General features: G+C 45.5%; 97 protein-coding genes, 2 tRNA genes and 1 pseudogene (2 of these 100 running past the window's edge). 46 read left to right on the top strand and 54 right to left on the bottom strand.

The features are described from left to right. From DWX33_RS04320 to DWX33_RS04310, 3 genes are all read left to right on the top strand, one after another. Positions 1–536: the 3' portion of a hypothetical protein gene (locus DWX33_RS04320; RefSeq protein ID WP_005854650.1), read on the top strand. Its footprint begins 193 nt before the window's first position; 536 of the gene's 729 nt are visible here — the last part of the coding sequence; its start codon lies beyond the left edge, outside the window; the stop codon is at positions 534–536. After that, positions 533–1,699, top strand: a complete 1,167-nt coding sequence (locus DWX33_RS04315; protein WP_005854648.1) for a hypothetical protein — start codon at positions 533–535, stop codon at positions 1,697–1,699. Before DWX33_RS04320 ends, DWX33_RS04315 begins: the two co-directional genes overlap by 4 nt. A 132-nt stretch (positions 1,700–1,831) precedes the next feature. Next, the gene (locus tag DWX33_RS04310) at positions 1,832–2,665 is read left to right on the top strand and encodes a PepSY-like domain-containing protein (protein WP_122368833.1); all 834 of its coding nucleotides are present in this window, start codon (positions 1,832–1,834) and stop codon (positions 2,663–2,665) included. Positions 2,666–2,733: 68 nt separating this feature from the next. Here DWX33_RS04310 and galB read toward each other — a convergent pair whose 3' ends face one another. Continuing rightward, positions 2,734–5,238 (bottom strand): beta-galactosidase GalB, encoded by a 2,505-nt coding sequence (gene galB / locus DWX33_RS04305; protein ID WP_036613125.1) that lies wholly within the window; start codon positions 5,236–5,238, stop codon positions 2,734–2,736. A gap of 87 nt (positions 5,239–5,325) precedes the next feature. Between galB and DWX33_RS04300 the strand changes: the two genes are divergently transcribed. Further along, a complete protein-coding gene (locus DWX33_RS04300; RefSeq protein ID WP_008773446.1) occupies positions 5,326–6,636 on the top strand; it encodes an anaerobic C4-dicarboxylate transporter family protein in 1,311 nt (436 codons plus the stop codon). Between the two features lie 71 nt (positions 6,637–6,707). Here the strand turns inward: DWX33_RS04300 and DWX33_RS04295 are convergent, their stop codons facing one another. Then, positions 6,708–7,067, bottom strand: coding sequence for a thioredoxin domain-containing protein (locus DWX33_RS04295; protein WP_005854641.1), 360 nt, complete (start codon positions 7,065–7,067; stop codon positions 6,708–6,710). Positions 7,068–7,164: 97 nt separating this feature from the next. On the opposite strand from DWX33_RS04295, the gene ilvA reads away from it, so the two are divergent. Beyond that, positions 7,165–8,364, top strand: a complete 1,200-nt coding sequence (gene ilvA / locus DWX33_RS04290; RefSeq protein ID WP_008773447.1) for a threonine ammonia-lyase — start codon at positions 7,165–7,167, stop codon at positions 8,362–8,364. A gap of 162 nt (positions 8,365–8,526) precedes the next feature. On the opposite strand, the gene DWX33_RS04285 is transcribed toward ilvA, so the two are convergent. Genes DWX33_RS04285 through DWX33_RS04270 form a run of 4 tightly spaced genes read right to left on the bottom strand, consistent with a single transcriptional unit; the run spans position 8,527 to position 12,198 of the window. Further along, positions 8,527–8,811: a transcriptional regulator gene (locus DWX33_RS04285; RefSeq protein WP_005864739.1), complete on the bottom strand. Its 285-nt coding sequence runs from the start codon at positions 8,809–8,811 to the stop codon at positions 8,527–8,529. Continuing rightward, the gene (locus DWX33_RS04280) at positions 8,796–9,425 is read right to left on the bottom strand and encodes a hypothetical protein (RefSeq protein WP_005864737.1); all 630 of its coding nucleotides are present in this window, start codon (positions 9,423–9,425) and stop codon (positions 8,796–8,798) included. The genes DWX33_RS04285 and DWX33_RS04280 overlap by 16 nt, the downstream gene beginning before the upstream one ends. Before the next feature lie 18 nt (positions 9,426–9,443). After that, complete coding sequence (locus DWX33_RS04275) at positions 9,444–11,822, bottom strand: outer membrane beta-barrel protein (RefSeq protein ID WP_122379905.1); 2,379 nt, start codon at positions 11,820–11,822, stop codon at positions 9,444–9,446. Between the two features lie 4 nt (positions 11,823–11,826). Beyond that, positions 11,827–12,198 (bottom strand): DUF2141 domain-containing protein, encoded by a 372-nt coding sequence (locus DWX33_RS04270; protein ID WP_122379904.1) that lies wholly within the window; start codon positions 12,196–12,198, stop codon positions 11,827–11,829. Between the two features lie 334 nt (positions 12,199–12,532). Here DWX33_RS04270 and DWX33_RS04265 point away from each other — a divergent pair, with 334 nt between their 5' ends. Continuing rightward, positions 12,533–13,060, top strand: a complete 528-nt coding sequence (locus tag DWX33_RS04265; RefSeq protein WP_005864731.1) for an O-acetyl-ADP-ribose deacetylase — start codon at positions 12,533–12,535, stop codon at positions 13,058–13,060. On the opposite strand, the gene DWX33_RS04260 is transcribed toward DWX33_RS04265, so the two are convergent. Then, positions 13,041–13,700 (bottom strand): DUF5715 family protein, encoded by a 660-nt coding sequence (locus DWX33_RS04260; protein WP_005864729.1) that lies wholly within the window; start codon positions 13,698–13,700, stop codon positions 13,041–13,043. The genes DWX33_RS04265 and DWX33_RS04260 overlap by 20 nt on opposite strands. Before the next feature lie 226 nt (positions 13,701–13,926). Here DWX33_RS04260 and DWX33_RS04255 point away from each other — a divergent pair, with 226 nt between their 5' ends. The 4 genes from DWX33_RS04255 to DWX33_RS04240 are packed head-to-tail and all read left to right on the top strand — an operon-like array spanning position 13,927 to position 17,393. Beyond that, on the top strand, positions 13,927–14,919 hold the full coding sequence (locus DWX33_RS04255) for a PhoH family protein (RefSeq protein ID WP_005854625.1): 993 nt from the start codon (positions 13,927–13,929) through the stop codon (positions 14,917–14,919). Between the two features lie 11 nt (positions 14,920–14,930). Continuing rightward, entirely contained in the window at positions 14,931–15,881 is a 951-nt protein-coding gene (locus tag DWX33_RS04250) for a phosphoribosylaminoimidazolesuccinocarboxamide synthase (protein ID WP_005864727.1), read from the top strand. Between the two features lie 10 nt (positions 15,882–15,891). After that, positions 15,892–16,635: a bifunctional demethylmenaquinone methyltransferase/2-methoxy-6-polyprenyl-1,4-benzoquinol methylase UbiE gene (ubiE, locus tag DWX33_RS04245; protein ID WP_008773451.1), complete on the top strand. Its 744-nt coding sequence runs from the start codon at positions 15,892–15,894 to the stop codon at positions 16,633–16,635. A 14-nt stretch (positions 16,636–16,649) separates the two neighbouring features. Beyond that, a complete protein-coding gene (locus tag DWX33_RS04240; RefSeq protein WP_005854619.1) occupies positions 16,650–17,393 on the top strand; it encodes a shikimate dehydrogenase in 744 nt (247 codons plus the stop codon). A gap of 87 nt (positions 17,394–17,480) precedes the next feature. Here DWX33_RS04240 and DWX33_RS04235 read toward each other — a convergent pair whose 3' ends face one another. Genes DWX33_RS04235 through mutY form a run of 5 tightly spaced genes read right to left on the bottom strand, consistent with a single transcriptional unit; the run spans position 17,481 to position 21,703 of the window. After that, on the bottom strand, positions 17,481–18,098 hold the full coding sequence (locus DWX33_RS04235) for a 4'-phosphopantetheinyl transferase superfamily protein (protein WP_121772301.1): 618 nt from the start codon (positions 18,096–18,098) through the stop codon (positions 17,481–17,483). 1 nt (position 18,099) lies between these two features. Then, complete coding sequence (locus DWX33_RS04230) at positions 18,100–18,681, bottom strand: gliding motility protein GldD (protein WP_121772326.1); 582 nt, start codon at positions 18,679–18,681, stop codon at positions 18,100–18,102. 6 nt (positions 18,682–18,687) lie between these two features. Next, a complete protein-coding gene (gene gldE, locus DWX33_RS04225) occupies positions 18,688–20,040 on the bottom strand; it encodes a gliding motility-associated protein GldE (RefSeq protein ID WP_008773452.1) in 1,353 nt (450 codons plus the stop codon). Between the two features lie 25 nt (positions 20,041–20,065). Next, on the bottom strand, positions 20,066–20,575 hold the full coding sequence (locus DWX33_RS04220; RefSeq protein WP_005864715.1) for a single-stranded DNA-binding protein: 510 nt from the start codon (positions 20,573–20,575) through the stop codon (positions 20,066–20,068). Between the two features lie 48 nt (positions 20,576–20,623). Next, positions 20,624–21,703 (bottom strand): A/G-specific adenine glycosylase, encoded by a 1,080-nt coding sequence (gene mutY, locus DWX33_RS04215; protein WP_005864713.1) that lies wholly within the window; start codon positions 21,701–21,703, stop codon positions 20,624–20,626. Positions 21,704–21,892: 189 nt separating this feature from the next. On the opposite strand from mutY, the gene DWX33_RS04210 reads away from it, so the two are divergent. The 5 genes from DWX33_RS04210 (at position 21,893) to DWX33_RS04190 (ending at position 30,624) form a co-directional block, all read left to right on the top strand. After that, positions 21,893–22,165 (top strand): HU family DNA-binding protein, encoded by a 273-nt coding sequence (locus tag DWX33_RS04210; RefSeq protein WP_005854607.1) that lies wholly within the window; start codon positions 21,893–21,895, stop codon positions 22,163–22,165. 224 nt (positions 22,166–22,389) lie between these two features. Next, positions 22,390–23,967, top strand: a complete 1,578-nt coding sequence (locus DWX33_RS04205; RefSeq protein WP_005854603.1) for an Rne/Rng family ribonuclease — start codon at positions 22,390–22,392, stop codon at positions 23,965–23,967. Between the two features lie 201 nt (positions 23,968–24,168). Continuing rightward, positions 24,169–26,100, top strand: coding sequence for a molecular chaperone DnaK (dnaK, locus tag DWX33_RS04200; protein WP_005864708.1), 1,932 nt, complete (start codon positions 24,169–24,171; stop codon positions 26,098–26,100). Positions 26,101–26,307: 207 nt separating this feature from the next. Next, positions 26,308–28,224 (top strand): HAMP domain-containing sensor histidine kinase, encoded by a 1,917-nt coding sequence (locus DWX33_RS04195; RefSeq protein ID WP_122379903.1) that lies wholly within the window; start codon positions 26,308–26,310, stop codon positions 28,222–28,224. A gap of 93 nt (positions 28,225–28,317) precedes the next feature. After that, positions 28,318–30,624, top strand: coding sequence for a HAMP domain-containing sensor histidine kinase (locus tag DWX33_RS04190; protein WP_122379902.1), 2,307 nt, complete (start codon positions 28,318–28,320; stop codon positions 30,622–30,624). 2 nt (positions 30,625–30,626) lie between these two features. Here the strand turns inward: DWX33_RS04190 and DWX33_RS04185 are convergent, their stop codons facing one another. The 4 genes from DWX33_RS04185 to DWX33_RS04170 all read right to left on the bottom strand — a co-directional run bounded on the left by DWX33_RS04185 (position 30,627) and on the right by DWX33_RS04170 (position 33,682). Next, positions 30,627–31,877, bottom strand: a complete 1,251-nt coding sequence (locus DWX33_RS04185; protein WP_122379901.1) for an MFS transporter — start codon at positions 31,875–31,877, stop codon at positions 30,627–30,629. A gap of 20 nt (positions 31,878–31,897) precedes the next feature. After that, positions 31,898–32,683, bottom strand: coding sequence for an amidohydrolase (locus tag DWX33_RS04180; protein WP_008773477.1), 786 nt, complete (start codon positions 32,681–32,683; stop codon positions 31,898–31,900). 157 nt (positions 32,684–32,840) lie between these two features. Next, positions 32,841–33,389 (bottom strand): 1-acyl-sn-glycerol-3-phosphate acyltransferase, encoded by a 549-nt coding sequence (locus DWX33_RS04175; RefSeq protein WP_008773478.1) that lies wholly within the window; start codon positions 33,387–33,389, stop codon positions 32,841–32,843. Between the two features lie 2 nt (positions 33,390–33,391). Beyond that, positions 33,392–33,682, bottom strand: coding sequence for a hypothetical protein (locus DWX33_RS04170; RefSeq protein ID WP_005854588.1), 291 nt, complete (start codon positions 33,680–33,682; stop codon positions 33,392–33,394). A 128-nt stretch (positions 33,683–33,810) separates the two neighbouring features. Between DWX33_RS04170 and DWX33_RS04165 the strand changes: the two genes are divergently transcribed. Both DWX33_RS04165 and glgP read left to right on the top strand, forming a co-directional pair. Further along, positions 33,811–35,469, top strand: a complete 1,659-nt coding sequence (locus DWX33_RS04165) for a glycosyltransferase (RefSeq protein ID WP_122379900.1) — start codon at positions 33,811–33,813, stop codon at positions 35,467–35,469. Positions 35,470–35,541: 72 nt separating this feature from the next. Then, positions 35,542–38,112 (top strand): alpha-glucan family phosphorylase, encoded by a 2,571-nt coding sequence (glgP, locus tag DWX33_RS04160; protein ID WP_122379899.1) that lies wholly within the window; start codon positions 35,542–35,544, stop codon positions 38,110–38,112. 224 nt (positions 38,113–38,336) lie between these two features. Here glgP and DWX33_RS04155 read toward each other — a convergent pair whose 3' ends face one another. Further along, positions 38,337–39,719, bottom strand: coding sequence for an OmpP1/FadL family transporter (locus tag DWX33_RS04155; RefSeq protein WP_005864631.1), 1,383 nt, complete (start codon positions 39,717–39,719; stop codon positions 38,337–38,339). A gap of 347 nt (positions 39,720–40,066) precedes the next feature. On the opposite strand from DWX33_RS04155, the gene DWX33_RS04150 reads away from it, so the two are divergent. From DWX33_RS04150 to DWX33_RS04125, 6 genes are all read left to right on the top strand, one after another. Continuing rightward, a complete protein-coding gene (locus DWX33_RS04150) occupies positions 40,067–41,236 on the top strand; it encodes an esterase (protein ID WP_122379898.1) in 1,170 nt (389 codons plus the stop codon). Positions 41,237–41,249: 13 nt separating this feature from the next. After that, positions 41,250–42,128 carry an AraC family transcriptional regulator gene (locus tag DWX33_RS04145; protein ID WP_122379897.1) on the top strand — a complete coding sequence of 293 codons (879 nt, stop codon included), beginning with the start codon at positions 41,250–41,252 and terminating at the stop codon, positions 42,126–42,128. An 83-nt stretch (positions 42,129–42,211) separates the two neighbouring features. Continuing rightward, positions 42,212–42,676, top strand: coding sequence for a nuclear transport factor 2 family protein (locus tag DWX33_RS04140; protein WP_122379896.1), 465 nt, complete (start codon positions 42,212–42,214; stop codon positions 42,674–42,676). A 43-nt stretch (positions 42,677–42,719) separates the two neighbouring features. Next, positions 42,720–43,709: a fimbrillin family protein gene (locus DWX33_RS04135; RefSeq protein WP_122379895.1), complete on the top strand. Its 990-nt coding sequence runs from the start codon at positions 42,720–42,722 to the stop codon at positions 43,707–43,709. Between the two features lie 87 nt (positions 43,710–43,796). Then, positions 43,797–44,630: a DNA-formamidopyrimidine glycosylase family protein gene (locus DWX33_RS04130; protein ID WP_122379894.1), complete on the top strand. Its 834-nt coding sequence runs from the start codon at positions 43,797–43,799 to the stop codon at positions 44,628–44,630. A 155-nt stretch (positions 44,631–44,785) separates the two neighbouring features. Next, a complete protein-coding gene (locus DWX33_RS04125; protein WP_122379893.1) occupies positions 44,786–45,199 on the top strand; it encodes a helix-turn-helix domain-containing protein in 414 nt (137 codons plus the stop codon). Between the two features lie 964 nt (positions 45,200–46,163). On the opposite strand, the gene DWX33_RS04110 is transcribed toward DWX33_RS04125, so the two are convergent. From DWX33_RS04110 to DWX33_RS22340, 3 genes are all read right to left on the bottom strand, one after another. Continuing rightward, positions 46,164–46,240 (bottom strand) — tRNA-Asp (locus DWX33_RS04110). A gap of 33 nt (positions 46,241–46,273) precedes the next feature. Then, positions 46,274–46,347: transfer RNA gene (locus tag DWX33_RS04105), tRNA-Asp, on the bottom strand. Continuing rightward, positions 46,325–46,492 (bottom strand): hypothetical protein, encoded by a 168-nt coding sequence (locus DWX33_RS22340; RefSeq protein WP_158595281.1) that lies wholly within the window; start codon positions 46,490–46,492, stop codon positions 46,325–46,327. Before DWX33_RS22340 ends, DWX33_RS04105 begins: the two co-directional genes overlap by 23 nt. A gap of 124 nt (positions 46,493–46,616) precedes the next feature. Between DWX33_RS22340 and hisH the strand changes: the two genes are divergently transcribed. The 10 genes from hisH (at position 46,617) to DWX33_RS04050 (ending at position 57,070) form a co-directional block, all read left to right on the top strand. After that, positions 46,617–47,207 (top strand): imidazole glycerol phosphate synthase subunit HisH, encoded by a 591-nt coding sequence (gene hisH, locus DWX33_RS04095; protein WP_122379891.1) that lies wholly within the window; start codon positions 46,617–46,619, stop codon positions 47,205–47,207. Continuing rightward, a complete protein-coding gene (hisA, locus tag DWX33_RS04090) occupies positions 47,204–47,923 on the top strand; it encodes a 1-(5-phosphoribosyl)-5-[(5-phosphoribosylamino)methylideneamino]imidazole-4-carboxamide isomerase (protein WP_122379890.1) in 720 nt (239 codons plus the stop codon). Before hisH ends, hisA begins: the two co-directional genes overlap by 4 nt. Before the next feature lie 17 nt (positions 47,924–47,940). Beyond that, complete coding sequence (gene hisF / locus DWX33_RS04085; protein WP_122379889.1) at positions 47,941–48,696, top strand: imidazole glycerol phosphate synthase subunit HisF; 756 nt, start codon at positions 47,941–47,943, stop codon at positions 48,694–48,696. A 16-nt stretch (positions 48,697–48,712) separates the two neighbouring features. Next, positions 48,713–49,309, top strand: coding sequence for a bifunctional phosphoribosyl-AMP cyclohydrolase/phosphoribosyl-ATP diphosphatase HisIE (gene hisIE / locus DWX33_RS04080; RefSeq protein WP_005854554.1), 597 nt, complete (start codon positions 48,713–48,715; stop codon positions 49,307–49,309). 8 nt (positions 49,310–49,317) lie between these two features. Next, positions 49,318–49,995 (top strand): cell division ATP-binding protein FtsE, encoded by a 678-nt coding sequence (locus DWX33_RS04075; protein WP_122379888.1) that lies wholly within the window; start codon positions 49,318–49,320, stop codon positions 49,993–49,995. Positions 49,996–50,061: 66 nt separating this feature from the next. Then, complete coding sequence (locus DWX33_RS04070) at positions 50,062–51,378, top strand: aspartate kinase (protein ID WP_005854548.1); 1,317 nt, start codon at positions 50,062–50,064, stop codon at positions 51,376–51,378. Between the two features lie 62 nt (positions 51,379–51,440). Beyond that, complete coding sequence (gene lysA, locus DWX33_RS04065; RefSeq protein WP_122379887.1) at positions 51,441–52,598, top strand: diaminopimelate decarboxylase; 1,158 nt, start codon at positions 51,441–51,443, stop codon at positions 52,596–52,598. A 117-nt stretch (positions 52,599–52,715) separates the two neighbouring features. Beyond that, positions 52,716–53,879, top strand: coding sequence for a glycosyltransferase (locus DWX33_RS04060; protein ID WP_122379886.1), 1,164 nt, complete (start codon positions 52,716–52,718; stop codon positions 53,877–53,879). A gap of 130 nt (positions 53,880–54,009) precedes the next feature. Further along, positions 54,010–55,743: an ATP-binding protein gene (locus tag DWX33_RS04055; protein ID WP_199713257.1), complete on the top strand. Its 1,734-nt coding sequence runs from the start codon at positions 54,010–54,012 to the stop codon at positions 55,741–55,743. A gap of 55 nt (positions 55,744–55,798) precedes the next feature. Beyond that, positions 55,799–57,070, top strand: a complete 1,272-nt coding sequence (locus DWX33_RS04050; RefSeq protein ID WP_199713255.1) for a hypothetical protein — start codon at positions 55,799–55,801, stop codon at positions 57,068–57,070. Positions 57,071–57,137: 67 nt separating this feature from the next. Here DWX33_RS04050 and DWX33_RS04045 read toward each other — a convergent pair whose 3' ends face one another. The 9 genes from DWX33_RS04045 to DWX33_RS03995 form a co-directional block, all read right to left on the bottom strand. Further along, positions 57,138–57,668 carry a very short patch repair endonuclease gene (locus tag DWX33_RS04045; protein WP_122379884.1) on the bottom strand — a complete coding sequence of 177 codons (531 nt, stop codon included), beginning with the start codon at positions 57,666–57,668 and terminating at the stop codon, positions 57,138–57,140. Positions 57,669–57,710: 42 nt separating this feature from the next. Next, a complete protein-coding gene (locus tag DWX33_RS04040; RefSeq protein WP_005854540.1) occupies positions 57,711–58,955 on the bottom strand; it encodes an ABC transporter permease in 1,245 nt (414 codons plus the stop codon). Then, complete coding sequence (locus tag DWX33_RS04035; protein WP_005854538.1) at positions 58,956–60,155, bottom strand: pyridoxal phosphate-dependent aminotransferase; 1,200 nt, start codon at positions 60,153–60,155, stop codon at positions 58,956–58,958. A 51-nt stretch (positions 60,156–60,206) separates the two neighbouring features. After that, the gene (locus DWX33_RS04030; protein WP_005864449.1) at positions 60,207–61,106 is read right to left on the bottom strand and encodes a YitT family protein; all 900 of its coding nucleotides are present in this window, start codon (positions 61,104–61,106) and stop codon (positions 60,207–60,209) included. A gap of 141 nt (positions 61,107–61,247) precedes the next feature. Further along, the gene (locus tag DWX33_RS04025) at positions 61,248–61,640 is read right to left on the bottom strand and encodes a hypothetical protein (protein WP_005854532.1); all 393 of its coding nucleotides are present in this window, start codon (positions 61,638–61,640) and stop codon (positions 61,248–61,250) included. Positions 61,641–61,714: 74 nt separating this feature from the next. Further along, positions 61,715–62,098 carry a hypothetical protein gene (locus DWX33_RS04020; protein ID WP_005854530.1) on the bottom strand — a complete coding sequence of 128 codons (384 nt, stop codon included), beginning with the start codon at positions 62,096–62,098 and terminating at the stop codon, positions 61,715–61,717. A 456-nt stretch (positions 62,099–62,554) separates the two neighbouring features. Beyond that, on the bottom strand, positions 62,555–62,938 hold the full coding sequence (locus tag DWX33_RS04005) for a hypothetical protein (protein ID WP_122379939.1): 384 nt from the start codon (positions 62,936–62,938) through the stop codon (positions 62,555–62,557). A 144-nt stretch (positions 62,939–63,082) separates the two neighbouring features. Next, positions 63,083–64,258 (bottom strand): MFS transporter, encoded by a 1,176-nt coding sequence (locus DWX33_RS04000; protein ID WP_008780086.1) that lies wholly within the window; start codon positions 64,256–64,258, stop codon positions 63,083–63,085. Between the two features lie 13 nt (positions 64,259–64,271). Continuing rightward, positions 64,272–66,155, bottom strand: a complete 1,884-nt coding sequence (locus DWX33_RS03995; protein WP_005864442.1) for an ABC-F family ATP-binding cassette domain-containing protein — start codon at positions 66,153–66,155, stop codon at positions 64,272–64,274. A 99-nt stretch (positions 66,156–66,254) separates the two neighbouring features. Between DWX33_RS03995 and ung the strand changes: the two genes are divergently transcribed. From ung to DWX33_RS03980, 3 genes are read left to right on the top strand one after another with little or no spacing between them, the layout of a single operon-like run. Further along, positions 66,255–66,917: a uracil-DNA glycosylase gene (gene ung / locus DWX33_RS03990; protein WP_005864440.1), complete on the top strand. Its 663-nt coding sequence runs from the start codon at positions 66,255–66,257 to the stop codon at positions 66,915–66,917. A 27-nt stretch (positions 66,918–66,944) separates the two neighbouring features. Next, positions 66,945–67,658 (top strand): DUF169 domain-containing protein, encoded by a 714-nt coding sequence (locus tag DWX33_RS03985; protein ID WP_048927592.1) that lies wholly within the window; start codon positions 66,945–66,947, stop codon positions 67,656–67,658. Next, positions 67,648–67,959: an MGMT family protein gene (locus tag DWX33_RS03980; protein ID WP_005864435.1), complete on the top strand. Its 312-nt coding sequence runs from the start codon at positions 67,648–67,650 to the stop codon at positions 67,957–67,959. The genes DWX33_RS03985 and DWX33_RS03980 overlap by 11 nt, the downstream gene beginning before the upstream one ends. Positions 67,960–68,011: 52 nt before the next feature. Here DWX33_RS03980 and DWX33_RS03975 read toward each other — a convergent pair whose 3' ends face one another. From DWX33_RS03975 to DWX33_RS03955, 5 genes are all read right to left on the bottom strand, one after another. After that, positions 68,012–69,070, bottom strand: a complete 1,059-nt coding sequence (locus DWX33_RS03975; RefSeq protein ID WP_005864433.1) for an alpha/beta fold hydrolase — start codon at positions 69,068–69,070, stop codon at positions 68,012–68,014. A gap of 11 nt (positions 69,071–69,081) precedes the next feature. Continuing rightward, the gene (locus DWX33_RS03970; RefSeq protein ID WP_122379883.1) at positions 69,082–70,233 is read right to left on the bottom strand and encodes a carboxymuconolactone decarboxylase family protein; all 1,152 of its coding nucleotides are present in this window, start codon (positions 70,231–70,233) and stop codon (positions 69,082–69,084) included. A 12-nt stretch (positions 70,234–70,245) separates the two neighbouring features. After that, on the bottom strand, positions 70,246–70,698 hold the full coding sequence (locus DWX33_RS03965; protein ID WP_034527285.1) for a nuclear transport factor 2 family protein: 453 nt from the start codon (positions 70,696–70,698) through the stop codon (positions 70,246–70,248). Between the two features lie 180 nt (positions 70,699–70,878). Further along, positions 70,879–71,688, bottom strand: coding sequence for an AraC family transcriptional regulator (locus DWX33_RS03960; RefSeq protein WP_008780080.1), 810 nt, complete (start codon positions 71,686–71,688; stop codon positions 70,879–70,881). 36 nt (positions 71,689–71,724) lie between these two features. Then, complete coding sequence (locus DWX33_RS03955) at positions 71,725–72,759, bottom strand: alpha/beta hydrolase (RefSeq protein WP_122379882.1); 1,035 nt, start codon at positions 72,757–72,759, stop codon at positions 71,725–71,727. Positions 72,760–72,939: 180 nt separating this feature from the next. Here DWX33_RS03955 and DWX33_RS03950 point away from each other — a divergent pair, with 180 nt between their 5' ends. The 5 genes and pseudogenes from DWX33_RS03950 to DWX33_RS22750 all read left to right on the top strand — a co-directional run bounded on the left by DWX33_RS03950 (position 72,940) and on the right by DWX33_RS22750 (position 76,949). Then, complete coding sequence (locus DWX33_RS03950) at positions 72,940–73,938, top strand: aldo/keto reductase (protein ID WP_048927588.1); 999 nt, start codon at positions 72,940–72,942, stop codon at positions 73,936–73,938. Positions 73,939–74,031: 93 nt separating this feature from the next. Beyond that, complete coding sequence (msrB, locus tag DWX33_RS03945) at positions 74,032–75,123, top strand: peptide-methionine (R)-S-oxide reductase MsrB (RefSeq protein WP_048927587.1); 1,092 nt, start codon at positions 74,032–74,034, stop codon at positions 75,121–75,123. A 36-nt stretch (positions 75,124–75,159) separates the two neighbouring features. After that, positions 75,160–75,969 (top strand): helix-turn-helix domain-containing protein, encoded by an 810-nt coding sequence (locus tag DWX33_RS03940; RefSeq protein WP_036613207.1) that lies wholly within the window; start codon positions 75,160–75,162, stop codon positions 75,967–75,969. A gap of 110 nt (positions 75,970–76,079) precedes the next feature. Next, positions 76,080–76,517 (top strand): annotated as a pseudogene (locus DWX33_RS22755) (GyrI-like domain-containing protein); the annotation flags it as partial. A gap of 15 nt (positions 76,518–76,532) precedes the next feature. Then, positions 76,533–76,949, top strand: coding sequence for a pyridoxamine 5'-phosphate oxidase family protein (locus DWX33_RS22750; protein WP_227154481.1), 417 nt, complete (start codon positions 76,533–76,535; stop codon positions 76,947–76,949). Positions 76,950–77,065: 116 nt separating this feature from the next. Here DWX33_RS22750 and DWX33_RS03930 read toward each other — a convergent pair whose 3' ends face one another. Beyond that, positions 77,066–77,923 (bottom strand): GyrI-like domain-containing protein, encoded by an 858-nt coding sequence (locus DWX33_RS03930; RefSeq protein WP_057326944.1) that lies wholly within the window; start codon positions 77,921–77,923, stop codon positions 77,066–77,068. A 147-nt stretch (positions 77,924–78,070) separates the two neighbouring features. Between DWX33_RS03930 and DWX33_RS03925 the strand changes: the two genes are divergently transcribed. Beyond that, positions 78,071–78,721, top strand: coding sequence for a pentapeptide repeat-containing protein (locus DWX33_RS03925; protein WP_057326945.1), 651 nt, complete (start codon positions 78,071–78,073; stop codon positions 78,719–78,721). On the opposite strand, the gene DWX33_RS03920 is transcribed toward DWX33_RS03925, so the two are convergent. From DWX33_RS03920 to DWX33_RS03895, 6 genes are all read right to left on the bottom strand, one after another. Beyond that, a complete protein-coding gene (locus DWX33_RS03920) occupies positions 78,718–78,978 on the bottom strand; it encodes a GNAT family N-acetyltransferase (protein WP_005864416.1) in 261 nt (86 codons plus the stop codon). The two genes, DWX33_RS03925 and DWX33_RS03920, sit on opposite strands and share 4 nt — an antisense overlap. A 3-nt stretch (positions 78,979–78,981) precedes the next feature. Then, the gene (locus tag DWX33_RS03915; RefSeq protein ID WP_122379881.1) at positions 78,982–82,221 is read right to left on the bottom strand and encodes a hypothetical protein; all 3,240 of its coding nucleotides are present in this window, start codon (positions 82,219–82,221) and stop codon (positions 78,982–78,984) included. Positions 82,222–82,352: 131 nt separating this feature from the next. Continuing rightward, complete coding sequence (locus DWX33_RS03910; RefSeq protein WP_122379880.1) at positions 82,353–83,357, bottom strand: sugar phosphate isomerase/epimerase; 1,005 nt, start codon at positions 83,355–83,357, stop codon at positions 82,353–82,355. 23 nt (positions 83,358–83,380) lie between these two features. After that, complete coding sequence (locus DWX33_RS03905) at positions 83,381–84,829, bottom strand: Gfo/Idh/MocA family protein (protein WP_011966672.1); 1,449 nt, start codon at positions 84,827–84,829, stop codon at positions 83,381–83,383. 150 nt (positions 84,830–84,979) lie between these two features. Then, positions 84,980–85,762, bottom strand: a complete 783-nt coding sequence (locus DWX33_RS03900; protein WP_005864412.1) for a porin family protein — start codon at positions 85,760–85,762, stop codon at positions 84,980–84,982. 13 nt (positions 85,763–85,775) lie between these two features. Then, positions 85,776–86,870 carry a PCMD domain-containing protein gene (locus DWX33_RS03895; RefSeq protein WP_009275752.1) on the bottom strand — a complete coding sequence of 365 codons (1,095 nt, stop codon included), beginning with the start codon at positions 86,868–86,870 and terminating at the stop codon, positions 85,776–85,778. Positions 86,871–87,134: 264 nt separating this feature from the next. Between DWX33_RS03895 and DWX33_RS03890 the strand changes: the two genes are divergently transcribed. After that, entirely contained in the window at positions 87,135–88,448 is a 1,314-nt protein-coding gene (locus DWX33_RS03890; protein WP_122379879.1) for a Gfo/Idh/MocA family protein, read from the top strand. 48 nt (positions 88,449–88,496) lie between these two features. Here the strand turns inward: DWX33_RS03890 and DWX33_RS03885 are convergent, their stop codons facing one another. Then, on the bottom strand, positions 88,497–90,017 hold the full coding sequence (locus tag DWX33_RS03885) for a DUF4301 family protein (protein ID WP_008780066.1): 1,521 nt from the start codon (positions 90,015–90,017) through the stop codon (positions 88,497–88,499). A gap of 176 nt (positions 90,018–90,193) precedes the next feature. Between DWX33_RS03885 and DWX33_RS03880 the strand changes: the two genes are divergently transcribed. Further along, positions 90,194–92,407: a bifunctional (p)ppGpp synthetase/guanosine-3',5'-bis(diphosphate) 3'-pyrophosphohydrolase gene (locus DWX33_RS03880; RefSeq protein ID WP_008780065.1), complete on the top strand. Its 2,214-nt coding sequence runs from the start codon at positions 90,194–90,196 to the stop codon at positions 92,405–92,407. 129 nt (positions 92,408–92,536) lie between these two features. Here the strand turns inward: DWX33_RS03880 and DWX33_RS03875 are convergent, their stop codons facing one another. Further along, positions 92,537–93,967: a CCA tRNA nucleotidyltransferase gene (locus DWX33_RS03875; protein WP_008780064.1), complete on the bottom strand. Its 1,431-nt coding sequence runs from the start codon at positions 93,965–93,967 to the stop codon at positions 92,537–92,539. An 88-nt stretch (positions 93,968–94,055) separates the two neighbouring features. Between DWX33_RS03875 and DWX33_RS03870 the strand changes: the two genes are divergently transcribed. Beyond that, a complete protein-coding gene (locus DWX33_RS03870; RefSeq protein ID WP_011966674.1) occupies positions 94,056–94,880 on the top strand; it encodes a hypothetical protein in 825 nt (274 codons plus the stop codon). 108 nt (positions 94,881–94,988) lie between these two features. On the opposite strand, the gene DWX33_RS03865 is transcribed toward DWX33_RS03870, so the two are convergent. The 3 genes from DWX33_RS03865 to DWX33_RS03855 form a co-directional block, all read right to left on the bottom strand. Beyond that, complete coding sequence (locus DWX33_RS03865) at positions 94,989–97,643, bottom strand: DUF6383 domain-containing protein (protein ID WP_122379878.1); 2,655 nt, start codon at positions 97,641–97,643, stop codon at positions 94,989–94,991. A gap of 266 nt (positions 97,644–97,909) precedes the next feature. Further along, positions 97,910–98,239: a hypothetical protein gene (locus tag DWX33_RS03860; protein ID WP_005854481.1), complete on the bottom strand. Its 330-nt coding sequence runs from the start codon at positions 98,237–98,239 to the stop codon at positions 97,910–97,912. Between the two features lie 492 nt (positions 98,240–98,731). Then, on the bottom strand, positions 98,732–99,577 hold the full coding sequence (locus DWX33_RS03855; protein ID WP_005854480.1) for a mechanosensitive ion channel family protein: 846 nt from the start codon (positions 99,575–99,577) through the stop codon (positions 98,732–98,734). A 158-nt stretch (positions 99,578–99,735) separates the two neighbouring features. Between DWX33_RS03855 and DWX33_RS03850 the strand changes: the two genes are divergently transcribed. Next, the gene (locus DWX33_RS03850; protein ID WP_008780061.1) at positions 99,736–100,557 is read left to right on the top strand and encodes a tetratricopeptide repeat protein; all 822 of its coding nucleotides are present in this window, start codon (positions 99,736–99,738) and stop codon (positions 100,555–100,557) included. Between the two features lie 132 nt (positions 100,558–100,689). Here the strand turns inward: DWX33_RS03850 and leuB are convergent, their stop codons facing one another. The 8 genes from leuB to DWX33_RS03810 form a co-directional block, all read right to left on the bottom strand. After that, positions 100,690–101,751 (bottom strand): 3-isopropylmalate dehydrogenase, encoded by a 1,062-nt coding sequence (gene leuB, locus DWX33_RS03845; protein WP_122379877.1) that lies wholly within the window; start codon positions 101,749–101,751, stop codon positions 100,690–100,692. A 15-nt stretch (positions 101,752–101,766) separates the two neighbouring features. After that, positions 101,767–102,210, bottom strand: coding sequence for a methylglyoxal synthase (locus tag DWX33_RS03840; protein WP_005854477.1), 444 nt, complete (start codon positions 102,208–102,210; stop codon positions 101,767–101,769). Between the two features lie 20 nt (positions 102,211–102,230). Beyond that, complete coding sequence (locus tag DWX33_RS03835) at positions 102,231–103,745, bottom strand: alpha-isopropylmalate synthase regulatory domain-containing protein (protein WP_057326665.1); 1,515 nt, start codon at positions 103,743–103,745, stop codon at positions 102,231–102,233. A 2-nt stretch (positions 103,746–103,747) separates the two neighbouring features. After that, complete coding sequence (gene leuD, locus DWX33_RS03830; protein WP_005854475.1) at positions 103,748–104,335, bottom strand: 3-isopropylmalate dehydratase small subunit; 588 nt, start codon at positions 104,333–104,335, stop codon at positions 103,748–103,750. A 26-nt stretch (positions 104,336–104,361) separates the two neighbouring features. Next, the gene (leuC, locus tag DWX33_RS03825) at positions 104,362–105,759 is read right to left on the bottom strand and encodes a 3-isopropylmalate dehydratase large subunit (protein WP_005864399.1); all 1,398 of its coding nucleotides are present in this window, start codon (positions 105,757–105,759) and stop codon (positions 104,362–104,364) included. 14 nt (positions 105,760–105,773) lie between these two features. Next, entirely contained in the window at positions 105,774–107,276 is a 1,503-nt protein-coding gene (locus tag DWX33_RS03820) for a 2-isopropylmalate synthase (RefSeq protein ID WP_048927576.1), read from the bottom strand. A gap of 429 nt (positions 107,277–107,705) precedes the next feature. Continuing rightward, positions 107,706–111,212, bottom strand: coding sequence for a hypothetical protein (locus tag DWX33_RS03815; RefSeq protein ID WP_233570117.1), 3,507 nt, complete (start codon positions 111,210–111,212; stop codon positions 107,706–107,708). A 9-nt stretch (positions 111,213–111,221) separates the two neighbouring features. Further along, a protein-coding gene (locus DWX33_RS03810; RefSeq protein ID WP_122379875.1) for a T9SS type A sorting domain-containing protein crosses the window boundary here: on the bottom strand, positions 111,222–115,343 show its 3' portion. 405 nt of this gene lie beyond the right edge of the window; only the last 4,122 of its 4,527 coding nucleotides appear in the window; its start codon lies beyond the right edge, outside the window; its stop codon occupies positions 111,222–111,224.

The following is a 115,343-nucleotide window of genomic DNA, read 5'->3' as shown; positions in this document are numbered from 1 at the left end:
CAGAAGAGCTTATAGAACTTTGCCTTGCTTACCCATTATTAGGTGACATATTCGCTTACAATGGAATACAGGAAGGCATTAGCAAGGTTTCCGCACGTTTTAACGGGTTACAAGAGTTATTCAAAAGGAAAGACAATGCTTCTTTGCTATTTGAGAAGATGAAAAAACAAGAATTACTGAAAGCAGGAGTGTTGACTTCCATAGAAATAGGTAATGAAATTAGTCGGCAAATGGTAATCGAGGCTCTTCTGTCTAATGAGACGATATTATCTAATACAAATAATCTTTTACAGCAAGAGATCTCCTCCGAAGCCGTAAAGAGACTCCTTTACAAACAAAACAACCCGGATATTTATGGACAATATGGTCTAAAAACCGTAGTCTATCTCCTAGGTCGAAGTCTAGAACGGATAGACAACAAGACCATTACGCCCAAATTTAAACAATTCACCATCGATGAAAAGCTAACGGGCAGTAATGTAATCGAAGAGTTATTAAAACAATACATTGTAACCTTTAATAAATTGAGATCATGAAAAAAGTATTATACTATTTAATAATCATGCTGGCATTCACGCTGAACGCATGTGACAATGAAATGGATAATATGCAAGGAGGTGATAAAGAAATCTTGACATCCAGTTCAGAAATTGTCATTAAAGACGGAAAGATAACATATCCTAAATGGTTGGTGAATGTAGTAGATTCTGTCGCTCACTCCCATGTCAAGGGAACAGACTATCCATACCCTTGGGTCTTTACTATTCAAGGAGATGGAAAAGAACACATTCTCGTTTTGGATGGGGTGAATTCTTGTGCTTCTTGCGGGCAATTACTATTCTTGCTTTCCGGAGAACGAATCGAAAAATTCCCCAATGAATGGATCACTATGGAGAATTTAAACATGATTTGGGAGCCGAATCTCAATGTTGAGACAAAAGCTCAAGGAGCAGCCGCTACTGTTTACACTCCTAACGGGACACTCGTTAATGACACTTACTACAGAAGTGAGGAATTATCAGCCTCACAAAAAGCGAGCCATGACCAATATTGTACAACAACCTATTCACAAGCAACTCTAATAAGTAGTTCAACAACCACTTACAATTGTCATGCCTATGCTTGGTATATGACAGAAGGCGGATCAGCAGTTTGGATGGGATGGACTATTAATCCCACAAACGTATATTGGTTAGATGGTAGTTATATATCAACAACAGGTGCCGCAACCAAAGTATCCTATCTTAGTGATAATCACTCTGCCGTAACGACATCTACGCCCAATATATTCATCTCCAAATGGGGGGAATACGCTCTTATGAGGCATCCCAAAGCTCATTGTCCCTTTGATGCATCAAGCTTAAAATATATGAAAAAAAATGATATGCCGACTGTTTATATAGGGAAGAGTCAAGAGGATTATAGTAGCGGCAGTTCCTCTATCAATGCGCCAGGGGGTAATGCCACGACGACTTTATATGCTTACACAAAGACAGGAACTCCGACCTCGTATAGCTGGAACGCTGAATTCTATGGAGAATGCGATAGATGGTACACTTATCCTTCCGGTAATCGATTAGATGTTAGTGTCTATCTAAACTCCCAACATTACGGTGGATCTCTTCGCATCACCTGCGCAATGTATAATGGAAGTTCTTTAATAGGCACAGCAACCTATTATTTGAACGTAAATCCGTAGCAATTATACAAGAACAAGGATCTCGTCGAAACAAGATCCTTGTTCTTGATTCAATATACTTAAATCGATTTCGCTCAAAACTTTTCCGATAGACCTGTTGTTCTATGCCCAAAACTTATAAACGCAAAATGTATGAACACAAGACTTATCCTATTCACATGTATAGCCGGTCTGACTCTCTTTTTCTCTGGCTGTAGCAAAAATGATGATGATCATCAAGGTATTATCCCTCTCCCCCCGGTAGAGAACGCTTTTCAAGAGAAATATCCCGATGCCAAGAACCCTGTTTTTGAGATCGAAGGTAACTATTATGTGGTAGATTTCAATAATGAAGGTTCCGAGACAACCGCTTGGTTCACGGATCAAGGCGTATGGATGATGGAAAAGATAGACATCTCTTTCGCCCAATTACCGGCAGCGGTATCCACCGCCTTCAAACAAGGCTTTTACTCAAATTGGACCGTGGATGACACGTACGCCATCAATCGCCTAAATATGGGAATCGTTTACAAGATCGAGGCGGAGCAGTCCAATAGCGAAGTAGACCTGTATTATTCACAGTATGGAAACCTGATCAAAGCCGTGGACGATGAGATCAATAATGACGCACCGATCGTTATCCCGAAAGAGGTCAGCAACCTGATGGAGATCACTTTCGCCAACGCCGAGTTGCTGGATATCCAACAGAACAGCCTAGGTTACGAGCTGGATATGATCGATAACCAGATTTATAAAGTGGCGCAATTGAATAAGGATTACAGGTGGCAAAGTACCACATGGGCCATGTCCGAGCAAGAGGTTCCGCAGATCGTGATGCAAGGCTTCGAATCCTCCGCTTACGCTAGCGACAAGGTACAGTCAATATATACGTTATTGAATGCCAATGGCACCTTCTACCTATTCAAGGTTTCACATAACGGGCAGGACGAGACGATTACCTTTGATGTATTCGGGAATATCGTATAAAAAAGCCGCGCGATTCACAGCCGTCTCCGGACTTGAATCGCACGGTTTGCGTTATATGATAATCAAGCTTATTTACTGATCAATTCCAAGGTCGCCCCTTTTACTCCCGGCGCGGAAGCCTCGAAATAGATCGTTCCCGGTTCCTCGGCCGTCTGCACGATAGCGGTAAGTTGCCCGCTAAACAGTTTCATTTCCGGAAGATGGAAGAGTTCCAGACTGGCGCTATTTCCATTTGCCGCCGCACGGTAGGCTCCGGCACCACGAACCTTAAACTGGATCTGTCGGGTATCATCCGGACAAAGGTTCCCGTTCTTGTCTACGACTCTAACATTGATGAAAGAAAGGTCTTTTCCATCAGCCGTCAATTGGTTACGATCGGCGGATAACTCAATATGATGCGGCTTCCCTGCGGTATGAACCTCCTCCTCGGCCACAGCGTTACCCTCCTTGTCATAAGCGACCACCTTCAAAGTTCCCGGCTCGTATTTGGTATCCATCCACATCAAACGATATCGTTTCTGGCGCTCGAAACTCTTTTGAGCCGCTTCGGTATAACTACTATCGATACCGATGCTTAGATCTTTCGTACGTTTCCCTTGGCTCTTTCCGTTAATAAACAATTCGGCGGAAGGATAATTGGTATAAACGAATACGGGTGTCACCTCCCCCTCACGTCCCGGCCATGTCCAATGCGGCAGGATATGCAAGGTCTTGGCGCTTTTGTTCCAATGACTACGGTATAGATAGTAACGATCCTTGGGGATACCCGCCAAATCGATAATACCGAACAAGGAGCTATGGCTTGGCCAATTCGTATAATAAGGAGTAGGCTCGCCCAGATAATCAAATCCTGTCCATACGAATTCCCCGATACAATACGGAAGGTCCTCATGCTGGATAAAATCGTCTTCCGGCAGATTAGACCAGCTGCAATGCTCCACGTCGTACGAGGAACTTTGGTGATCCTCATAGACAGCCATCGCCTTACGCTCTACCGGGAATTTATACACCCCTCGTGAGCTAACCGTGGAGGCAGTCTCGCTTCCCAAGATTATCCCTTGGGGTAATTTCTGGTAATTCACCTGATACCGGAACGGACGATAATTAAATCCCGCCACATCCATTACCGCCGCCATATTATTATTCACGACGGCATCCGGGGCATCCATACCTTGCGTCACCGGACGAGTCGGGTCTTCCCGATGGCAGATATCCTGTAAGAACTTGGAGATCTTACAACCGCTCTCATCCCATTGGTTAGGCACCTCGTTACCGACGCACCACATCACGACGCTCGGGTTATTCCGGTAATGATGTACCAAATTCACGAGGTCTTTCTCCACCCATTCGTCGAAAATCAAATTATAGCCGTTCGCGCATTTCGCCTTGTTCCATTCGTCGAAGCTCTCTGCCATCAACATCATACCCATCTCATCGCAAGCCTTTACCAACTCGGGAGCCGGCATATTATGGGAAGTACGGATAGCGTTGCATCCCATGTCCTTCAAGATCCGGATCTGACGACGGATAGCGGCATCATTGACGGCAGCCCCTAACGGGCCTAAGTCATGGTGATTACAAACGCCTTTGAATACCGTCTTCTCACCATTCAAGAAAAAGCCTTTATTCGGAATGATCTCGATCGAACGGATACCGAATGGGGTCGTATAGAGATCTTTCAGTTGATCGCCCTCATAGAGACGAGTCTCCGCAGAATACAAGGCAGGCATATCCGGCGACCATAAAGTCGGGGTCTGGATGATAAACTCTTGGGAGAGGCTATTATCATTGTACTTAATCTGTGAGAGAGGCGTAGTCTGCTCCGTCAACTTTTGCCCGTTCGGATTCCATACACTGGTTTTCACGCTATACTTGCTGGCATCGGCCCCTTCCGGCAGTACGATTTTCGTCTGTACATTGACTTTCGCAAATTCCTTCGTGGCGGTCGGGGTCGTAATATAAGTTCCCCAGACCGGGATATAGGCGTTTTCCGTCACGATTACATGTACATTCCTATATAGTCCCGCTCCCGGATACCAACGGGAGGATTCCGGCAAGTTCTCAAGGCGAACCGCCAAGGTGTTCTTTTTCCCCGGGATGAGCTGTTTCGTGATATCGAAATAGAAAGAATTATAGCCATACGGCCAATACCCAACCTCTTGCCCGTTCACGTAGACCTTGGCATGGCTCATCGCACCGTCGAACAGGATCGTGGCACGCTTCCCATCCGTAAATTGAGGAACCTCAAACTCGGTCCGGTACCAGCCGACTCCCACGAAAGGCAAACCTCCGGTTCGGCCGGCATGTTCCATGGCCTCCGTTTGTCCGTCTTGGGCGATAGCGACCTCTTGCTTATCATTCTGAGAGCTGAAAGGGCCGTAAATCGCCCAATCATGCGGAACGGTCACCGATTGCCACTTACTATCATTGAAAGTAGGATTGATAAACTCCGGGCGGTCTTCCCGGGTGAACTTCCAATTCTTTTCCAACAGGAACTCACTGCGTACTTGCGAGAAAAGCGCAGGGAAAAGGCAAAACAAACCGATCAAAATAGCGAAACTTGTTCTTTTCATTCGTTTTTTGTGTTTTTGTTATTCATAGCGGAACAAAAATAAGTATTTTTGTCTCCAATACAAACTAAATCAAAAGAATTGCACAGCATGTTGTTACAATTAGCTTTCGTTTTAATAGCCATCATTATAGGTGCCCGTATCGGTGGTATCGGATTAGGCGTGTTAGGAGGTCTCGGACTCGGTATACTCACCTTTGGATTCGGGCTCCAGCCCACTTCCCCTCCTATCGATGTCATGCTTATGATCGTTGCCGTAATAGCGGCAGCTAGTTGTATGCAAGCCGCTGGCGGACTTGATCTGATGGTTAAGTGGGCGGAGAAATTGCTTCGCAAGAATCCTCAACGAATCACGATATTAAGCCCGTTCGTCACCTATTTGTTTACCTTCATAGCCGGAACGGGGCATGTGGCTTATTCGGTCCTTCCGGTAATCGCCGAGGTCGCTACGGAAACGAAGATCCGTCCCGAACGTCCGATGGCGATCGCCGTGATCGCTTCCCAGCAGGCTATTACGGCCAGTCCGATATCGGCGGCTACGGTAGCCATGCTTAGTATGTTATCCGGATATCATATTTCCTTGATGAATATCCTTATGATATCTGTTCCTTGTACCTTATTGGGGGTATTGGCGGGAGCGATCTATTCTTTAAGGGTTGGTAAAGAATTGGATCAAGATCCGGAATACTTAAAGCGGGTAGCGAACCATGAGTTCAGCACGAAGCATTACGAGGCGAAAGGCGTTGAAAACCAAATGAAAGCGGCCTTATCGGTCTCTATATTTGTTCTCGCTACGATAGCGATCGTTATTTTTGGTTCTATGGAGTCCCTACGTCCGGTCTTTACCGTCGGCACGGAAAAGGTCTCGATGCAGATGTCACATATTATTGAGGTATTAATGTTGACAGCCTCCGCTTTCATCTTATTATTTACAAAAACAGATGGTATCAAGGCCGCACAGGGTTCCGTTTTTTCCGCAGGCATGCAAGCGGTGGTAGCGATCTTCGGTATCGCTTGGATGGGAGATACATTTATCGCCGGCAATATGACTGAATTAAAGGGATCTATCGAGCATATAGTTACACAGATGCCTTGGTTATTCGGATTGGCCCTTTTCGTAATGTCCATTTTATTATTTAGCCAAGCGGCTACCATTCGTGCGTTATTGCCGCTAGGGATCGCATTGGGAATCTCACCCTATATGTTGATCGCTTTATTCCCCGCCGTAAACGGTTATTTCTTCATCCCAAACTACCCGACAGTCGTAGCCGCCATCAACTTCGATCGTACAGGCACGACCCGCATCGGTAAATACATCTTGAACCATTCTTTCATGATGCCGGGATTGATAGCGACTGGGGTTTCTGTAGGATTGGGGTTACTATTCATTCAATTCATATAATAAGAAAGCAAAAAATAGAGACGCAGCATACACGCTACGTCTCTACACCCCACACCATATATCATATTATATTACTTCAACAATTTTTCCTGAATCAACTGCTTTAACTCCAGTTTTCCCATCGTGCCGATCATCATCTCACGGGGGCCGTCTAGCGGGCAAAACATCAAAGTGGGAATCGTTCGGATATTAAAGGCTGTCTCGAGTGCCTCCTCTTGATCTACATCCACCTTATAAATATAAATCTTCCCATCAAATTCTTTGGCAAACTCATCCAATATAGGGCTTAAGCGTTTGCAATAACCGCACCAAGGAGCGTGAAAATCTATGAGGCAAGGACGACTTCCTATATATTTCCAATCTTTGGGATTCGCCTCAAAATCACCGACATTGGCGATAAAACCATCTTTCGTTAAATCGATCACTACCATACTTCTCTATATTTTGATTTATAATATAACAAAGATAAGTATGAATAGGTTGCGGTATTTTTTATACTTTCGCGGCATCGTTTTAACAACAGACAGAATGCTCACACTTGATAAAATTTATCAGGCATCATATGCCTTGAAGACAGTCATCAGACGCACTGATTTAATCAGCGCTCCCAATATCAATCCGGAATCCCATATTTTTCTAAAACCAGAGAACTTACAAGTAACCGGATCGTTTAAAGTGCGCGGCGCTTGTTTCAAGATCGCCCAGCTTACGGAAGAAGAGAAATCGCATGGCGTAGTGGCTTGCTCGGCGGGAAACCATGCCCAAGGTGTGGCATTAGCGGCTACCGCTCATGGTATCAAGTCCTTAATCTGCTTGCCCGATAACGCTCCTATCTCTAAAGTCGAGGCTACTAAATCTTATGGGGCAGATGTATGCCTTGTCGAAGGTGTTTACGATGACGCCTATAACAAGGCTTTACAATTGAAGGATGAGAAAGGATACACATTTATCCATCCGTTTGATGATGAGGATGTGATCGCCGGACAAGGGACCATCGGTTTGGAGTTATTGGAACAACTCCCGGAAGTAGAGGCCGTAATCATTCCGATCGGAGGGGGTGGGCTGATCTCCGGAGTCGCCTATGCCATCAAGAACTTGAACCCGAATATCAGAGTTTACGGAGTGCAAGCCAAAGGAGCGCCCAGCATGTTAAACTCTATCGAGCATGGGAAAATCGAACGCCTCGAAGGTGTCCGTACCATAGCCGACGGTATCGCCGTAAAAGAACCGGGAATACATACTTTCGATCTTTGCCAGCAATATGTGGACGAGATCGTATCCGTGACAGACGATGAGATTTCCACCGCTATCCTCGCGTTGATCGAGCAACATAAATTAATCGCCGAAGGGGCGGGTGCCGTAGCCGTGGCCGCCGCCATGTTTAATAAAGTACCCATCAAAGGGAAAAAAGTAATCTGTTTGATTTCCGGCGGAAATATCGACGTGAATATCCTTTCCCGGGTAATCGGACGTGGTTTGCAGAAATCCGGCCGCTCTTGTTCCATGACGATCGAATTGGTAGACAAACCCGGACAACTACAGCACGTATCTGAAATCATTGCCTCTACCGGCGCTAACGTAGTATCCGTATATCACGAGCGTGTCAGCCATACGGCTGATATCAATGGCTGTTATCTGCGGTTGGAGATGGAAACAAGGAATCAACAGCAGATTAATGAGATCCGGCAATTACTCACCGTTTCGGGATATAAGATAGTGGAAGGATAAACAATTCGCCCCTAAGCATACAACTGATTGGCAAACCATTACTGTGCCACTACTTTCCATAGGCGTGGCACAGCCGTGCCATCCTAGTGGCACACTTGTGCCATCCTTATGGCATAGCTGTGCCATCACGGTGGCACAAGCGTGCCCTAAGAATGGCACAAGCTAAATATTAATATATTGTCTTAATGTATTCACATACTCCTCCATCGCCAAGCGTCCTTTGTCTGTGATCCGGCAAACCGTTCGGGGCTTCTTCCCGGCAAACCCCTTCTCGATCTCGATATAACCAGCTTCATTAAGTTTGTCCAATTGGACGCTGAGATTTCCTGCGGTAGCGCTCGTCTTCTCCTTGATATAGACAAACTCCGCCTCCTCCACCGATAGTAAAATGGACATCACCGCTAGCCGGAGTTGGGAATGCAATAAAGGATCTAATTCTTTAAACATTGTTTTTTAGCTTTATTATTAAGAATATGCCCGGGAATAATCATCATTACCACAAATGAAAGGCCAAAATACAAATACCATAAAACCGTGACAGGATCATGATTTATCAAACTCATCAGCATGTGGATAACTAAAACGAAAGCAACCACCGGAGAGTAAATCATCCATTTCTCCCGCAAGATAATACCATTTATAGATACCCCTAATCCACAATATAATAACGATAAAGGAAGCATCAATATAAAATTGACGGATTGCCCATAAAGCGCACAAAATACCGCGATCAAGACGAACGTCAGTCCAAACATACAGCCAAACACTTGCCATACCTTGGAGATCGTCTTGTCCGTATAAGTCACCACGGCCGGCTCACAACCTCTTTGCTTATATGAAATAACTGGTCCGACAGCAAACATGAGCATCCATCCCCAAGACCAAATATAATTTTGAGTACACAATATCAAGGAGGATATCACGACCGATAAGAGGACGGTAAAATATCCCCAATAAAGTAACACATTGCCACTCCCTACTTTCATGTTTCGCTTACTGGAGTTAATCATCTGAGTGATAATATCCAGACTTTCTTTTTCTGATAATTTTCTATCTTCCATAATTGTATTTATTTTATGTTATTTTTCATTCAGGCGACTCCGTTCGGAACCGGAACCTATCTCAATCTTACTCTTCCTTACTTTCTTTCCGCTATTGAAATTCCATGTCAACGCAACCTTAAAGACCCTTCCAGTAAGTCCGTTTTCATAACGGGATGATGTTCGATAAACATCCAACGTACTGGCGTACTCATTGGCTTGGTTAAAGATATTATCGACTGAAACCGCCAACAATAGCTTATCATTCAAAAGTTTCTTCCTCGCCATTACTCCAACCGTATGCCGGGGGGCGACCTCGCTATTACCGGAATATAGCCGGCTCGTTCCACTATACCGGGCCTCCACCGTAAAACCTGCCGGCAACGTAAAGGTAGCGATCACATTGGCAAACCCTAAATAATGAGACGAGAAAGAAGACAATTCCGTCATCCGGATATCCTGCCGTACGCCTATGAAATTCCCTGTCAAGTTACACCAAGTAAAGGGTTGATACGGCAAGCTGACCGCTACAAACCAATGGTTTTCCCGATCGTGATTTTCATACGTGATATAGGATACATCGGGATTCGCCACATCTTGTTTACAGAACTCCCGGATCAAGTCGTGGTGCAAGTTTCCTCCTACAGTCACCGTATAACGATAATTATAAACCAACGTTACACTGAAACGATTGATATAAGTAGGACGCAGATAGGGATTCCCGATCTGGTAGCTATAGTCCGAACTCTGTATACGATTCGGATTCAAGGTATAGAACGGAGGACGTTCGATATTACGAGCATATTGCCCGACCAGCATCCACCTCTTGATGGGATCGAACGCATAGGTCACGCCCAAGTTCGGAAAAAGATCCAGATAATCCCGACTAAAATCCTCACTTCTATCCGACGTCTTGGAATATTCCGCACGTACCCCCGCAGCAAACGACCAGTTCTTGATCTCCGCAAAGAAAGAGGCGTAAGCTCCTACTATATTTTCATTATATCTCAAGGTATATCCATATTCCTCATTTGGAATCCAGCTACCACTAGAGGTTAACCCCTCGTACAAGGAATGATCATCCATCAACATATAGGTATATTTAGCCCCAATTTTCAAAGACATCTTTTTACGCAAGTTCTTTTGGAAAGAAATATCGGTTGTCGCCATATCATAATCCGCCGCCGCATGACTCCGGTAAACCGTGTCATAGCTCCAACTAGACTGTTCATAACAGATCGTATGGAAATTATCCCCGGTCGATCGCTTACTTACGTAATCGGCTATGACCTTAAATACCGAGCCTCTATCATCCATTTCGCGTAAGTAATTGACCGTAGCGGAAAACGTGTTATAATCATCCTTCTGTCGATAATTCCCCGTACTCTTCATAGGATAAGAGTTCTTTACTAAATCCGTTTGACTCCAAGATGTTCCATCCGAAGCTTGATTGATATATTCGATCTCAGCTCCGACACTATTCAGCGAATCGATCTCGAAAATAGCCCCGACACGTCCATTCCCATATTTGGAATCCGTATCATACAAAGATTGAGACACAAACTTATTCCCCACCGTTCCGTATTCCCTGTTGGAGTTGATCTCTCCTTTATCCCGGGGAGTAAAAGTACCCGATACCGCTCCATTCAAGCTCCATTTCCCGACACGTGCATTTACGGACGCCGATGGAATATACCCTTGTAAAGATGGAGACAATGACGTACCTAAAGATACATATCCTTGCATACCGTTATCCGGACGTCGCCGCAATGAGATCTTGATCACTCCACCCTTAGTTGAGGCCTCATACTCAACTCCCGCGATCGGTATTACCTCAATCCTTTTTATATCCTCCGATTTCAAAGACCGCAAATAAGCCAGTAGCTCCTCTCCCGTTAAACGAATCTCACGATCATCCACAAACACCTTCGCCCCTTGCGCCCCATTTATCGAGATAGTTTCATCCGAGAGCCAGACACCCGGTGCCTGTGATAATAATTCCGTACCATCCTTTCCGGCAGATGGCATGACCGACATGATAAAGCGGTCCGCCTTCCGCTCGATATTCTTCGCTTGAACAACGACTTCCCTCAGAACATGGTTCGATAGATCTAGAATCAAGGAATCCCGCCGTTTTATCGGCAAGATCAGCTCTTTCCGTAAAGGCTCGTATCCGAGGCATTGAACAACAAGCCTATACTTCCCAGCCTCCGCCTCCATGCTAAAATCGCCATCACTATTGGCCACGGCACCCCCTACCTGTTTTTCTCCCGATAAAAGCACAGCGGTCGCATATTCCACGGCATTTCCCTCCGCATCGGAAACATGGGCTTTATAAACCGTTTGTCCCGAGATCTTTTGGGCACTACCCCCGCCTATCGCCAAAATCCAGAGCCATAGTAGTAAAAACCGTACCATGGCTCTATTGATTTACCGGATAATACAGTTTTAATTTGAAAGTCGCTTCCTCATCCTTCACCTCGCAACTTTTCAACACATATCCTTCCGCAGGCCCTTTTCCTTCCAGCATATCCATTTGCCAATTCTCGTTCTCGTCATGGAATACGGACAGATCAAACTTTTCCCAATCCACGTTTTCCAGTCGGATCGTAACCTTTCCTTTCTCAGACTTCGCCATACCATAAACAGGCTTGGTATCTTTTCCAGACTGAGCCATAACTAGGATATTCCCTTGGTTACCGCGTATATTACCAACCTCTACGATAATAGTACGTGCCTCTACGCAACCACATACCAACATGAATAAAGATAATATGAATAGAACTCGTCTCATTTTAGTATCCTCCTCTTAATCATTATTACTGTTACTACAAACAAGTTTATTTTATAAACTATCCATGGATAAAAAAATGCAAAGAAGCTGCGCATCACTCTTTGCACATCGCAAATATAGACAAGTTTATTTTATAAACCAAATAAAATCATAAAATATTCCAATAAAAATTTGACTCTGCAAAACACAGCCAAAATCCCCCACTAACCCTCCTAGAAAACACGTACATGCTTTCAAAACAACTATCTTAAGTTTGAAACAAAGCAACTTTTTCGCTATATTGCGCACATTTAGAATATATATGAACAGGACCAACATACAAATAACTAAAGATATGAACGAACGAATAATTGCCATACAAGCAGATATTACGACATTGGATGTAGACGCCATCGTAAATGCCGCGAACAATAGCTTATTGGGAGGTGGCGGCGTAGACGGTGCCATCCATTGGGCCGCTGGTCCGGAACTCCTTGACGAATGCCGGACTTTACAAGGATGCCCGACCGGGGAGGCGAAGATAACGAAAGGTTATCGATTGAAAGCCCGTCATGTCATACACACCGTCGGTCCCATCTACCGGAACGGACAACACGGAGAGCCGGAGCTACTGGAAAATTGTTATCGAAACTCCTTGCGATTGGCGAAAGAGAACAGACTGAGAACAATCGCTTTCCCATCAATAAGCACCGGCGTATATGGCTATCCTATCGAGGAGGCGGCACAGATAGCGATCCGCACGATCGATACCTTCCTAAAAGAGAATCCGGAAATCCAGCAAGTCACGATGTGCTGTTTCTCCGGATACGACAAATCGGTTTATACGAAAGCGCTGGAACAAATTACAACTCACGAGCCGTAATGTGGAAACACCCTTGCTTGCGTTCGTGCTTGATATAGCAACGATCCGCCCTGCGCAAATCACGAAGCACGGAGGCAAGCACCATTTTCAAGCGGTCCTTATCAATATTTAAGGTATCTTTCTCATCTATCTTAGTATAGCGTACCCATGATACATCGAACGTAGTTCCGTATTGGTGGGCAGAGTTGAGAGAAGAGTTCGTATTCCTTTTTCTCAATTTCTTGACATCGGCAACCGTACGGGTTACACTGGTTACCTTTATTTTATAGATGGAAGCATTCAAGTTTTTCAATGAGTCTTGGAAGTTTTTCCCGATATCCTCCAGCAGATTAGCGGCTTCCGGCACCAAATACGGAATAGAGTGCGTCAACTCCTCTACCTCGTAATAGTCATTCGTCTTGATCTCCACCATATCCCGGGAGGCGTGCTCCGCTCCTTCCCTCGAAGAGACAGGCTCTATGCCGATCTTCTTCGCAACGGACAAATGAACGTCATTCAAATCATTAAAATCACGATTATAGCTTCCATTGTACCAAATCTTCTTCAATTCACCTCTTTTCTCCTTACAAGAAGAAAAAGCCGTCGCCGACACGATCACGGCCAGCAACAACATCACATTAAACACAGTCTTCATCTTCATTACCTTCGTTTTGCCAGACAAACATAAGGAAAAATCCGAAATTACCCCTTAACTCCAATTAGTTTTTCTCTAAATGGTAGACGGACGGCTGAAAGATGTGTTCCCGTGAAATAAAACTTCTCCCTTTGCTTCAATGGATAAAGAATATTACTAATTTTGTAACTTGATTCGAATAATAAAAAATAGCACATCTTTTTGAAGCGTAATTTAATAAAAGGAATAGCGGATGATTGAAAGAATTTATATTCTTGAAAGCGTAGACCCGGTAATTTTCTACGGTGTGAATAACTCTAATATGCAATTGATCAAGACATTGTTTCCGAAATTGCGTATCGTTGCCCGTGGAAATGTGATGAAAGTGATTGGAGATGAGGATGAGTCCGAGCTTTTTCTCAAGAAAATCCGTGAGGTGGAAAAATACTGTGAGGAGTTTAACTCGCTCTCCGAAGACGTGATTCTGGATATTATAAAAGGGAAAGGTCCCACGGTCGTGAAGCAGGAGAACCTGATCATCCACGGCATGAATGGCAAGCCGATTACCGCACGTACCGAGAATCAACAGTTATTGGTAAAGGCTTTCGAGAACAACGATCTGGTTTTCGCCACAGGACCCGCCGGTTCGGGCAAAACATTCGTCGCTATCGCCCTAGCCGTAAAAGCATTAAAGAATAAGGAAGTACGGAAGATCATCTTAAGCCGTCCCGCCGTGGAAGCCGGAGAAAAACTGGGTTTCTTGCCGGGTGAGATGAAAGATAAGCTAGATCCCTATCTGCAACCGCTTTACGATGCCTTGCAGGATATGATACCGGCAGCCAAGCTGAAGGAATATATGGAGAATAACGTGATACAGATCGCCCCGCTAGCGTTTATGCGCGGTCGTACCTTGAACGACGCCGTCATTATATTGGACGAGGCGCAAAACACGACGACGCATCAAATCAAGATGTTCTTGACCCGCTTGGGTATGAACGCCAAGATGATCGTCACCGGAGATGTCACGCAGATAGACCTTCCGCCTTCTACCACGTCCGGATTGATACAGGCCATGCAAATATTGAAGGGCGTAAACGGGATCGGTAAGATCGAGTTCACCAAGAAAGATATTGTCCGGCATAAACTTGTCCAACGAATCGTAGAGGCTTATGATAAGTTCGATGATAAACGGAAGAAAGAGATCAAAGAGGCAAAAGAGAAGAAAACGAATATAGACAACAACTAAAAGTAAGAGTCATGAAGAAGGCATTAGTTAAAACAGACTTCAATTTCCCGCGACAAAAGAGCGTATACCATGGGAAAGTACGCGACGTATACAACATCAATGACGAGGTATTGGTAATGGTCGCTACAGACCGTATTTCCGCTTTCGATGTTATCTTGCCGGAAGGTATTCCTTACAAGGGACAAATGTTAAACCAGATCGCCGCCAAGTTCCTTGACGCTACGACTGATATTTGTCCGAACTGGAAAATGGCTACTCCGGACCCGATGGTAACGGTTGGCGTTCAATGCCAAGGTTTCCCGGTTGAGATGATCGTACGCGGTTATCTGTGCGGAAGCGCATGGCGTGCTTATAAGAGTGGCGTACGTGAGATCTGCGGCGTGAAACTACCGGAGGGTATGCGTGAGAACCAACGTTTCCCCGAACCCATCATCACCCCGACTACAAAGGCTGAGATCGGAGAGCATGATCAAGATATCTCTAAAGAGGAGATTCTCGCTAAAGGTTTGGTCTCTAAAGAGGACTACGAGGTTCTTGAGAAATATACGATGGCCTTGTTTAAACGCGGTACCGAGATCGCTAAGGAACGTGGCTTGATCTTGGTTGACACGAAATATGAGTTCGGTCATCGTGACGGCAAGATCTATTTGATCGACGAGATCCATACTCCGGATTCCTCCCGTTATTTCTACTCAGAAGGATACGAGGATCGTTTCGCCAAAGGGGAACCGCAGAAGCAACTTTCCAAGGAGTTCGTCCGCGAATGGTTGATGGAAAATGGCTTCCAAGGTAAATCCGGACAGAAAGTTCCTGAAATGACACCGGAGATCGTAGAAGGAATCAGCAACCGATATATCGAATTGTTCGAGCATATCACAGGGGAGACTTTCGTAAAAGGCGAGACTGATAACTTGCTGAACCGCATCGAGAAAAACGTTACCGAATATTTACAGAATAAATAAGATACCGCACATGACACAGTATGGTTCAGAGACAATACTTCCTTATAACAAAGAGGAACAAAAGGGTACGCAAGTCAAACGTATGTTCGACTCGATAGCCGAAACGTATGATCAACTCAACCATACTCTCTCATTTGGTATCGACAAGATATGGCGCAGGAAAGGGATCGCTTTCCTGCGTCCTTTCTCTCCTAAAACGATACTGGATATCGCTACCGGTACCGGAGACTTGGCTATCTCCATGTACAAAAAGCTGCGACCCGACCATATCGTCGGTGCCGACATCTCGTTAGGCATGATGGAAGTGGGACGGAAAAAAGTAGCTGCCGCCGGTTATTCGGAGTATATATCCTTCGAGCAACAGGACTGTACGGCCTTGACCTACGAGGAAAACTCGTTCGATGCCGTAACCGCCGCTTTCGGGGTTCGTAATTTTGAGAACATAGAGCAAGGTATCTCAGAGATGTACCGGGTGCTGAAACCCGGTGGACATATCATGATCTTGGAACTTTCCACACCGGAACATTTTCCCATGAGACAACTCTACCAGATCTATTCAAAGACCGTCATCCCCTTTATCGGACGTCTACTCTCTAAAGAAAAAGTCGCGTATAATTATTTGCCGGCTTCCATCAAGGTAGTTCCTCAGGGAAAGGTCATGACGGATTTACTCACCCGCCAAGGCTTCAAGCAGGCCCGTGTACGGACCTTTACCTTCGGGATCTGTTCATTATATACAGGATCTAAAGAATAAACAATAAAAAGGTTATGCAGAAATATGGCTTACTGGGATATCCCCTCGGACATTCGTTTTCTAAAACGTATTTCAACCAGAAGTTTGAGGCGGAGAAGATCGACGCTGAGTACTTGAATTTCGAGATTCCCTCTATCAAGGAGATTAAGAACGTAATCAAAGAAAACCCTGAACTTAACGGTTTAAACGTGACCATTCCTTATAAGGAACAAGTAATCCCATATTTAGACGATTTGGATGACGATGCCCGTCAGATCGGAGCGGTAAATGTCATCAAGTTCACAAAAGGTCTTTTCGGCAAACTTAAACTGAAAGGATATAACTCGGATATTATCGGATTCAAGCAATCGATTGATCCTTTATTGAAAGAAACGCACCGGAAAGCGTTGATCCTTGGTACGGGAGGGGCGTCGAAGGCAGTCTTCCACGGACTGAAACAGCTAGGCGTTGGTGCCACGCTGGTTTCTCGCAAACCGAAAGAATTTTGTATCACGTACGATGAGATTACTCCGAAAACCATGGAGCAATATACGGTGATCGTAAACACGACTCCCTTAGGCATGTTCCCTAATATAGACTCATGTCCGGATATCCCGTACGATTTACTTACGCCGAATCATCTATTGTATGATTTACTTTACAATCCGGATGAGACCCTTTTCATGAAGAAAGGAAAAGAAAAAGGCGCCGTCGTGAAAAATGGTCTGGAAATGCTTCTATTACAGGCTTTCGCCGCTTGGGAGATCTGGCAGAAATAGATCGAACGATATCTTTCCAACCACATGATTTGATGAAGCTAGCTTCGTGAGCCAATGAAGTTAGCTTCGTTAGTCAATGAAGTTAACTTACTTCAACCAAGTCAATACATAGTCCGGTGTAACTTGATATGCCAACTCATATTCCCGGCATGCCTCGGTCCGGGTTTCTCGTCCCTTAAACGTCCCACTCGATAAATAAGGAAAAGGATTCACGTGAAGATGCTTTTGAAAGTCCACTCCTTCCTGCTCGATTATCTTGAACAAGGTTTCTTTGGCGCACCAATGGATTAATAGATGCTCGACCTCATGCTCCAGATCGATACCCGCCTCTTCCTCCGGATTCATAAAGCGACTTCGTATTTTCAAGATCCGGTCCGAACGATACTCGATATCGATCCCTGTCGGACGCTTATCCAAGATTACCGCCACATAATCTTTCGTATGAGATATACTTATATATAAAGGTACGCACGCGAGGAACGGGGCACCCGTAGAATGATAGTCAACCCTTACCTCCTCTCCTAAAAGCTCTTTTAAAAGCACCCGGCTGGCGAAACGTTCCTGCCTCCGCTTCTCTGCCGATACCCGCTCCAAAAAAGAAGAATAGTCCGCTTTATGCTCAAGCATCCCCAAAAGCTCATCAGAACTTTCTTCCATTTTCCAGACTCCATGCAGCGGCGAGAGTTGTTTATATAGCAAGGCCATATTATTCTTTCCAACTAAAAGTTTGTATAAGTTCTATGATATCTTCCCGGATATATTGGATAGCGGGAGCTAATGAATCCGCATTGGGTTTACAGTCAAAATACAAGGCTCCCCGGAAGAAATTCGATACACTATCTGTCAACAGGAATTGTATGGGAGAAGCCGATTCTCCATCCAGAAGAAACAGCGAGCCATAAACGTTTGCGGCAGGGTTGGAATACGCTTTCTCCGATATCCGACTCTCCGACTTTATTTGGCGGGCGACGAAAGAGCGGCTTTCCGTCTCCACCGTCACCAAGGACGCGGGAGTAATTGGCAAATAGCTGCAATAAAGCTTAGCCTCTAACTCCGGATACGAGATATTCAAGCCCGTAACACCCTTCTTTTGATCCGGCACCTCTATGACCGCAGTCTGAGAGACATCAAAATTAAAAGGCAGGTAACTGAGATCAAGCGGTTTATATTGTGCCTTCGAAGGTTCGATACGAACATAGCCCCGTGGCTTCGGCGTATATTCCACACACGAAATACAGCATATCCCTAAAAACAGAGAACCTCCTATGACAGCAGCTATCCATTTCATAAACATTTACTTCGTATCTTTCCCATTCTCATCATTCCCTGTACCTTCAGGGATACGGTTAAATTTAACCTTTAATATCCTCCTGTTATCCACTTCCAGCACTTGGAAACGATATTCCTTAAAATCTATAATCTCCCTACGGCGTGGAAAATCCCCTTTTATCTCCAACAAAAGACCGGCCAAAGTTTCCACTTCTTCCGTCAATTTACCAAAATCTGAGGGATCGGCATCGATAACCCGGAAGAAATCCGTCAATAATATCTTTGCCTCAAAGATCAAGCTACCGTCTGCTAAACGGATGAATTGTTGCTCATCCTCATCATACTCATCGGAGATCTCTCCGACAATTTCCTCTAGGATATCTTCCATCGTCACGATACCGGAGGTACCGCCAAACTCATCGACCACGATCGCCATATGAATTTTATTGGTACGGAACTCTTCCAGCAAATCATCGATCTTCTTGGTTTCCGGCACGAAATAGGCCGGTCGGATCAAACTCTGCCAACGGAATGTATCGGGCTTGTCAATATAGGGCAATAAGTCCTTGATATATAAGATACCTTTTATATTATCCTCAGTCTCGGAATATACCGGAATACGCGAATAGCCGGATTTGATAATAAAATCAACCACCTCACGGAAACTGATCTTGATCTCGATATCTTCCATATCCAGACGAGGAGTCATGATCTCATCAGCGGTCTTATTATAAAACTTGATAATCTCCGCCAGCATCTCCTTCTCCTCCGGGATCTCGGTAGAGGTTAGCTCTAACGCTTTAGAAAGCTCATCTACAGAGATATCATATTTCTTTTTCGCTAACGCTTTATTGATGACCGATGTGGAATTAACCAAGATTTTCGAGAATGGGCGGCAGAAGCGTTCCAAACCACTTAATACAGAGGCTGAAAAACGAACAAAACGCAAAGAATTCTTCTGTGCGTAAATCTTAGGCATGATCTCCCCAAAAAGTAAAAGCAAGAAAGTCAGTAGAATCGTCTCAAGCACAAAGCCTAGAAGAGGAGCGGCCGAGAAATTAATCCAAGCGTTAATCGCATAGGTACACAACATAACGACCGCCACATTTACGAAATTATTAGCGATCAATATAGATGCCAATAGATACTCCGAACGTTCAAGGAGACGTTTGATAACAGGATCTGCCGGGCGATTCTCTTCCCCGATCTCATTTAGGTCGCCCGGGGTTAGAGAAAAGAATGCCACTTCAGAGGCCGACACGAAGCCGGAAACAAACAGCAGTAAAAAAGCGAGGCTTAATGCGATCACAGGACCCGCTGTCAGCGCCTGCACCGTTACGTTTTCAAATAAGCCCGATAAATAATAGTCCGAGTCCAAGGGAAACAGTATTAGTTAAACAATATCAGAACGGGAGATCATCCGCGTCACTGGATTCTGAGAATGCGCTAGGCTGCGAGGCGGCTGGCTGTTGATAAGCGGTATTTGGCGCCGTAGTCGGTTGAGCCGATTGTCCTTGCCCCACATTGGGCTGCATACTACCGCCTTGTGCAGTCGTATTTCCACCATCGGCCGGACGGGAACCCGTACTGTAAAACTCGATACGATCCGCATGGATCTCCGTAACATATCGTTTCACGCCGCTTTGGTCATCATAATTACGAGTACGAATCTTGCCTTCCACATATACACCGGAACCTTTACGTACCCATTTTTCCACGAAAGGAACCAAATCCCGACGAACTACGATATTATGCCACTCCGTACGTTCCGGAACCACCGTTCCATTTGCCAACGTATACCCACGTTCCGAGGTTGCCAGCGGGAAATTAGCGACAGCGGCACCACTGTCAAAATAGCGAACGTCAGGATCTTTGCCTACGTTGCCGATCAATATAACCTTATTCAATGACATAATTCAAATTCTTAATAACCATACAAAGAAACACAAATTCAATCATTCTCACAAGTTTCCGTTTAATTTCTCTAAATAAATATGTATCAGCCGGGGAACGGCATACTTCTCAATATCCCGGCAAGGCAAAGAGAGATAATTCCCCAAGGATTCCGGAACCAGCTCTATCTCTATTTGATAGAAAGAAGCGTATAAAATTTGATGGGAGAGCGTATGCTTTACATTCGATAACCCTTGGGTGATACTCAATTTTCCAGCATCTCCCAATAGGTTACGGAAGGCTTGCGTCTCACACAAACCGGAAAAATCCATCGCATGATCCGTCTCGATCAAAGGAAATTCATACAAGCCGGTCCAGATATCCTTCCCCGCCCGTCTGTTCATCCAAGTTTGTCCTTTATATATAATGTATAGATAGTGGAAATAACGATCCCTTGTCTTCGTCTTATTTTGTTTCACCGGATAAGCTTGCACATTGCCGGAAGCGAACGCCATGCATTTATCTTTTAGCGGGCACACCCCGCAGTCCGGGTTTTGAGGAACACATTGCAAAGCACCCAATTCCATGATCGCCTGATTATGCGTCCCTGCGTTCTTAGGGTCCAAGATCATTCCGGCCAGTTCCGCGAATTGCTTTTTACCCTTCGTGGTGTCGATCGGCGTATCTACGGCAAACAAACGGGAAAGTACCCGGTACACATTTCCATCCACGACCGGACACGGTTGGTTCCAAGCAAAGGAGACGATCGCCGCCGCCGTATACTCCCCGATACCTTTCAAGGATAATACCTCTTTATAATTCTCCGGGAAAACCCCGTTAAACCGCTCCATGATAGATTTAGCCGCCGCATGTAAGTTACGAGCCCGGCTATAATACCCCAAGCCCTGCCAATATTTCAGCACCTCATCCTCTTCCGCCGCCGCTAGAGATGCCACATCCGGGAAACGTTCGGTGAAACGCAAAAAATACTCCAATCCCTGTACAACCCGGGTTTGTTGCAATATAATCTCCGATATCCAGATGATATAAGGGTCTCTCGTTTCCCTCCAAGGAAGCTCTCTTTTATAGGTTTCATACCACTCAACCAATATCCGGCTGATTTCTAACTCACTTTCATACTGTAACATAACTGCTCCCTTTCTCTCTTTTCAACATCATAACTATTTGATTACCGCAAACATACATATATATTACGAATCGAGAAGAATCTTTTTATTTAAAAATTGAAGCTCAATTCTTTTTCCACTTAAATAAAAAGCTATATATTTGCATTCCAAAAAATTAATAGGTCAAAATCAATTAATTAATTTATAGACATGACTAAAGCAGATATTGTTAGCGAGATTTCAAAAAGCACTGGTATCGACAAACAGACAGTGCTAGCAAGCGTTGAGTCCTTCATGGATATCGTAAAAAGTTCTTTAGCCCAAGGCGAAAACGTTTACTTGAGAGGTTTCGGAAGTTTCGTTATTAAGAAGAGAGCTCAAAAGACAGCTCGTAATATTTCAAAAAATACTACGATCATCATCCCGGAACACAACATTCCGTCATTCAAGCCGGCTAAGACTTTTATTGGTGAAGTTAAGTAATTAATTATTATACGTTTAATTTAAAATTTTAAAGCGATGCCTAGCGGAAAGAAAAGAAAAAGACATAAAATGTCTACGCACAAGCGCAAAAAGAGACTGAAGAAGAATAGACATAAGAAGAAATAAGTCTATCTAACGAACTCTAAAGAACAAACTTAATAAGTGACCTTTTAAGTTTGTTCTTTGCGTATTTTATAAGGTCTGATCTTAAAAACACATCTTAAGTGATTAGTGAATTAGTAGTTGATGTACAGCCCAAAGAGGTATCTATCGCCGTCTTGGAGGACAAGAGCCTTGTGGAGCTCCAAAAGGAGGCCCGCAACGTCTCGTTCGCCGTTGGTGATATCTATCTAGGTAAGGTTAAGAAACTGATGCCGGGCTTAAACGCTGCGTTCATTGATGTCGGTTACAAAAAGGATGCGTTTCTTCACTATTTGGACTTAGGTCCTAACTTCAACACCCAACAGAAATATTTAAAGCAATTGCTGAGCGATCCCAAAAAGGCGCCGGTACTGTCGAAAACTCAGATTCTACCGGAGATCGAAAAGAACGGGAGTATTAGCGACGTGCTGAAAGTAGGACAAGAGGTGTTGGTTCAAATTGCTAAAGAGCCTATCTCGACGAAAGGTCCCCGATTGACTTCCGAGCTTTCTTTTGCCGGAAGATATATCGTGCTGATACCGTTCGCCGATAAAGTATCTGTCTCCACCAAAATTAAATCAAGCGAGGAACGAGCCCGTTTGCGCCAGTTAATCCAAAGTATCAAACCGAAGAATTTCAGTGTTATCGTACGGACATCCTCGGAGGGCAAGCGTGTCGCGGAGCTTGATCATGAATTGAAGACATTGATGAAACGATGGGAAGATAATATCGTGAAGGTGCCTAAACTCAAAGCTCCGGCTATTATTTATGAGGAAACGGCACGTACCGTAGCTTTGCTTCGGGATATATTCAACCCCTCTTTCCAAAATATTTATGTAAATGACAAGGAGGTCTACAATAATGTCCGCGACTATGTAAGCTTGATCGCACCGGGACGGGAAGAAATCGTACAGTTATATACGGGAGAGCTTCCTATCTTCGACAACTTTGCGGTCACCAAGCAAATCAAGTCGCTATTCGGACGAACTGTCACTTACAAGAGTGGAGCTTACTTGATTATCGAGCACACGGAAGCTATGCACGTTATCGACGTGAACAGCGGGAACCGTTCCAAAGGCAGCGATGCCCAAGAGAAGACAGCTATCGACGTAAATATAGCCGCCGCCGATGAGATCGCCCGTCAGCTCCGCTTACGAGACATGGGAGGTATCATCGTCATAGACTTTATCGATATGGCAGAGGCTGCCAACCGGCAAAAGCTATTTGAACACATGACAAAGGCAATGGCAAATGACCGGGCTAAACACAATATCCTTCCTCTTAGTAAGTTTGGCTTGATGCAGATTACCCGTCAGCGGGTACGTCCGGCAATGGACGTGGATACGTCAGAAGACTGCCCATCCTGTTTCGGAACAGGAACGGTTAAGCCTTCCATCCTGTTTACCGACAGCCTGGAAGAAAAAATAGATTGCTTAGTAAACAAACATCACGTGAAGAAATTCACCCTGCATGTACATCCGTATGTCGCAGCGTATGTGAACAAGGGGTTGTTCCCCTTGAGCATGAAGTGGAAAATGAAGTACACACATGGTTTAAAAGTTATTCCCAATCAAAGTCTCGCCTTTCTTGAATACAAATTCTTTGATGCCGACAAGAATGAGCTTGACATGAAAGAAGAAAAGGAAATAATCAACAAATAACAAGAGAAGCCCCGGGCCTATTAAAGCGGTTCCGGGGCTTTCTGTATTCTGCCAAACCGTCAAAATGTCACGATTCATGACACGTATTATTTATTTTCAAACCCAAACTTCTTTGGCACGGCATTTGTTGAATACTATGTGAATCCTTTAAACAAGGAGGATGACGGACGATGAATAATAACAATTAAAATATTTACAATCATGGGAAAGATTATTGGAATCGACTTAGGAACAACCAACTCTTGTGTTGCCGTATTGGAAGGTAACGAACCGGTTGTTATCGCGAACAGCGAAGGTAAAAGAACAACACCTTCAATCGTAGCTTTCGTAGAAGGCGGCGAGCGTAAGGTAGGTGATCCCGCAAAACGTCAGGCTATCACCAATCCTGAAAAGACTATATTCTCTATCAAACGTTTCATGGGTGAAACTTATGACCAAGTACAAAAGGAAATCAATCGCGTTCCTTATAAAGTAGTGCGTGGTGATAACAACACTCCTCGTGTAGATATCGAAGGACGTTTGTATACTCCGCAGGAAATCTCAGCGATGATCCTGCAGAAAATGAAAAAGACAGCTGAGGATTATTTGGGACAGGAAGTAACGGAAGCCGTTATCACAGTACCTGCTTACTTTAGTGACGCTCAACGTCAGGCTACGAAAGAGGCTGGTGAGATCGCAGGTTTAACCGTACGCCGTATCGTAAACGAACCGACTGCCGCTTCTTTAGCTTATGGTTTGGATAAGACGAACAAAGACATGAAGATCGCCGTATTCGACTTAGGTGGTGGTACATTCGATATCTCCATCCTTGAGTTAGGTGACGGCGTATTCGAGGTAAAATCAACAAACGGTGATACTCACCTAGGTGGTGATGACTTCGACCACGTAATCATCGACTGGTTGGCTGAAGAATTCGAACGAGAGGAAGGCGTAGACTTACGTAAAGACCCGATGGCTTTACAACGTTTAAAAGAAGCTGCCGAGAAAGCGAAGATCGAGTTGTCAAGTACGACTAGCACGGAGATCAACTTGCCGTATATCATGCCGGTAAACGGTATTCCAAAGCACTTGGTTAAGACTTTGACTCGTGCTAAATTCGAACAATTGGCTGACGGTCTGATCCAAGCATGTATCGAACCGTGCCGTCAATCCTTGAAAGACGCAGGTTTATCAACTTCTGATATCGACGAAGTGATCTTGGTAGGTGGTTCTACTCGTATCCCGGCCGTACAGGCTATCGTTGAGAAATTCTTCGGTAAAGCTCCGTCTAAGGGCGTTAACCCGGATGAAGTAGTAGCCGTAGGTGCAGCGATCCAAGGTGGTGTATTGACAGGTGAGGTTAAGGACGTATTGTTGTTGGATGTTACTCCGCTGTCTTTAGGTATTGAGACAATGGGTGGTGTAATGACTAAATTGATCGAGTCTAACACGACCATCCCGACCAAGAAGTCCGAGACATTTACGACTGCTGTAGACAACCAGCCTTCTGTTGAGATCCACATCTTGCAAGGAGAGCGTTCTTTGGCTAAAGACAACAAGTCTATCGGCCGTTTCCACCTAGATGGAATACCTGCCGCACAACGTGGTGTCCCTCAGATCGAGGTTACATTCGATATCGACGCCAATGGTATCTTGAACGTATCCGCCAAGGATAAAGGAACCGGTAAAGTACAAAGTATCCGTATCGAGGCTTCCAGCGGTTTGAGCGATGATGAGGTTAAGCGTATGAAAGAAGAGGCTGCCGCAAACGCAGAGGCCGATAAGAAAGAGAAAGAGCGTATCGATAAATTGAATCAAGCGGATAGCATGATCTTCCAGACCGAGAAACAATTGAAAGATCTTGGTGACAAGCTTCCGGCAGACAAGAAAGCTCCGATCGAAGGTGCCTTGAACAAATTGAAAGAAGCTCATAAGGCTCAGGATATCGCAGGTATCGATGCTGCTATGGCAGAATTGAACAGCGTATTCCAAGCAGCTAGCCAAGAAATGTACAACGCTCAAGGTGGCGGCGCTCAAGGCGGCCCGCAAGCAGATCCTAACTTCGGTGGTCAACAAGCTGGCGGTAACGCAGGTAGCAGCAACAACAGCAAAGACGGTAACGTTACGGACGTTGACTTTGAGGAAGTAAAATAAAAAGAAGCGGTTTTAATCGCTCCTTTACTCCACATAAGATAGAAAAACGGCTATCGGGTCCTTCGGGATCTGATAGCCGTTTTTTATTTTAGCCCTATATATTCAATAAAAAAGCCATTGATATCCAATAATTATTAATAAGTTTGCACTCGCATAAAAACACTCATTTTAAATTACGATTAAGGGCAACGTACTAATTTTCGACTTATGCTAGCGAGATCTATACAGAAATATTACATATTTGTTCTACTTTTTCTGCTAGCCATTCTACAGTCCTCTTGTCAACAGTCGGGAAATAAATATCGTATATTAGTAGTGCATTCCTATGAAAGCGATTATGTAGCTTATAAAGACTGCGATCGGTTGATCCGGGAATCCCTCGAGAAAAAGGGGATTAGTCCGTCGATCCAAACATTCTATTTGAACTGCGAGCAATATGCGGTACCCGCCGAAGAAAAACGGATGTACCTGTATCTAGATTCGATCTCTACTTGGAAACCCGATCTGATTTTGGTCTACGAGGATCAAGCAACTTACACGTTAATGCAATGCCATCATCCGCTAATCTCTACAGTCCCCATTGTATTTGGCGGCGTAAATTTCCCCAATAAGGCACTATTAGCGCAATATTCGAATGTTTCCGGATTCTGGGACGAGCCCGACTACGTCACGAACATCCGCTTGATAGAACATCTGTTGGGCAAGTCTACGATTTATATGTTGCACGATAGTACGTATATAGATAGGCACATTAAGGCTACGTTACATGAGCAATGTGCTCAAGCAGACATTCGGGTCGATAATAATCGCATCATGTATATACCGGTAGAGATCGCTACTTTGGACAGGGTCAATCAAAGCTTAAAACGACCAGATAGTACGACCGTCAACGTCGTGCCCGTGCAAGGAGACAAGCTATCAGCTGTTTCTTGGTACATGAGTAAACACGTCCCTTACATCTACTATCTACAGGCCAAACGGGATTACCGGGTATTGAACACCAGCCGTTTTTCCAGTAAACCCTCTTTTACGGCGATCAACGAGGATCTAGGATATACGAATAAACTTGTAGGTGGCTATATCACCTCCTTGGAAACCCAAATAGAAGAATCTACCGATAGAGCCGCGGAAATATTAAAAGGCTCCCCTAGCGAATCATTCCCACAGATAACAAAGAGCAAGAAGAATTATGTATTTGATTTCAATGAAGTCAAATATTGGAATATTGATAAAAGGCTTCTTCCGAAGGATGCTATACTTTTGAACTTTCCTTTTAAGGACCAATATCCAAGATTATTCTGGAGCTTGATAATCGTAGTCAGCACGATGTGCTGCTTTGTCTTCGGTAGCTTCATCATCATGTATACCCAAGAATCCAAGGCAAAACGACAAGCGCAAAAAGCCCTATTACATGAAAAGGAATCATTAGCGGAAGCCTTGGAGAAAGCCAATGAGTCCGACCGGATGAAATCCGTATTCTTGGCTAACATGAGTCATGAGATACGTACCCCTCTAAATGCGATCATCGGCTTTTCAAGCCTAATCGCCGAACTGGATCTGACAGCGGAAGAGAAGGAGCAATACGCTAATATCATCACGACCAATAACGAGTTATTACTAAAGTTAGTCAATGACATATTGGATTTGGCAAGGATTGAATCCGGAGGTATCGTCTTTCATAAAGAATCCTGCAATTTAACGGATTTAGTGAAAACCCTTTATAAACAACATCTTTCCGATGTCCCCGAAGGTATCGAATTCAAGGAGAAATGCCCCGATACGCCGATCTGCTTATATTCGGATAAGGAGCGACTTTACCAAGCGCTCGAGAACATACTGAAAAATGCTATAAAATTTACTTCCGCAGGCTTTATAGAGATCGGTTACGAGTATTCCACCAATGCACAAGACGTCCGACTTTATGTGCAGGATACAGGCATCGGGATCTCTCCCGAGGACCAAGAAGCGATATTCGAGCGTTTCAAGAAGCTGGATGATTTCGTGCAAGGGACAGGTCTTGGACTATCGATCTGCCAAGCTATCGTAAAACAATTAAACGGGCGTATCTTGCTCCAGTCCGAAAAGAATAAGGGGTGCCGCATCTCCTTGGTTTTCGAATTATAAACCAACCTCAGAAGCCAAGAAAAATAGACATTTGTCTCTTTGATATCCAATTACTTTTTATACATTTGTACCTATTATATTGAAGCTATACACATGGCGAACACTTCTTATCGTTATCTTTTTTTATTGTTGCTTCCATTGTTTTTATTGGTCGCAAATTCTTGCGAACGCTCAACCACGGAAAAACGCATCTTGATAGTACAATCTTATGAGCCGGACTTTCAAGCCTATAAAGATGTAGAAGAGACTTTTAAAAATGGATTCCAAAAGGAAGGCATTCATGCCAGTATCTTCACGTTCTATCTTAATTGCGAAGCTTATCAATCGCCAGAAGAGAAACAAAGAATATATACGGAACTCAATACGTTATCTTTATGGAAGCCTGATATCATAATCGTAAACGATGATCAAGCGACCTATTCCTTATTGGCTTGCGAACATCCTTTATTAGATAGCGTACCTATCGTTTTTACCGGAGTCAACTACCCTAACATACCCTTAATTCAAAAGTATCCTAACGTATCCGGATTTTGGGATAAGCCGGACTATCGGAAAAACGTCGAACTTATTGAGCGAATCATGGGAAAATGCGTGATTGTACGTGTCTCTGATAGTACAGCTCTTGACAAAAAGATCCTGAAAGATATGGATGAGCAAATAAAAGGGCTATGCTCCAAGGCTAGACCCGATTACCTTAAATATCCCCAGTATTCATCCCCATCCGATAAAAAGAGATCCTCTTCTTTAGTGCGGTTCCCAAAAGTACCGTTCGATTCCCTCTATATACAAACCATTCAACCCCGTACCAGTTCCAACTTGATCTGGGGGTTAGGTACAAGTACTTACAACAAGGCCTACCTTGCTACCAAAAGAGATTATACCTCGATAGCCTTAGGTAGGTTCTGCTCATTTCCCAGCTTCTCGGCGATCAACGAATCCGTAGGATATGACGGAGACTTCATAGGGGGATATATGACCCCGGTAGAGAGTCAAACCCAAGAAGCCTTACGACGAGCTGCCAGCATACTCAAAGGCACACCGGCCAATAGCTTCCCACAAATAACGGAAAGCGCCAAAAACTATCTGTTCGATTACCCGACTTTAAATAAATGGGGGATCGATTGGAAAGAACTGCCTCAAAACAGCATCTTCTTGAACATGCCCTTTGTGGTTCGTTATCAAACATATATTATTCTATGCGGGATTCTTCTAACCCTATTTATCCTATGGACGCTTTTCTATCAAAGAGTACAATACCGTTGCGAAGCCTCTCACAAGAAACAGGCTCAAGAAAGTTTACGGAAAGAGAAAGAATTCCTCTCGTTGGCTTTAGAGAGCGGTGATATTTTCGCATTCCGATACAGCAACGGCGTATTCGAGTTCGACCATGATTTCTATAAGTCGTTGGATATGCCGATAAAGCCGATCACCTCCACGCAATTCCAAGAGTCTATCCACCCGGAAGACCGGGAAGATTTCATCCAACATAAACACCTGCTTGATACAGGATTCCCTTCCCGTAAGATCACCCGCCGCCGATATAATTTCAACGGCAAAGGGCATATATGGTGGGAATTCAGATATGCGCAAACGAAGAATGGACAAGACTCCACCCGCAATAATGTCGGAGTAAACGGGCTCTGCTTAAATATCCAACAAAGTAAGGAAGTAGAGGAAGATCTTATCAAAGCCCGTATAAGGGCCGAGGAAGCGGACCAAATGAAATCAGCGTTCCTCGCCAATATGAGCCATGAGATACGTACCCCGCTTAACGCCATCGTTGGATTTTCGGAACTGCTAACAAGCGATATGGAAATAAGCCCGAACGAGAGGGATGAGTTCATGCAAGTTATCAGTAAGAACAGCGACCTCTTATTGAAATTGATCAATGACATTCTCGATCTATCCCGCATCGAGTCCGGTAAGATGTCGTTTACCCTCACGAATTGTGACTTAAACGAATTACTATCCCATATCTACCGCACCCATCAATTGTTGATGCCCCAAGGCGTAGTGCTTAAAATACAACTGCCGGTCCTCCCGGCCATTATCCAAGCGGACCTACATCGATTAACCCAAGTGATTACCAACCTCATAAACAACGCCGCAAAATTCACGACGCAAGGATACATCTTGATTAAATACGATTATACGCAAGATAAACGTTGGATCCAGATCTCCGTTACCGATACGGGCAAAGGCATTCCCGCAGATAAGCAAGCCCAAGTATTCGAACGGTTCAACAAACTGGACGAGTTTGCGCAAGGGACAGGCCTCGGACTGGCGATCTGCCAAATTATCATCGAACACTTCGGAGGATATATCACCCTAGAATCCAAAGAAGGGGAAGGTAGCACATTCATCGTGACCCTCCCCTACACTCCCGGATTATCGGTATAAGATTATTTTTTCTTGAAACGCAAGAACGGCAATACAATAAATAAAGGTATGCAACAGATCATTACCCAGATAAAGAAATGTTGGTAACCGATCTGCTCCTGTATCCATCCCGATGCCATTCCCGGTAGCATCATACCTAACGCCATGAAACCGGTACTGATCGCATAATGCGAAGTCTTATATTCCCCTTCGGCGAAAAGCATCAGATACATCGTATAAGCCGTAAAGCCAAACCCGTAGCCGAATTGCTCGACAGCGACACAAGCGTTTACGACAACAATACTCTCCGGCATCGTATAGGCCATATACAAATAGACCAGATTCGGCAAGGAGATAGCCAATGCCATAGGCCATAACCAAGTCTTCAAGCCACTCCGGGATATAGCCAGGCCTCCTAAAACCCCTCCGAGCAATAAGGAGATCACTCCCACCGTACCATAAGCGAACCCGACCTCACCGGTACTGAGCGCCAGCCCGCCAACTTCCCGCCCATCCAGCAGGAAAGGAGAAGCCAACTTTACCAATTGGGATTCCCCCAAACGATACGTCAGCATAAAAAGCAAAGCCGGGACAATCCCTTTCTTGCTGAAAAAACTCACGAAAGTATTGCCAAACTCCACGAAGATGGTATGAGGGGTGATATTCGTACGTTGCGCATCACTCGCCGGACGGGGTAAGATATACTTATGCCACAAGGCCAAGGCGATAAAGGTACCGGCCAATACGAAAAACACCAGGCTCCAAGCAAAGGAAATCCGCCCGGTACTCTCCTCCAAAAGTCCCGCCAGCATAACCAGCAGACCTTGTCCGGTTAGCATCGCCACCCTGTAGAACGTATTTCGGATACCGATGAAGAACGCCTGTTGCTCCTCCGTCAAGCCCAGCATATAGAACCCATCCGCGGCGATATCGTGCGTAGCGGAACTAAACGCCATCAACCAAAAGAAAGCCAAGGTAAACCGCAGAAAGAAATCCCCGGGAAGGACGAACGCCACACCTGCCATTCCCCCACCAATCAATAGCTGCATGCTATAAATCCACCAACGCTTCGTTTTTATCAAGTCTACGAACGGGCTCCAGATGGGCTTGATCACCCAAGGAAAATAAAGCCAACTGGTAAACAAGGCGATATCCGTATTCGAGACGCCCAAACGTTTATACATGATCACAGAAAGCGTCATGACTACCACATAGGGCAAGCCTTCGGCAAAATAAAGAGACGGGATCCAAGCCCAAGGATTACGTTTTTCCATAATAAGAAGGAATTAAACGATCAGAAGTCAATACTAAATCCATCCGCATCCTTCCACGCCGGGAACTTAGCCCGGAACTCATCCAGCTCGCTCTTCTTCAAGGTACATGTCCGGGTGATTTCCTCTCGTTTTCCGGCATCCGCCAATTTCTTTCCTTTTGCGTTATAAATCATGGAATCCCCTCTGAAAAGAAAACCTTTCCCATCTACCCCCACACGGTTCACGCCACAGACATAAGCCATGTTCTCGATGGCACGTGCATGCAGCAATGCCTTCCACGCCTTCTTCCGGGCCTCGGGCCAATTGGCTACATAAATCAAAAGATCATATTCGTTATTCACGTTGCGGCTCCAAACCGGGAAACGTAGGTCATAACAAACCTGCAAACAAATATTCCAGCCTTTATAAGGCACGATCAGACGTTTGTCGCCCGCCGAGAAATGCTTGTCCTCCCCTGCCATACGGAACAAATGACGTTTATCGTAATAATACTCCTCTCCTTCCGGAGTGATGAAAAAAGCCCGGTTGTAGAACTTTCCGTTATCTTTCGCGATAAAACTTCCAGCCACGGCCAGTTTATATTTCTTAGCCCATTCCTTTATAGTCGGTACAGTCCGTCCATCCATCGTATCGGCTTGTTTCTCTACGTCCATGGAAAATCCCGTAGTAAACGTCTCCGGCAATACCGCTAAATCGGTTCTTCCACTAACACGGCGCAACAGTTCGCCATAATAACCCAAGTTCTCTTCACGGTCTTCCCAAATGATATGGGATTGTATCATACTGATACGTAAGTCTTCAGTCATAGAATAAAGATATTAAGGTAATAAAAAGACATATTGTGACAAGGAAACAGTTTCATGGTGAAGAAACAGTAGTTTCTTCATAGCAAAACTTTTGTTTCTCCTAGGGAAAACTTTTGTTTTCCTATAGCAAAACTCTTATTTCTTCACCATGAAACTCCTATACCTGTACGAAATTCTCAGGATGGCAGGCGGTAACTCCCCGATACATCTCTCGTATCGTATGGATATCTTTATCCACATCACCTGTCGGATAAAAAACACCTTTCGTGCCAACCTCTTTCTTTCCATAATCAAAATAAGCCACCACGATCGGCACGTTCGCTTTCAAAGCGATAAAATAGAATCCTTTTTTCCAGTCCTTGGCCCGCTTCCGGGTACCTTCCGGTGTGACGGCCAATTGAAACCGCTCACTGGTCTTGAAACGTTCCACCATCTGATCGGTCACCGACGTACGTTTACCACGATCCACCGGAACACCACCCAGCCAGTTAAACAGCAAATTAAAAGGAAAAAAAAACCACTCTTTCTTAATCAGGAAACCGGCGTTACACCCGATCGAGGTATAAAAAAGTTTCCCTACGATAAAATCCCAGTTACTGGTATGCGGAGCCACACATACGATACATTTCGGCAAATCCACGCCATCCACCGGGCCCAGCTTCCACCCCGCCATACGGAGTATCGCCTTACTAATTGCCTTCTTCATGCCTATTTGTCCTTGCTCAACTCTCCTATCTCGTCGGCGATAGCGTTAACCTCGTTTTGCAAGTCCTCTCTTAATTTGCGATAATAATTCCGTACGAGAGCCTTGTTATCCTTGCCGTCGGGGTGTCCGGCACGAACGATATAACTATCTTGCATATCTAGGATACGAGCCATCAAAGCATCCGCTTTCTCTTGATTTACTCCGGGTATATACAATTTGCAAACCAGCGCTTCCGTGAACAATTCACCAGCCACGTAGCTGATCTCTTTCTTTAAAATTCTTCTTTTAGCCATAATTATTTCATATTTAATTATCCACAAATATAGAACATATGTTATTAAATACCGAGGAAAGGCCAAGAAAAAACATAAAATGAATTATCTTTGCAGCGGTGAAATCATTGATTATAAACAAATCAAATATGAACGAAATGATAAAGACGCCAGAATTTCTCTTTGAAAGCAGCTGGGAAGTCTGTAATAAAGTGGGAGGTATTTATACCGTACTATCGACTAAAGCTCATACGCTTCAACAAATTTTTAACGACAAAGTAATATTCATCGGTCCGGATGTGTGGGCAAACACAACCGCTCCCGATTTTACGGAAGACGCATCTTTGTTTGAGGATTGGAGAAAGCACGCCGAGGCAGTGGATCACTTGAAAGTTAAGGTTGGTCGCTGGAACGTACCGGGTACCCCCCCTGTTATACTGGTAGATTTCAAGTCCTACTTCAGTGAACGAGACGCCTTTTTCTATTCTATGTGGGAAAATTTCCGAGTTGACTCCATCCACGCCTACGGCGATTACGATGAGTCTTGTATCTTTGCGTATGCGGTCGGTAAGGTAATAGAGAGTTTCTATCACTTCTACAAACTGGAAAACAAGAAAGTCGCCGCCTTATTCAACGAATGGATGCTGGCGATGGGAGCGCTTTATATTCAAAAGCAGATACCCGCCATCGCCACGCTTTTCACGACGCATGCCACATCGATCGGACGCTCTATCGCCGGCAACGACAAAGCGCTATACGCTTATATGGACGGCTATAACGGCGACCAGATGGCCGAGGAGCTAAACATGGAGGCCAAGCATTCCGTGGAGAAACAGGCCGCCCATTACGTGGATTGTTTCACGACCGTAAGCGATATCACGGCCCGCGAATGCAAACAGTTATTGGACAAGGAACCGGATATCGTTACCCCGAACGGCTTTGAGCCCAACTTCGTGCCCGAGGGCAAAGAATACGCCAAGAAACGGAAGGAAGCACGTCGTACATTAATTAATGTGGCGGAAAAGCTATTAGGCTGTACCATCGACCCGGACGCCCTGTTGGTTTCCACCAGCGGCCGTTACGAATACAGGAACAAAGGTATCGATGTCTTCATCGAGGCGATGAATCGTGTACGTACGTCCGGACGCCTGCAACGTGAGGTCGTAGCCTTTATCATGGTACCGGCTTGGGTACGCGCGGCCCGCGCGGATTTAAAAGAGGCGATCGAGCAGGACATAAAGACCACCGCTCCGCTTCAACTCCCCTTCATTACGCACTGGTTGCATAATATGCCGGAAGATAAGGTCTTGAATTATATCAACCACGCCGGCTTCACGAACGCGGCATCGGAGAAACTAAAGATCATATTCGTACCTTGTTATCTGGACGGCAGAGGCGGCATCTTCAATAAGGCTTATTACGACCTGCTAATCGGCATGGACGCCACCGTATATCCTTCTTACTACGAGCCGTGGGGATATACCCCGCTGGAGAGTATCGCTTTCGGTATCCCTACCATCACGACCAATCTGGCCGGTTTCGGTATGTGGGCGAAGAGGACAGTCTCCGGAAACAACCTTTGCGAGGGCGTAGAGGTTATAAACCGTACGGATTTCAATTATTTTGAAGTAGCGGACGCTATCATGAACTCCATCCTGGCGCTCAGCCAAAAGGATGCTACAGACATCGAGGATATCAGACAACGCTGTCTTGATCTCGCTCGAAAAGCGGAATGGAGCAAGTTTATCAATTATTATCTGACCGCGTTCGACATCGCCATGAAGCATGCCGAGGAAAGAAATAGTTAAATATTGCTCATAATTAATAAGATAATGCTATCTTTGCACTCGTTTTAGACAAACACTTTAAACTTCACGATAATGAAAATTAAGGCGAATAACGCAAACAGTCCTATTTGGAAGGACGTCTACTCACATTCCAAGCTTCCACAACAGCTGGAACCACTAGATGAAATCGCAACGAATCTATGGTGGGTATGGAATCATGAAGGCGCTAAACTATTTGGCAAGATCGACAAACAACTTTGGAAATCCACGGAAGGTAACCCAGTACAGTTATTGCAAAGCCTTTCACACAAACGTATGGAAGAGATCTTAGCAGACAAGGAGTTAATGGCTGAGATCAAAAAGGTATACGCGGATTTCAAAGCTTATATCAATGTAAAACCGGACAAGACACAACCTTCTGTAGCCTACTTCAGTATGGAGTATGGTTTGACCAATGTATTAAAGATTTACTCAGGTGGTCTGGGAGTATTGGCCGGCGATTACCTGAAAGAGGCCAGCGATAGCAATATCGATTTATGCGCCGTAGGTTTCTTGTATCGTTACGGATATTTCACACAGAGCTTATCCATGGACGGTCAGCAGATCGCGAACTACGAGCCGCAAAATTTCAACGCCCTGCCATTGACTCAGGTATTACAGTCGAACGGCGAACCGATGGTATTGGAAGTTCCTTACCCGGGCAGAACCGTTTACGCTCATATCTGGAAAGTTAGCGTAGGTCGTGTACCTTTGTATTTAATGGATACGGATATTCCTCAGAACAGCGAATGGGATCGTTCCATCACGCACCAATTATATGGTGGCGACTGGGAGAACCGTATGAAACAAGAGTATTTGTTGGGTATCGGCGGTATCATGATGTTGAACAAATTAGGCATCAAGAAACAAATCTATCACTGCAACGAGGGACACGCCGCTTTGATCAACGCCCAGCGTTTAGTGGATTATATCCAGAGCGATGGTCTTTCATTCAACCAAGCGTTGGAGGTGGTTCGTGCTTCCGCCCTTTATACGGTACACACTCCGGTTCCGGCAGGTCACGATTATTTCGACGAAGGTTTGTTCGGACGTTACATGGGTGAGTTCCCCGGCAAGTTAGGTATTAGCTGGCAAGACTTCATCGACATGGGACGTGAGAACCCGGGCTCTAACGAGAAATTCTCCATGAGCGTATTCGCCTTGAATACCTGCCAAGAGGCTAACGGCGTAAGCTGGTTGCACGGTAAGGTTTCCCAGCGTATGTTCGCCCCGGTTTGGAAAGGTTATTTCCCGGATGAGTTGCACGTTAGCTACGTAACCAACGGTGTGCACATGCCGACTTGGGCCGCTACGGAAATGAAGAAATTCTACGCCGATAAATTAGGCAAGAACTTGTTCAACGACCAATCTAACCGCAAGCAATGGGAAGGCATCCAGAATGTACCCGACGAGGAAATCTGGAATCTCCGCATGACCTTGAAGAACAAGTTGATCGATTATATCCGTGCTCAATATAAAGATAGCTGGTTGAAGAACCAAGGCGATCCTTCCAAGGTGGTTTCTATCCTTGAGAAGATCAACCCGAACGCCTTGCTGATCGGTTTCGGACGTCGTTTCGCTACTTACAAGCGTGCGCACCTGTTGTTCACCGACTTAGACCGTTTGGCTAAGATCGTTAACAATGAGAAGTTCCCGATCCAGTTCGTATTCACCGGTAAGGCTCACCCGGCAGATGGCGGTGGTCAAGGTTTGATCAAGCACATTGTCGAGATCTCTCGCCGTCCGGAGTTCTTAGGAAAGATCATCTTCTTGGAGAACTACGATATGCGTTTGGCTCGCCGTTTGATCTCTGGTGTAGACGTATGGTTGAACACTCCGACCCGTCCGTTAGAGGCTTCCGGTACTTCCGGTGAGAAAGCCGAGATGAACGGTGTATTGAACTTCTCCGTTCTTGACGGTTGGTGGTACGAGGGTTACGTAGAAGGCGCAGGTTGGGCATTGACCGACAAACGTACCTACGAGAACCAGCAATACCAAGACCAGTTGGATGCGGCTACGATCTACCATATCTTGGAGACTGAGATCATCCCGACTTACTACGCTAAGAACAGCAAAGGTTACTCTCCGGACTGGATCCAGTATATCAAGAACTCTATCGCCAAGATCGCCCCGGATTATACGATGAAACGTATGCTGGACGATTACGAGGATCGTTTCTACCATAAATTGGCAACTCGTTCCGCTCATATCTCCGCCAACAACTTCGAGATCGCTAAGCAAGTAGCCGCTTGGAAAGAAGAAGTAGCTCAACATTGGGATAGCTTCCAAGTAGAGTCTTTCACTTGCGATCAAGATCTGACGGTGACTGGCCCGGTTGTAGGAAAAGAATACAACTTCAACTTGGTAATCGACCGTCATGAGTTGCAAGGTATGTTAGGCGCTGAGATGGTTGTTACGAAGGAAGATCCGGAGAAACATAACTTAGAGTTGATCAACACCGCTCAATTCGAGTTGATGAAAGAAGAAGGCTCTAAATTATTCTTCAAGTTAACGACCACTCCTTCCGAGGCTGGTAACCATAAGGTAGGCTTCCGTGTATACCCTGTAAACAAGGAATTACCTCACCGCATGGACTTCGCTTATGTACGTTGGATTCAGTTATAATCGGCAACAAGCCAAATAAATAATCAAGAAAGAGGGTGCATAACGCACCCTCTTTTTTTATGCCATTACCTAAGCTATGCTTTACAGCGACTAAAACCCAATGGGCTACAAGTTGTAAAGCATAGGGTCTCATAAGTCTGTTTGAATGCCAGCCTATGAATCAAAAAAAGGAAGCCGCACGACAGGCAGCTTCCTTTTTCAGGATGATACGAATATTTTCAAGCTTAGAAAGCGTAGTCCAAACTTAATCCGAACACCTTGTTGGTGCGGCTATACACATTCTGCCCAGGAAGTCCCGTGCCGCAATAGTTATCCATCTTCTTGGTATAATCGTGGTAAGTTGTCCACATATATCCCACGTTCAAAGCCATTTTTTCGCTCAACATCACTTTAGCACCAAAGCCCAGCGAATAAGAATCGCAAGAGAAACTAACATCACTTTGGAAATTATCAGACAAACCATAATCTGTAATTTGAGCGCCACCGCTAATGGTCAATCTCTTGACAACATCCCACTCTATACCAAACAGATACTCATTCGTACCTCTTTCCAGTTCCTTCTGCTTTCCACCAGCCATTCCCGCCTTCTTGTCATCGAAGAAGTGATACTCAACAGAAGCCTTCAACATGGGCAAAAACCGATAAGAAGCTGCCACCGAAAGCATGGAAGGAATATCGTTCGGCGTATTTACACCATGCTTATAAGGGCCAACCAAATCTTCCGCACTGTCGGGATAATCCAACTTCTTGGTATTGTTTTCGATGTTCAAGTTCGTCTTAAACTCATATTTAGCTCCGAAATTGAATTTACCATATTTGACATCGACACCCAAAACCGGTGTCAACCCCCAACCTGTCTGGTCGCAATCCAAAGCCAGGTTCATTAAATCCGCTCCACCAAAATTCTGTTTTAATTTTGCATCCAGATACCCGTCATAGTTTCCTGAGAAATAGTTCATCCGGCCACCGGCAAAGGCAGAAAGCCAATCCGTGATCTTGTATGACAGGCCAAGTTGTAGGGAATAAATATACTGTTTTCCGTCCATCGCACTGTTAATAGTATACATATCCGGCGTGACGATAGGACTTTGACCGCCAGTCTTGATATATTTCGCTACACTTTCCTTGAAGATACCGGCCATAGCAGCCGATTCGAACATTGGCAGGCCATCGTCAAACGAAGCCTTACCACCTCCACCCGTAATGGCAAAGAAACCGGAGATCGTCCAATCACCTTTTTTGTAAGCCGCAAAAACACTCGGAATCACGGGAGCGGCTGCCTTTCCTTTGTAATACTTTTTATAGGGAACATCGCTCACTGTCGGCACCTTATTCACTGGGTCGAAACCATTATATGTACTGAAAGAGGCATCGATATCCCGGGTCTGGAAAGCACTTTGGATACTCACACCAACGCGGAAACCGTCTGTCGGCAAAAAAGAAAGACCCGCCGGGTTTGACAAAGCGCCGTCTATATCAATTGCAGCACCTCGCGAAAGTGACCTTAAAAAGGCTGCATGCTGATTCGTATTCGTCAAATATCCTCCAGCGAAAGAAACCAAAGGCATCATCATCAATGCCGCACCTAATACTACTTTTTTCTTCATGTTTTACTTTTCTTGATTACAAAACGGTCGCAAAGATAAATACTTTTTTCAAACACTGCACACTTTTAATAAAAATGTGCCGCACAAAACAACAAATACTGTGCAAACACATAAGACTAATTAACAATAGAAGAGCCGCAAAGGTAGTAACGTGAAATCATGTATTAGTTATAATCAGCAAGAATCATCCTAACCAGAAAAGAATATATACAGCAAGTACTAAAGAAGATATACTTACTTTACCCAAAAAGATATACTACAAGTGCCAAGTAAGTATAACTTCTATTTTTCCGAAATAAATCGTATATTTGTCTCTATAACTTAATTCTTTAAACCGTATAGATAAGATGAAAAGACTAGCATTACTCGCGGCTCTCTTACTGCCGCTATCCATGGCTTTCGCCCAACAGAACGTAGGATTCAAGACCGATAAGGTAGAACCTCTCGTGATCAACCCAGACAATAGCGTCACTTTCTATGTAGAAGCCCCAAAAGCGAAGTCCGTCTCCGTAAAAGGAGACTGGGAAGCCAGCGAGGGCAATGGCCAGATGACGAAAGGGAAAAACGGTACATGGAGCTATACGACTCCCCCACTGCCATCCGAAATGTACACCTATCGTTTAAATATAGATGGTATTTATAACATCGCCCCAAACAACCCATTCTCTTGCCGTGACGTAGGCACCTTGTTCAGCCTGTTCTATATCAACGGGGGAAATGGCGATTATTATCAAGTACGTGACGTACCTCATGGCAATGTTACAACCACTTGGTATCACTCGGACATCCTCGGGAGCGAACGAAGACTTAGCGTTTATACGCCTCCTTTTTACGATAAGAACATCCAGTCTTATCCCGTTCTGTACCTGTTACATGGCAGTGGCGGTGACGAGAACGCTTGGCTGGAGCTTGGCCGTACCACCCGTATCATGGATAACTTGATTGCCGAAGGCAAGATACAGCCAATGCTTGTCGTTATGCCAAACGGTAATCCCAGCAAGCAGGCCGCTCCCGGCGAAACGCCCGATAACCTGAATTACAAGCCAGCCATGAGCAACAGCTTCCCCGGTTATAAGGATGGCTCGTATGAGAAGAGTTTCACCGAGATCATTCATTTCATCGATAACCGTTACCGTACGATCCCGGATAAGCGACACCGGGCCATAGCCGGACTTTCGATGGGTGGTTTCCATACATTATATATATCATTGAATTATCCGGACTATTTTAACTATATAGGACTTTTCTCCGCCGGACTCAGCGCCAATGGTGTAGACCCGAATAGCCCGATGTACACGAATCTCGACGAGAAATTAGGAAACCTCAAGAGATCCGGTTATCAATTGTTCTGGATCGGTATCGGAAAGGACGATTTCCTGTATGACGCAAACCAGCAATTCCGCCAGCGAATGGATAGCCTAGGTATGAAATACCAGTACGTAGAATCCACCCGAGGGCATATCTGGGCCAATTGGCGGGCTTATCTCCTCCAATTCGCTCCTATGCTTTTCAAATAAAAGACATGAGCAGATGAATCTTAATATACCGCAATACGACTTCTATAAACACAAATACGGCGATGAGCTACTTATCGACGTCGTTCCCTTGAACACGATCAAGAAGTATCTCAAGGAACAACCCGTACATATATTGACGTATTACGATATAACATTGATCACTAGCGGGGAGGGAGAATTCCTTATCGATCATCAAGCGAACCGGGTAAAGCCTCAAGATATCATCTTTACCCGGCCCGGCGAAATACGTAAATGGGACGATAAAACGATACAAGACGGATTCGCTCTTATCTTTGAGGAAGAGTTCCTGCTCTCTTTTTTCAATGATCCGGCATTTCTCCGGAACCTCTCTTATTTCCATACGGAAAGACGGTCTTCCAAGCTCAGTCTCGACAAGAAAGCCTATGGCCGCATCTCCGAGTTGATCTCGGAGATCGATAAAGAGATCAAGGACTATCAGTCGAAAGACAAACACTTACTCCGGGCCTTGTTGTACGAGACATTAATGTTGCTCAACAGGCTATACGCTAGCTCGAACGCTTTACCTCCAGACACAAACGCCCGATCTAAAAGCATCTATGTAGACCGATTTATCGAGTTAGTAAACCATTCCTTCAAGCGAGATCATTCCATCCGGAGCTATGCCGATCAGCTTTGCATCACCCCGAACTACCTGAATGAGATCGTGAAAAACGCTACGGGCATCAACGCTAAACAATACATCCTAAACAAAATACTAATCGAGAGCAAACGGCTATTGACTTATACAGACTTGCCTATATCCGCCATAACGGAAGCTCTAGGTTACGAGGATCCATCCTATTTCATCCGTCTATTTCGTTCCCAAACAAACATGACCCCGCTAAACTATCGCAGGAATACAAAACCGTAAAAAGTACTATTTCCTCCTTTATACGTATTATACGAACTCCATTCGGTATGTCTAATTTTGCCTCTATCAATAAATAAAGCATCATGAGACAATACAAATCATGGATAGCGGCTCTCATATTAGGAAGCACGTTATCCGTTAACGCACAACAAAAGAATATGGAGAACAAAACATTAAACGAGAACATCCCGGAGATGATCATCTCCCTTGAAAAAGAGGCTCTAGCTTCGACCGACCCGATGGCATTCGTAGAGCTTTCAGACACCGACGTGATTTACTTCGATCCTTCCCTAGAGACGAAAATAGAGGGATTGGAACAACTGCGCACTTATTATAAAGGTATGCAACTTCCTCCGGCAGATCATTTCGACATGATACGCCCGATCGTACAAGTCACGCAAAACATAGCGGTACTCACGTTCAACCTTGATAGCTACTTATCCGACAAGGTAATAAAATGGAACTGCACCGAGGTTTACAGACGCAACCCCGACAACCAGTGGAAGATCATACAAACCCACTGGTCTTACGTGAAACCGATAGATTAAGGTTAAAACATTTGCCGCTTTCTGAACCAAAACGGTTCGCAAAATGTATTATATAGACTATTCACTAAACACAAATTATATGATACGGAATTTACTGAAAGCGGCAAATGCGCTTACATTTAGCACGATGTTCCTGTTACTCCTCGCCGGATGCAACAAGAACACGATTATTTTTGAGGATGGAACAACCCCAAACGGCTCTTCGGGAAACGAGGACCCGGGAAACAGTACGTTGGTGACCTTCAACGCCTCCGTGGAGGGCCGGAACCTATTACGTTCCATGTCTCCCATGAATAAAGGAATACAAAGCAGGGTTTATGTCTTTAACAGCAGCGCAGGAACCAAGGGAAGCCCCGAGGCGTCAGGTCTTTACATAACCTCATCTCCCGGGGTGTTAACAGGAAGTGACGGATATAAAATGTTTCTCTCCAATGGCACTTATAATTTCTACGCCGTATCCGACAATTTCTCCACGATCCCCCCTACATTCACGAGTGGCGTATCCGAACCCCTCTTCAACGGTATCGATTATCTTTGGTGGAGCGCCATACAACAGGATGTTAATAGCTCCCAAATCAATATACCGATTGTTTATGGGCATGTGGCTACCCAAGTCGTAGTAGAATTAACCGGCGGTGAAGGCATCACGATCAACCAACTGGTCTCCGCCATGATCACACCTCCCGAAACCGGGGCGACCATGGATCTGGGCACAGGTGTCATCACTCCTGCTACCGCCTTCGGAAAAGCGGATAAGATGGGCATAAACGGATTAACCGCCCAATATATCATGTTGCCGATAAGACATACGGCTCCCATGACTCTCACGCTGGAAATATCCGCCGACAATGAAAACAGTACCCGCACCTATACCACCCAGATCCCTCTTCCGGATGGCGAGTTGAAAGCGGGAAACTCTTATTTATTTAAAGCGGCAATCAACGGTAATTCGGTCACTTTGGCCAGTGTCAACGTAAAAGACTGGACAGATGTGGACGAGACAGGAAAGCCCCTTTATCCGACCCAGAATTAAAGTCCGGTTCCTATTTTCCGTATCAATGAATATTGGTATGGAAAATATGCCTATATTTACCCCGTCACCTCTAAAAACAATACGAATATGATTGAGATTCCCGAATCCGCCACCATTGGCAAACAGGCTAGCGAAACGCTAAAGGGTAAACGAATAGCGCATGTTATCGAGTCGAACAGTCCTCACCGTTTCACGTTCTATAATGGCGATCCGGCGGAATACTCCAATAGGCTGGTAGGACGAACGGTCCTAGGCGCCCAAGGCTATGGCGCATTCGTGGACATCCTTATGGACACGGATACCCACCTCTTAATCGGAGACGGAACCAATATGCGTTATTATACCTCCGCGGAAAAGGCCCCGAAGAAATATCAGCTTATGATCGTATTCGAGGATGACTCGTTCCTAGCTTTCACGGTTTCGATGTATGGTTCCATTTACGCTTTCAAAGGCGAGTTTGACAATCCCTATTACCAAGGTAGCATCCATAAACTATGTCCGTTGGACGAGAGATTCGATAAAGCCTATTTTATCAGTCTCATCCGGAATCTCAAGAAAGATATATCCGCGAAGGCGTTACTCGCCACCGAGCAACGTATTCCGGGCCTGGGCAACGGAGTCTGCCAAGATATCTTGTTCAATGCCCGGATCTCCCCGAAACGAAAAATATCGACTTTATCAGAAGAGGATACAGACCGCCTCTTCAACACCGTCAAATCCACGCTGAAAGAGATGACCCGCCAAGGAGGCCGGGATACGGAGAAGGATCTATACGGCGCCTTAGGTAATTACCGCACGATCCTATCGAAGAACACCTACCATGACCCTTGCCCCATCTGCGGCGAACGGATACAGAAAGAGGCTTACCTCGGAGGCAGCATTTACTATTGCCCGCATTGCCAGCCTAGTGCGGTAAATTAATAATAGATCCGCATAAGCAGGGATCGGAATACGTCCTATCGCAATGATACATAATATATTTATCTCCACCAGATAAAATATTACTCTATCAAACAAGCATCACCCAAATTAAATTCATACTTTTGTCTGATTGAATATTATATACTAATTAAGCAATGCAAACGACAGCGAAGAAATGTAACCATGGGGCTAATATACGCCGGTGGAGAGAATGGCGTAATGTAAATCAAGACGTTCTTGCGGAAGAAATAGGAGTATCGCAGGCGACCCTCTCTGGCTATGAGAAAAAAGAGACGCTGGAACAACAAATCTTGGATAAGATCGCCGCTGCTTTGAACATTCCGGTAGAAGCCATTACGGAAATGGAAGAAGGTAGCGCCATTAACATCATATCGAGCACTTTTAATGATAGCGCTATCGCTTCCATGATGTATTGCCAGCCCACTTTCAACCCTATCGATAAGGTTATCGAATTATACAATGAGAAGAACGCCCTATATGAGCGGATGCTAAAAGAGAAAGACAGCGTAATCGAATTGCTGCAGGAAATAGTAAAGGACAGGACTTAAGATTTGTATTCAGTAAACAGCTACAACGACAGGGGGGACTCAAAAGATAAGTAATACGCTCAAATTGACAATATGACAATATGTAATCTGAAGCCCCGGAGAATCGTTTTTTCCGGGAAAGGTACATGCTGTTACCAAATACGAGAAAAAATATCAGCAATCAATTGTATTATAACACTTTGCTTAAATACACCCTTTCATTCTAGCGAGATTAATTCATCCTATCTCATATTTATGCAGGAGAAAGGTGCTTTTCATACGGATGCATCGCCCATTTCTATAGGTCGCGTACCCAATTCCTACCGTATGTATCGCCAAACACATACGGTAGCGTGGCCTAACACAGGCTTTCGCGTTACCTAATCCCATTACTTTCGTCTCCCAACAGGGGTATTCATGTAAAAAAACAGGGCAAAATGGGCTATTTAACCATAAAACTCTCCCCATTTTTTCTGTTCGCAAAAAGGCTCTGCCATCATAATCCCATATTTTCAATCAAAACGTCAAGATTATCGCATTTTTACTTACAACATCATTCTCCACAAATATCACATAAGCCCAATAATATAACCTAGCCAATACCAAACGAAGGAAGCATTATCCTGCCGTTAAAATAGGCAGGCTGGCCATATCGGAAGAATATGCGGGCCAAAGGATAGGAAGGATATTATCCGTCTGATCAAGTTTATGTTCACCCATGGGAACCGTACCGGTTGCCGTTTTATTACAGTAGACGCCTACCACGACGCGGTCGGATTCTATCAAAAAAGTGGATTTGATTTTATTTCCGAAAAAGATCAGAATGATGCAACCCGTTCGATGTACTACGATTTGAAGCGCTTTTTAGACGAATAGATTTAATTTATATATTGCGAAACAAAGAAGAATGGCTTTATGCCTCATCGTATAAAACAAAAAAGTCCCGAAACCATATAAGCTTCGAGACTTTATTCTATTTGTAAAATGGCGGTCCGGACGGGACTCGAACCCGCGACCCCATGCGTGACAGGCATGTATTCTAACCAGCTGAACTACCGAACCATTTTGTAATCAATAAGAATTTCTAAAAAGAGGCGGTCCGGACGGGACTCGAACCCGCGACCCCATGCGTGACAGGCATGTATTCTAACCAGCTGAACTACCGAACCTCTTTTCTTTTATTGCTATCTCTCTCGATTGCGGTGCAAAGGTAAGTATTATTTTTAAACCTGCAATAGCTGGCGTAAAAAAAATAAACTTTTCGCTAAAATATTCTTCCCATAGGGCCACATCAGCGATCGTCCCTTTCTCCATTTCCCCTTTCCGATCACACCAGTTTATCACAAATACATTTCATTTGGGAACTTTTCATTCGCTATTCATAATTATGTAATGATAATTTGTTACTTTTGCGACTCAATATAAAAGCTTAACAACAATGGACGTTGCCATTATTAAATATAATGCCGGAAATATCTACTCGGTAGATTACGCTTTGAAGCGGTTGGGCGTTACCCCGATCATCACGGCTGATCCGGAATTATTAAATAAAGCGGATAAGGTTATCTTTCCCGGAGTAGGTGAAGCTTTCACGACCATGGAGTATTTAAGGGAGCATAAATTGGATCAGGTGATCTTGAACCTAAAGCAACCGGTACTCGGGATATGCCTCGGTATGCAATTGATGTGCATGCATTCGGAAGAGGGAAACGCAGATTGCTTGGGAATCTTCCCTACGGAAGTGAAACGTTTCATTCCGCGAAAGCATGAAGACAAGGTTCCTCACATGGGTTGGAATACTTTGACAAACGTTAAAAGCGGCCTATTCAATGAGCGATTGGAGAACAAATTTGTTTACTTCGTACATAGTTATTATGTACCTGTAAATGAATACACGGCTGCTACGACCGATTACATCCTTCCGTTCAGCGCCGCTTTACACAAAGACAACTTCTACGCAACGCAGTTCCATCCGGAAAAAAGTGGATCGGTAGGAGAGGTTATATTGAAAAACTTTTTAAAGATATGATTGAGCTTATTCCCGCTATAGATATAATAGATGGCAAATGCGTCCGGTTGACGCAAGGAGATTACGCTACCAAGAAGGTTTACAACGAAGATCCTCTGGAAGTGGCCAAGATGTTCGAGGGTAACGGCATCCGGCGTTTGCATGTGGTAGACTTGGACGGAGCCCGTGAGGGACGCATCATCAACTACCGCATCCTTGAGCGGATAGCGACCCGGACTTCCTTGATCATTGATTTCGGAGGGGGCTTGAAACAAGAGGATGATCTGGAGATCGCCTTCGAAAGCGGCGCCCAGATGGTAACCGGGGGCAGTATCGCCGTGAAGAACCCGGAAATGTTCACCTCTTGGATCGGCAAGTTCGGTAGCGAGAAAATCATATTAGGGGCCGATGCCAAGGAAAAGAAGATCGCTATCAGTGGTTGGGAGGAAACGACCAGCCAAGAATTGGTTCCTTTTATCAAAGGGTATTACGATAAAGGGATTACCAAGGTGATCTGCACAGATATCGCGCGGGACGGCATGCTTCAAGGCCCGGCTATCGAGCTATATAAAGAGATACAGGACGAGATCCCCTTCCTTTATATCATAGCGAGCGGTGGCGTAAGCTCGATCGAGGATATAGAGAAACTGTCTGAGGCTGGGATTCCCGCCGTCATTTTCGGCAAGGCCATTTATGAGGGGAAGATCCAGTTGAAAGATTTACTTCGTTTTACTTGAAATAATTAAATAGATATATGCTAGCCAAGAGAATTGTTCCCTGTCTGGATATAAAGGATGGAAAGACCGTAAAAGGCATCAACTTCGTGAACTTTCGCGACGCTGGAGATCCCGTGGAATTGGGTGCCCAGTACAGCCGTGAGGGGGCCGACGAATTAGTGTACTTGGATATTACCGCTTCACACGAGGGGCGAAAGACTTTCACCGAATTGGTAAAGCAGGTGGCGGCTCATATCAGCATCCCTTTTACCGTAGGTGGAGGAATCAATGAATTGAAGGACGTGGATCGTTTGCTTAGCGCTGGCGCCGATAAGGTCTCGATCAACTCGGCGGCTTTACGTAACCCGGCATTAATCGAGGAGATCGCCAAGAACTTCGGCAGTCAGGTATGCGTAGTCGCTATCGACGCTAATTTCGAGAACAACGACTGGCTATGCTATCTGAACGGAGGGCGTGTCCCGACGGATAAGTATTTGTTTCAATGGGCCTCGGAAGCGGAAAGTCGTGGCGCCGGCGAGATCCTTTTTACCAGTATGACTCATGATGGCGTAAAAGACGGATACGCGAATGACGCTCTGGCTACCTTAGCCGATACGCTGCATATCCCGGTAATCGCCTCCGGTGGAGCGGGAAAGATGGAACATTTCCGGGATACGTTCGCCAACGGGAAAGCGGACGCGGCTTTAGCGGCCAGCGTTTTCCATTTCGGCGAGATACGGATAGGCGACTTGAAGCAATACCTCAAGGACGAGGGGATCAATGTAAGGATATAACACATTATATATAAAGATGAAATTAGATTTCGAGAAAATGGGCGGATTAATTCCCGCTATCGTACAAGACAACAACACTAGTAAGGTATTAATGTTGGGCTTCATGAATCAAGAAGCTTATGATGAGACAGTAAGTACGGGTAAGGTTACATTCTTTAGCCGCACGAAAAACCGTTTGTGGATGAAGGGAGAGAGTAGCGGAAATACGTTGCAAGTGGTTAGCATCACGGCGGATTGCGACAACGATACATTATTGATCAAGGCGATTCCAGCCGGACCGGTTTGTCATACGGGAGCGGATACTTGTTTCGGCGAGAAGAACGTAGAGGATATCATGTTCTTGAAATACTTGCAGAACTTCATCGAGCGTCGCCGTCAAGAAATGCCGGAAGGTTCCTATACGACTACCTTATTCCAGAAAGGCGTGAATCGCATGGCCCAGAAAGTCGGCGAAGAAGCGGTAGAGACCGTTATCGAGGCGACCAACGGAACCGAAGACGGCTTCATCTATGAGGCATCCGACTTGGTTTACCACTTAATCGTATTATTGACAAGCAAGGGACTTCGTCTGGAAGACCTCGCCCGTGAATTAAAGAAAAGACATAAAGGTTGATAAATTCTATGGAAGAAGATATTCTACTCAAATTAGAGAACGTGGAGATATGCCGTGAGGAAAACAGGGTATTATACGACGCGTGCCTCACGCTTCGTAACGGAGAGTTCGTATATGTGATCGGGAAGGTAGGCTCCGGTAAAAGCAGCCTGCTCAAGTCCTTGTATTGCGAGATACCGATCTTGCGAGGCGAGGCACGTATCATGGATTACAACCTCACCAAGATGAAGCGGAAGGATATCCCTTATTTGCGTAGGAAACTAGGTATCGTCTTCCAAGATTTCCAATTGTTGACCGACCGTTCCGTCTCCAAGAATCTGGAATTCGTGCTGAAAGCCACCGGATGGAAAAAGAAAAGCGAGATCAAGGAACGGATAGACAACGTGCTCCGTCAGGTAGGCATGCAAGACAAAGGCTATAAAATGCCGCATGAGCTATCCGGCGGGGAACAACAACGTATCGTTATTGCCCGTGCCCTTCTGAACAACCCCAAGTTGATACTGGCGGATGAGCCGACCGGCAACTTGGACCCGGAGACGAGCGGACAAATCGTACAACTCTTACACGACATCTGCCAGCAGGGAACGGCGGTGATTATGACCACTCATAACTATACGATCGTGCATAATTATCCTGCCCGCATAGTAAAATGCGAGAATGCCTGTCTAAGTGATGTCAGAGAATAATTTTTTTGTAACTTTGCGGTCGCATTCGATTGAAAAAGAAAACAATTTAATATAGAACAAAAGAAGATGAAAGTTTTAAAGTTTGGCGGTACTTCTGTGGGATCTGCACAGAGAATGAAAGATGTAGCGAAACTGATCACGGGAGACCGTAAGATCGTTGTATTGTCAGCCATGTCGGGTACAACCAACTCGTTAGTCGAGATTTCCGACTACCTGTACAAAAAGAACCCAGACGGAGCGAATGAGATCATCAACAAGCTTGCCATGAAATATATGGGCCATGTTGAGGAACTATACAGCACCGAGGAATATAAACAGAAGGCCAAAGAACTGATAAAATCTCATTTCGAATATATCCGTACGTTCACGAAGGATCTGTTTACCTTGTTCGAGGAAAAGGTTGTCTTGGCACAAGGAGAGTTGATCTCTACGGGTATGATGAATCTTTATTTGAACGAATGCGGCGTGAAATCCGTATTGATCCCGGCTTTGGATTATATGCGTACGGATAAGAACGCGGAACCGGACCCTGTCTATATCAAAGAGAAATTGGTGAAATTACTCGCTGATAATAAGGACGCCGACCTATACATCACGCAAGGTTATATCTGTCGCAACGCTTACGGCGAGATCGATAACTTGCAACGGGGTGGTAGCGACTATAGCGCATCCTTAATCGGCGCGGCTATCGGTGCGGAAGAGATCCAGATCTGGACAGACATCGACGGTATGCACAATAACGACCCTCGTATCGTACAGGGAACGTCTCCAGTCCGTCAATTGCATTTCGAGGAAGCTGCCGAATTAGCTTATTTCGGAGCCAAGATACTTCACCCGACTTGTATATTGCCGGCTAAATTGAACAACATCCCGGTTCGTTTGTTAAATACGATGCAGCCGGACGCTCCGGGTACATTGATCTCTAACGCAATCGAGAAAGGTAAGATCAAGGCGGTTGCCGCCAAAGACAATATTACCTCTATCAAGATCAAGAGCGGACGTATGTTGCTAGCTACAGGTTTCTTGCGTAAGGTATTCGAGACTTTCGAGAACTACCAGACTCCGATCGATATGGTTACGACTTCCGAAGTGGGTGTCTCCGTTACGATCGATAACCGCAAGCATCTGGAAGAGATCGTTGACGATTTGAAGAAGTACGGAACCGTGACCGTAGACGAGGATATGGTTATCGTTTGTGTGGTTGGCGACCTAGAATGGGATAACATCGGCTTCGAGGCTCGTATCGTACAGGCCATGAAGGATGTCCCGGTTCGCATGATCTCCTACGGAGGAAGCAACTACAACGTCTCCTTGCTGATTAAGGCCTCGGACAAGCAGAGAGCGCTGCAAGCTCTAAGCGATCATTTATTTAACAACAAATAAAAACAAACGAGGGCGGCCTTTTACAGACTGCCCTTATTTATCTTTATATAATTTCGTATAATATGCTCAAAGGAACATTTCCTGTAGAAAAGTTCAAACAGCTTTCTACGCCTTTTTATTATTATGATGTCAAGCTATTGCAAGACACATTAGACGTAGTAAAAACCGAATCTGGGAAATATGGTTACCACGTGCATTATGCCGTGAAAGCGAATGCCAATCCCCGTATCCTTTCCATCATAGCGGCAAACGGCATTGGCGCAGACTGCGTAAGTGGCGGCGAGGTACAGGCAGCTTTAGATGCCGGTTTTCCTGCCGATAAGATTGTCTTTGCTGGTGTTGGCAAAGCGGATTGGGAGATCAACCTAGGACTGGACAATGATATTTTCTGCTTTAACGTAGAATCTGCCGTTGAGCTGGAAATCATTAATGAGCTGGCGGCCGCTAAAAATAAAGTAGCCTCTATCGCCCTTCGTATCAACCCGGAAGTGGATGCCCATACGCATGCCAAGATCACGACGGGTATGAAGGAAAATAAATTCGGTATCAACCTTAGCCAATTAGGAGGGGTACTGAATAAATTAAAGGAGATGAAGAATGTGAAGTTGATCGGTATCCATAGCCATATCGGTTCACAGATCACGGATATGTCTAGCTTCCGCAATTTGGTAATTCGTTTCAACGAGATACAGGAAGAACTGGAAGCTCACGGGGTTACGGTGGAGAACCTGAACTTCGGAGGTGGATTAGGTATCGATTACTATCACCCGAATCATTTATCGATCCCGGCTTTCGATAACTATTTCGCGGCCATTCATAAACTGCTTCAAGTACGTCCGGGTCAACAGGTACATTTTGAGCCGGGACGTTCGATCGTCGCTCAATGCGGAACATTAATCTCTAAGGTATTATATGTCAAGGAAGGAGAGACGAAGAAATTCGCTATCCTTGACGCAGGTTTCACGGAATTGATCCGCCCGGCGATGTACGACGCTTATCACCGTATCGAGAACATCAGCAGCGATGAGGCAGTAGAGACTTACGATGTAGTGGGCCCGATCTGTGAGTCATCGGATGTATTCGGTAAGGATGTAGAGTTGAATAAGGCTCATCGTGGCGACTTGATCGCCCTTCGTTCCGCCGGCGCTTATGGCGAGGTCATGGCCTCCCAATACAACTGCCGTCATTTACCGAAAGCCTATTATTCCGATACGATATAATAAAGAGGTAATAGCGCTTCGCTACTATACCAATATACCCATGCGAATACGTTTTAGGTATCGCATTGGTATATTGTCGTTTTAGCACATTGACATTTAATACATTGGTACATTATTATGTTTCTACTCAATACTACAGAGCTTTTCCTTTTGGGGATCTCTTTGATAGGGTTCGTTATCTTATCTCTTTATTATCTGATCGCTTATGCCCGCCCTTTACGTGCGTCAAAACGAACGGATGATACCTTAGAGGAAGGTAATAAACTCCCCGTATCCATCATCATATACGCTAAAAATGATTCTGAGAACCTCAAGAAACACCTTCCTGCGTTACTTACACAAGATTACCCTGAATATCAGGTAGTCGTTATCAACGATGGCTCGAGCGACGATACCGACGATACGCTAAAGTTCTTTCAAAATGAGTATAAACATTTGTATCATACTTACGTCCCCTCGGACGCTCGCTACCTAAGCCGCCGTAAACTGGCGTTTACCTTAGGTGTGAAAGCGGCCAAATACGATATTCTTCTATTCACGGAGGCGAATTGCCAACCGCTCAACGATCAATGGTTATCCGCCATGGTTGGTGGATACACACCCGAGACCAGTATTGTCTTGGGCTACTGCAAATACAGCAACTACAAGGGATTCTTTCATAAGTTGATCGCCTATGATAACTTGTTGACGGGTTTACGTTATCTATCTTCCGCCCTCTCCCATCACCCATATACCGGAAACGGACGAAATTTATCTTATCGGAAAGAGTTATTCTTCAAGCATAAAGGTTACTACCAATCCTTGAACTTGCATGCGGGAGACGATGACTTATTCATCAACGAAGCCTCGACCAAGGAGAATACGAAAGTAATTTATACCCCGGACAGCCTAACGGAAATGGATCAAATCGAACGTTTTGGAATCTGGAAAGAGATGAAGGTTTCCCGTGCTGCCACTCAACGGTATTACAAAGGAAGCGCCTTGACATTCTATCATCTCGAATCCACTTGTTTCTACCTTTTCCAAGCATCGGTTATCGCTACGGTAGTCATCGGATTACAGGGCAATTGGCTAATCTCCTTGATCGCCGTATTATTATATTTGATACGTTTTATAATCAAGGCAATCGTTTTCGGCAAATCGGCTCGAATGCTTCAACAAAGCCCTACTATCGGTTGGTTATTCCTGTTGGAGTTTATTCAACCTATGTTTAATGGCTACATACGTATTTACCGACTTTTCAGAAGCAGAAAAGATTATACGTTTCGATTAAAAAACTAGGTTTCGTACCGGTACATATGCGCCCAACCATCTGCCTTCAACTTTCTTTCTCTTTCCGTTGTTTCTTCTAAAAGAATGGATTACCTTTGACTCATTCCCATAAGTATGAACTAAAAGAACAGGAGCGATTATGGAAAATGTAAAAGAAGTCCCTTATGGTATTGCCAATTTCGTGGAAGTGGTAGAGCAGAACATGTATTATGTGGATAAGACCATGTACTTGCCCTTGCTGGAAAAACAACCTCGAAATCTTTTCTTTATCCGTCCTCGCCGCTTCGGAAAGAGCATTTTCTTAAGCATGCTACGGGCTTACTATGACATTACGCAAAAAGAAAAGTTCGATAAACGCTTCGGCAATTTGTGGATAGGCAACCATCCCACACCATTGCAAGGAAAGTTTCAGGTAGTTTATCTCGACTTCTCGCGTGCCAGTGGTGGTAGTGGTTCACTAGCTGAGAATTTCGACCGTTATTGTAGTATGGTGATGGACATATTCGGAAAAGCTTATGAACCGTATTACTATCCGGGTTATGCTGAGGAGATGAAAGCGCAACCAGACTTTGTTAGTAAACTGAATTATCTGGACTTGCATTCGGCTGAATATGGCGCCAAGCTCTATCTCATCATCGATGAATATGATAACTTCACCAACGTTGTCCTCAACGAGCAAGGCAACGAGGTATATCATGCCTTGACTCATGCCAGCGGATTCTATCGCGAGATATTCAAGAAATTCAAGGGCATGTTCGAACGCATTTTTATGACCGGCGTAAGTCCAGTCACATTGGACGATCTGACCAGCGGATTCAATATCGGCTGGAATATCAGTACCGACCACAGATTCAACATGATGCTGGGATTCAGCGAGACGGACGTGCGCATCATGTTCCAATATTATAAAGAAACCGGGCAACTCCCGGCAGATGCAGACATAGATGCGATGATCCAAGAGATGAAACCGTGGTACGACAATTATTGTTTCGCGGAAGAGAGTTTAGACCATGATCCAAAGATATTCAACTGCGACATGGTGCTTTACTATCTACGCAATTACATGACGCTGGGCAAATCACCCAAAGAGATGATCGACCCCAATACCCGCACGGACTATAATAAGATGAAAAGACTCATCCAACTGGACAAGCTAGACGGGAATCGCAAGGGTGTATTGCGTAAGATCACGGAGGAAGGGCAGATTGTCACAAACTTGATAACCACCTTCCCCGCGACCCAGATCGCTAACCCGGAAATCTTCCCCAGCCTGCTTTTTTATTACGGTATGCTGACCATCACAGCTAAACGAGGGAATTATCTGGTGCTAAGCATCCCTAACAATAACGTGCGCAAGCAGTACTACGAATTTTTGCTAGAGGAATATCAAGATAAGCGTCATATCAACTTGAACGACCTAGGCTTGATGTTCTATGATATGGCTTACGATGGCCATTGGCGCGAAAGCCTCGAATTTATAGCCAATGCTTATAAGGAGAACTCGTCCGTACGCAGCGCTATCGAGGGCGAGCGAAACATACAAGGCTTCTTCACCGCCTACCTAAGCGTGAACGCCTATTACCTAACCGCACCGGAAGTAGAGTTGAACCACGGTTATTGTGATCTGTTCCTTATGCCAGACCTGCTCCGGTATGAGGTGAAGCATAGCTATATCCTTGAATTGAAATATCTTTCTTCCAAGGACACGGAAGAGAAAGCTGAGACTCAATGGAAAGAGGCCGTGGAACAGATAAAGAAATATGCCGCAGCCCCCAAAGTACGGCAGTTGATACACGACACGAAGTTGCACTGCATCGTGATGCAAATCCGCAGTTATGAGCTAAAGCGAATGGAGGAAGTCCATTCTCTATAAGGTAACCGTACTCATTTAACGGAAACTTAATAAGTTAATCTAAAAAACATAGGATATGAAAAGCTATATAAATCAAAAAAGCAACTTTTACAAAGATGAAAAAGTGATAGAATTCATCAATTGGTTTGTACCCAAAATAGACTCTGGCTTTACACACCAATATATAAATCAAAGAAATAAAAAAGAATGGCAATGCAATTCCATTTACAATGCCTATGAAAACTACGCTTGGGATTTCAGAGTAAAATACTTAGAGGGAAAAACAATTAAAGGAAGCAGCTTTGAAGAAAGTTCTAATATTTTGGATAAACTATCTTGCCGCTTGAAAAAAAGCCTTGAAACAAAAGATGATATACTGTGTAAAGATACCTGCTTAAAGATATTGGAATGGGGAGGTGTTTTACGTGGAAATAAGGAAAAAATCGAAAAAATAGACGAAGAACAAGGACTAGTTCAGTATCTGGAATCCGTCAAAATGATATTGACTAGCGAGAAAATAGAAGTACCAGAGTCCGATGACCAAGTAGTATATATGAATTCCGGATTTACTAAGATTTATTCCTTGTATATAAATGATTTTGTCATTTATGACAGCCGTGTAGGAGCCGCATTAGGTCTTCTTGTCAAGAGATTTTGTGATGACAGGCATCTTGAAGATGTACCGAAAAACTTAAAGTTCGCTTATGCAAATGGGAGAGGCAAAGCTAATAGAAATCCAGATCCTGTAGAGGGACGATTCCCTCTACTAAGAAATACAGAACGTTATGGGAATCATCTGGAGAACAACCTTAGAGCAAATTGGCTGTTAAAAGAAATACTATCCCATTCATCCAATTTTTCAAACCTGTTACCTCCCGAAAAACAACTAAGAGCATTGGAAGCCGCTCTCTTTATGATAGGTTACCAAGTTTCTCTAAAAGAATATAAAAGCCAATGTAATGTATTATACGACCCTTCAATGATGCAATGTTGTGGTAATCCTATTCAGGTAGGAGAATATTCAACAATAACCGGCAACAAAACAGAACCATATATGTTCGCCAACCATAATATCAGTTTCGAAGAAGAACATCATTTAGATAAGAGTGCAAAATTAAAAGGATTAGTATCCAAGATAACAACTGTATTCGTTGAAAAATTCGCTAACAATGATACAGAGGAACAAAGACTTGATAATCCAAACAACGTATTCGTTCAATATGAAGTATCTTATATAGATGGATATGAACATGTGAATTATGGTATCTATAAAACAAGTGACGCAAGCTTTTATATCATCACATTAAAAAATGTGATAATAGAACAAGCAATAGATGAAATGGATTAATGAATGCACCTTATAGGGAGAAGAAAGATTACACATCTTCCATAGAAATAATTTTAGTGTGGTTACTTTAGTCATCTACAACGCCATAGCACTCTTCTTCTTCCGCTACCTTGGGAAGTTCCTCTTCCTCTAATAGTGGATAGGCCGGGGTAAACTTTGCTTGGTAAGTAGATTCCAAATACGTCTTTTCCAATAAACGGACGACATTTTCTAAAGTAGCTTGCCGTTCTTTGGGTTTAAGCTGGCATTCCCAAATCACCATCGTATTCCAGCCCATCGCTCGTAATTCCTCACGTACACGGGCATCCCGGGCTTTATTCCGGTTTAGTTTCTCGGTCCACCACTCTACCCGGGTACGGGGAGGACGAAATTCCGGGCAACCCTCGTGCCCATGCCAGAAACAGCCGTTCACGAAGATAGCGGTCTTATATTTACGCAATACGATATCAGGGGTACCGGGAAGGCGCTTTACATTCACACGAAAGCGAAAGCCACAATGGAACAGGTATTTACGGACTATAATCTCGGGCTTTGTATTCTTGCCCTTAATCATAGACATGATATAGCTACGCTTTTCTTTAGAGATAAGATCTGTCATATCAATCCGGCAAAACTAGAACGTATGCCAAAGATACGGCTTTTATTCAAAACGGATACTCTTGGCCGGATCAATCTTCGTAATCAAATAGGAAGGTCCTAACATCATCAACATGGAGGCGGCCAATGTCCCTATATTCAAAAGGAACAGTGAAAATAGACTCAGATCGATAGGCACGGCATCCAAATAATAAATAGATGGGTCTAATTGTATAATATGGAAATGAGATTGAAGCAAACAAAGAGAGATACCGATGATATTCCCCCACAACATTCCTTTGCCGATCAAGAAGAAAGAGACATACAAGAAGATCTTGCGAATACTGTTATTATTTTGTCCCAAGGCTTTTAGGATTCCGATCATATTGGTACGTTCCAAGATTATGATCAATAATCCGGAGATCATGGTAAACCCTGCGACAGAAAGCATCAGCGCCAAGATAACCACCACATTGATGTCTAGCACATCCAGCCAATTAAAGATCATCGGGTTCAATTCCTTGATGGAGCGGGCGTAGAACGTATTGCCATTTCGGTCTTGCCGTTCCGTCAGATCGAAATAAATATCCTCGGCCACTTGGTCCAAACGATCATAGTCGTCCACCTGCAACTCCAGTCCGCTTACTTGATCTTTATCCCAACCGTTCAAGCGGCGTATCTGCTTAATATCAGCGATTACGAACATCTTATCATAATCAAGGAAGCCCGTCTCATAAATCCCCGTGATCGTGAACTTACGGGCACGCACGTCATCTTGTACAAAATAAGTCAGGAAAGAATCCCCGACCTTTAGTCCTAGCAAATCTGATAAATACTTGGAAATAATAACATCCGTAGAGTTCTTATCCGGCTGGATCGTAAAGATCTCGCCCTCTTTTAAATTATCCTTGAAGAAAGTCCAGTCATAATCCGTATCCACCCCTTTCAAGACAATCCCTTGAAAATCTTGGTCAGTCTTCAAGATGCCTAGCTTCGTCGCAAATTTCTCGACATGGCGAATACCGGGGAATGCATCGAGCGCATTCAATAAAGTATCGCTAACCGCTATCGGCTGCGACTCATAGGAAGAATTACTATCGAAATTCGTGATCTGGATATGCGAACCGAAACCGATCACCTTGTTCCGGACCTCTTTCTTAAAGCCTATCACGATCGCCACCGAAAGAATCATCACCGCCAATCCCAAGGCGATCCCGATCATGGCAATACGAACAGCGGGAGGAGTAACCTCTCGATCCCCCTCCTTGCTGAAATGTATCTTTTTGGCGATAAATAGCTCTAAATTCATTTATAACATTCTTCCCGGATAAGCTTCCAGCGCCTTTGATAACACCGTCAAAGCTTTCGCCAAATCTTCCTTTTTCAAGACATAGGCCATACGAACCTCATTCTTACCAAGTCCCGGTGTCGTGTAAAAACCCGACGCCGGTGCCATCATGACCGTCTGACCCTCGTATTCAAACTCTTCCAGACACCAAGCGCAGAACTTATCGGCATCATCCACCGGAAGTTTAGCCACCGTATAGAAAGCGCCCATCGGTATGGGAGAATAAACGCCGGGAATACGGTTCAAGCCATCGATCAAGCATTTACGCCGTTCCACATACTCGTCGTAAGTCTCACGGGCATACTCCTCGGAAGCATCCAAAGAGGCCTCGGCCGCGATCTGTCCGATCAAAGGCGGGCTTAAACGAGCTTGGCAGAACTTCATGACGGCACTACGCACTTCGGCATTTTTCGTAATCAACGCACCGATACGGATACCGCATTCCGAATAGCGTTTTGAGACAGAATCGATCAATACCACGTTCTGCTCGATACCTTCCAGATGACAAGCCGAGATATACGGGGAACCGGTATAGATAAACTCCCGGTATACCTCATCCGAGAAAAGATAAAGATCATATTTCTTTACGATATCCCGGATTTGATTCATCTCACGACGCGTATACAAATAACCCGTAGGATTGTTCGGGTTACAGATCAGGATCGCTTTGGTACGCTCATTGATCAACTCCTCGAATTTCTCTACTTTCGGAAGAGAAAATCCTTCCTCTATCGTAGTCGTCACTGTCCGGATCACGGCTCCTGCCGAGATAGCGAATGCCATATAATTAGCATAAGCAGGTTCCGGTACGATAATCTCATCACCCGGATTCAAGCAACTCAAGAAGGCAAACAAAACAGCCTCCGAACCACCGGTAGTGATGATAATATCGTCAGCCGTAAGATTAATATCATACTTTTTATAATATCCAACCAACTTCTCGCGATAACTGCGATATCCCTGACTAGGGCTATATTCCAACACCGTACGATCGACATTACGGATCGCGTCGAGTGCCGCTCGCGGAGTGGGAAGGTCGGGCTGACCGATATTCAGGTGATACACATGAACTCCTCTCTGTTTGGCAGCATCGGCCAATGGAGCCAGCTTCCGGATCGGGGAAGCGGGCATTTCGACTCCTCTTTGTGAGATGTTGGGCATTACTATCTTATATTTATTCGTTTTGAGGGGCAAAGATAGTAAAATTATTAATCAAATACCCGGTCTTGGCGAATCTTTGCTAGCGTGCATCGTAGATACAAAAGCATTCGGATCGATCTCTTTTACCTCATCTTTCAAGCGGGGCATGTCCTTACGCTCGGCAATCGTAAAGATAATCTCGGTCTCATGTCCCTCGTACATGCCTTTACCATGGATAAATGTTCCTCTCATACCCATTTTATCGACAATCAAATCACGCATTTCCTTTGTCTTTCGGGAAACGATAAAGACAGCACGGTTCGGGTTCTCCGTCTGGAACATCTCCACGATCTTTCCATATACGAAAATAGTAAACCAAGAATACAAAGGTACCGCCCAATCCTTAAACACGATCAAGCCCAACAATACGACCGCGGAATCCAATACGATGATCATATTGCTAACCTTCAAGTTGGAGTCATTAGCGATCACACGTGCCAATACATCCGTACCGGCACTCGTACTTTGCGCCCGGAAAATACAAGTCACACCCAATCCTAAAATAGCTCCACCGTAAAAGGCGGCGATAAAGGCATCGTTCTCCACCAATGGATCGGTAAGGAAATAAGATAATGAGTCGGTAAATATAGAGATCAGCAAGAAAGTAACGATCGTCTTCGGGCCGGAAGACAATCCGATCTTTTTCATCGCCAAAATCATCAACGGGATATTGAAGCAAAGCGCCGTCGCACCCATCGGCAAACCATCCGGGAAGAACGGGAACAAATCTTTCGTCACATAGTGGATTACGATAGAGATACCATACACACCTCCCGGTACGATTTTGTAAGGCGCTAGGAAAAGCACGTAACTAAGTGCCTGCAAAAATGAACCTACCACGATTAAGGAGTAGTCCATTACATTTCTCTTCAAAGTAGCATTAGAAGGGACTAATAGTTGTTGTGTTGTCATGACTCGAATTAAGCGTTATTTGTAAAACGCCGCAAACTTACACAATCTTCTTCGATTTATACGCAAGCCTTAAAAAAAAGTATCCCCACTATTTACCTTCTGACAGGAAATAGTGGGGGACACACTCTTATATAGTATAAATTACTTACTTGCGTTATCCGCTAAGTACACTTCCGGGAACGTATTAACACCCAGTGTACGGTTGTTATTATTCGTGATGTTCAATAAAGTAACATACTTACGATATTGATCCGGGCTCAAAGCCTTCTTCATCAACTTCAAGTTACCGTAAACCGCCTGATACATCTTCTTGTCCTGCAATTTAGCGCTAGCTTTTACACTTGCGTTCTGCATCTCGATGAAATATTCGTTGATGTTAGCTACCTCGTCCAACTGACTCGGAGTCAATTGCAAATAGTTCGCTAACTTCTCTGTACTTACCACAAACGGTTCTCTACTCAAACTCGGTTTCTGAGCGAAGCTCATTGTCGCACACATCAATAAGGCTGCGACTGCCATTCCAAAACGTTTCATAATACCTAAAAACCTTAAATTGTTAAACCTAAACAAAAACCTTAAAAACACATAGCCCAATCACATTGGCTTAATTACTTCTCAGCCAAATAGCTGTCCAAAAGCGGATTAGAAACCTTATCTTCCTGATTAGCGCGAGTCACATTAATCAACGCTACATATTTACGATATTGATCTTTAGTCAATGCACGTTTCATCAGTTTCAAATTACACAACAATGCGTTGCGAGTTTCTTCCGGTCTTGCGTTATTGCAAAGCGCTTCCGCAGACAGGGGTTGACCTAATTGATTCTCGAAGTAAGTATTAATCTCTGACACCTCAGCGATCTGGTTTGCGTCAAGCTGCAAATATCTGCTTAGCTTATCGAAACTCATACTCTTTGAATCACTAACCTTTTGAGCGAAGCTCATTGTCGCTACCATCATTAAAGCGACTACCATCATACCTAAACGTCTCATAATACCTAAAATTTAAACCTAAACTAAGACCTTAACTAATAAATGCGGCGTTTCCGCATCTTCTATCTTTCTCTTTTTGTTACTGCAAATATAACAGTATGTTTTATAACATTGTTCTTCAATACGGTTAATTTTTGCAAACAATTGACGTTATTGATATATATCAAGGCATATAGCAATCATTTTGTAATACATATTACGATAAACACTATCTATTTCATCATAGACACCGTTTATAAACAAGCAAAAGCCTAGATATATTCTTATACAAGCCTAGCTGTATTCTTATACGATACCATATCTATTCTATAATCTCCGTCGTGGATTATACAAACCACAGCGTGATCTATAAAAACCACGACATGATCTATACAGACCACGACGTGGTTTATAGAATAGATACAGTCACAAGATACTTTTTATGCAATAGCTTGATACTTTACATCTATCCTTTACTTATTTATCGGCTAGATAAACATCGGGGAAGGAAAGCTCGCTCGTCATCCGGTTATTATTGTTCGTTACGTTGATCAAAGCCACGTATTTCCGATATTGATCGGTGCTTAACGCCTTTTTCATCAACTTTAAGTTGCCAAATACGGCTTGCCGCATCCGTTTATCCCGCATTTTATGACTTCCCCTCAAGCCCTCGCTTTGCTTTTCCCTAAAATAATCGTTGATCATCGCTACCTCATTAATCTGGCTGGGACGTAATTCCAGATAGCTTACCAATTGGCCCACATTGACTACAAACGGTTCTTTATGTAAGCTCGATCCCTGCGCGAAACTCATTGTCACACTTACCAACAAGGCTGACATAGCCATTACTAAACGTTTCATACTACCTATTCCTTTCATTTGTTAAACCTTAAAAAACTATTTCTCTGTGATCTTTGATACAAATATAGGGTGAGGTTTCCCGCTAGAAAAGGAAGAATCGACGAAGTACGCCGTAGGTTTAGACGAAACCGGGAATCAAGCGGATCAAGAAATCAGCTTATTCCTCTCGTACGAGGCTTTTACCAAGCGGATATAGACGAATAAGGAAAGAAGGCAACAAACCGCCCCGACTCCGTAGGCGGTAGCCAGATTGGCACGGGTAGCGATAAAGCCGGCGGATAACATCCCGATCCCCATCCCGAAATCGAAAGAGGTCAAGTAGGTAGAAGTGGCCGTACCGCGCATATGGTGCGGAGCGACATTCACGAAAAGACATTGAAAAGCCGGTACGCTCACGCCAAAACCGATACCGATCGCCAAGGCGCAAGCGAAAAAGACAAACGATGTATGTACGGTAGCGAACACGGAAAACGAGATCGCCAAAGAGACCAAGGATACGATGGACACGACATGGATCTTGCCATGGTCCACCAACCGTCCGGAAATCAAACGGGCCGTCCCTACACCGATCGCCATAAATATAAAGAAGTAGCCGGGGTCCGGCACCTCGATCTCTTTACCATATAATACCACGAACGAGAGCAACATCCCATAAGGTATAGCGACCAGCAAATAGGCCAAGGCCGCAGGAAGCGCTTTTACCAAGATAAAACGATCCAACGAGAAGGCCGGACGAGGCACTTTCTCCCGTTTCGGATAACGGATCAGCCCGACGGAGCCGATCCCGACCAATGCGATCACCAAAGCGACCCCTATGATCCAGAAGAAACCATGCCGATCGTACAGCCCGACCGCCACCAAAGGAGCCAAAGACATGGCGAGATTGATCGTCAATCCGTAAAAGCCCATGCCTTCTCCCCTTCGCTTGGAAGGGATTACGTCTATCGTAATCGTATTGCCGGAAACAGAGGTCAGTCCCATGAACCCGCCTTGGATGAAACGAACCGCCATGATCGTATAGACCGTCATCGCAAACCAATAACCGGCGAACAGACAGGCGAATATCGTGAAGGCGAATACATATAACGGTTTGCGGGAGAAACAATCTACCAGATATCCCGAGAACGGGCGCACGCACAGCAAGCCGATCGTATAGCTAGACAAGACCATCCCCACCTCAGACGTGCTGATGCCCAATTCCTCTACCAGATAGACCGGCATAGTAGGCATCAACATATAAAAGGCGAAATTCATCAAGAAGTAAGAGATACAACATTGGACGAAATTCCGGTTCCAAAGTACAGGTTTAGTCTCGCTCATTCCTCTTTATTACTTATGCCAGCTCGCTCAACTCCAGCCAGCGCATCGTTTTCTCGTCGATCTCTTCCATGACTTGGGTGATCCGTTGAGATTTAGCCATAAGCTCGTCCGTAGACAAAGTACCACTGCTCATAGCGGTCTCCAACTCCGCCTTCTCCGCCTCTAAAGCCGGTATCTCCTCCTCTAGGGCCTCGAACTCTTTCCGCTCCTTGAAAGTGAGTTTTTTCTTTTGCTCATTGACAGGACGAGACGGTTTCTCCGGAGCCGGGTTTTGTCTCGCTTGCAAAGCAGCCTCCGCCTCTTTTTCCAGTTGGTCTTGCACGTCTTTCCAATCCCGATACTGCGTATAGTTGCCGGGAAAATCCTTGATATCGGCGTTACCCCGGAAAACCAGCAGGTGATCTACCACCTTATCCATAAAGTAACGGTCGTGGGAAACGACGATAGCGCACCCCTTGAAGTTACGAAGGTATTCCTCCAATACGTTCAAGGTCACGATATCCAGATCATTGGTCGGCTCATCGAGCACCAAGAAGTTCGGGCTACGCATCAATACCGTACATAAATACAGGCGACGTTTCTCCCCACCGCTCAATTTATAAACGTAACTATGCTGTTTCTCCGGCGTGAACAGGAAATAGTTCAGGAACTGGGAGACACCCATCTTCTGTCCGTTACCCAAATCCACGTATTCGGCGATCGCCTGCACCACGTCGATCACTTTCATTTGCTCATCGAACTTCAAGCCATCTTGACTGTAATAACCGAAACGAACGGTCTCGCCGACATCGAAATGGCCGCTATCGGGAGCCACCTCCCCCATCAGCATCTTGATAAAGGTAGATTTGCCCGTACCGTTATTCCCGACAATACCCATCTTCTCGTAACGGGCAAAAATATAGTTGAAATCCTCCGTAATCTTCAAATCACCGAAACGTTTGCTTACATTCACCGCCTCGAAAATCTTCGAACCAATGTAAGAAGCCTTCACGTCCAAGTTCACCTTTCCGGTATCCCGTTGTTGCTTCGCTTTCTTTTCCAGCTCATAAAAGGCATCGATACGGTACTTCGCTTTCGTGCCCCGTGCCTGCGGCTGGCGGCGCATCCAATCCAGTTCCGTACGGAGAAGATTCTTCGCGCGCTCCACGTCGGCGTTCATCGCCTCGACACGCTCTTGGCGTTTCTCCAGATAATAACTATAATTACCTTTATACGAATAGATTTGCTTATTATCGATCTCGATGATCTCACTACAAACACGATCCAAGAAGTAACGGTCGTGCGTCACCATCAAGATACTGATATTGGCCCGGCTCAGATAATCTTCCAGCCATTCGGTCATCTCCAGATCCAAATGGTTCGTCGGCTCATCCAAGATAATCAATTCAGGGTCCGTGATCAAGACATTCGCCAAGGCTACCCGTTTCAACTGTCCTCCGGACAATTCCCCGATCTTCTGATTGAAGTTATGAATCTTCAACTGCCCGAGGATTTGTTTCGCCTTTTGCTCATAATCCCACGCCTTGAAGCTATCCATACGGGTAAGGATGTCCTCCAGATTCGAATGATCCTCTTTCGCCATCGCCTCCTCGTACTCAGCGATCAACCGGACAGTCTCGTTCTTCGAGTGGAAGCAAGCCTGTAGCACGGTCAGTTCTTCCGGATAAGAAGGTGATTGCTCCAAATACCCGACCCGCAGGTCTTTCCGGAAAACCACCTCACCCGAGTCGTAATCCTCCTTACCACCGATAATATTCAACAAGGTAGTCTTACCCGTCCCGTTTTTAGCGATCAACCCGATCTTCTGTCCTTGTGCGACTCCGAACGTTATATCCTCGAAAAGAACCAAATCACCGAAGCTCTTGGTCAGCTTATCTATCTGAAGGTAACTTATCATGTTTTCTTATTTAAATTCAAATCGGAAGGCAAACTTACACAAAATCCTCGAATTTTAAGCTTTTCTCCGTACCTTTGGTGGAAGAATAAGAAAAACACCATGAATGTTAGAATAGATGAAAGTTGGAGAAAACGTCTGCAAGAAGAATTTGACAAGCCTTATTTCGAGCAATTGGTGACATTTGTCAAAAACGAATATAAGCAAGCGCACGTACTTCCTCCCGGGTCCCAGATATTCCATATATTTAACGCATGCCCGTTTGAGAAGGTAAAAGTCGTTATCTTGGGACAAGACCCCTATCCAAATCCGGGGCAATACTACGGGGTCTGCTTCTCGGTACCCGATGGCGTGGCGATTCCCAGCTCCTTGATGAATATATTCAAAGAGATCTACGATGATCTTGGGAAACCGATCCCTTCCTCCGGGAATTTGGATCGTTGGGTAAGCCAAGGCGTATTTCCGATGAATTCCGTCCTCACGGTCCGTGCCCACCAAACAGGTTCGCACCGGAACAGGGGATGGGAAACATTCACGGACGCCGTTATCAAGAAATTAAGCGACGAACGGGAAAATCTAGTATTCATGTTATGGGGTAGTTACGCAAAAGCCAAGATTTCCCTTATCGATACGAGCCAGCATTTGGTCCTAACGACCGTACATCCATCTCCCCGCTCCGCCGAATATGGTTTCTTCGGTTGTAAGCATTTCAGTAAGGCTAATGATTTCTTACGGGGTAAAGGCATCCCGGAAATCGATTGGTAAGTATAAATCAACCTAAATCAATCGCATATGGATATTCAAACTTTCATCAACAATTATTACGAAGCATTTTCTCTAAAGGCGGAATTGCCGATCGCTTTCTGGTATTCCGATTCTCTACTTGGAGAATTAAAGCAGACACAAGGCTGTTTATTCAAGGCCCTTCCCGCTATTAGGCAAGGCGAGATTATCAGTATGAACGGAGATAGCGTTGGCTGCGGAGGTGGAAAGTTTTATACAGGATTCACCCCTATGCCAGAGCATGTCCCCAATTTTGTCTCTTTAAAAGAGAGATATAAGCAAACTCCGGAAATGGTAGTCGAGGGTATAAAAGGCATGAACGTACAAAGGTCCTCCCTCCCATACCTCCATTTCGCAAGGATCGATCGATTAACCTCGTTTGAAAAGGTAGAGGGGCTTTTGTTCCTCGCAACTCCGGATATCTTGTCAGGGTTAATTACTTGGACCTTTTTCGACAACAATAATCCGGATGCCGTCTCCACACCATTTGGTTCCGGTTGCAGCTCCACCATCACGCTCACTGTCAACGAAAATAGACAAGGAGGTCACCGCACGTTCCTTGGTTTCTTCGATCCCTCGGTCCGACCATATGTGGAAAGCAACTTATTAAGTCTCACGATCCCGATGTCACGTTTCAAGACGATGTATCAGACAATGCGTAACTCCTCCCTATACGATACACACGCATGGGCGAAAATAAAAACCAGAATCAATGAAGGCTGATTTTTATACGGAAGTTTATAACATCGTCAGAGAGATACCAGAAGGATGTGTGGTTACCTACGGGCAGCTAGCCAAGCTCGCCCGAAGGCCACAATGTTCCCGTATGGTAGGGCAGGCAATGTTCAACGTCCCGAAAGAACTGAACCTGCCTTGCCACCGGGTGGTAAACAGCCAAGGCAGATTAGCTCCCAACTGGGCGGAACAACGGGGATTATTGGAGAAAGAAGGCATTACCTTCAAGAAGAATGGCTGCGTTGACTTGAAGAAACATATTTGGGAGGATATATTACCGATTATCTAATCCGATAACAAAATGTAAAATCAGCAAGTTCTTAAAAGAACCATTCCCAATGCTATTTGCCAAGATCATTCTTTTCCAACCATTCGCCCAGCAGATCCGCTAGTTGGCCATTATTCAAATCCTGCATCAAGAAATGGGTATTACCATAAATACCGATCTTGGGCAACTCAACTAAGGTCGCGTTTCCCCCATGCCTATTTATGGCCTCCACGAATTTACGTCCCATTTGCAGACGTACACGCCAATTCTCGCCACCAAGATTCTCTGATGGAGTCTCCGGAATATAATCACCGAAATACATTACGATTGGAATCCGGGTAAGTCGCAAGAACTGTTCCATAGGAATAGCTACTCCAGTCGCCCCACCGGTAAGTCCGGCGATCGGATCGGGCACCTCCCCCTCGGGAAACACATAGCCACCCGGCTCATATGAAACGACAGCCTTGACATTCGGATTTTGTATAGCGGCCATCCATCCCGGGAAACCTCCCGCCGAATGTGTTACAAGGATATTGTCCCCTATTTTTTCCGTCAAGGCATTGATTGCCGGTACATCTTGTTTGTGATCACTGATATCGGGCGTCATCTCCCGGAAAAACTGCGATAGATAGGCTGAATCAGACGGAAACTGCACACCTTTGTTATATTCCGGCCAAATCCCGATACGCCAGATGTCAAACCAGAACATCTCATCGGCCAGCGGCTTGACCGTAGTCGTAGCAGATGTCCTTCCGGCACGGCCACGACCGGGAAGATCCATCACGTAACTGCTATATCCCCGGCGTAACATGAGAGTAGCGAAACCATCCCGCCCATCGGGTGTCATTTGCCAACATACCCCAGAGCCACCATAACCATGAACATAAACCAAAGGCAATTTTTTCGCATGGGCCGGAACTTGGAAATCCACGAAAGCATGATCCGCACGATAGCTCTGCCCGGTCTCGACTTGGGTAGCCCAACCGACAAACTTACTGTTGTCATACGTACCCGGACGCTGTATGGTTTGTCCTCCTACTGAGAAATGCCCTTGTTTAGCGATCACTAAATCCTGGGCATCTGCCATTCCAAACACGGGTATTAATAATGCTAATAATAAAATCTTCTTCATATTCTTCTGATTCATTTTTTATCCGTTAATTGTCCGAGCACATCACGTAATGGATCTGAACTCTTTTTACCTAGGTTTATCTCTACGATATTTAGCAAAGACGTAAGTTGCTCTGGCGTAATACCCAGATGCAAGCAAATTGACATATGGCCGTAAGCCATAGGTTCAACACCGCCAACGCCTGCCAATACAGACACGGTCGCCAATTCACGCTCCCTATATGTCAATAAGTCGCGCTCAAAAAGGTCCGCGAACAGATGTTCCTTGAGGAAACGTTCGATCGTCGGGGCAAATACCGCATATCCGGCTTTAGGGACAGAAGCAGACGTACCCGATATTTCCGCCAGAATATCCCGTCCCCGCTCATATCGACTCCCACCGGCCTCGATAGCAGAGGCTTCACGACCCTCTACATCTTTAATTCCCATGCTTTTTCTCTCTTCAATGACTTGCATAAATGTCTGTATGGCTCTTAAGCTGCGAGGAAATCCACAATAAGCATAGGCATGTATTAGTACTTCGTTTACTTCATTAACGGTCATACCGGATTCAAGTCCTTTCACAAGCGCCTGTCTCAGATGCGCCAAGTCTCCCTTGCCCGTGTACGCCGCGATAGAGACAATGGCTTGTTCCCTGGCTTCCAATACCCGGTTTGCTTCGGCATACACATTCTCCGCTTGGCTTGTCGCTTCTTGATATTCCTTCTCTCCCACCGGACTGAGCCACACCGCCTCATTCGTTTGAGGATTGCAACTTACGGCAACGTGAGCAAACCAGCTATCCGGAGCCGCCCCATGCCAGTGAATCACGTCAGGCGCAATTTCCACGATATCCCCCGGATACAATCTTCTGGCCGGTTTCCCCTTTTCCTGATAGTAGCCTATGCCTGCTGACGCGACAAGTATCTGCCCCCCTTTATGATAATGCCAGTTATTCCGGCAACGAGGCTCAAAAGTGACATTAGACATTGGGACATTCAGCTCCCTATTAACCGTAATCGGAGCGATATACGCCTGACCAATGAAGTTCTTCGCGGACGCTTCCGGCAACTTAGTACCCAAGGGGTACGGTTGTCTGAAATTATCCATATTTTGCGCCATGGTGAAAACCGGGAACAAACATAGGCAGAAAAGCCGGATTAGAAAGTTCTGTCTCATATTCATATGTATTTATCATTATTCTCCTACCGTACGAGTAAATGCTAAGGTAGCAAGTTTCCATTGTCCGTCTTCCTTCACGTACGTCTCAGTCACGATGAAAGGGAACCTGACCTCCCTACCACCAACTACCGAATTAAGATGAATACGGCTATATACGATTCCGGCGCAACCGGCGAATTTAACATCTACATCATGTATCTCCGCATGCTTGTAATGTATGTTTCCCGTACGGATCACATCAAGCTCCGGCTGCTTACCCCACGAACCACCCATATGTACAAACATAGAGTTCTCGTGGAAGAGGGCGTCGAGCTTATCCACATCTTTTTCTGACATCCATTTCCATTTCGCATTAGACAAATCTATCATCTCCTGCTGCTCCGGAGTAAATGTCTTTTTTGTTTCCTGCGCATAGGCACCCATTCCCATCGATACCAACAACAATGTCGCGATAAATAATGATCTCATAATTTTTTGCATGGCTTTATTAATTTGATTATACATTATATATAAATAGTTTTCCATCATCTATTTATACCTATTCCTCGTTGCGAAGTTACGACCAAAGGAGTTTTGAGACAATACAAAAAAGTCGGTGTCAACTACAAATTTTACCGAAAAGGAAAGGAGTGAAGCTAGCTTACAAGGTCACTCCCTATAATCTGAGGACTTTATACCTAAATTATGCTGCACATAACGGCTGAAATAAGAGGGAGAAGAGAAACCAAACAAATCGGAAATATAAACGAAAGATAATGACTTATCACGCAAAAGCCGTGATATATCCAATATCGTATAACGGTTAATCCAATAATTTGCTGCATAGCCACTCACCTTTTTCGTCACTTCCGATAAATACTTCGGCGTCACGCATAATTCCGAGGCATAGTAAGTAACATCCCTATGTTGGCGATAAACCCCATCTTCCAGCATTTGCAGGAACTTACTCATAATGGAGGCATATTGGGCCGAGATCTTCTCCTCCCCATAAATATGTGAGTGAAAATCGAAGAAATCCAGAATCATTGTCTGGATCACATTAATCATTATGTCACGATAAAAATTATGGTTTTCATTGTTAAACCTATACTCTATATTCTCGAAATCTTTCTTACAGATATCCTGTTGCTCGCGATCCAGACGCATCACAGGATTCAGGAACAAAGATAACTGGCCTTTCATTCCATAATTATTCTGGGGAGTACAAAGCTCAATGAATTGGGGAGTGACATAAATGACTTTAACCTTAAAATCCGCGGAGGGGGTGATCTTCTCAACCAGTTTTCCTTTACGCACAATCATACAATCTCCTTCATGTAACTCGAATGGATTTCCATTGAACTCGAATTTACATGCTCCACCCAAACACAAGGCATGAGACAGGTACTCTTTATAAATATCTGTCCCAAGTCCATTCAGACTATCAGAGATAATAACACTATCTTTGTCATATTTCATGATACCCCCATTTTAGATCGTACAAATTTAATCAAATTACAATTTCATCCCGAAGAAATCTTTCATTTTATTTACCGCTAGATTCACATATTCCGGGACAAAATAAGTTTTGATATGCTCCGCTCCTGGAATAAGATACATCTCTTTATCTTTTGTTCCGGTAGCCTTTTCAAAAGCTTCGTCAGACATATATTTTGTATCGGCATCACTTCCGGCGATCAATAGCAAAGGCTGGTCGATCAAGTCGATATGATCCGTAGCATCCCAAGTCATAAGATCCAATAAACTGCTCATGGTATAGCGAAATGTCGAATTCGGATGAGCATGGGTTTTAAAGTAATACTCATAACCATCACGATATAGGGCAAACGGGAGTTTCGCCGCCTCCTCATCGGAGATATTCATCTCACCCGTGTATAGAACTTTGCCTTTGGCCTCTTCATTTCTAGCCTCGGCCGCTTGGGTTAAACGTTGTTGTATGGTATTTATCTGGGAACCCTGAAAACCATTACGACGTACACGCCCCGAATTAAACATGCTGAGTGTAGCGACCGCCTTTATACGTTTATCACCCTGTGCAGCCCCAAGCGTGTAACCTCCACCGCCACAAATACCAAGCGCACCTATACGACTGGCATCTACACCCGGATATTGAGATATGAAATCCACCATACCATGAATATCTTCTATCCGGTTGGCCGGACGATCTGTATTCCGAGGCTCACCACCACTTGCTCCTTGATAACGCGCATCGGCAGCGATAGTTATATATCCAAGCTCTGCCAGCCGTTGCGCATAGAGACCCGCAACTTGTTCTTTCACGCCCCCATTAGGATGAGCAACAACAATAGCTACATACTCTTTTGAGGAATCATAATTCGCAGGAGTATAGATATTCGCCACTACCCCTATACCTCCAACCTCATACGAGACAGGATGTATATTTACTTTTCCAACCACATTTTCACTTACCGCATCGCGATATACCAATCCATACTGATTCTGATTTTGTGCGGAAGCACTTATTACCATGTTCATAATTAATAAAGCTACAATAATTTTACTCTTCATATTCTATTATTTTTTGACCGCTAAGATACATTTACCCAATCATACAGAATGAATACAGATTACGGATTGTATCACCATTTTTACAGAAAACCGAAATAATTGTATTTATATCCGCAATTGTTGTTACACCGGTGGAGATACTTCTTCCCAACTTTGCGCTCAGATAAAATATAAATAAATATGGAATACAGAGTTTTGGGATTAAGCGGACTTAGGGTCTCAACTATAGGATTGGGTTGCATGGGTATGAGCCATGCTTATGGCGCACCTGCCGACAGAAAAGAGATGACGGAATTATTTGCCCTCGCCGTTGATATGGGATATACCTTCTTCGATACGGCCGAAGTATATGGTACAAACACGAATCCTCATGACAATGAGGAGCTTTTAGGCGATGCCTTAAAGCCATTTCGTGATAAAATCGTGATCGCTACTAAGTTTGGACTCACTTTTGATAAGTCTAGCGAATGTGGCCCTTATCCCCTTATCCCGAATTCTAAACCGAAGTCGATTCGTTTAGCCGTGGAAGGCTCTTTAGCGAGACTTAAGACAGACCATCTTGACCTTTACTATCAGCATCGCATAGATCCCCAAGTAGAACCGGAAGAGGTAGCTGACACGATGGCCTACTTGATCAAGGAAGGCAAAGTATTACATTGGGGTATATCAGAGGCGGGCGAGGACTATATTCGCCGTGCGCATAAGGTCTGTCCTATAACCGCCATACAAAATCGTTATTCCATGATGGCACGTTGGCATGAAAACCTTTTCCCCTCTCTAGAGGAATTAGGCATTGGCTTCGTTGCTTTCTCGCCATTGGCAAACGGTTTACTTTCCGCTTGCTATGATGTCAAAAGCGTATTCAACCCTCAAAATGATTACCGGGCAACTATGCCGCAATTCAAAAAAGAAAGTTTCGAGAAGAACAAGCCTCTTCTAGATCTCATAAACCATCTGGCCGATGAGCATCATGCTACTCCCGCACAAATATCCCTAGCTTGGATGCTACAAAAAAAGCCGTGGATCGTTCCTATTCCCGGAACTCGTCATCTCTGCCGGCTAAAAGAGAATGCGGGGGCTGTGGATATAAAGATAAATCCCGCCGAGATCAATCAGATAGACACGGCTCTTGACCATATGGATATGAGCGAGGTATTCGGTGGGACAAAAATCAAATAATAGCCAAGCATATAATCCTCCGCATGAAGGCATACGACTTTTAGTTGAAACCATTTTCTTAATATTTTGGTTATATAATAATATATATATAAGATGAAACATGTAATTTTGACTATCGTTTTGCTATTGGCAAGCGGTTTAGTAATCGCACAAACAAAAATGAGTGATCAACTATCTAAAACAACTAAAATGAATGCACAAAGTAAAATCTATTTCGCCGGAGGATGTTTCTGGGGAACAGAACATTTCATGAAACAAATCAATGGTGTTACTAGTACCCAAGTGGGTTATGCCAACGGTAAAACAAGCATCAAAAATCCAACCTACGAACAGGTATGTAACGACAATACCGGATTTGCCGAGACAGTAGAAGTAAGCTACGATCCTCAACAAGCCGATTTAAAACTATTGTTAGAACTATACTTCAAGACCATAGACCCTACAAGTCTCAATCGGCAAGGTAATGACAGAGGATCGCAATACCGTACCGGCATTTATTACACCAACGCCGCCGATCTGCCTATCATCAAAGAGGCTATAGAGACATTGGCTAAAAAGTACTCCAAGCCCATCGTTGTCGAGGTGGAGCCATTAGTTAATTTCTATCCGGCAGAAGAATATCATCAAGATTACTTAGGCAAACATCCGGACGGTTATTGCCATATAAGTCCGGAACTATTCGATTTCGCACGTAAAGCAAATAAGGAGAAAACGACCGGCAAGCCCCTTTCTGAAAAGAAATTCCAGAAACAGGATGATACGACACTACGCTCCAAACTGACGGCCGAGCAATATGCGGTAACACAAGAAAATGCCACGGAAAGAGCATTTAAAAATGAATATTGGAACGAAAAGCGTGAAGGTATTTACGTAGATATCACCACAGGAGAGCCTTTGTTCATATCGACTGATAAGTTCGACTCCGGTTGTGGGTGGCCTAGCTTCTCAAAACCGATAGATAAAGACCTTGTTATGGAAAATACCGATAATTCTCATGACATGAAACGGATAGAGGTGCGCAGTAAAACAGGAGACGCACATCTGGGACACGTATTTAATGATGGTCCGACAGATAAGGGCGGATTACGATACTGCATCAACAGCGCATCCCTGAGATTTATTCCCAAAGCAAAAATGAAAGAAGAAGGTTATGGCGATTATATGTATCTTTTGGAAAAGAAATAAAACAAATCATAGGATCTACTATTTGAATAAAATCGTATGTATCGAGAATTTACCCCATGCGCCCTTTTAGCACCCTTCATCGATAAGTTTTGGGTGTTTAAAGGTTATGCGGAAATAGGAACACGCTTTAAGATTTTAGCGGACGGCTGCACGGATTTCATCTTTTCCATCGGGAATATGACAATTCCCGCGGATGAGCATCAAATGATCATGCAGCCTTATCGTTCCTTTTTTGTCGGTCCCATGAGGTCTTATTCCAATCTTACCGCTACGACAGATTCCCTACATATGCTAGGAGTTCGTTTCCAACCCTGTGGGCTGGCAGCTTTCACGAATGAGCCTTTGGGACAGTTTGCCGATCTTCGCATCCAGTCTTCAGATATTAACCTTTTATTCGATAATTCCTTTGCCGAGATGCTTTGCGAACAGCCGGACGATTCCGTCCGTATCCGCATTATCGAAGGCTATCTTATACGCCTTCTCACCCAATCCATTCAAGTAGACAGACAAATTATATACGCCACCTCATTTATAAAACAGTCCTGCGGACAGCTACCCGTACAAAACTTGATCGACAAGATTTGCATTTGCCAGCGGCATTTCCAACGTAAGTTCAAGGATGCCACCGGATATACTCCCAAAGAATTCAGCCGGATCATAAAATTCCAATATGCCATAGAAGTACTGAGGAACGCCCCACACACGGACTTAAGCAGCATCGCCTTAGATTGCGGCTACTATGACCATTCCCACTTTATCAAAGAATTCAAGCGTTTAGCGGGAGACGTTCCCTCTTACTTCTTGACTTTACCAAATCCTGCGGATGAACCGCTTACTTATATTTGATTAAAAATAAAATCGCAAGAATCTATCACATAAAAAGTCGTTTTTTTACAACCAGAAAGAATAGTCATTCCGTATGTTTGCACTATTGAACTTTTACAAATAAGAATCTTATGAATTACACTTTTGAACTAAAAGAATTACAAGCTACACACATCGTGTATCTTCATCATCAAGGAGATATGAGCATGATCCCAAGCTCTATCAGAAAGCTTATGCAATGGGCCAGGCCAAAAGGACTTATAAACGGTCCAGCAAATAAACTTATATCAGTTTACCAACACGAAGGAAAGGAGTTAAGTGTGGATATCGGTTTAACAGTGCCTCAAGAGGTAGAGGGAGAAAATGAGATCTCAAAAGGATTATTATCCGGAGGACTTTATGCGATCGGGCATTTTGAGATAGGAACGGATGAAATACCCGCCGCATGGAGCTTGATGTACACGCTTACATCCAAACACCAATGCAAACCTTGTGCGGGCAAATCATTCGAGATCTATCAAAGCATCCCCCTCGATCAACATCCACAAGATAAATGTATGATCGATTTATGTATACCCGTCCAGATGATAGACCTCAAGCTAATCGAGGAAAAAGCAATTTCCATATTAACGGAATGTGATACCGCTATGCTCGCATCTGTTACGGAAGAGGGTTATCCCCGTCCGGTTCCTATGGGAAAAATAAAAGCGGATGGTATTTCCCAAATATGGTTCTCTACAGGCACGTTCTCTGATAAGACGATACAATTCCAACTCAACCCGAAAGCCGGAGTTTGCTTTATGAAAGGAGGAGACAGTATCGTGTTAACAGGTAAGGTCGAGATCGTTTCCGATATGGAAATCAAGAAAGCCCTTTGGTCTGACTGGATGTTCGCCCATTTCCCTGGAGGAGTAATAGATCCGAGCTATTGTATATTGAAATTCACTTCCGAAGAAGCGACTTATTGGATCGATAATGAATTTGTAAAAGCAAGTATATAAGTTATCACATCATACAATCGCATCTAAAATATTAAAAATCTTGATTGCCGCTAATTAGACAAGACGGCAATCAAGATTAATTCATTTATTCACTTCAGAAACCTCTCTAGCTCTTATTATTCTACCGCCACATAAATCTGAGTCAATAAATCCTCCGGCTTCGTATTACGAGGATCATTCAAGTAGATCTCGCCGCTAGGCACTTCTCGTAAGGAAAGACCCATCTCGGGGAGATATTTGCCGTAAAGCGTATCATACACAGCCCCTAATTGCTGATAAGTTCCCTTATAAAGAGCGACCATAAAACGCCCTTCCAATACCTTTTTCGTACCAATCTCCCCTTTAGGGCAAACCGAAGGAGCGACTTCCATACAAATATCGGTACGCAGCTTATCCGGTGAGGTCACTTTCGGATCATCATGGTACAAGCAGATCGGTGAAAAACTCAATGGCTGGATGTTTTTATTCTTGGCGAATTGGAGCAAGCGCATCCAAGTTCCCAGATAATCGATTTCTTTATACCCTCCGTTTAGACGAATGTAGGCTACTTGTTTGCCGGGTAAATCTTTTACCTCGACCTTCAATTCCATATCGGGCATTATTCTATTCGGTTCCATAATTACATAATCTTTATTGTTTCTATATTCATTTGGAGAAATCCCATAAAACTGGCGAAAAACCTTAGACAAAGAAGAAGGTACGTCATATCCTACCTTATAGGCGATCTCCTTGACAGGTATTTCTGTATAACGCAAAAGCCGAGCGGCCGTCTCGACCCGCATCCTAACGATAAACGTACCAACCGGTTCCCCTAAGAACTCTGCGAAGATCCGATGAAAATGCCAACGAGAGAATCCGGATATCTCCGCCAGCTTATTTAGATCGATATCCTCGCCTAAGTGATTATTTATGTATTCAACCAATACATTGATACGTTGTTGATACTCTGTCTTTGTCGTTGTCTTTATTCGCATGATTCTTAGGATTTCAAGGCAAAAGTAGAAGAATTATCCCGAACACACTTTTCCGATATTGCTAAAATGAACTATAAAGTAAAGATATCGTTTATTTAGCCCAAATCCGTTATCTTTACCATCTAAATTAAAATAGGAAACAATAACATGTTGAAAATAACAGCGCCTAGATTGGTAAAAAACTTACGGGAGGATGTGGACTGGATGGATTGTATATCCAGACAAAAGGATGATTTTACAGAATGTTCTTTCAATGGATTATGCGTCGAGGACGTATCTAAACAGAACCTATCCGTTAATTCCTGCTTATTCACCAATTGTGGTTTCATTGCTTGCAATTATCGTAAATCTCAGTTTAGCGATGTGGTATTTAAGAACTGTGACCTATCAAATATAAATTTATCCGGATGTGGCTTTTACCGGGTAGAGTTCATTGGGTGTAAACTTACCGGAACGAATTTCTCCGAATCAATCTTTAATCATACTACCATCCGGGATTGCAAAGGAGATTATGTAATCTTCTCCATGAGCAAACTCCGGAACGTATCTTTTAATCAATGCTTTTTACGAGGAGGCGGATTGGACAATTGCCAATTCACGAACGTAGAATTCGAACATTGTAATTTAGTAGAGGCCGAGTTTCACCGGACCTCTTTGAAAGGGATCGATCTTACTTCCTCCGAGATCGCCGGTATACGTATTGGCTCGATTCCCGGAGGAGAGTTGAAAGGTGCTACCGTAACCTCCTTACAAGCACTGGACATCGCTAGAATGTTAGGTATTACGATCAAGGATTAAAACTCCGGATGGCGTTTTAACCACACAACCGCATAGGAACAGGTAGCCAAAGGGCGCAACCCCTGTTCCTTTGCGTATTTATAAGCTGTTTCAACAAGAGTCGCCGCAATCCCACGCCCTTCCAAGTTTTTTGGGACAATGGTATGGATAATGTCCAAGGCATCTCCTCTTAAACGATATTCCACATAGGCTGTCAAGCCGTCTTCTACTACCTCGAAACGATGTTTCTCCGGATAGTGATTTACTGTATATTCCATTATTTATTCTTTTAAAGGTTCTATTTCCTTATTATTTGTATCAATCTCCTCCCGCTTATCCTTCTTTTTATCGAGACCGAAAAAGCGCTTTACCTTCGTGAAGAAACCTGCCACTTTCAAGGCCGCATCCTGTTCTTTTTTCGAGACTCCGACTGATTCCACCAAGGCTGGTCTTAGCATCTGCCATAGATAGTTAAACGTGGAATGATAGGGATCTCGCACAATTTCCATATCGACCTTACGCAATTTACTATCTTTTCGCTCCGGATGAGCCGGATTATTATCCCGTAGAACTAAGTTCGCCAATCTCGACAAGAAACCTTTTTGTGTGGTCTCTCCGTCTTTCTCTTTCAATAAAGCCACTTTCAATTTCCGGTACGGGAAGTCTAACCGTATCCGTCCTTTCTGGCTTGAGGCATCCATATGAAAGACCACATCCTGTGCCCAACCGCTCACTACTTCCGCCGGCGCCAGAGGTTTTACGATCTCATTCAAGGAAAGCAGGTCTAGGCTATCCAAACGGGCATCCAATAGAAAGCGGTCGTATAATGAATCTACCGGGAGTTGCCATGTAGCCGTAAAATGCCCCGATCCCATCAGGTTCCCGTCCGCATGCAATCTGATGAATTGCTCCGGATAGGAAACGATATTGGTCAAACCTGAAAATTGGCCATTCATATCGGTAAAATAAAGCTTACCGGGCTTATCACCTTTAACGGGTAATTCCTCATAAACCACGGAGAAATTGGCAACGGAAGCGGTATCTATCTTGAAACGGACCGGAGCCTTTTGTAAACCTTCATAAATCATCGGAACGATATGAGGCTCCACCGGGATCTTCCGGTTCTTTAAGTTTTGTAGTAAGACATCGTTTATCCAGAGTCCCCCCACACGTAATTCCTTGGTTGAGAAATATCCGGGAATATCCACGTCGTTCAATCTTACGTTCCCAACCTTCACGTCAAACCAATCTTGATGCTTAGGCTGTTTATAAGCGAATTCCATTTTAGAATAAGGCGAGACTAAATGTACGTGATCCAACCTCAAACCTAACTTTCTCAAATCCAGATTCCCGATCTTCAACCGGTAGAAGCCGTTATCCAACGGTATATCGATATCCTTCGTCTGTAGCTGAAGATCACCTAATTGAAACGTCTTCTTCTTCAAATCCACAAACACATTCTCCAAAGCCAATTGGATATCCTTTTGGCTCTCAGTCCGCAATATTGTCGTATCCGATCCCCAAGACATAGAAAAATCACCATCGGATAAATCAAATCGGTCAAACCCGATCTGATAGATGCTATTCTTGGGAATCCGGAATCCCGTCAAAGAAATCAATGGGGTTGAAAAACGTATCGAGTCCTTTTTAGCGGCCAGGGTCACATCCTGTAGACGGAAAGAGCCGTTTACGGTGGATAGCGAACCTTTTCTTATAGTCACACGCAGATCCTTTCCCGGTAAGTAGTTATCGAAATCCCGGAAACTAAGACCAAAATGATCATACTTGAAAAACAATTGCCCACTCCGGTTCGTTTGCTCATCCACCAAGAAATTCGTGGCAAAGAAATTGAGGCCGTTGAGTCGGTACCGAGTCGTATCATTTATCTCACGATCCTCCAATGTCACATTTGCGTTCCGAATCTGGATTTTACGGATGGAAAGATACCGAAGGAAAGGATTTAACAAACTTTCCACATCCACACGGCTATTTACAGATGCGCTTTTTCCTTTATCCGGAGATTCAACAGAAGGCGTTTTATAATAAACCAAGCGAGGCGACCGAATCATCAGTAAATCCGCACTAATACCTTTGTCGTACGCCAACCCGTCTATCCGGATCGTATCGATACTTCCCGACAAATAATCATTACGGGAGCGGACCGACAACGGACGTAGTCGCATGCTATCTATATGAAACGAGCCTAAGGCCGTATTCATCGCCAAACGCTTGATATCGAACCGATGATTACGAGCCCTCATGATCCCTTGTATATCATTCGCCTCAAACGCAATGGAACGAAAATAATTCAGTTCCTCGCCCGGAGCTACCAAGGAGTCGATCAGAAGACCTTCCGCATGGAAATTAAACTCAGGGATCGAGAAGTCCTCTATCTGCCCTTTCAAGGCTAAGGAATAGTGAAGTGCGGTTCGCTCTATTCGTATTTGATCCACGGATATACTATGTAGTACTGGAGAGATCACATCATATAACGATAAGGCTTGCACCAAAGAATCCGCATCGGCATTCGCCTGCTTCTTCTCCCGAGTTAAGTCATACACCTTAATATCCGAAGATTGTATCTCAAAATTACGGGCGGACAAATAGTTCAAGGCTTCTTCCCGTCTAAAGTGAATCCCTTGTATCTCTACGGTTTGCACTTTCCCTTCCAGATAATTCGTAGGTTTCCGATTGGTCTCCCCCCACAATAATTCTTGCGGAAGCAATTGGATTTTTTGGATATAGATAATGGAATCTTGGGTACTGAGGCATATACTATCCGTCTCCAACCTAAAATCATTATTTACCAACAAGGTTTGCGGCTGGTTCGTGACAAAATCGAAGTTATCGCAATACAACAGCTTCCCGCTCCGTGAAGAGGTAGAATCCAACATAAAACCATACGCATGGAAACTTACGTTATTCAACGTATAGATAATCGGCGAGACTTGGTTTTCCACATTATAAGAGATACTGGCATTTTCCAAGTTCAAGGTCTTTACGCTCAGGGCATCTATGTATGGAGAGATCACCTCGTACAAGGTCTTCGATTCGGCATGCTCTACCGTATCTGCCGCCAGTCCGGAAACTAACGGGTTTGATCCGGAAGAGCCGTATACACGAACCTCCGGCGAGCGGATCTCAAAGGTATTGAAATGGAGTTGCCGGTAATTCCATCGCCATACCAAATTAATTCCCTTAAAATCTATCACCTCAATCCGGGTACTTACATAGGTATCGGGCAAGCTATCCAAGGCGGCCCAATGTTCAAAAACCTTAGAGTCCGGCTCCAATGAAATACCCTCTAACCTTAGCTCTCCCTTGAAGAAGCTAATAGAAAGCTTATCGAAAGAAAGACGATAAAAACCATCCGTAGCATTCGCCGTACGCTCTATCAGTTCTCTTTTCAGGTACCGCTCCAAACGACCTGTCAGGAAAAGATTCAAAACTAGGAACAATACAGCCAGCGATAAAACAGCGATCACCGTATGTTTCAATATCTTCCTTATCCTAGAACTCATCCTTTCCTTTATTTTTGCGATATAAACTTCTTTTTATAAAAACAAAATAGACCCGTTTATGTTGCCTTTCATCTAATAAAAAAGCCCCGGAGTCTATTGACCCCGAGGCTTACGATCTATCGATTGTTACTTCATTTTACAAAAGGAGCCTTGATCAAATAGTCGGCACAATCCTTCACACCCGCAAATTGAGTACGTCCGTCCGGCATTTGCTCCAACTCTACAAAATAGTCTTTGATTCCGTTCGCGTACATTTGCTTGAATATCATCTCAAAGTTCATCATACCACTTTGGCCGAATACGGCACGATCCTTGATATGTAATACCTTGATACGATCCGGATGTTTCTGCATATACTCGACAGGATCGTTTTGTCCCATGACAGTCCAATAAACATCCATCTCGAAGTAAACCTTGCTCGGGTCCGTATCTTTCAGCATCAAGTCATAAATCTGGTCTCCGACTTTCATGAAAGCGGCGAAAGGATTTCCTTTCACCTTCTCCTGTTGCTCTTTCGTTGCGACACGATTGAACTCCATATTATGATTATGATAGCCAAAACCAGTGGCGATACCCTCCGCCTTGATAACATCCGAGGCCTGATTGAAAATATCGCAAACAAGTTTAGCCTCATCGTGCGTAGTAATCGTCGGCATCATCGGCTGGATCAAATATTTACAGCCTAGTTTCGCATGATCGGCAGCCGTAGCTTTCCAATACTCCATGATCTTTGGGGTAACCTCCTTCGAGTATTTGAAAATCATAGCCTTAAAAGGGTCAGAGATAGATGCGTCGACTGGATTCACGTGCGAGCTAATGATCTTCAAGCCTGCGTCTTCCGCCATTTTCTTGAAGTCCATCATAGGAACACCTCCGATAGCGCCTTTACCATAACCCGCCAACTCCAGCTTGGAGTATCCCATATCCTTCACCTTCCGAAGATTAGCGGCCACGTCGCCTTTATATAATTCTTGGGATAAAGAATAGATCTGCAAGCCAATCTCATTGCCGGCATGGACCTCATCCACAACTCCCAACGCAGCGTTCGCCGCATTTACGGAACCGGCTTTACCAGCCAGCAATCCACCAGCGGCAAAGAGAGAGATATTTTTTAAGAAATCCCGTCTGTTACTCATAACATCATTCTATTTAAATAGGCTTATTTACAGAAATAAGGCAATGAATACGGGTTGCGATATTGATACCAGTACAAACGGTGGGAAGCCGCCTCCTTATCATTACCGAAGCTTAATGTAGCCGGGTTCCATTTAACCGGACGGCCTAGCTCACGGGCAATATTCTGTAAACAGCAAAGCGTATTCGTACTGCAACCTACCTCAACCGGTGCGATCGGATTCTCACGTGAACGAACGCAGTCGATGAAGTTCTGCATATGCGGAGCGCTAGTCTCATAATTGCCAGCATCGTTACCCTTCTTTTTGCTGTCTTTCAGCTTCTTCATATATTCCTCATACATCTTCTTACGCTCTTCCGGAGTCATCATTCTCGGGCGCTTCTCGATCAAATTCTTCAAGTCGGCGGGGATCTTAGACTGATCAGAGCAGTTGATATAGCCACGAGCTACCTCGATCCAACCGTTATCACCAACAAACTTAATACCCTGCGCATCCGGATTATCCTCCAAATAAGGTTGTTCAGTCATTACGATACCATTCGCATAGCGCATGGTTGAATATTGCGTGCCATTGTATCCCTTAGGTGTAAACTCTACCGGACCAGAGCCATCCATACCGATAGCGGCTTGGGCAATATCGAACATATGAGCGCCCCAGTCAGCAGTATAGCCATTACCGGTCTCTTGATACCAACGCCATGCACCCCATAGTTTCTCGTTCTCTTCCGGATCCAGAGAAATAGGAGGACATAAATCGGGATGATAATGGATCTTCGGATCGTTCAACGGACCCATCCACTGATTGAAGTTCAAATTAGCGGGAACCGGCATTTCCGGCAAGCTCAGCGGCGTAGGAGGCTCACCTACACGTGCATATATTTTCTCTATATGACCGATGGCTCCATTCTGAACCATATCGATCGCAGCTTGGAACTCTCTGCTGGAACGTTGCTGGCTACCTACTTGAAGCACACGTTTATTATTACGTACGGCTTTTACCATAGCCAAACCTTCAGCGATCGTATAAGCCAACGGTTTCTGACAATATACGTCTTTTCCAGATTGACAAGAATGAATGGTAGCCAAGGCATGCCAGTGGTCCGGAGTAGCGACCTCGATAGCGTCGATATCCTTACGCTCCAGCAAATCCTCGTAAAACTCATATTGATCACAACGTTGGTTCATTCCCTTTGAGGCTTGCCATTCAGCGACACGTCTTCTGAAACGCTCTGTTTTCATCGTGTCCACGTCACAACATGCGGCAACCTGTACGCCCGGACATGCGGCAAATCCTTTAAAGTCTGATAATGCTTGCTGACCTAGGCCGATAAAACCTAAAACGACTCGATCGCTCGGGGCGATACGGACTCCATCAATGGCCCAACTGGGAAGAATTGTTAAACTAGCCAATCCTAGTGCGGAAAGACCCAAAAACTCTCTACGGCTTACGCCCTTCTTAGTGTTTTCTTTCATGGTAATTTTGTTAATAATATAAGATAAAATGTAACTTGGTCTGAGAATTATTGCCCCAAAGTTATAAAAAATAATTTATTTCCATAATAATCTTTTAATAAAAAAGGCTATCCTTGTCCGGGATAGCCTTATTTTGATTCATATCAATTCCTAAAACGCATATCCGAAGCCTACGTTCAGATAGATCGGATACATCCCGAAGGTAATCGTATCGAAATCCTTTTGGAAGATATCGTTCAATCCCCATGTCAAGTCAGCGTATACGATAAGGTGCTTAAACGCTTTCCATTCTGTACCGATCTGCGCTCCCCACTGAAACTTTCTTAAGTTATCCGAGAAATCATAGGAAGCACGGTTGTCGCCGGAAAACTCCACCTTCGTACCGGTAGGATTGATCTCACGCAGATATCCGTCGTATACGTAGCCGGAGAAATTCCGGTTTGTAGCGAACGAGACAAATGGTCCCGCCGAGAAACTCACCCGGTTATTCAATTGGTAAAGAGCCACGACCGGTATCGAGAAATAAGTGTTCTCCACTTTCGTCTGCACGCCGCCGGTCCAGTTTCCTTTCAGCTTCTCGCCACCGGAACCAATGATCTCCATGCTGTAATTCTTAACCGTCGCTTTTGTCTCCATACCTTTATTCTCCAGACGGAGACCGATCATCATACCCCATTCCTTGCTCTCGCCGAACCATTTCTTGATATCGCCCTCTATGGAGACACAAAGCGTAGGACGGTAACTATCTATCGCACGAATCTCACGAGGCAATGGCACCGGAGCGGTTCCGCCGATATTGATACCAGCCTTTACCGTATATTCCAATCCCCTTAGGGAAGACCAGATTATTCCTTGGTTTCTTTCCTGCTGCGCCTTCAACGTAACGACACCCGACAGGCACAGTATACCTATTAATACTATATATCTTTTCATATCCTCTGTTTTTTTAGTTCTCACCGGACTGGATTATCTCAACCTCATCGATCCAAAGCGTGCTACCTTCCGCTCCCTCGAAGACATCACCTTTCAAACTCGAAGAGAAGACTATGGATAACTGATAACCACCTTTCGCCAGCTTATCCTTATCGATCACCTTACCGGGCTTAGCCACGAACGGGATATAGAAACGCGTCCACTCATCCGTCTCTTTCTGATCGCTGATCCGGGCAACGGATATCAGGTTCGGGCTTGTCAGCCCGTTGAAACCATCCAAATATTTCACATTCTCATCCGTCTCATAGAAGATGGCGTAGATATCACATTGGTCTTTCTTACCTTTTACCTCCTCGCCATTCACTTTATACGACTCTCCCGCTTTATATTTATAATAACCACTCAAGTAAGTCGGCACATGATCGAAAGGACGTCCCAATCTCGTGCCTTTCCTTGCGTCCGGAATAGCATTCAGCAAATCAAACGTACCGATAAAAAGATTTCCCGCGGCGATAGGCATACCGAATCCGCTACCGAAACTACCCGTGCTGCGGGTCACCAACTTAGCGCATTTACCGACATATCCGTTATCGTCTTGCATGGTGGGATAATCCAACGGAGTCTTGGGTACACCCGTCAAGCCAAAACCGGCGTTACCACTCGCCCATGTCACGGAATCTCCATTCGACGTGAAATCATAGAATATCTGATAACGTTCATTCTTCGGCTCCATCGTTATATGCTCGAAATGATATTCCGTGCTCACACCAGAGACGATGCAACGTACCGTATAGGTCTTCGTCCAGTGGCCATCCTCGGAAGTAACCGTATAGGTTCTCGGGGTCGTAAAATCAAAAGCGGTGCCACTAGCAGGCTTGATAGTAGCGCCGGGAGTCAAGGTGAATACCGGGGCTAGGTTTGTAATATCGGCGTCACTTTTCACGGTCAGCGTCACGGACTCGTTGTCGATCTCCGGCTCGGCTTTCAATATATCGCCATCTACCGTACACGATAAGATATCCGCTTCCGCATTGGGCGCCTCCTCCCGGATACAAGAGACGGAGAGTAGCGTCAATAAAAAGCATAAAACAAAACTTTGTACCTTCATACTTCAAAATCTTTATAATTCATATTGAAAAAGGATCACACCTCCCTATTATTCATATAGGTCTCTTTCAAGTACCTATAACGGGGAACAAAGGTAATCTATTATGCGATACGTAGTATTCCTATATATTTTAATAACTTTTTTTACAATGCCCTTTTCTCACACCTACGGAAATGACGAGATTCCAAGAGAATGAGGTTTATATATTTGCGATTGTCATAAAATACTACTAATATCGCGTATACTTAAATCTGTATAGACCATATGACAACACGAAGAGATTTTCTCCGGCAGACCGCCTTGATCGGTGCCGGACTTTCCATCAGTCCTTTTTTCATTAAAGCTGGGAATGCCGGTGTGGGCGCAAACGATAAGATAGGCGTTGGGCTTATCGGATGTAACGGCATGGGATTCGAAGACTTGAAAGCTTTCCTTCGTAATCCGGAAGTAGAGTGTATCGCCTTGTCGGATATCGATGAGAACGTATTAAACAACCGGGCGGCAGAGACCGAGAAGATCACCGGGAAGAAAGTGAAGCATTTGTATAAAGACTGGCGTAAATTGATAGATAATAAGGATATCGATCTCGTAATCGTAGGAACTCCCGATCATTGGCACTGTCTGCAAATGGTATCCGCTTGCCAAGTGGGAAAAGACGTATATTGTGAGAAACCGCTGGGCAACAGCATCGAGGAATGTAATATAATGGTACGTGCGGCCCAGAAATACAATCGGGTTGTACAAGTGGGACAATGGCAACGAAGCGATCCGCATTGGCAAGATGCCATGGCGTTCGTACATGGAGGACAGCTAGGGAAGATCCGTACGGTACGTGTCTTCTCTTATCAGGGTTGGTGCCCTTCCATCCCCGTAAAGCCGGATGAGGCGGTTCCTGCAGGTGTTGATTATGATATGTGGCTAGGGCCGGCACCACGACGCCCATTCAACCGGAACCGTTTTCATTTCACGTTCCGTTGGTTCTGGGATTATGCGGGAGGTTTGATGACTGACTGGGGTGTTCACCTGTTAGACTACGCATTATATGGCATGAACGTTACCGCACCGGAATCCATCATGGCATCCGGAGGCAAGTTCGGTTATCCGGATGATGCTTGCGAGACCCCGGACTTATTGCAAACCATCTATACATTCAAGGACTTCACCGTTATGTGGGATCATGCGATCGGCATTGACGACGGGGCCTACGGACGGAATCATGGCCTAGGATTCGTTGGCGAGAACGGTACCTTGGTGATCGATCGTGGCGGCTGGGAGGTTATTCCGGAAAAGGTAAACGGACAGGCCCGCATGGAGGCTGTTCCCTTGAAGAAGTCATACGGAGAGGGTGGCTTGAATTTGCATGCGAAGAATCATTTGGAATGTATCAAGAGCCGGAACCGGAATTGCAATGCCAGCGTAGAGATCGGGGCGCATATCGCCAAGTTCTCCCAATTAGGGAATATAGCCTATCGCACGGGTAAGAAATTATCGTGGGATGGAAAGAGTTTCCATGATACGGAGGCGGATAAACTATTGTGCAAGGAATACAGGGCACCGTGGGAATTACCGAAAATATAAGGATCTAGTTGTAGGGACGGGGCACGCCCCGTCTCTACAACTGGGTATTTATTGATGTTCGGGGCGTAACAGGTCGTTCACCGTCTTCACGGGGTTGAATGTCTCGATAGGAACTTCTACGAATACCGTGTTCCAGTCGCTCATGGCACCGTTCCACAAGCCCGGCAATTCCAGCGCTTTCAATTCGCGACCATCCTTGCTCTTATAAGAGATGAAGCCCGTATTCTTATCCACGTAATCCGGCAAGTTATATTTCTCTCCCTTATAATTCTTAACGGCACAAACTAAATCTACTGGATTGAAGTGAGTACCTTGCTCAAACATCGCCTTCTTAGCCGGATCGCTCATATCGATCTGGGAGCTTTCAAGCACCTGCAAGGAAACCGTACCATCCGGATTCTCAGCCAAGAACGGACCACCGCCCGGTTCGCCGACATTCTTCACCATACCGCATACACGCAACGGGCGAAGCAGTTTGCTCTTGATATACAGGATTAACTCGGCGTCTTCCAGTAATTTCGTATCCGGGTTCTTGATACATAAGTCATCTTGCAAGAAATGGATCATCTCCTCTACCTCAGCATGGGTATATTTGCCGGTCTCGATCTGTTCCAGATATCTGAAGGCTTTCTCCTGCAATGTTACCAAGACACCGGCGATCACCTTCTTGTAGATAACCGTAGAGCATTTGAAGCTATCCGGAACCACGTTATCTATATTCTTGATAAATACCACGTCGGCATCTACATCATTCAAATTCTCGATCAAGGCTCCATGTCCACCCGGGCGGAACAATAACTTATCATTCTTATCGCGGAACGGCGTGTTATCCATAGCGGCCGCTACCGTATCGGTACTCGGTTTCTGGATACTGAAAGAGACATCGTATTTCACAGAGAACTTCTCCTCGTACTCGCCAGATTTATCGGCAACCAATTGCTCGAATAAAGCCTGATGCTCCGGAGATACCGTGAAATGGATATTCACCTCGCCGGCGTTATTCTTGGCGTACATGGCGCCTTCGGCCAGATGTTCCTCCATCGCCGTACGAACCGTATCGGCATATTTATGGAAAAGCAACAAGCCTTTCGGTAGCTGTCCGTAATTCAAGCCTTTCGGCTCCAATAAATTGGATACCACCTCCTTGTACTCGCCCAAGGCTACCAACGCAGGAATATCTTTCCCTGTATTCTCCACGCACTTCTTGTCCAAAGCCTTATAGAAAGCGAATTTCTCGATCTCGCTAAAGAATTTCTTCTCGAAAGCGTTCATCGGTTCCTTATAATCCGCAGAAAGGAACTCGTACAGATTCTTAAACATACGGCTAGCGGCGCCGGAGGCAGGTACGAATTTTACGATTTTCTTGTTTTTAGCCAGATAAGCGTCCCAAGCATCCATATAAGAAGCCTGTTCCTCTTTAGATATTACCATAATACCTTTTTCTACCGAAGCGGAGGCCGCTATCTCAAGGAAAGGGAAACCTTTTACGAAGCAAGCGAGTTGCTCTTCAATCTGTTTTTCGCTGATTCCTTTGGCTTTCAGCTGTTCTAAATCGTTTGCGTTTAACATAGTATAGTATTTAATGTGAATAATCTCATCAGTAACACCACAGGGCACTTATGCGCTATGTGTATCGCAAATGTATAAAATAACCGCAAGATACATGTTGAAATTCCATAGAAAAAAGTATTTTTACAGCATGTTTTGCGGTTTGTCCTCAACCGGGCAATAAAAATGATATAACTATGGATACAATTGGATTCTTTACGTCTGAGGAAAAGAAGCTGTTCTTCTCCAAATACAGGCTCCTGTTACGAAACCTTTACTCTTTCCTCGAGAGGGAAGATATCCGAAAGATGAAGGAGCTGATGAAGCGGGTTGTCGCCCTCGATTGCTACGGCAGGGATAAGAATGGTATCAACGGTTTATTGCGAAATATCGACACGGCCTTGATCGCCACCTTGGAGATTGGCTTGAAACGCACCTCGGTCATCGCCCTCCTATTATACCGCCCGGTATTGAAGAAGGCGATCACGATAGAGGAAGTGGAGCAGAAATTCGGGGCGGACGTGACCTTGATCATCCGTCGCCTCTTGAAGACCTCCGACTTGTATGCCCGGAACACCGCCGTCAACTCGGAGAATTTCCATCATTTGCTTTTCTCGTTTGCCGAGGACGTACGTGTGATCTTGCTTATGATCGCCGACCGCCTCTGCCTCATGCGTATGGGAAAACAGATGCAAGAGGATGATCGTATCCGGCTGGCTACCGAGGCCTCTTATTTGTACGCTCCCCTCGCCCACCGATTGGGTTTATATACGATCAAGAGCGAGCTGGAAGACCTTTCCTTGAAATATACGGACAGGAAACAGTATGACTTCATCAAGCGGAAGCTGAATGAGACGAAACGCTCCCGCGACGCTTATATCGCCGAGTTCATCGCCCCGATCAAGCGGAAGCTGGCAGCGGCAGGATTCAAGTTCGATATCAAGGGACGTACCAAATCCATACATTCCATTAATAACAAGCTGAAAAAGCAGCAGGTGGAGTTCGAGGGTATCTACGATCTTTTCGCTATCCGGATCGTATTGGATACGCCGCTGGAGAAGGAACGCTCGGAATGCTGGCAAGTCTACTCCATCGTCACCGATATGTACCAGCCCAACCCGAAGCGTATGAAGGACTGGATCTCTATTCCGAAGAGCAATGGTTACGAGAGCTTGCACATCACGGTTATGGGGCCGCAAAATAAATGGGTAGAGGTGCAGATCCGTACGAGGCGGATGGATGAGATCGCCGAGCGAGGCCTAGCGGCGCATTGGAAATACAAGGGCGTGAAAGCAGAGAGCGGGCTAGACGAGTTCTTGAATACCGTACGTGCCGCCTTGGAGGCCAAGGAGAATAATCCGCTCGACTTGATGCAGGATTTCAAGATGGATCTATATAAGGATGAGATCTACGTCTTCACGCCTACCGGCGAGCTTATCAAGCTGGCCAAGGGAGCGACGGTCCTCGATTTCGCCTTTGCCATCCACACGAAGCTAGGAAGCAAATGCGTGTCGGCGAAAGTGAACGGTAAGAACGTTCCGATCAAATACACCTTGAACAACGGCGATAGCGTATCCGTCATCACGTCGCCCGCCCAAAGCCCGAAGCGGGATTGGCTGAACTTCGTCGTCACCTCCAAGGCCCGTGTGAAGATCAAGCAGGCCTTGAAGGAGGAGACCGTGAAGGCCGTGGAATTCGCCAAGGAGATGTTGCAGCGCCGCTTCAAGAACCGGAAGATCGACATGGACGAGCCAACCATGATGCGCTATATCAAGAAGAAAGGATTCAAGACCGTCACGGACTTCTACATCGAGATCGCCGAGGAACGCCTCGATCCCAACCAAGTAATCGACGAATATCTGGAGGCTTTCCGCAAGGAGACGGAGACGAACGAGCGTACCGAGGTGCGTAGCGCGGAGGAATTCGTGACGATGACTCCGGTGGAGGAGATATCGACGAACAAGGATGTCTTGGTGATCGACAAGAACCTGACGGGTATCGAATATAAACTCGCCAAATGCTGCAACCCGATTTATGGCGACGAGGTTTTCGGTTTCGTCTCCACGCAGGGTATCAAGATCCACCGTATGGATTGCCCGAACGCCCAAGAGATGTTCAGCCGCTTCGGTTACCGGATCATCCGCGCGAAATGGAGCGGCAAGGGAGACAATGGCTATACGGTTACGTTGCGGGTGATCGGACGGGACGATATAGCGATCGTCACCAACATCACCTCCGTGATCGGAAAAGAATCGAACGTCACGCTTCGCTCCTTAAACATCAACTCGGTAGACGGATTATTCCAAGGTAACTTTACCGTATTGGTAAGAGATACGACCGCGTTAAACTTGCTGACGAAAAAGATCAAGGCGGTAAACGGCGTGAAAGCGGTAGAGCGATTAAATTCTTAGACAGTGTACTGTGCACGAAGTACCGTAGTACTCTGCACGAAGTACTACAGTACCCTCTAGGAAGTACCGCAGTACTTCGTACAGGGGACTGGGCCAACTGTAAGACTGTGCCTTGTGACTATACCCGGATCACAGAATCGGCTTCAGCCCCATCTTCTCCGCACGTTGTATAAGGAATTGACGAGCCGCCTCATACTCGTTCGGGATCACGCCGTCGAGGATGGCGTTCTTGATCGCCTCTTTCAGCACGCCGACAGGCTTGGAGGGAGCCAAGCCAAACGTCTCCATGATCTCCTCGCCGGATACCGGAGGCTGGAAGTTACGGACACGGTCTTTTTCCTCTATATCGGCCAGCTTCTCGCGCACCTTACGGAAATTGTTCAAGAAACGGCGAACCTTCTCCGGGTTCTTGCTCGTGATATCGGCCTCGCACAGTTTCATCAAATCGTCGATATCATCTCCCGCATCGAACAGCAGACGGCGGATCGCCGAATCCGTCACCTCATCGTCCGACAAGGCGATCGGACGCATATGCAGGCTTACCATCTTCTGCACGTACTTCATCTTCTCATTCATCGGGAGTTTCATCTTCCTGAAAATACCGGGGATCATCCGTTCGCCGATAAAATTATGATTATGGAACGTCCATCCCAAGCGAGGGTCGAAACGCTTCGTGGCAGGCTTGGCGATATCGTGGAAGAGGGCGCTCCAACGCAGCCATAGATTATCGGAAGTCTTGCTCAAACGATCCAGCACCATCAAGGTATGGGCGAAATTATCCTTATGCCCGATCCCCTCCTTGGTCTCCACGCCCTTCAAGGCGCAAAGCTCGGGGAAAATCAATGGCAACAGTCCGCATTTATCCAGCAAGTCGAAACCGATAGAGGGCTTTGGCGAGAGGACGATCTTGTTCAACTCATCCACGATACGCTCCTTGGAGATGATGGAGATACGCTCCCGGTTACGGATGATGGCGTCGAAGGTATCGGGATCGATAAAGAAACCTAATTGAGTGGCGAAACGAACCGCGCGCATCATCCGGAGCGGATCATCACTGAAAGTGATATCCGGGTCTAGAGGCGTACGGATCGTAAGCTCGTCCATATCCTCCAACCCGCCGAAGGGATCGACCAATTCTCCGTAACGCTCCTTATTCAGGCAAAGGGCTAAAGCGTTGATCGTGAAATCGCGGCGGTTCTGGTCATCCTCCAAAGTGCCATCTTCCACGACTGGCTTACGGCTGTCATGGCTGTAGGATTCTTTCCTTGCCCCCACGAATTCCAGCTCCAGATCGCCGGCTTTCACCTGCGCCGTCCCGAAATTCTTGAAGACAGAAAGATAAGCACCACGCCCGATCTTCTTGGCCACCCGTTTGGCCAACTCGATACCGCTGCCAACCGCTACCACATCTATATCCTTGGATGGGCGGTTCAAGAAAATATCCCGCACATATCCGCCTATTACATATACCTCAACACCTAGCTCTTCCGCCGCCTCCGATATCAAATGGAAAGGCTTCGCGGATATATGATTTACTATCTCTTCCTCGTTTATATACATATTTATGTATTCCAAATCCAATAAAGAGCGCAAAGATAATCAAATTTCATGTACTTTTGCGGTATCAAATACATTGAACGAGAAAGATATGAAAAAGTTAGCGATCTGTATAACGCTCATTGCCGCCATTTTAACGGGCTGTAACGGAGACGAGAAAGCGGCTCAGGCCCGTTTGGACAAGGCCCGGGCCATGTACGAGAATAACGAGTTTTTCGGGGCGAAGAACGAGATAGACAGTATCCGGGCACTCTATCCCAAGGAAGTAAAGGTACTGAAGCAGGGATTAACGCTTATGCGCCAAGTAGAAGTAAAGGAGGCGGAGCGAAACATCGCTTTCTGCGACAGCTTACTCCCGATCAAGCTGGAGGAAGTAGAGGGATTGAAGAAAGGCTTCGCTTTCGAGAAGGATTCCGTTTACGAGGAAATCGGCAATTATATCTGGAAACAGCAGACGATCGAGCGCAACGTGCAACGTTGTTACGTACGTTGCGGCGTGAACGAGGAGGGCGAGATGTATCTGGCCAGCGTATATTACGGCGGACGCCCCATCGAGCATACGGGAATCAAGCTGAGCCTGAAAGACGGCCAATTCGCCGAGACCGCTTCCATCCCGTACGACGGCGGACTGAATTACCGCTTCAAGGATATGGGAAGCACCACGGAGGTAGTGACCTACAAGGGGGAGCACTGCGTCGATGCCGTCAAGTTCATCTACGATAACGAGAAAGAGCGGATCAAGGTGGAATACACGGGAGGCAAGCCTTACATTATATATATGGCGGACGCCGACAAGAAAGCGATCGTCAACACCTTCAACCTCGCCACCGTATTAAGCGATATCAAGAGCATGAATACCTTGAAAGAGAAATCAGAGAAGAAGATCGCTTATCTAAAGAATAAACTGGAGGAGTAGAATCCCTCCATACAAATGGCCTACCTATAAACAAAGCACCGGGACCCCTACCATACAGTAGGAATCCCGGTGTTAGTATACAAACTGATATCCACTATCAGTTATTCATCATTTAACGACTACCTTCTGAGCGGTCTCGCCATCAACGGAAACTACCACGATACCTTTCGATGCCGGCATCACGAAGTTATCTGAAGAAGCGATAGCGGAAGCGGTGGTCTGACCTAAGATGTTAGACAATGTAACCGTCTTGCCTGCCGCGTTCAAGACCGTAACGCTAGCCTCGCCAGCGATTACCGTGAAGCTGGCAACCTCTTCCAATTGTTCGTTGGAAACCGGAGTCGGAGCATTCTCGATCGTGAACGGAACGCCAACATTAGACATTACCACAACATTGTTTACCACACCTACATAAGGAGTCTTCAACTCGCCCGCGGCCACGGTGCGATTCAGCTCTTTCTGGTTCTCCAATAAGTAACCACCATCCTGAGTTGTCTTGAAGGCAAACAAAGCGTTGTTATCCAAAGACGGAACGATATTCGCTTTATCGCTGAAGCCTACACGGTAGTAAGTAGCGCCATTGCTAACGAATGTCTCGTTAGAATCCCGCAAGGATACCATATAGTAGCGAGGAGAAACAGCTTTGGTAGTTGTCTCCGGCGTATAGATCGATGTCGTGATGAAATACAACGGTTTACCAGCGATCACGGTATCGGCTTCTTGAACCCACAAAGAGAAGTTGTCAGTCTCATAAGTTGACTTCAAGATATCTTGGCCTTCGTTCTTCACTTCGGCGAAGAAATTCAGCGGATTCATCGTCAAGAACTTGCCATTCGTACCGAAACGTTTGTGAGAATCGTCGATAGAAGCGTACTCCGGAGCCTCTACAGCGACAAAGTCGAAGTAGTTAACCTTATCGGAAAGGATCAGGTTCGCCGTATTCACGTTCATAAAGACATATTGAGTGGTAGCGCCTACCCTTGTAGCCATCTGGTATTTACCACCGGTCGTAGCCGTATTGAATACGAATTCCAACGGAGCGGTATAATCAGATAATTTCAACGGCCCACCATTCTCGCTGGCAACCAAATCATTGCTGAAACGTTCTTTCAACATATAAGTCGCATGATACAAGGTATCACCTAAAGCACGGGCACCTAAACCATCCGTTACATTCTGTACGGAATCTTGGCTAACCACGATACGAAGAGCGGCTGCGTTCGCTGCGTCACCGGATTTAATCATCAATACGGAATCAGAAGTAAACGCATACAGATCGTCTACACCCGGAGTACCGGAGATCAAGTTCAATACATAGCCATTATCGGCGAGTTCCTCCGCAGAGAAGTGACGAGTACCCAAGAATTTATCCTTTAAATCCACATTCGCTTGATATTCCACCGTAATAGAATCGGTGCTACCCCCAAATGTATAGGTATTGGCCATACCTTGAACGGCGAAGATCTCCTCGTTAGAGATAATAGTCGTATTCGTATTACGGTCTACAACCGAATACATTCCGTTGTTTTCCTTGATATACCATTGTCCCTTCGGTTGATAAATAGAAGGTTTGAAACCTGCCGCAGTTACCAATTTATCGGAAGCGGCACTCTTATCGTAAGCGACAGCGTATTGTCCGCCCTTATCGCCCTTGCTCGCGCTCTTCAAGAAGTATACGCCTGTACCTGTAGCGATCGTAGAAGGAGTTCCCTTCGTTACGGTAATAACAGGAGCGGCTCCTTGAGCAGGTTGAGTAGAACCCGACTGCAAGTCAGATACGGTCAAGGCTTTCGTCTCGATCACGCTGGCATATACGACACGTACGTTCGGAACGGAGCTCATCGGACTTGCGTTCACGGTCGGAGCGGCAGCGGCATACATAGCCAAAGCATCGTTCTTCAAGTTGATCGTGAAATAGAATTTCTGGAAATCAGCGTTACCCAGTGTATGCAAGCCACTAGCGTCATAGGTGGAGTCAGCCGTAAACTTAGCCCCATATACACCGGTAGCACCGGCTATCACATTCTTCAATGTATCGACACCTAAGTATTTTGCTTTACCATCACTAAATACTTGGTCACCTTGGATTTGCAAGGTCACATATTTAGCGTTCGCAATAGCGCCTGTAGCGGGAGCCGCCGTATTCTTCGCTATCAAGTTCTTACCCTCGAAGATATTTCCTTGATAATTTCCTCCAAACGTCAATTGAAAGACTTGGAAACCATCCCCCAGCTCACTTGCGCTCAAATACATAGCGTCGCTAGGAGCCTCTACGGTAAATTTCGTAGAAGAGGCAGAAGAACCTAAACTCAAGTCTGTCCCAGCTACATCCAACGCCAAGATTTGATTGTTTCCGTAATAAGCCTGAATAGCGCTACCACCGGCAGCGTCAGAGAATGTCCACTGATTCACGCCCGATGTGATAACAGGCTTTGCCGTAGATGAAGCCGCAAACGACAAAACGGCCTGTGTCTTCTTGTTCTTGAATTGATACACAGGACCAGCAGGAGTCGTGCCCGCATTCGTGATTTGCCACAAGGCAGAATCAATAGCGGCTTTGGTAGCGTCTGACGCCAAAGTTTTAACAATTACCGAGTCGGCTTTCTCACCACTTAAAGACAAAACGGAAGAACCTGTCTTTAAATAATAATAGTTACCGGCTTTCCACTGAGCCTCCGGAACGGTCGTACTCGACTGAGCATTAGCCGAGAATACGCCCGCAACCATCAGGGCCGCAGCAATAAGAGTACATTTTTTGTCCATAATCAAATAGATTTTATTTATTAATCACAGTCTAAACAGGGGGTGTTTAGAAAAGGTTTTGAGGGCGTATGAGATTAACAATCGATTTAGCGTCTTATAACAAAAATCGTCCTATTCTCACGAACAGGACGACTATACTACTAAAAATGTAAACAGTGTATTTATATAGTAATATCATGAAACTATATATTTTGGAGAAAAACCGCTCCACCTTCACAGGCAAAACGGCTGGAAATCTAATCTACTCAATAAATATCTTCACAGGCTTACTCAAAATAAGCATGTTCTTTTACGACATGACCTCTGTCATCGAAATAAACCTTATATATCTTACCATTTCTGGAAAGTAATACTACCTTATACTTCACAAACGTGCTATTGTTTGACACCTCAACTGATTTCACCATACATCCCTCATAGGAAGTATTTACCGCATCACGCAATACTTGGGGCATATCAGTTACCTCGATCGGATAAAATTTATCCTGTGCCACTGTTTCCTTAGCGCTACCGGCCATCCCGGCTTGCGCTTCTACATCAGGGGCAATAAATAAGCCACATAAAGCGACAATAACCCCGTAAACAATCTTTTTCATACCTTAAAAACCTAAATACCTAAACCTTTTTTCTCTTACATCATAAATTCGCAGTATAAGGTGCAATCTCCGTGCCAAAACTCACCCTAAAAAACGACAAGAGAATAATAAATTGTAAATCCGACAATTAACCAAAAGCGAAGAATCAATCATTCGGTTGCCAAAGTGTGGAACAAACCGTGGAATGTGGAAAATTTCCCCACGAAAGTGTGGAATCTCTACACACTACTATAAAAAACGAGGCCCACCCTTAATCTATATAAGGATGAGCCTTAAATCATTCTACTTAAATATAATCAAATAAAAATACTAAAGTAATAAAATAAAGTTCCGTAATATCGTATACACTCTGTGTCTAATCTCTAATTTGCGATTCACAAAGATAAATCTTTTTGTTCAACCATCTATAAAATAACCGCACATCTAACGAAACTCAAAGATTTTTGAACAAAGAGATTCCTTTTAAGGACAAGTCATAGATTATCACGAACTTCAATCCTTCGCTTGGTGTACGGTAAGTTGCGGGAATGGGAAACCGATACCTACCTCATTGAAGGTCGCGTAGATATTCTTGTTAATATCGAAATACACGCCCCAATAGTCGGAACTGTTTACCCAAACACGTACCACCACGTTTACGCTGCTGTCCGCCAAGGCTGTCAAGGCGATAAACGGAGCGGCCGGCTCGGACAAGATGCGGGAATCCTTCGCTAATACAGACTCTATCACTTGCTTTACTTTCTCATAATCGCTGCCGTATTCCACGCCAAAAGTCCAGTCTACACGGCGAGTCGTCTGGTTACTGAAATTAGTCACAACGCCACTGCTCAAAGAGCCGTTCGGTATATAAATGACCTTATTATCAACCGTACCTAATACGGTATGAAACATCTGGACTTCTTTCACGGTACCGCCAACGCCCTGCGCCTCAATATAATCACCCACCTTATAAGGCTTGAAAAGAAGGATGATCAATCCACCGGCAAAGTTTGACAGGTTACCGCTCAATGCCATACCGACAGCGACACCGGCGGAAGCCAATAAGGCGGCAAACGACGTAGTTTGAACGCCTAACGCCCCTACGACTGAAATAATCAATAAAATGGTTAAACTGACATTCACCAAACTGCCGACAAAAGTCTTGACAGAAGGATCGATATCCCGTTTGCTCAATATCTTCCGAACCAGTTTATTAAGTAAGTTTATAACCAATCGTCCCACCAAGAAGACAATAAGGGCTTTAATAATCGTAAAACCCAATTGGGAGCCATGCTCAACCAATGATCTGATAGCTTCCTCTAATTTAGAACTAGCTTCTACAGCTGCTAATAATACCATATCTCTTCTATTTTAATTAATCTATTAATTATATAACAATCTGATCTTCCAAAATATTATGAAATGTAGCAAAGGTATAAAGTTTTTTTAATCTGGTAAAACCATGAAATAATTACGTAGCTTTGCGATCAATCAAATAACACGTTAAATTCGACAGCATGAAAATCCTTGCGATACTCGCCGCCCTTTTCCTTTCAATAGGCTATGGCCACGCTCAGACATACGAGAAGTTTGTCGAGAAAAGTTTTGACTTCTTGGACAAGAACGACTTAGTCTCCGCCGAAGAGAGCCTACGAGCCGCCATGCGCCTCGAACCGGGCAACCCCAACAACTACGCCTTGCTCATGAATCTCGGGACGATACAGCGCAGACAAGGGAAACTGGAAGATGCCCTTCTCTCCTATACCGCCGCCCTAAGCCGCCATCCGAATAATGAGGCCATACTGGAAAATCGTGCCGGCTTATATACGGAAATGGGTGAGATCGAAAAAGCGACGAACGATTACAATGCCCTATTAATCTTGAACCCCCATCATCAAGAGGCGTTATATTGCAGGGCAATGCTTCATTTACAACATAAGAACTATCTTTTGGCCGAGCAGGATTTCGATAAGATACTGGAAGTAAACGAAAAATCCGTGAAAGGACGTCTGGGACACGCGATTCTCGAAAAGCTACGGGGGAATTACGATGAGAGCGAACGCATCTTTAATTACTTGATCAGCGAGATGCCCCGTGAATGGATCTTATACGAAGGCCGTGCCGATCTATACTTCATGATGGGCAAGAACGCCCGGGCTATGGCCGATATCAATCGTGTTTTCGTGGAAAGTACCCCGACAGCCGCTTTATATGTATTGCGAGGCAAAGTAAAACTCGCCCAATATGAGAAGGCATCGGCCGCCTTAGACTTCAAGAAAGCTGAGGATATGGGATATGATAAAACGACTATCGACGAGTTGATGAAGATGGCTCGTTAAGGTTGTTTTTATACGTATAGTAGCATCGGCTCACGCGAGTAGTGGTATTGGCCTACGCCACTACTCGCGTGAGCCGATGCCACTATACGTGTGAGCCTGCGCCACTACTGGTGCGAAATCGGCCTATTTATACTACTTTTCCGTGATATAATTGACAATCCAACTACCCACTTCTTTCGTTCCATATTTCGCTCCACCTTCCACTTGGATTTCCGGCGTACGGACATTCGCGTCGAGGGAAGCGTCTACGGCTTCACGGATCAAGGCTCCCTCTTCTTTGAGGTCGAAATACTCGAATAACATCGCTACTGAAAGAATTTGCGCCAAGGGGTTCGCGATATTCATCCCTTTCGCCTGCGGCCAAGAGCCATGAATCGGCTCGAAAACCGGTGTACTCTCTCCGGTAGAAGCGGAAGGCAGCAAGCCCATAGAGCCGCTGATGCAAGAACCCTCGTCCGTCAAGATATCACCAAACGTATTCTCGGTTACCATCACGTCGAAGAATTTCGGCTCTTGGATCATACGCATAGCGGCATTGTCCACATACATATAGTCTGTCGTTACTTCCGGATAGCTAGGAGCCATCTCCTGAGCGATCTGGCGCCATAGACGGGAAGAGGCAAGTACGTTCGCCTTGTCAACAACCGTCAGGTGCTTATTCCGTTTCATCGCATACTCGAAGCCCACTTTCAAGATACGCTCGATTTCCGGGCGGGTATACATATTCGTATCGTATGCCTTATCGTTGTCTTGATATTTCTCACCGAAATACATACCACCGGTCAACTCACGGATACATAAGAAATCCGCGCCATCCACCAATTCGGCACGCAACGGCGATTTATGCAATAAGCATTTGAAGGTCTGCACCGGACGGATATTAGCGAACAGGCCCAACTTCTTACGCATCGCCAAAAGACCTTGCTCCGGGCGTACTTTCGCTGTCGGATCATTATCAAACTTAGGATCACCTACGGCCGAGAAAAGAACAGCGTCGGCATCCTTACAAATCCGATAGGTCTCCTCCGGGAAAGGATCACCTACCTTATCGATCGCGTCAGCGCCACAAAGGGCATACTCATAGTGAACCTCATGTCCAAATTTCTCACAAACGGCACTCATTACTTCCACGCCTTGCACGGAAATCTCTGGTCCGATCCCGTCTCCGGGAAGTACTGCTATATTCAGTTTCATCGTAAATGTTTGTTATTATTCTCTGTTAAAATGTACATACTTAGGCTCCGTGGGGAAATACGTGTCATCATCCCACAGGGTACTTGTAATCATCAAGTCGGCGCTATAACGGTTACAAGCGATAGGTACGTTATGAACACGGCACTGGCGAAGCAACATCTGGATGTCGGCCTCGTGCGGTTGCGGATTCAAGTCGTCTATCAAAAAGACCGCCAAATCGATCTCTTTACGGACAACCATAGCGGCAATCTCAGCATCGCCTCCCATCGGACCGGAATGCATGCAAGCAATATCCGCGTTCACCCCTTTTTCCTCGAGAGCTTTACGAACCAAATTTCCGGTCGTACCCGTACAAACAATATGGTGGTGAGACAAGAACTCAGCGTTATGTACCGCCCATTCTACCATTTCCGCCTTACGATTGTCGTGCGCTACAAGCGCGATAGTCAACTTTTTCATACCCTTTACCTTTTTAATTATTAATCCTCTATCTTGTTCAGCATCTTCAATGTCGCCTTGATCGCCGCCTCGGTCTGATCAGCGTCCAGACCACGAGTCTTGAAATCGACCCCGGCATAATTCCAGCTGATAACCGTCTGCACGAACGCATCCGTACGTCCTCCCGGCGGGATGGATACCGAATAGTTCGTCAACATCGGGAACGGGCGGTTCAAACGGGAATAAATCCGGCGTAAGGCACGAACGAAAGCGTCGTATTGTCCATCACCGGAAGCCGATTCCTCGTAAGCCTCGCCATTGATCTCGATCTTCAAGGTAGCCACCGGTTTCAACCCTTGGGCCAAGGATAAGGAATAGTTCAAGATCCGGATTTTCTGATCCTCCAGCGCATTATCATGATGAAGCACATCGCTGATAATATAAGGAAGATCCTCCGGGGTAACCATTTCTTTCTTATCCCCTAACTCAATGATCCGTTCCGTAACCTTACGCATCGAGCCCTCATCCATGTCGATACCGAGCGCTTCCAGATTCTTGCGGATATTCGCTTTTCCGGAGGTCTTGCCCAAGGCGTACTCGCGAACCCGTCCGAAACGTTCAGGAAGCAAGTCGTTGCAATACAAGTTATTCTTGCTATCACCGTCTGCGTGAACACCGGCGCACTGCGTAAACACATGCTCTCCGATGATCGGCTTATTGGGCGGGATATGCACCCCGGAGTAGGTCTCAACCAAACGGCTAGCCTTGTTTATCTTTTCCTCCCTCAAGCTCGTCTCCTCTCCCAACTGGTCCTTGATAACGGCAAGTACGCTACTCAAAGGAGCGTTACCCGCACGCTCTCCCAAACCGTTCACGGTCGTATGGATTCCCTTGATACCCGCACGGATGGCGGAATATACATTCGCGACGGCAAGATCATAGTCGTTATGCGCATGGAAGTCAAACCGTAAATCCGGGTAACGGTCCACCATCATCTTGCAATACTCGTAGGTATTTCCGGGATTCAAGACTCCCAAGGTATCCGGAAGCATGAAACGGCGAATCGGAAGTCCTTTCAACGCATCGATTACCAAGAATACGTAATCCGGGGAATGCTTGATACCGTTCGACCAGTCCTCCAAATAGATATTCACGTCGATCTTCCGTTTCGCCGCTTCCAATACGACCGTACGAATATCGTCAACGTGTTGCTCGGGAGTCTTTCGAAGCTGTTCGGTGACATGCTTATAAGAGCCCTTGCAAAGCAAGTTCACGACACGGCAACCTGCGGATTCAATCCAGTCGAGAGAGACCGTACCATCCACGAAACCCAAGACCTCCAATTTGTCTAGGTTTCCGGAACGGGCGGCCCAAGCGGCTACACGCTTCACGGCCTCAAACTCTCCGTCCGACACACGGGCGGAGGCGATCTCCACCCGGTTCACGCCTAAGTCACTCAGCAGCACTTGCGCTATGCTGAGCTTCTCGTGAGCGGCGAAGGAGACGCCCGAAGTTTGCTCCCCATCTCTGAGGGTTGTATCCATTATTTCTATCATAATCAGCGTGCTGCCTCGAAGGCTTCTATCTTTGATTTATTTGCCAGTAAATAGTCGATATCGTCCAATCCGTTGATCAGGCAATCCTTTTTATAGGCGTTGATCTCGAAATGCTCGCTTTTGCCCGTAGCCTTGTTCGTGATCGTTTGCTCCGGTAGATTTACCTCGACCTCAGTTTTCGGGTCCTTGTAAATCGAATCGAACAATTCAGCGAGGAACTCTTCAGTCACAACAACCGGCAGCACGAAGTTGTTCAACTCGTTGTTTTTATGGATATCGGCGAAGAAACTGGAGACCACGACACGGAAACCGTAATCGGCGATCGCCCAAGCCGCATGCTCACGGCTGGAACCGGAACCAAAGTTCTTTCCCGCTACCAATATCTTTCCGCTATACGTAGGATCGTTCAAGACGAATGATTCGATCTTATTACCTTCCTTATCATATCGCCAATCCCGGAATAAGTTCTCGCCGAACCCTTCCTTGGTAGTCGCTTTCAGAAAGCGGGCTGGGATAATCTGGTCGGTATCCACGTTCTCTAAAGGAAGAGGCACGCAAGTGCTTGTGATTATATTGAATTTTGTTTTCATCTTATGCTACTTTATTAGATTAGTCTTTACATCAGTTCTCTCGGGTCCGTGATCTTACCTGTCACAGCGGCGGCGGCGGCCACAAGCGGCCCCGCCAAGATGGTGCGAGCACCCGGTCCTTGGCGGCCCTCGAAATTACGGTTGGAAGTGGAGACCGCATATTTACCCGCCGGAACCTTATCCTCATTCATCGCCAGACAAGCGGAACATCCCGGTTGACGAAGGACGAAGCCGGCCTCGGCCAAAACCTTGTCGATCCCCTCGGCACGAATCTCCCGTTCTACCTGCCAACTGCCGGGAACCAGCCAAACCGTTACATCATCCGCTTTCTTCTTTCCTTTCACCAAAGAGGCGAAAGCACGGAAATCCTCGATACGGCCATTCGTACAGCTACCTAAAAAGACATAATCCACTTTCTTACCCAACATAGACTCGCCTGCCTTGAAGCCCATATAATCCAAAGACTTCTTATAAGAGATACGGCCTGCCTCGGGCACGCTTTCTAAGGAGGGGATATCTTTGCTGATACTCATACCCATGCCCGGGTTCGTACCGTACGTAACCATCGGGTCGATATCCTCGGCGTGGAAAACGATCTCTTTATCGAACTTAGCGTCCGGATCACTATATAGCTGACGCCACTCGCTCACCTTCCGCTCCCATTCCTCGCCTCTCGGGGCAAACTCACGGTCTTTCAAATAATCGAAAGTAACATCATCCGGAGCGATCATACCGCCACGGGCACCCATCTCGATCGAAAGGTTACAGATCGTCAGACGTTCCTCCATGGTCGTATTACGAATCGCCTCGCCAGCGTACTCTACGAAATAGCCCGTAGCACCGCTGGTACTCATCTTACTAATAATGTATAAGGCAAAGTCCTTCGCCGTAACGCCCGGTTTGCGTACACCATCGATCGTGATACGCATCGTTTTCGGCTTACGCTGCATGATACATTGGGTAGCCAAGGTCATCTCCACCTCGCTCGTACCGATACCGAAGGCGATAGCGCCCATGGCACCGTGCGTAGAAGTATGGGAGTCGCCACAAACGATCGTCATACCCGGCTGCGTCAAGCCTGTCTCCGGACCTACCACATGGATGATACCATTCTTCGGATGTTGAAGACCGTAATACGTCAAGCCGAAATACTTCGCGTTCTCTTCCAAGGTATCCACTTGATTCTTGGATATAGGGTCCTCGATAGGCTTATCTTGGTTCAATGTCGGGATGTTGTGGTCCGGCATACAAGTGATTTGCGCGGGACGGAAGGGCTTCAATCCACGTGCACGTAATCCGGCGAAAGCCTGCGGGCTAGTCACCTCATGACAATACAGACGGTCGATATACAATTGTATGGTTCCGTCGGGCAACGTGTCCACCACGTGTTTGTCCCAGATTTTCTCAAATAATGTCTTGCTCATTGTCTTGTCTATTTTTAGTCTACTATAAACTTATTGATGGCGTCCACGAAAGCCTCCACGGAAGCGGCGATAATATCGGTATTCGCGGAGAACCCATAATAGGTAGCCCCGTTATACTCTACCTGCATATGCACCTTGCCCGTATCATCGCTACCTTTATTAATGGCTTGAATCAAGAATTCCTGAATCGTCATGTCACTATTACTAATGGCTTTTTTCACCGCCTTGATGCCTGCGTCAACCGGACCGTTACCAGCCGCAGCCTCGTATTTTCTTACTCCCGACAAATTTAAACAAATACTTGCGACTGATTGTACTCCAACACCACTAGTTACCTGTAAATATTCCAATTTAATACGGTGTGTGGCCGTACGATCCTTTCCGACCAACATCAAAACATCATCATCATTAATATCTTTCTTACGATCGGCCAGTTTCAAGAACTCATCATACACCTTGTCCAATTTCTCCTGCTCCAGATCCACACCTAAAACATGCAGGCGATGCTTCAACGCCGCACGACCGCTACGAGCAGTCAATACGATCGCGTTATCATCGATACCCACATCCTTCGGATCGATGATCTCGTAGGTTTGGGCATTCTTCAAAACGCCATCTTGGTGGATACCGGAGGAGTGAGCGAACGCGTTACGTCCGACAATAGCCTTATTCGGTTGTACCGGCATATTCATCAAGCTAGAAACCATACGGCTCGTACTATAGATCTTATTCGTCGTGATATTGGTGATGATATCACGTTCTTTATGGCTCTTGAAAACCATGGCGACTTCTTCCAATGACGTGTTACCCGCACGCTCACCGATACCGTTTACGGTTACCTCCACCTGACGGGCTCCGTTCAACACGCCTTGTACGGTATTCGCAGTAGCCATGCCCAAGTCATTATGGCAATGAGTGGAAAGAATAGCGTTATGTACGCCATCCACATGTTCCATCAGATACTTAATCTTCGCCCCGTACTCATCCGGCAAGCAATATCCTGTCGTATCCGGGATATTCACTACGGTAGCCCCGGCCTTGATCACGGCCTCCACGACACGGGCCAGATATTCATTATCCGTACGCCCGGCATCCTCACAGTAGAATTCTACGTCCTCCACATACTTTTTAGCGTATTTCGTGGCGGCGATCGCACGCTCTATAATCTCCTCTCTCGTGGAGTTAAACTTGTATTTGATATGAGAATCAGAAGTACCGATACCCGTATGAATACGTCCTCGCTTAGCGAATTTCAACGCCTCGGCTGCCACGTCGATATCTTTCTCCACCGCACGGGTCAAGGCACAGATGGTCGGCCAAGTCACGGCCTTTGAGATCTCAACCACACTCTTAAAATCCCCGGGACTGGAGACAGGGAAACCAGCCTCGATCACATCAACACCTAGCTGTTCCAACGCCTTAGCTACTTGAATCTTTTCCACTGTATTCAACTGGCATCCCGGAACCTGTTCACCATCACGTAAGGTGGTGTCGAAAATAAATAATCTGTCTGACATAATCTTATATTCTTAATTTACTAATATCCTATACTAACTAAAAAAGCCTCTCTCACAAGGAAGTGAGAAAGGCTCTTTCATCTATCGTAATGCTCGCAAAGCATACAGTCTCACTTCCTATCCCGTTCCCAGAGTAGAATAATGTTTAGAGAAATAATGAGACTATTTTGCAAGTTGCGTGTCATTGTTCTTGTCTTTATTGTTTTTGTTTGAACGTTGCAAAGATACGGCCTTTTTTGATACCACCAAATATAATTCGAAGTTTTTTGCAGTATATTTCTTATAAAACGTAAGATAAACAATTGCATCTGTTACTAAATAACACTGCCCATCGTTAGGTCGTAACGATGGGCAGTATAAGCTGCTTACGATGCCCATCATAAAGACCTTATGATGGGCAGTGTTATGATACGATAAAAACGGCTCGCGCTAACGAACCACGACCTTCTTCACGAACGAGGCATCTGGAGCGGTACACTTCAAGAAATAGACACCGGCATGACCTACCGGAATCTCCATCTTGCCGCAAACCTTTCCTTCGAAAATAACGATACCGGCTACGTCAACCACCTTCAAGGCAACCTCCTGCGGCATATCCACGAAGATGGATTGGTTGGCCGTATACAGGCTCATACCCTCCTCGATGGACTCCACGCCGGTAGGCACGTCCGGGTTCTCCGGGTCTACGGGATCCACAGGAATGACCGGGGTTTCCGGATCGGTGGAGGAAGAGGTAGAGGAGACAACCTTCACCTCTATCTTGCTACTAACCGGCTTATAATTCGGATCGGTCGGCGTGAAGGCAATCTCTTGCATTCCCTTTTCGGTAATCTCCTTATCCGGATCGCTCCAAGCGAATGTTCCGGCTACGATACCGGCGTGACCGCCTTGTAAAACAGACTCGGATAGTTTTTGACCGGACAATATATCGGAAGCCGCAGGCCATGTAACCGTAGGTGTACCCAAAGTAATCTCATAAGTAAACACCTTCGTATAAGATTTATAAGTTTTATCTTCCGGACGATCAACACGTACATAATATGTACCCGGATTCTTCAATGGCACTTTATTAACCTCGGCATTACAATCTTCTTCATTCTGGTAGAAAGAGATCACGCAAGAAGTATCACTACCTTTTACCTCCACGGTTTGTGCCATGCCATTATATTCAGATGACTTAGCCAATGTACACGCTGGGTATTCATCTTTAGGAGCATATATAGGATAAATCTCGACATCTCCCGTTACTTGGTATACCCTTGGATTGTCACTATTTTTGTCTGACCACTCAACGAAGTGCTGACCTACAGGCGCAACAGCCTCCAATGTGATCGTTACCCCTGCTCGAATATCATTCAAATCACAAGGAAGACCACCATTCGTAATCCTCACACCCTCCGGTTGCGATCCATTACTCGAACGTAAAACAGGAGTGCTATTACCTAAAGAGAAGTTCACAACAGGATTCGTTGAATAATAGTAAATAGTCGTACCCTCGTAATTCTTAAGAGCATCACCTTTCGGTGTAATCTTGTATGTCGTTACATTATCCTTCGTCTCTGATATAATATTCACGAACTCAGTACCCGGTCGAGTGCCAGGATTCGCTCCATGCGATGTAGGAGCCTTCGTTATCGTCACTTTAGACTTTTTAATTTTCAAGCCTACACGTCCATCCGGCTTATTAGGATCCGGATAGATCTCTTCAAACGCCTCATACAAGCCATCCTCGGCACGCCTCAATACGACCGTATAATCGCCCGCATCAATAGCCGTCGAAGTTTCCTCACCGTCATTTATCTTATACTTGACATCGAACGAGAAGCCTGCGTAAGTCTGCGAGGCGAAAGGCGTGAAGGGGCGGGATACGCCACTGTAGTAGTATTCCTGATACGGCCAAAGGATATATTCCCTCTTGATCTTCACCCGATGGTCAAACACGGCCGTCACGGTCAAGGGGCCGGTTACGGTCAAGATATCACTCTGGGATATTTCCTTGCTGTTCGCCAAGATGGTAAGCAAGCTTGCGCCGGCTTGCCCTTCCGCTTTAGCTATGCGCACTCTCGTTCCATATGCCAGTTCTTCACCACTGCCTACTTCAGTCCAACTACCATCCTCACCCTCTTTACTCAAGGTGATCGTACCGGAGGCGGTCTGGCTCGGGTTGCTGCTTACGGCGGAGGTGGTCACAGCATATCCTTTCGCAACGAAAGAGGCATTTACCAACGTGATATCGCCGGTCACGGCGCATAGATTGTCGGTGCCGGGTCTTGTCACGCCGGACAGACCGACGTTACCCTCCAGCTTATACCCGGCATCCGGAAGGGAGATTACCCGAATCTTCGAGCCTACCGCTACGGTAGAGCCGGAAGTGATCAGCGTACCGTCTTCCTTATATAATAAGATAGAGCCGTGCTCCATGTTCTTCTTTTCGAGGGTGACAAGGGCCATGTTGACCGGTTTAGGCTCGAATACGGCTTTGATCGTCAAAGGCCCGGTCAGCGTTACCTTGTCGCCCTTGAGCGACTCCCCGTTTATCTGCAATGATTTCAGCTGGGTGTTCACGCTCGGGATTGCCGCAATCTGTAGGATCGAGCCTTGCTGCAATTCATCACCATTTGAGACCGGCTTCTGCCCATCCGCCGCCTGATCGTCCGGCGTGGTCACTTTAAGGTCGCCGCTGGCATCGCCGAATGTCTCGATAGATACCTTATGCAGGATCGGGGTAAAGTTGGCGCTATAGGTTCGATCCGCACCTACCGTAACCGTGAGCGTGTCTTTCTTGCCCAAGTCTACGCTCTCGCCCGCGATCGACCAGCTTGAAAGCTGATAGTTGGGTAGAGGGGTCGCTACCAAGGAGATCTTTTGACCCTTTACATACACGTTATCCTCAGCCTTGCCTAATACGTTTACGGCACCACCCGTTGTCTGTACAGCGGTGACCTTATAGGTCGTGTCTACCTTGACCGCCACGGACAACGCCGCCGTATTGTAATAAGAAGAGTTATCCGGATAGAACGTCACGGAGTACTCATGCGTACCTGCCGGCACCACGGTGTTTCCGTATGTCCAAGCGAAGGTACCGGCTACCAGATATCCCTCATCTGTAACGCTACCGCCGGACAGCAAGGAGGTTGAAAGCGATTGGCCCGCCTTGATGCTTGCGGCAGTCGGGGGAGTGATGTCGCCCTCGGCGATAGCCTTCTTGCTTGTCAGGCTCATGGTATAGATTTGCTCGAAAGCCTCGTATTCAGCGTCTTCCGGATAGGATACCTTGACAAAGAAGATGCCTTCTTGCTTCCGGTCTGATTCGCCTGCGACTTCTGTGCATTTCTCGTCCTTATAGTACCCGATCGTCAAGGTCTTGCCATCAGGAAGGGTCGCCGGGATGGTCTTACAGTCCAATACAGCGGCTTTCTCCGTATTGACCACCTGTTCCAAGCCCGATACGTTCACGACCAGTTTGGCCTTTTCCTTATGAGAGGTCAAGGTAGCGGTGAGATCCGTGACTGGCTGTCCCTTGGATGCCTTGTCGGACAAGAGACCGTTCTTCGCCGTGAACGTCCCTTCCACGAAAGAGACCGCCAGCTCTACCGGAATGCGTAGCACGGCACCCGGGGCCTTCATCTCGGTATTCCTCACGCTGTATACCACGCAGCGGAAGCTGCCATCGGCGCGCTTGCTCCACGTGAGCGCATGATCGTCCGCCAGCTCGCCGAGGATAGGCGTACCGCTCAGCAATACGCCCGCCGGCAAGGTGAAATCCACTTGGAATGAGGAGAAATCTACCGTATTATCGGATACCTTCAAGGTGAGCGTATCCTTGCTACCAGCGGCGTTCAGGTTCGTCTTCGCCAATTTCCACTGGGCGGCGGTAGCCGTTCCCGCCGATAACAGCAGGAAGAGGGCTACGAATAATTGTTTTATATGATTCATTTTCATAATTTACTTACAGATAAAGATGTTAGTATTACTTGCCTTCACACCATGGCCTGTCTTCGCCGTCAAGCGGTAGTAGTAAACGCCCGCCGGTAAAGGAAGGGCAACCGTATAGCGGTTCTCGCCTACCTCGCCGGGCAAACCGTTCAGTACCGCGGTCAACGCACCGTTCGCAGAGAATACATGGATCATAACCGTCTGGGCGGGTTCCTCCAGTTGATAAGAGAAGGTCGTGCTGCCACGGAACGGGTTCGGATAGTTGGAGACGGCCTCCAAGCGGCTGATCGCCTCGATCGGGGCGTTGGAGGTTACGATCGCATCGCCACCGGACCTCAAGCTGTTAGCCTTTGCGTCGGAGAAGGAGGCCCCTACCAAGGTAACGCCCGCCGGCAGACGCATGATACGGCTCTTGCCCGAAGGAATCGTACGGCCATCCAAGCTATAAGCGATCACACGCAAGGTATCCCCGTTCAAGCTGGAAGCCTGCATGAACTTGGCGGCGTCGCCCAATAACGGGATCTCGTCGATAGCTCCCACCAACTCCAGATAGATACCGGCTACCGGCACTTGGCTATTCATGGTCAGGAAGTTGTCAGCTTCGAGCTCCATTTGTACGGGAGCCTCAGCCTCGGAACGCAGCGCACTGGCCTTGGTAACCGGCTCATTGCGAATGATGTTGGCGATGCCGATCACGTCAGCGATCTCTACATTATTATTATAGTTCACGTCCGCCTCGGCGAAACCGAAGTTGGGGATCATGTTATCCTTGTCTTTCAAGATGTAGCTTACCGTAGCCGTCACGTCCTGCACGTTCACGGACTTATCGAGGTTCGCGTCGCCGTCGCAGGTGTAGATCCATGCTCCATATTGGACTGTCCAGCCCGGAAATAACGGATTGGTTACGAGACCAGCCACTTGATAGTTAGCGGGCAGATCGTCCGTGATCGTGAGACGATTCTCCGTATGCGCAATCGTATCGCTACCAACCGTCCAAACGAAGCGAGAGGCGGAAGTTCCCACGGTCTTTTGCGCGGAAAGATCGATAGTCTCTCCATAGGCCGCAAAACCGCCCACACGGGCCTCACCGACCGGCAACGTCACGAGACCATCGGCAGACTCCAATTGCCGCGGGTTCTCCACGCCGGTAAATTCCAAGAGCGATCCAGAGGCGCATAAAGCCTTCAACACAGGGAACTTGGCCAAGTCGATCCGCATAGTAGGCATCGGCACGCCATAGGAGATCAATCGAGCGGCGATCTCATCGTCCATCGCCTCAATCATCGTCCAGTTCAAGAATAGCTCTTTCAAGTTCTTGTTGTTAGACAGGTCGATAGCCGTTAGGCCAGTATTGGCCACATCCAGATACTCCAAGGCAGGATACATAGAGACGATCAAGGTAGAAAGCGGCGTATTGCCGGCAAGCATCAAGGAGCGCAATACGGTATTATTCTTCGGCAAGGTAAGTTTCTCCACCCGGTTGCCGTAAAGCGACAACTCTTGTAGCTTATCCAAGGCAGATAGGTCCACCTCCTTAGCGAAGTTATTGCCCATTTGATACATATATAAATGTGTCAAGCGGCGGGGGTTCTCATCGTTCCAGATCGCTTGTGCGTACTGTGAGTTCTCGTTCGTCTGCCATGCGCCACTGCTCCACCACTCGCTCAACGCCTTGTTGTTGGAAGCGTCTACGATACGTACCAAGGTAGCCACGTCGCTTTCGGCGAATACTTGGGGTACGGTGGTCTCCACATGGATGCGCGAGGTCTCGATCTGCCAGCCGGAGAAATAAGTGATCTCCGTGATCTCACAGAACTTCGGATTCATCAGTTTACAATAATAGTCTCCATATTTTTCCTCCTTGCTATCCAGCACGAATACACCCGGACGGTTTAGCACGGGCTTCAATGCCTCTTTCTCCTCTGTCCTATATTTGGCGTTTACCCACAAGAATACGGTCTCTATACCATCGATCACGGCCTCCGAGGAGAGGTCGATCGTATCGCCGTTCTCGAACCAATATTTATCTCCAGGATGGGAGGGAGAAGTAAGCTGGAAGACACTTCGTCCATCATAACTTACATTTTGCCGATAATTCTTCAAGCCCGTATATTTCAAGAGAGATTGCCCATGCCCTACCGTCATGTTTTTTAAGCTCGGATACTGGGCCAGATCGAAACTTTCCAGATACTCCGGCAATCCCAACGACTCCAGATTCTTTCCCTCTTGCGCAGAAGGAAGCTCATACTCCGTATTTTGCAAATATAGATGACGGATAAACGCCGGCAAGTTCTTTATCAGATCTGCGAACTGCTTCGTATGCGGCAAGGCCACATAAGTCAAGCTTGTAGCCTTATCGAAGCCTTGTACCTTTAAGTCTGGGCAATACTCGATCGTCAGCCTATTTAATCGCTTAAAGGAAGAGATATCCAACGAAGTCAAAGATAAATGCTCTAGGTAAAGCTCCGTCAACTTCGAGCAACCAGTCAAGTTCAGTCTCGCCAACTTCGTTTTTTGGTAAGATCCCTCGCCCGTGTATCGCGTGCCAAATCCGAAATATTGCAGTTCCGGACATTTAGATAGGTCAAGAGACTCCAGATTCTTACTATATACATGCAGGTGCTCCAGCTTCGTATTCTTCGATAGATCCAGCTTCTCTATATTCATGAAATTCTCACAATCGAAATACTTCAGCTCGGTGAAAGCGCTTAGGTCTAATTGAGAGATCGTATCCTTCGAGCTCCAATCAAACTCAATAGCTAGATGTGTCAACCGGCCGACCTCGTCCGTGCTCCAGTCCGTACGGATCACGTCTTGATACGAGTTCCAATTCTCGCGTTCCCAGCCCTTGCTATCCACGAACTCCTTTAATTGGGTGATATTCGGGTTATCGGCAGCCAACTTCTTCAATCCGGCGATGTCTGCAGGGGAGTAGTTGTCCGAGTTACGGGCTACCTTGATCTGGGGTGTCTCCATACACCAATTGCCGTAATTCGAATTGGTAATCGAACACATATAATATTCACCCGGCTTTCCGGTAAAGACGAAAGCACCTTCCTTGCCGGATACCGCCGGCATAGTCGCTTTCGTCCGTTTACCAGTAGCCCGATCAATAAGGTACCATTGATATACCGATTTCACGCCACCCGCCGTAGCGTAAGCGGATAGATCGATCTCCGTACCTGCTGCGGCGTAAGCATTGTTATTGTCTACTTGCGTACCAGCCTTGATTGTAGTAAAACCATAAACGTTCAAATTTTGAGGTAACGGAGTAGGCAACGTCACCGTAGCCCAAGTAAGCGAATTATTACCACTCAACCCCAAGTTCCGCAGTCTCGTCAATTTCGACAGATCCAATTTCTCAACTTGGGTACCATCCAAATCCAACTCTTCCAGTCCGGATAACGCCGATAAATCCAACTTGGAAACCGTACGGGTTCTATAGTCTTTGATAAAGAAGGATTTCACCCGGCTCGTGGATTCTTCATTCCATGTCACGCCCACGTTATAGCCATCACCCTGCGTCCTGTCTTTCAGGTACTCCTTGTTGGAGATGAAGTTCTGCAAGTCCGAGTTCAGCGGATTGGCCTCGGCGATCGCTTTCAAGGCGGCTATATCGTCCTGCGAGTTATTGGTTGGGAAAGCGAACGGTGCTTGGCTACCATACCCTACCCTATTGCCGTCCGCATCACAAATATCCACTTGAACCGTTCCGTTCCATTCCTCCGTGGCGTGAGCCATCAACGTGAATTGCGTAGCGGAGAAGGAAGGGATATCTAATACGTATATGGGCTCATTATATAGACCAGTCTCTTTACTTAGGTTCTGCCCGGAAAGGGTCAAGCCTTCAGAAGGGCCATTCAGATAAATCTTCATCTTAGCGTGTTGCCCCTGCAGGAAACCCGCCTTCGTCACGTTGATCGCAAAAGGGATATCCTCGTTCAAATCACCGGATGTACGCAACAACTCTCCCATAGTGGGAGCCTTATCACCCAGCATAAATCGTATCGTTTGCCAGGTGGAGACTAAAGCAGCCGTGCTCATGTCTCGCGAGCTGTACACTTTCACGGTATAGCCAGCCTCGCACTCCTTCGAGCTATTCATTTGCAGACGAAGCCCAACGCTATATCC

Origin of the sequence: Parabacteroides sp. AF19-14, from assembly GCF_003635485.1 — a bacterium.
Lineage (GTDB): Bacteria > Bacteroidota > Bacteroidia > Bacteroidales > Tannerellaceae > Parabacteroides > Parabacteroides distasonis.
This window is presented reverse-complemented; position numbering and strand designations above follow the sequence as displayed.

What these genes read in the sequence shown, in the direction of transcription:
- DWX33_RS04315 (WP_005854648.1), top strand. Translation starts at nt 533, where the DNA reads ATGAAAAAAGTATTATACTATTTAATAATCATGCTGGCATTCACGCTG.
- DWX33_RS04310 (WP_122368833.1), top strand. Translation starts at nt 1,832, where the DNA reads ATGAACACAAGACTTATCCTATTCACATGTATAGCCGGTCTGACTCTC.
- galB (WP_036613125.1), bottom strand. Translation starts at nt 5,238, where the DNA reads ATGAAAAGAACAAGTTTCGCTATTTTGATCGGTTTGTTTTGCCTTTTC.
- DWX33_RS04300 (WP_008773446.1), top strand. Translation starts at nt 5,326, where the DNA reads ATGTTGTTACAATTAGCTTTCGTTTTAATAGCCATCATTATAGGTGCC.
- DWX33_RS04295 (WP_005854641.1), bottom strand. Translation starts at nt 7,067, where the DNA reads ATGGTAGTGATCGATTTAACGAAAGATGGTTTTATCGCCAATGTCGGT.
- ilvA (WP_008773447.1), top strand. Translation starts at nt 7,165, where the DNA reads ATGCTCACACTTGATAAAATTTATCAGGCATCATATGCCTTGAAGACA.
- DWX33_RS04285 (WP_005864739.1), bottom strand. Translation starts at nt 8,811, where the DNA reads ATGTTTAAAGAATTAGATCCTTTATTGCATTCCCAACTCCGGCTAGCG.
- DWX33_RS04280 (WP_005864737.1), bottom strand. Translation starts at nt 9,425, where the DNA reads ATGGAAGATAGAAAATTATCAGAAAAAGAAAGTCTGGATATTATCACT.
- DWX33_RS04275 (WP_122379905.1), bottom strand. Translation starts at nt 11,822, where the DNA reads ATGGTACGGTTTTTACTACTATGGCTCTGGATTTTGGCGATAGGCGGG.
- DWX33_RS04270 (WP_122379904.1), bottom strand. Translation starts at nt 12,198, where the DNA reads ATGAGACGAGTTCTATTCATATTATCTTTATTCATGTTGGTATGTGGT.
- DWX33_RS04265 (WP_005864731.1), top strand. Translation starts at nt 12,533, where the DNA reads ATGAACGAACGAATAATTGCCATACAAGCAGATATTACGACATTGGAT.
- DWX33_RS04260 (WP_005864729.1), bottom strand. Translation starts at nt 13,700, where the DNA reads ATGAAGATGAAGACTGTGTTTAATGTGATGTTGTTGCTGGCCGTGATC.
- DWX33_RS04255 (WP_005854625.1), top strand. Translation starts at nt 13,927, where the DNA reads ATGATTGAAAGAATTTATATTCTTGAAAGCGTAGACCCGGTAATTTTC.
- DWX33_RS04250 (WP_005864727.1), top strand. Translation starts at nt 14,931, where the DNA reads ATGAAGAAGGCATTAGTTAAAACAGACTTCAATTTCCCGCGACAAAAG.
- ubiE (WP_008773451.1), top strand. Translation starts at nt 15,892, where the DNA reads ATGACACAGTATGGTTCAGAGACAATACTTCCTTATAACAAAGAGGAA.
- DWX33_RS04240 (WP_005854619.1), top strand. Translation starts at nt 16,650, where the DNA reads ATGCAGAAATATGGCTTACTGGGATATCCCCTCGGACATTCGTTTTCT.
- DWX33_RS04235 (WP_121772301.1), bottom strand. Translation starts at nt 18,098, where the DNA reads ATGGCCTTGCTATATAAACAACTCTCGCCGCTGCATGGAGTCTGGAAA.
- DWX33_RS04230 (WP_121772326.1), bottom strand. Translation starts at nt 18,681, where the DNA reads ATGAAATGGATAGCTGCTGTCATAGGAGGTTCTCTGTTTTTAGGGATA.
- DWX33_RS04220 (WP_005864715.1), bottom strand. Translation starts at nt 20,575, where the DNA reads ATGTCATTGAATAAGGTTATATTGATCGGCAACGTAGGCAAAGATCCT.
- mutY (WP_005864713.1), bottom strand. Translation starts at nt 21,703, where the DNA reads ATGTTACAGTATGAAAGTGAGTTAGAAATCAGCCGGATATTGGTTGAG.
- DWX33_RS04210 (WP_005854607.1), top strand. Translation starts at nt 21,893, where the DNA reads ATGACTAAAGCAGATATTGTTAGCGAGATTTCAAAAAGCACTGGTATC.
- dnaK (WP_005864708.1), top strand. Translation starts at nt 24,169, where the DNA reads ATGGGAAAGATTATTGGAATCGACTTAGGAACAACCAACTCTTGTGTT.
- DWX33_RS04195 (WP_122379903.1), top strand. Translation starts at nt 26,308, where the DNA reads ATGCTAGCGAGATCTATACAGAAATATTACATATTTGTTCTACTTTTT.
- DWX33_RS04190 (WP_122379902.1), top strand. Translation starts at nt 28,318, where the DNA reads ATGGCGAACACTTCTTATCGTTATCTTTTTTTATTGTTGCTTCCATTG.
- DWX33_RS04185 (WP_122379901.1), bottom strand. Translation starts at nt 31,877, where the DNA reads ATGGAAAAACGTAATCCTTGGGCTTGGATCCCGTCTCTTTATTTTGCC.
- DWX33_RS04180 (WP_008773477.1), bottom strand. Translation starts at nt 32,683, where the DNA reads ATGACTGAAGACTTACGTATCAGTATGATACAATCCCATATCATTTGG.
- DWX33_RS04175 (WP_008773478.1), bottom strand. Translation starts at nt 33,389, where the DNA reads ATGAAGAAGGCAATTAGTAAGGCGATACTCCGTATGGCGGGGTGGAAG.
- DWX33_RS04170 (WP_005854588.1), bottom strand. Translation starts at nt 33,682, where the DNA reads ATGGCTAAAAGAAGAATTTTAAAGAAAGAGATCAGCTACGTGGCTGGT.
- DWX33_RS04165 (WP_122379900.1), top strand. Translation starts at nt 33,811, where the DNA reads ATGAACGAAATGATAAAGACGCCAGAATTTCTCTTTGAAAGCAGCTGG.
- glgP (WP_122379899.1), top strand. Translation starts at nt 35,542, where the DNA reads ATGAAAATTAAGGCGAATAACGCAAACAGTCCTATTTGGAAGGACGTC.
- DWX33_RS04155 (WP_005864631.1), bottom strand. Translation starts at nt 39,719, where the DNA reads ATGAAGAAAAAAGTAGTATTAGGTGCGGCATTGATGATGATGCCTTTG.
- DWX33_RS04150 (WP_122379898.1), top strand. Translation starts at nt 40,067, where the DNA reads ATGAAAAGACTAGCATTACTCGCGGCTCTCTTACTGCCGCTATCCATG.
- DWX33_RS04145 (WP_122379897.1), top strand. Translation starts at nt 41,250, where the DNA reads ATGAATCTTAATATACCGCAATACGACTTCTATAAACACAAATACGGC.
- DWX33_RS04140 (WP_122379896.1), top strand. Translation starts at nt 42,212, where the DNA reads ATGAGACAATACAAATCATGGATAGCGGCTCTCATATTAGGAAGCACG.
- DWX33_RS04135 (WP_122379895.1), top strand. Translation starts at nt 42,720, where the DNA reads ATGTATTATATAGACTATTCACTAAACACAAATTATATGATACGGAAT.
- DWX33_RS04130 (WP_122379894.1), top strand. Translation starts at nt 43,797, where the DNA reads ATGATTGAGATTCCCGAATCCGCCACCATTGGCAAACAGGCTAGCGAA.
- DWX33_RS04125 (WP_122379893.1), top strand. Translation starts at nt 44,786, where the DNA reads ATGCAAACGACAGCGAAGAAATGTAACCATGGGGCTAATATACGCCGG.
- DWX33_RS22340 (WP_158595281.1), bottom strand. Translation starts at nt 46,492, where the DNA reads ATGGAGAAAGGGACGATCGCTGATGTGGCCCTATGGGAAGAATATTTT.
- hisH (WP_122379891.1), top strand. Translation starts at nt 46,617, where the DNA reads ATGGACGTTGCCATTATTAAATATAATGCCGGAAATATCTACTCGGTA.
- hisA (WP_122379890.1), top strand. Translation starts at nt 47,204, where the DNA reads ATGATTGAGCTTATTCCCGCTATAGATATAATAGATGGCAAATGCGTC.
- hisF (WP_122379889.1), top strand. Translation starts at nt 47,941, where the DNA reads ATGCTAGCCAAGAGAATTGTTCCCTGTCTGGATATAAAGGATGGAAAG.
- hisIE (WP_005854554.1), top strand. Translation starts at nt 48,713, where the DNA reads ATGAAATTAGATTTCGAGAAAATGGGCGGATTAATTCCCGCTATCGTA.
- DWX33_RS04075 (WP_122379888.1), top strand. Translation starts at nt 49,318, where the DNA reads ATGGAAGAAGATATTCTACTCAAATTAGAGAACGTGGAGATATGCCGT.
- DWX33_RS04070 (WP_005854548.1), top strand. Translation starts at nt 50,062, where the DNA reads ATGAAAGTTTTAAAGTTTGGCGGTACTTCTGTGGGATCTGCACAGAGA.
- lysA (WP_122379887.1), top strand. Translation starts at nt 51,441, where the DNA reads ATGCTCAAAGGAACATTTCCTGTAGAAAAGTTCAAACAGCTTTCTACG.
- DWX33_RS04060 (WP_122379886.1), top strand. Translation starts at nt 52,716, where the DNA reads ATGTTTCTACTCAATACTACAGAGCTTTTCCTTTTGGGGATCTCTTTG.
- DWX33_RS04055 (WP_199713257.1), top strand. Translation starts at nt 54,010, where the DNA reads ATGGAAAATGTAAAAGAAGTCCCTTATGGTATTGCCAATTTCGTGGAA.
- DWX33_RS04050 (WP_199713255.1), top strand. Translation starts at nt 55,799, where the DNA reads ATGAAAAGCTATATAAATCAAAAAAGCAACTTTTACAAAGATGAAAAA.
- DWX33_RS04045 (WP_122379884.1), bottom strand. Translation starts at nt 57,668, where the DNA reads ATGACAGATCTTATCTCTAAAGAAAAGCGTAGCTATATCATGTCTATG.
- DWX33_RS04040 (WP_005854540.1), bottom strand. Translation starts at nt 58,955, where the DNA reads ATGAATTTAGAGCTATTTATCGCCAAAAAGATACATTTCAGCAAGGAG.
- DWX33_RS04035 (WP_005854538.1), bottom strand. Translation starts at nt 60,155, where the DNA reads ATGCCCAACATCTCACAAAGAGGAGTCGAAATGCCCGCTTCCCCGATC.
- DWX33_RS04030 (WP_005864449.1), bottom strand. Translation starts at nt 61,106, where the DNA reads ATGACAACACAACAACTATTAGTCCCTTCTAATGCTACTTTGAAGAGA.
- DWX33_RS04025 (WP_005854532.1), bottom strand. Translation starts at nt 61,640, where the DNA reads ATGAAACGTTTTGGAATGGCAGTCGCAGCCTTATTGATGTGTGCGACA.
- DWX33_RS04020 (WP_005854530.1), bottom strand. Translation starts at nt 62,098, where the DNA reads ATGAGACGTTTAGGTATGATGGTAGTCGCTTTAATGATGGTAGCGACA.
- DWX33_RS04005 (WP_122379939.1), bottom strand. Translation starts at nt 62,938, where the DNA reads ATGAAACGTTTAGTAATGGCTATGTCAGCCTTGTTGGTAAGTGTGACA.
- DWX33_RS04000 (WP_008780086.1), bottom strand. Translation starts at nt 64,258, where the DNA reads ATGAGCGAGACTAAACCTGTACTTTGGAACCGGAATTTCGTCCAATGT.
- DWX33_RS03995 (WP_005864442.1), bottom strand. Translation starts at nt 66,155, where the DNA reads ATGATAAGTTACCTTCAGATAGATAAGCTGACCAAGAGCTTCGGTGAT.
- ung (WP_005864440.1), top strand. Translation starts at nt 66,255, where the DNA reads ATGAATGTTAGAATAGATGAAAGTTGGAGAAAACGTCTGCAAGAAGAA.
- DWX33_RS03985 (WP_048927592.1), top strand. Translation starts at nt 66,945, where the DNA reads ATGGATATTCAAACTTTCATCAACAATTATTACGAAGCATTTTCTCTA.
- DWX33_RS03980 (WP_005864435.1), top strand. Translation starts at nt 67,648, where the DNA reads ATGAAGGCTGATTTTTATACGGAAGTTTATAACATCGTCAGAGAGATA.
- DWX33_RS03975 (WP_005864433.1), bottom strand. Translation starts at nt 69,070, where the DNA reads ATGAAGAAGATTTTATTATTAGCATTATTAATACCCGTGTTTGGAATG.
- DWX33_RS03970 (WP_122379883.1), bottom strand. Translation starts at nt 70,233, where the DNA reads ATGAATATGAGACAGAACTTTCTAATCCGGCTTTTCTGCCTATGTTTG.
- DWX33_RS03965 (WP_034527285.1), bottom strand. Translation starts at nt 70,698, where the DNA reads ATGAGATCATTATTTATCGCGACATTGTTGTTGGTATCGATGGGAATG.
- DWX33_RS03960 (WP_008780080.1), bottom strand. Translation starts at nt 71,688, where the DNA reads ATGAAATATGACAAAGATAGTGTTATTATCTCTGATAGTCTGAATGGA.
- DWX33_RS03955 (WP_122379882.1), bottom strand. Translation starts at nt 72,759, where the DNA reads ATGAAGAGTAAAATTATTGTAGCTTTATTAATTATGAACATGGTAATA.
- DWX33_RS03950 (WP_048927588.1), top strand. Translation starts at nt 72,940, where the DNA reads ATGGAATACAGAGTTTTGGGATTAAGCGGACTTAGGGTCTCAACTATA.
- msrB (WP_048927587.1), top strand. Translation starts at nt 74,032, where the DNA reads ATGAAACATGTAATTTTGACTATCGTTTTGCTATTGGCAAGCGGTTTA.
- DWX33_RS03940 (WP_036613207.1), top strand. Translation starts at nt 75,160, where the DNA reads ATGTATCGAGAATTTACCCCATGCGCCCTTTTAGCACCCTTCATCGAT.
- DWX33_RS22750 (WP_227154481.1), top strand. Translation starts at nt 76,533, where the DNA reads ATGATAGACCTCAAGCTAATCGAGGAAAAAGCAATTTCCATATTAACG.
- DWX33_RS03930 (WP_057326944.1), bottom strand. Translation starts at nt 77,923, where the DNA reads ATGCGAATAAAGACAACGACAAAGACAGAGTATCAACAACGTATCAAT.
- DWX33_RS03925 (WP_057326945.1), top strand. Translation starts at nt 78,071, where the DNA reads ATGTTGAAAATAACAGCGCCTAGATTGGTAAAAAACTTACGGGAGGAT.
- DWX33_RS03920 (WP_005864416.1), bottom strand. Translation starts at nt 78,978, where the DNA reads ATGGAATATACAGTAAATCACTATCCGGAGAAACATCGTTTCGAGGTA.
- DWX33_RS03915 (WP_122379881.1), bottom strand. Translation starts at nt 82,221, where the DNA reads ATGAGTTCTAGGATAAGGAAGATATTGAAACATACGGTGATCGCTGTT.
- DWX33_RS03910 (WP_122379880.1), bottom strand. Translation starts at nt 83,357, where the DNA reads ATGAGTAACAGACGGGATTTCTTAAAAAATATCTCTCTCTTTGCCGCT.
- DWX33_RS03905 (WP_011966672.1), bottom strand. Translation starts at nt 84,829, where the DNA reads ATGAAAGAAAACACTAAGAAGGGCGTAAGCCGTAGAGAGTTTTTGGGT.
- DWX33_RS03900 (WP_005864412.1), bottom strand. Translation starts at nt 85,762, where the DNA reads ATGAAAAGATATATAGTATTAATAGGTATACTGTGCCTGTCGGGTGTC.
- DWX33_RS03895 (WP_009275752.1), bottom strand. Translation starts at nt 86,870, where the DNA reads ATGAAGGTACAAAGTTTTGTTTTATGCTTTTTATTGACGCTACTCTCC.
- DWX33_RS03890 (WP_122379879.1), top strand. Translation starts at nt 87,135, where the DNA reads ATGACAACACGAAGAGATTTTCTCCGGCAGACCGCCTTGATCGGTGCC.
- DWX33_RS03885 (WP_008780066.1), bottom strand. Translation starts at nt 90,017, where the DNA reads ATGTTAAACGCAAACGATTTAGAACAGCTGAAAGCCAAAGGAATCAGC.
- DWX33_RS03880 (WP_008780065.1), top strand. Translation starts at nt 90,194, where the DNA reads ATGGATACAATTGGATTCTTTACGTCTGAGGAAAAGAAGCTGTTCTTC.
- DWX33_RS03875 (WP_008780064.1), bottom strand. Translation starts at nt 93,967, where the DNA reads ATGTATATAAACGAGGAAGAGATAGTAAATCATATATCCGCGAAGCCT.
- DWX33_RS03870 (WP_011966674.1), top strand. Translation starts at nt 94,056, where the DNA reads ATGAAAAAGTTAGCGATCTGTATAACGCTCATTGCCGCCATTTTAACG.
- DWX33_RS03865 (WP_122379878.1), bottom strand. Translation starts at nt 97,643, where the DNA reads ATGGACAAAAAATGTACTCTTATTGCTGCGGCCCTGATGGTTGCGGGC.
- DWX33_RS03860 (WP_005854481.1), bottom strand. Translation starts at nt 98,239, where the DNA reads ATGAAAAAGATTGTTTACGGGGTTATTGTCGCTTTATGTGGCTTATTT.
- DWX33_RS03855 (WP_005854480.1), bottom strand. Translation starts at nt 99,577, where the DNA reads ATGGTATTATTAGCAGCTGTAGAAGCTAGTTCTAAATTAGAGGAAGCT.
- DWX33_RS03850 (WP_008780061.1), top strand. Translation starts at nt 99,736, where the DNA reads ATGAAAATCCTTGCGATACTCGCCGCCCTTTTCCTTTCAATAGGCTAT.
- leuB (WP_122379877.1), bottom strand. Translation starts at nt 101,751, where the DNA reads ATGAAACTGAATATAGCAGTACTTCCCGGAGACGGGATCGGACCAGAG.
- DWX33_RS03840 (WP_005854477.1), bottom strand. Translation starts at nt 102,210, where the DNA reads ATGAAAAAGTTGACTATCGCGCTTGTAGCGCACGACAATCGTAAGGCG.
- DWX33_RS03835 (WP_057326665.1), bottom strand. Translation starts at nt 103,745, where the DNA reads ATGATAGAAATAATGGATACAACCCTCAGAGATGGGGAGCAAACTTCG.
- leuD (WP_005854475.1), bottom strand. Translation starts at nt 104,335, where the DNA reads ATGAAAACAAAATTCAATATAATCACAAGCACTTGCGTGCCTCTTCCT.
- leuC (WP_005864399.1), bottom strand. Translation starts at nt 105,759, where the DNA reads ATGAGCAAGACATTATTTGAGAAAATCTGGGACAAACACGTGGTGGAC.
- DWX33_RS03820 (WP_048927576.1), bottom strand. Translation starts at nt 107,276, where the DNA reads ATGTCAGACAGATTATTTATTTTCGACACCACCTTACGTGATGGTGAA.
- DWX33_RS03815 (WP_233570117.1), bottom strand. Translation starts at nt 111,212, where the DNA reads ATGAATCATATAAAACAATTATTCGTAGCCCTCTTCCTGCTGTTATCG.